The 114,967-nt window shown below is 59.3% G+C and carries 108 protein-coding genes and 1 tRNA gene (1 of these 109 running past the window's edge); 30 read left to right on the top strand and 79 right to left on the bottom strand.

From position 1 onward, the window contains the following. On the top strand, positions 1-17 hold the final stretch of the coding sequence (locus HUS57_RS07355; RefSeq protein WP_173932358.1) for a DUF1127 domain-containing protein. 124 nt of this gene lie to the left of the window's left edge; only the last 17 of its 141 coding nucleotides appear in the window; the start codon falls outside the window, past its left edge; its stop codon occupies positions 15-17. A 225-nt stretch (positions 18-242) separates the two neighbouring features. Next, a complete protein-coding gene (gene trmFO, locus HUS57_RS07350; protein WP_173932198.1) occupies positions 243-1,649 on the top strand; it encodes a methylenetetrahydrofolate--tRNA-(uracil(54)-C(5))-methyltransferase (FADH(2)-oxidizing) TrmFO in 1,407 nt (468 codons plus the stop codon). Between the two features lie 87 nt (positions 1,650-1,736). On the opposite strand, the gene HUS57_RS07345 is transcribed toward trmFO, so the two are convergent. The 4 genes from HUS57_RS07345 to HUS57_RS07330 all read right to left on the bottom strand — a co-directional run bounded on the left by HUS57_RS07345 (position 1,737) and on the right by HUS57_RS07330 (position 6,551). Further along, positions 1,737-3,503, bottom strand: a complete 1,767-nt coding sequence (locus tag HUS57_RS07345; protein ID WP_173932197.1) for a DUF4153 domain-containing protein — start codon at positions 3,501-3,503, stop codon at positions 1,737-1,739. A 154-nt stretch (positions 3,504-3,657) separates the two neighbouring features. Beyond that, the gene (locus tag HUS57_RS07340; RefSeq protein WP_173932196.1) at positions 3,658-4,968 is read right to left on the bottom strand and encodes a homoserine dehydrogenase; all 1,311 of its coding nucleotides are present in this window, start codon (positions 4,966-4,968) and stop codon (positions 3,658-3,660) included. Positions 4,969-5,005: 37 nt separating this feature from the next. Then, positions 5,006-6,223, bottom strand: coding sequence for an LL-diaminopimelate aminotransferase (locus HUS57_RS07335; RefSeq protein WP_173932195.1), 1,218 nt, complete (start codon positions 6,221-6,223; stop codon positions 5,006-5,008). A gap of 79 nt (positions 6,224-6,302) precedes the next feature. Continuing rightward, the gene (locus HUS57_RS07330; RefSeq protein ID WP_173932194.1) at positions 6,303-6,551 is read right to left on the bottom strand and encodes a hypothetical protein; all 249 of its coding nucleotides are present in this window, start codon (positions 6,549-6,551) and stop codon (positions 6,303-6,305) included. Between the two features lie 175 nt (positions 6,552-6,726). Between HUS57_RS07330 and phaC the strand changes: the two genes are divergently transcribed. Together phaC and HUS57_RS07320 are read left to right on the top strand one after the other, a co-directional pair. Beyond that, entirely contained in the window at positions 6,727-8,562 is a 1,836-nt protein-coding gene (gene phaC / locus HUS57_RS07325; protein WP_173932193.1) for a class I poly(R)-hydroxyalkanoic acid synthase, read from the top strand. Between the two features lie 167 nt (positions 8,563-8,729). Next, positions 8,730-10,094 carry a YcbK family protein gene (locus tag HUS57_RS07320; protein WP_246727767.1) on the top strand — a complete coding sequence of 455 codons (1,365 nt, stop codon included), beginning with the start codon at positions 8,730-8,732 and terminating at the stop codon, positions 10,092-10,094. Positions 10,095-10,903: 809 nt separating this feature from the next. Here the strand turns inward: HUS57_RS07320 and tgt are convergent. Genes tgt through coaD form a run of 6 tightly spaced genes read right to left on the bottom strand, consistent with a single transcriptional unit; the run spans position 10,904 to position 15,123 of the window. Further along, the gene (gene tgt, locus HUS57_RS07315; RefSeq protein ID WP_173932192.1) at positions 10,904-12,034 is read right to left on the bottom strand and encodes a tRNA guanosine(34) transglycosylase Tgt; all 1,131 of its coding nucleotides are present in this window, start codon (positions 12,032-12,034) and stop codon (positions 10,904-10,906) included. Then, positions 12,031-13,107, bottom strand: a complete 1,077-nt coding sequence (gene queA, locus HUS57_RS07310) for a tRNA preQ1(34) S-adenosylmethionine ribosyltransferase-isomerase QueA (RefSeq protein WP_173932191.1) — start codon at positions 13,105-13,107, stop codon at positions 12,031-12,033. Before queA ends, tgt begins: the two co-directional genes overlap by 4 nt. Positions 13,108-13,117: 10 nt before the next feature. Next, positions 13,118-13,507, bottom strand: a complete 390-nt coding sequence (locus HUS57_RS07305) for a hypothetical protein (RefSeq protein WP_173932190.1) — start codon at positions 13,505-13,507, stop codon at positions 13,118-13,120. A 2-nt stretch (positions 13,508-13,509) separates the two neighbouring features. Next, complete coding sequence (locus tag HUS57_RS07300; RefSeq protein ID WP_173932189.1) at positions 13,510-13,986, bottom strand: peptidylprolyl isomerase; 477 nt, start codon at positions 13,984-13,986, stop codon at positions 13,510-13,512. Positions 13,987-14,013: 27 nt separating this feature from the next. Further along, positions 14,014-14,595, bottom strand: coding sequence for a peptidylprolyl isomerase (locus HUS57_RS07295; RefSeq protein WP_173932188.1), 582 nt, complete (start codon positions 14,593-14,595; stop codon positions 14,014-14,016). Positions 14,596-14,619: 24 nt separating this feature from the next. Further along, complete coding sequence (coaD, locus tag HUS57_RS07290) at positions 14,620-15,123, bottom strand: pantetheine-phosphate adenylyltransferase (protein ID WP_173932187.1); 504 nt, start codon at positions 15,121-15,123, stop codon at positions 14,620-14,622. A gap of 402 nt (positions 15,124-15,525) precedes the next feature. On the opposite strand from coaD, the gene HUS57_RS18090 reads away from it, so the two are divergent. Continuing rightward, positions 15,526-15,657: a hypothetical protein gene (locus tag HUS57_RS18090; RefSeq protein WP_281409285.1), complete on the top strand. Its 132-nt coding sequence runs from the start codon at positions 15,526-15,528 to the stop codon at positions 15,655-15,657. 29 nt (positions 15,658-15,686) lie between these two features. Here HUS57_RS18090 and gyrA read toward each other — a convergent pair whose 3' ends face one another. Then, positions 15,687-18,464 carry a DNA gyrase subunit A gene (gene gyrA / locus HUS57_RS07285; RefSeq protein WP_173932186.1) on the bottom strand — a complete coding sequence of 926 codons (2,778 nt, stop codon included), beginning with the start codon at positions 18,462-18,464 and terminating at the stop codon, positions 15,687-15,689. 355 nt (positions 18,465-18,819) lie between these two features. Between gyrA and HUS57_RS07280 the strand changes: the two genes are divergently transcribed. Both HUS57_RS07280 and HUS57_RS07275 read left to right on the top strand, forming a co-directional pair. Further along, positions 18,820-19,284, top strand: coding sequence for a DUF1801 domain-containing protein (locus tag HUS57_RS07280; protein ID WP_173932185.1), 465 nt, complete (start codon positions 18,820-18,822; stop codon positions 19,282-19,284). 241 nt (positions 19,285-19,525) lie between these two features. Then, a complete protein-coding gene (locus HUS57_RS07275; protein WP_173932184.1) occupies positions 19,526-20,155 on the top strand; it encodes a MarC family protein in 630 nt (209 codons plus the stop codon). Positions 20,156-20,327: 172 nt separating this feature from the next. Here the strand turns inward: HUS57_RS07275 and HUS57_RS07270 are convergent, their stop codons facing one another. The 18 genes from HUS57_RS07270 to HUS57_RS07185 form a co-directional block, all read right to left on the bottom strand. Next, on the bottom strand, positions 20,328-20,720 hold the full coding sequence (locus tag HUS57_RS07270) for a DUF4168 domain-containing protein (RefSeq protein ID WP_173932183.1): 393 nt from the start codon (positions 20,718-20,720) through the stop codon (positions 20,328-20,330). Positions 20,721-21,705: 985 nt separating this feature from the next. Continuing rightward, positions 21,706-22,188 (bottom strand): single-stranded DNA-binding protein, encoded by a 483-nt coding sequence (locus HUS57_RS07265; protein ID WP_173932182.1) that lies wholly within the window; start codon positions 22,186-22,188, stop codon positions 21,706-21,708. Between the two features lie 653 nt (positions 22,189-22,841). Next, positions 22,842-23,645 (bottom strand): DUF72 domain-containing protein, encoded by an 804-nt coding sequence (locus tag HUS57_RS07260; RefSeq protein WP_173932181.1) that lies wholly within the window; start codon positions 23,643-23,645, stop codon positions 22,842-22,844. A gap of 5 nt (positions 23,646-23,650) precedes the next feature. Beyond that, positions 23,651-26,572 carry an excinuclease ABC subunit UvrA gene (gene uvrA / locus HUS57_RS07255; protein WP_173932180.1) on the bottom strand — a complete coding sequence of 974 codons (2,922 nt, stop codon included), beginning with the start codon at positions 26,570-26,572 and terminating at the stop codon, positions 23,651-23,653. Between the two features lie 201 nt (positions 26,573-26,773). Continuing rightward, a complete protein-coding gene (gene lpxB / locus HUS57_RS07250; protein WP_173932179.1) occupies positions 26,774-27,943 on the bottom strand; it encodes a lipid-A-disaccharide synthase in 1,170 nt (389 codons plus the stop codon). Beyond that, positions 27,940-28,833, bottom strand: a complete 894-nt coding sequence (gene lpxI / locus HUS57_RS07245; RefSeq protein ID WP_173932178.1) for a UDP-2,3-diacylglucosamine diphosphatase LpxI — start codon at positions 28,831-28,833, stop codon at positions 27,940-27,942. The genes lpxB and lpxI overlap by 4 nt, the downstream gene beginning before the upstream one ends. Beyond that, positions 28,817-29,650 (bottom strand): acyl-ACP--UDP-N-acetylglucosamine O-acyltransferase, encoded by an 834-nt coding sequence (lpxA, locus tag HUS57_RS07240; protein WP_173932177.1) that lies wholly within the window; start codon positions 29,648-29,650, stop codon positions 28,817-28,819. The genes lpxI and lpxA overlap by 17 nt, the downstream gene beginning before the upstream one ends. A gap of 6 nt (positions 29,651-29,656) precedes the next feature. Then, a complete protein-coding gene (gene fabZ, locus HUS57_RS07235; RefSeq protein WP_173932176.1) occupies positions 29,657-30,127 on the bottom strand; it encodes a 3-hydroxyacyl-ACP dehydratase FabZ in 471 nt (156 codons plus the stop codon). Continuing rightward, on the bottom strand, positions 30,120-31,178 hold the full coding sequence (gene lpxD, locus HUS57_RS07230) for a UDP-3-O-(3-hydroxymyristoyl)glucosamine N-acyltransferase (protein ID WP_173932175.1): 1,059 nt from the start codon (positions 31,176-31,178) through the stop codon (positions 30,120-30,122). Before lpxD ends, fabZ begins: the two co-directional genes overlap by 8 nt. 51 nt (positions 31,179-31,229) lie before the next feature. After that, positions 31,230-33,602 (bottom strand): outer membrane protein assembly factor BamA, encoded by a 2,373-nt coding sequence (bamA, locus tag HUS57_RS07225; RefSeq protein ID WP_173932174.1) that lies wholly within the window; start codon positions 33,600-33,602, stop codon positions 31,230-31,232. Between the two features lie 237 nt (positions 33,603-33,839). Beyond that, positions 33,840-34,979: an RIP metalloprotease RseP gene (rseP, locus tag HUS57_RS07220; RefSeq protein ID WP_173932173.1), complete on the bottom strand. Its 1,140-nt coding sequence runs from the start codon at positions 34,977-34,979 to the stop codon at positions 33,840-33,842. A gap of 96 nt (positions 34,980-35,075) precedes the next feature. Then, positions 35,076-35,903 carry a phosphatidate cytidylyltransferase gene (locus HUS57_RS07215; protein ID WP_173932354.1) on the bottom strand — a complete coding sequence of 276 codons (828 nt, stop codon included), beginning with the start codon at positions 35,901-35,903 and terminating at the stop codon, positions 35,076-35,078. Between the two features lie 120 nt (positions 35,904-36,023). After that, positions 36,024-36,740, bottom strand: coding sequence for an isoprenyl transferase (locus tag HUS57_RS07210; RefSeq protein ID WP_173932172.1), 717 nt, complete (start codon positions 36,738-36,740; stop codon positions 36,024-36,026). An 89-nt stretch (positions 36,741-36,829) separates the two neighbouring features. Further along, complete coding sequence (frr, locus tag HUS57_RS07205; protein WP_173932171.1) at positions 36,830-37,390, bottom strand: ribosome recycling factor; 561 nt, start codon at positions 37,388-37,390, stop codon at positions 36,830-36,832. After that, the gene (pyrH, locus tag HUS57_RS07200) at positions 37,383-38,135 is read right to left on the bottom strand and encodes a UMP kinase (RefSeq protein WP_173932170.1); all 753 of its coding nucleotides are present in this window, start codon (positions 38,133-38,135) and stop codon (positions 37,383-37,385) included. Before pyrH ends, frr begins: the two co-directional genes overlap by 8 nt. Before the next feature lie 115 nt (positions 38,136-38,250). Next, positions 38,251-39,174 carry a translation elongation factor Ts gene (tsf, locus tag HUS57_RS07195; RefSeq protein ID WP_173932169.1) on the bottom strand — a complete coding sequence of 308 codons (924 nt, stop codon included), beginning with the start codon at positions 39,172-39,174 and terminating at the stop codon, positions 38,251-38,253. An 80-nt stretch (positions 39,175-39,254) separates the two neighbouring features. After that, entirely contained in the window at positions 39,255-40,076 is an 822-nt protein-coding gene (rpsB, locus tag HUS57_RS07190; protein WP_173932168.1) for a 30S ribosomal protein S2, read from the bottom strand. A 187-nt stretch (positions 40,077-40,263) separates the two neighbouring features. Further along, positions 40,264-41,103 carry a cell envelope integrity EipB family protein gene (locus tag HUS57_RS07185; protein ID WP_173932167.1) on the bottom strand — a complete coding sequence of 280 codons (840 nt, stop codon included), beginning with the start codon at positions 41,101-41,103 and terminating at the stop codon, positions 40,264-40,266. Positions 41,104-41,209: 106 nt separating this feature from the next. On the opposite strand from HUS57_RS07185, the gene HUS57_RS07180 reads away from it, so the two are divergent. The 5 genes from HUS57_RS07180 (at position 41,210) to HUS57_RS07160 (ending at position 44,882) form a co-directional block, all read left to right on the top strand. Further along, positions 41,210-41,674: a RidA family protein gene (locus HUS57_RS07180; RefSeq protein ID WP_173932166.1), complete on the top strand. Its 465-nt coding sequence runs from the start codon at positions 41,210-41,212 to the stop codon at positions 41,672-41,674. A gap of 11 nt (positions 41,675-41,685) precedes the next feature. Then, positions 41,686-42,396, top strand: a complete 711-nt coding sequence (locus HUS57_RS07175) for a glycerophosphodiester phosphodiesterase (RefSeq protein ID WP_173932353.1) — start codon at positions 41,686-41,688, stop codon at positions 42,394-42,396. A gap of 59 nt (positions 42,397-42,455) precedes the next feature. Next, positions 42,456-43,628 carry a GNAT family N-acetyltransferase gene (locus HUS57_RS07170; protein WP_173932165.1) on the top strand — a complete coding sequence of 391 codons (1,173 nt, stop codon included), beginning with the start codon at positions 42,456-42,458 and terminating at the stop codon, positions 43,626-43,628. 85 nt (positions 43,629-43,713) lie between these two features. Then, a complete protein-coding gene (locus tag HUS57_RS07165; protein WP_173932164.1) occupies positions 43,714-44,154 on the top strand; it encodes an HIT family protein in 441 nt (146 codons plus the stop codon). Positions 44,155-44,156: 2 nt separating this feature from the next. Next, on the top strand, positions 44,157-44,882 hold the full coding sequence (locus tag HUS57_RS07160) for a glycosyltransferase family 25 protein (protein ID WP_173932163.1): 726 nt from the start codon (positions 44,157-44,159) through the stop codon (positions 44,880-44,882). Here the strand turns inward: HUS57_RS07160 and HUS57_RS07155 are convergent. The 3 genes from HUS57_RS07155 to clpS all read right to left on the bottom strand — a co-directional run bounded on the left by HUS57_RS07155 (position 44,879) and on the right by clpS (position 49,283). Continuing rightward, on the bottom strand, positions 44,879-46,126 hold the full coding sequence (locus HUS57_RS07155; protein WP_173932162.1) for an O-antigen ligase family protein: 1,248 nt from the start codon (positions 46,124-46,126) through the stop codon (positions 44,879-44,881). The two genes, HUS57_RS07160 and HUS57_RS07155, sit on opposite strands and share 4 nt — an antisense overlap. Positions 46,127-46,464: 338 nt before the next feature. Next, positions 46,465-48,924, bottom strand: coding sequence for an ATP-dependent Clp protease ATP-binding subunit ClpA (gene clpA, locus HUS57_RS07150; protein ID WP_173932161.1), 2,460 nt, complete (start codon positions 48,922-48,924; stop codon positions 46,465-46,467). A gap of 8 nt (positions 48,925-48,932) precedes the next feature. Then, the gene (clpS, locus tag HUS57_RS07145; protein WP_173932352.1) at positions 48,933-49,283 is read right to left on the bottom strand and encodes an ATP-dependent Clp protease adapter ClpS; all 351 of its coding nucleotides are present in this window, start codon (positions 49,281-49,283) and stop codon (positions 48,933-48,935) included. Between the two features lie 582 nt (positions 49,284-49,865). Here clpS and HUS57_RS07140 point away from each other — a divergent pair. Next, the gene (locus HUS57_RS07140) at positions 49,866-51,125 is read left to right on the top strand and encodes a D-alanyl-D-alanine carboxypeptidase family protein (RefSeq protein ID WP_246727766.1); all 1,260 of its coding nucleotides are present in this window, start codon (positions 49,866-49,868) and stop codon (positions 51,123-51,125) included. A gap of 15 nt (positions 51,126-51,140) precedes the next feature. Here HUS57_RS07140 and HUS57_RS07135 read toward each other — a convergent pair whose 3' ends face one another. From HUS57_RS07135 to HUS57_RS07100, 9 genes are all read right to left on the bottom strand, one after another. Continuing rightward, on the bottom strand, positions 51,141-51,836 hold the full coding sequence (locus HUS57_RS07135) for a DnaJ domain-containing protein (protein ID WP_173932160.1): 696 nt from the start codon (positions 51,834-51,836) through the stop codon (positions 51,141-51,143). Beyond that, entirely contained in the window at positions 51,833-52,564 is a 732-nt protein-coding gene (locus HUS57_RS07130) for a VWA domain-containing protein (protein ID WP_173932159.1), read from the bottom strand. The genes HUS57_RS07135 and HUS57_RS07130 overlap by 4 nt, the downstream gene beginning before the upstream one ends. A gap of 38 nt (positions 52,565-52,602) precedes the next feature. Then, positions 52,603-53,037 carry a DUF1489 family protein gene (locus tag HUS57_RS07125; RefSeq protein ID WP_173932350.1) on the bottom strand — a complete coding sequence of 145 codons (435 nt, stop codon included), beginning with the start codon at positions 53,035-53,037 and terminating at the stop codon, positions 52,603-52,605. 59 nt (positions 53,038-53,096) lie between these two features. Then, a complete protein-coding gene (locus HUS57_RS07120) occupies positions 53,097-54,497 on the bottom strand; it encodes an L-serine ammonia-lyase (protein ID WP_173932158.1) in 1,401 nt (466 codons plus the stop codon). 237 nt (positions 54,498-54,734) lie between these two features. Next, a complete protein-coding gene (locus HUS57_RS18085; RefSeq protein WP_281409284.1) occupies positions 54,735-54,863 on the bottom strand; it encodes a hypothetical protein in 129 nt (42 codons plus the stop codon). 225 nt (positions 54,864-55,088) lie between these two features. After that, a complete protein-coding gene (locus tag HUS57_RS07115; protein WP_173932157.1) occupies positions 55,089-55,892 on the bottom strand; it encodes a YdcF family protein in 804 nt (267 codons plus the stop codon). 108 nt (positions 55,893-56,000) lie between these two features. Further along, positions 56,001-57,284 (bottom strand): O-acetylhomoserine aminocarboxypropyltransferase, encoded by a 1,284-nt coding sequence (locus HUS57_RS07110; RefSeq protein WP_173932156.1) that lies wholly within the window; start codon positions 57,282-57,284, stop codon positions 56,001-56,003. Positions 57,285-57,468: 184 nt separating this feature from the next. Further along, the gene (locus HUS57_RS07105; protein ID WP_173932155.1) at positions 57,469-57,897 is read right to left on the bottom strand and encodes a CoA-binding protein; all 429 of its coding nucleotides are present in this window, start codon (positions 57,895-57,897) and stop codon (positions 57,469-57,471) included. Continuing rightward, a complete protein-coding gene (locus HUS57_RS07100) occupies positions 57,894-58,364 on the bottom strand; it encodes a VOC family protein (protein WP_173932154.1) in 471 nt (156 codons plus the stop codon). The genes HUS57_RS07105 and HUS57_RS07100 overlap by 4 nt, the downstream gene beginning before the upstream one ends. 318 nt (positions 58,365-58,682) lie before the next feature. Here HUS57_RS07100 and rplM point away from each other — a divergent pair, with 318 nt between their 5' ends. The 4 genes from rplM to argC all read left to right on the top strand — a co-directional run bounded on the left by rplM (position 58,683) and on the right by argC (position 61,848). Further along, a complete protein-coding gene (gene rplM / locus HUS57_RS07095) occupies positions 58,683-59,156 on the top strand; it encodes a 50S ribosomal protein L13 (RefSeq protein WP_173932153.1) in 474 nt (157 codons plus the stop codon). Continuing rightward, positions 59,149-59,625, top strand: a complete 477-nt coding sequence (gene rpsI / locus HUS57_RS07090; protein ID WP_173932152.1) for a 30S ribosomal protein S9 — start codon at positions 59,149-59,151, stop codon at positions 59,623-59,625. Before rplM ends, rpsI begins: the two co-directional genes overlap by 8 nt. A 253-nt stretch (positions 59,626-59,878) precedes the next feature. After that, positions 59,879-60,835 (top strand): agmatinase, encoded by a 957-nt coding sequence (gene speB / locus HUS57_RS07085; RefSeq protein WP_173932151.1) that lies wholly within the window; start codon positions 59,879-59,881, stop codon positions 60,833-60,835. Between the two features lie 83 nt (positions 60,836-60,918). Further along, positions 60,919-61,848: an N-acetyl-gamma-glutamyl-phosphate reductase gene (gene argC, locus HUS57_RS07080; RefSeq protein WP_173932150.1), complete on the top strand. Its 930-nt coding sequence runs from the start codon at positions 60,919-60,921 to the stop codon at positions 61,846-61,848. Positions 61,849-62,011: 163 nt separating this feature from the next. On the opposite strand, the gene HUS57_RS07075 is transcribed toward argC, so the two are convergent. Together HUS57_RS07075 and HUS57_RS07070 are read right to left on the bottom strand one after the other, a co-directional pair. Next, entirely contained in the window at positions 62,012-62,398 is a 387-nt protein-coding gene (locus HUS57_RS07075; RefSeq protein ID WP_173932149.1) for a hypothetical protein, read from the bottom strand. After that, a tRNA-Leu gene (locus tag HUS57_RS07070) sits at positions 62,369-62,453 on the bottom strand. Before HUS57_RS07070 ends, HUS57_RS07075 begins: the two co-directional genes overlap by 30 nt. Before the next feature lie 175 nt (positions 62,454-62,628). Between HUS57_RS07070 and lipB the strand changes: the two genes are divergently transcribed. The 4 genes from lipB (at position 62,629) to HUS57_RS07050 (ending at position 68,372) form a co-directional block, all read left to right on the top strand. Further along, positions 62,629-63,405, top strand: a complete 777-nt coding sequence (gene lipB / locus HUS57_RS07065) for a lipoyl(octanoyl) transferase LipB (protein WP_173932148.1) — start codon at positions 62,629-62,631, stop codon at positions 63,403-63,405. Continuing rightward, on the top strand, positions 63,392-65,155 hold the full coding sequence (ggt, locus tag HUS57_RS07060; RefSeq protein ID WP_173932147.1) for a gamma-glutamyltransferase: 1,764 nt from the start codon (positions 63,392-63,394) through the stop codon (positions 65,153-65,155). Before lipB ends, ggt begins: the two co-directional genes overlap by 14 nt. A gap of 597 nt (positions 65,156-65,752) precedes the next feature. Next, entirely contained in the window at positions 65,753-67,444 is a 1,692-nt protein-coding gene (locus HUS57_RS07055; protein ID WP_173932146.1) for a hypothetical protein, read from the top strand. A 124-nt stretch (positions 67,445-67,568) separates the two neighbouring features. Then, positions 67,569-68,372, top strand: coding sequence for an outer membrane protein (locus HUS57_RS07050; protein WP_173932145.1), 804 nt, complete (start codon positions 67,569-67,571; stop codon positions 68,370-68,372). Between the two features lie 409 nt (positions 68,373-68,781). Here the strand turns inward: HUS57_RS07050 and HUS57_RS07045 are convergent, their stop codons facing one another. The 21 genes from HUS57_RS07045 to HUS57_RS06945 all read right to left on the bottom strand — a co-directional run bounded on the left by HUS57_RS07045 (position 68,782) and on the right by HUS57_RS06945 (position 90,959). Further along, positions 68,782-69,465: an ABC transporter ATP-binding protein gene (locus tag HUS57_RS07045; RefSeq protein WP_173932144.1), complete on the bottom strand. Its 684-nt coding sequence runs from the start codon at positions 69,463-69,465 to the stop codon at positions 68,782-68,784. Next, positions 69,466-70,749, bottom strand: a complete 1,284-nt coding sequence (locus tag HUS57_RS07040; protein WP_173932143.1) for a lipoprotein-releasing ABC transporter permease subunit — start codon at positions 70,747-70,749, stop codon at positions 69,466-69,468. Next, positions 70,746-72,074, bottom strand: a complete 1,329-nt coding sequence (proS, locus tag HUS57_RS07035; RefSeq protein WP_173932142.1) for a proline--tRNA ligase — start codon at positions 72,072-72,074, stop codon at positions 70,746-70,748. Before proS ends, HUS57_RS07040 begins: the two co-directional genes overlap by 4 nt. 470 nt (positions 72,075-72,544) lie before the next feature. Continuing rightward, the gene (locus HUS57_RS07030; protein WP_173932141.1) at positions 72,545-72,814 is read right to left on the bottom strand and encodes a DUF1467 family protein; all 270 of its coding nucleotides are present in this window, start codon (positions 72,812-72,814) and stop codon (positions 72,545-72,547) included. 186 nt (positions 72,815-73,000) lie between these two features. Continuing rightward, positions 73,001-73,405 (bottom strand): methylmalonyl-CoA epimerase, encoded by a 405-nt coding sequence (mce, locus tag HUS57_RS07025; protein ID WP_173932140.1) that lies wholly within the window; start codon positions 73,403-73,405, stop codon positions 73,001-73,003. 9 nt (positions 73,406-73,414) lie between these two features. Further along, entirely contained in the window at positions 73,415-75,025 is a 1,611-nt protein-coding gene (locus HUS57_RS07020; RefSeq protein WP_246727789.1) for a ribonuclease J, read from the bottom strand. Between the two features lie 76 nt (positions 75,026-75,101). Continuing rightward, on the bottom strand, positions 75,102-75,902 hold the full coding sequence (locus HUS57_RS07015) for a biotin--[acetyl-CoA-carboxylase] ligase (protein ID WP_173932138.1): 801 nt from the start codon (positions 75,900-75,902) through the stop codon (positions 75,102-75,104). Between the two features lie 5 nt (positions 75,903-75,907). Continuing rightward, a complete protein-coding gene (gene nuoN, locus HUS57_RS07010; RefSeq protein ID WP_173932137.1) occupies positions 75,908-77,344 on the bottom strand; it encodes an NADH-quinone oxidoreductase subunit NuoN in 1,437 nt (478 codons plus the stop codon). A 16-nt stretch (positions 77,345-77,360) separates the two neighbouring features. After that, on the bottom strand, positions 77,361-78,866 hold the full coding sequence (locus HUS57_RS07005) for an NADH-quinone oxidoreductase subunit M (protein ID WP_173932136.1): 1,506 nt from the start codon (positions 78,864-78,866) through the stop codon (positions 77,361-77,363). 3 nt (positions 78,867-78,869) lie between these two features. Further along, positions 78,870-80,849, bottom strand: a complete 1,980-nt coding sequence (nuoL, locus tag HUS57_RS07000) for an NADH-quinone oxidoreductase subunit L (RefSeq protein WP_173932135.1) — start codon at positions 80,847-80,849, stop codon at positions 78,870-78,872. 13 nt (positions 80,850-80,862) lie between these two features. Then, positions 80,863-81,171: an NADH-quinone oxidoreductase subunit NuoK gene (nuoK, locus tag HUS57_RS06995; protein ID WP_173932134.1), complete on the bottom strand. Its 309-nt coding sequence runs from the start codon at positions 81,169-81,171 to the stop codon at positions 80,863-80,865. Continuing rightward, positions 81,171-81,791, bottom strand: coding sequence for an NADH-quinone oxidoreductase subunit J (locus tag HUS57_RS06990; protein WP_173932133.1), 621 nt, complete (start codon positions 81,789-81,791; stop codon positions 81,171-81,173). Before HUS57_RS06990 ends, nuoK begins: the two co-directional genes overlap by 1 nt. 106 nt (positions 81,792-81,897) lie before the next feature. Continuing rightward, positions 81,898-82,389 carry an NADH-quinone oxidoreductase subunit NuoI gene (gene nuoI, locus HUS57_RS06985; protein WP_173932349.1) on the bottom strand — a complete coding sequence of 164 codons (492 nt, stop codon included), beginning with the start codon at positions 82,387-82,389 and terminating at the stop codon, positions 81,898-81,900. A gap of 43 nt (positions 82,390-82,432) precedes the next feature. Further along, the gene (gene nuoH / locus HUS57_RS06980; RefSeq protein WP_173932132.1) at positions 82,433-83,476 is read right to left on the bottom strand and encodes an NADH-quinone oxidoreductase subunit NuoH; all 1,044 of its coding nucleotides are present in this window, start codon (positions 83,474-83,476) and stop codon (positions 82,433-82,435) included. Positions 83,477-83,480: 4 nt separating this feature from the next. Further along, positions 83,481-85,565 (bottom strand): NADH-quinone oxidoreductase subunit NuoG, encoded by a 2,085-nt coding sequence (nuoG, locus tag HUS57_RS06975; protein ID WP_173932131.1) that lies wholly within the window; start codon positions 85,563-85,565, stop codon positions 83,481-83,483. 46 nt (positions 85,566-85,611) lie between these two features. After that, on the bottom strand, positions 85,612-86,916 hold the full coding sequence (gene nuoF / locus HUS57_RS06970) for an NADH-quinone oxidoreductase subunit NuoF (protein ID WP_173932130.1): 1,305 nt from the start codon (positions 86,914-86,916) through the stop codon (positions 85,612-85,614). A 10-nt stretch (positions 86,917-86,926) separates the two neighbouring features. Next, entirely contained in the window at positions 86,927-88,210 is a 1,284-nt protein-coding gene (locus HUS57_RS06965; protein ID WP_173932129.1) for an NADH-quinone oxidoreductase subunit E, read from the bottom strand. Next, entirely contained in the window at positions 88,210-89,400 is a 1,191-nt protein-coding gene (locus HUS57_RS06960) for an NADH-quinone oxidoreductase subunit D (protein WP_173932128.1), read from the bottom strand. Before HUS57_RS06960 ends, HUS57_RS06965 begins: the two co-directional genes overlap by 1 nt. Before the next feature lie 15 nt (positions 89,401-89,415). Next, positions 89,416-90,021 (bottom strand): NADH-quinone oxidoreductase subunit C, encoded by a 606-nt coding sequence (locus HUS57_RS06955; RefSeq protein WP_173932127.1) that lies wholly within the window; start codon positions 90,019-90,021, stop codon positions 89,416-89,418. Between the two features lie 9 nt (positions 90,022-90,030). Continuing rightward, entirely contained in the window at positions 90,031-90,603 is a 573-nt protein-coding gene (locus HUS57_RS06950; RefSeq protein WP_173932126.1) for an NADH-quinone oxidoreductase subunit B, read from the bottom strand. Continuing rightward, a complete protein-coding gene (locus tag HUS57_RS06945) occupies positions 90,594-90,959 on the bottom strand; it encodes an NADH-quinone oxidoreductase subunit A (protein ID WP_173932125.1) in 366 nt (121 codons plus the stop codon). Before HUS57_RS06945 ends, HUS57_RS06950 begins: the two co-directional genes overlap by 10 nt. 547 nt (positions 90,960-91,506) lie before the next feature. On the opposite strand from HUS57_RS06945, the gene HUS57_RS06940 reads away from it, so the two are divergent. Beyond that, positions 91,507-91,857, top strand: coding sequence for a hypothetical protein (locus HUS57_RS06940; RefSeq protein ID WP_210256058.1), 351 nt, complete (start codon positions 91,507-91,509; stop codon positions 91,855-91,857). 779 nt (positions 91,858-92,636) lie between these two features. Beyond that, positions 92,637-93,386, top strand: a complete 750-nt coding sequence (locus HUS57_RS06935; protein ID WP_173932123.1) for an arginyltransferase — start codon at positions 92,637-92,639, stop codon at positions 93,384-93,386. A gap of 365 nt (positions 93,387-93,751) precedes the next feature. On the opposite strand, the gene recA is transcribed toward HUS57_RS06935, so the two are convergent. Continuing rightward, complete coding sequence (gene recA / locus HUS57_RS06930; protein ID WP_173932122.1) at positions 93,752-94,828, bottom strand: recombinase RecA; 1,077 nt, start codon at positions 94,826-94,828, stop codon at positions 93,752-93,754. 242 nt (positions 94,829-95,070) lie between these two features. Here recA and HUS57_RS06925 point away from each other — a divergent pair, with 242 nt between their 5' ends. Beyond that, positions 95,071-96,030, top strand: a complete 960-nt coding sequence (locus HUS57_RS06925) for a carbohydrate kinase family protein (protein WP_173932121.1) — start codon at positions 95,071-95,073, stop codon at positions 96,028-96,030. A gap of 4 nt (positions 96,031-96,034) precedes the next feature. After that, entirely contained in the window at positions 96,035-96,949 is a 915-nt protein-coding gene (locus HUS57_RS06920) for a pseudouridine-5'-phosphate glycosidase (protein ID WP_173932120.1), read from the top strand. Between the two features lie 29 nt (positions 96,950-96,978). On the opposite strand, the gene HUS57_RS06915 is transcribed toward HUS57_RS06920, so the two are convergent. The 5 genes from HUS57_RS06915 to HUS57_RS06895 all read right to left on the bottom strand — a co-directional run bounded on the left by HUS57_RS06915 (position 96,979) and on the right by HUS57_RS06895 (position 100,864). Beyond that, positions 96,979-97,632 (bottom strand): OmpA family protein, encoded by a 654-nt coding sequence (locus HUS57_RS06915; RefSeq protein WP_173932119.1) that lies wholly within the window; start codon positions 97,630-97,632, stop codon positions 96,979-96,981. Positions 97,633-97,777: 145 nt separating this feature from the next. Continuing rightward, positions 97,778-99,370, bottom strand: a complete 1,593-nt coding sequence (locus tag HUS57_RS06910; protein ID WP_173932348.1) for a trimethylamine methyltransferase family protein — start codon at positions 99,368-99,370, stop codon at positions 97,778-97,780. A gap of 154 nt (positions 99,371-99,524) precedes the next feature. Further along, on the bottom strand, positions 99,525-99,980 hold the full coding sequence (locus HUS57_RS06905) for a hypothetical protein (protein ID WP_173932118.1): 456 nt from the start codon (positions 99,978-99,980) through the stop codon (positions 99,525-99,527). After that, positions 99,977-100,375, bottom strand: a complete 399-nt coding sequence (locus tag HUS57_RS06900; protein ID WP_173932117.1) for a hypothetical protein — start codon at positions 100,373-100,375, stop codon at positions 99,977-99,979. The genes HUS57_RS06905 and HUS57_RS06900 overlap by 4 nt, the downstream gene beginning before the upstream one ends. A 9-nt stretch (positions 100,376-100,384) precedes the next feature. Then, entirely contained in the window at positions 100,385-100,864 is a 480-nt protein-coding gene (locus HUS57_RS06895; protein ID WP_173932116.1) for a hypothetical protein, read from the bottom strand. Positions 100,865-101,121: 257 nt separating this feature from the next. Here HUS57_RS06895 and HUS57_RS06890 point away from each other — a divergent pair, with 257 nt between their 5' ends. Next, positions 101,122-101,820 (top strand): B12-binding domain-containing protein, encoded by a 699-nt coding sequence (locus HUS57_RS06890; protein WP_173932115.1) that lies wholly within the window; start codon positions 101,122-101,124, stop codon positions 101,818-101,820. A 53-nt stretch (positions 101,821-101,873) separates the two neighbouring features. Here HUS57_RS06890 and HUS57_RS06885 read toward each other — a convergent pair whose 3' ends face one another. Further along, positions 101,874-102,035, bottom strand: coding sequence for an entericidin (locus tag HUS57_RS06885; RefSeq protein WP_173932114.1), 162 nt, complete (start codon positions 102,033-102,035; stop codon positions 101,874-101,876). A gap of 43 nt (positions 102,036-102,078) precedes the next feature. On the opposite strand from HUS57_RS06885, the gene HUS57_RS06880 reads away from it, so the two are divergent. Continuing rightward, positions 102,079-102,693 (top strand): DUF1638 domain-containing protein, encoded by a 615-nt coding sequence (locus HUS57_RS06880; RefSeq protein ID WP_173932113.1) that lies wholly within the window; start codon positions 102,079-102,081, stop codon positions 102,691-102,693. 81 nt (positions 102,694-102,774) lie between these two features. On the opposite strand, the gene ilvN is transcribed toward HUS57_RS06880, so the two are convergent. The 3 genes from ilvN to HUS57_RS06865 all read right to left on the bottom strand — a co-directional run bounded on the left by ilvN (position 102,775) and on the right by HUS57_RS06865 (position 106,245). Further along, on the bottom strand, positions 102,775-103,347 hold the full coding sequence (ilvN, locus tag HUS57_RS06875; protein WP_173932112.1) for an acetolactate synthase small subunit: 573 nt from the start codon (positions 103,345-103,347) through the stop codon (positions 102,775-102,777). Between the two features lie 52 nt (positions 103,348-103,399). Continuing rightward, positions 103,400-105,202, bottom strand: coding sequence for an acetolactate synthase 3 large subunit (locus tag HUS57_RS06870; protein WP_246727765.1), 1,803 nt, complete (start codon positions 105,200-105,202; stop codon positions 103,400-103,402). A 251-nt stretch (positions 105,203-105,453) separates the two neighbouring features. After that, positions 105,454-106,245, bottom strand: a complete 792-nt coding sequence (locus HUS57_RS06865; RefSeq protein ID WP_173932111.1) for a GGDEF domain-containing protein — start codon at positions 106,243-106,245, stop codon at positions 105,454-105,456. A 163-nt stretch (positions 106,246-106,408) separates the two neighbouring features. Between HUS57_RS06865 and HUS57_RS06860 the strand changes: the two genes are divergently transcribed. Next, positions 106,409-108,199, top strand: a complete 1,791-nt coding sequence (locus HUS57_RS06860; protein WP_173932110.1) for an ATP-binding protein — start codon at positions 106,409-106,411, stop codon at positions 108,197-108,199. A 195-nt stretch (positions 108,200-108,394) separates the two neighbouring features. After that, positions 108,395-108,844, top strand: coding sequence for a BA14K family protein (locus tag HUS57_RS06855; protein ID WP_173932109.1), 450 nt, complete (start codon positions 108,395-108,397; stop codon positions 108,842-108,844). A 145-nt stretch (positions 108,845-108,989) separates the two neighbouring features. Here the strand turns inward: HUS57_RS06855 and miaA are convergent, their stop codons facing one another. Continuing rightward, complete coding sequence (miaA, locus tag HUS57_RS06850; protein ID WP_246727763.1) at positions 108,990-109,874, bottom strand: tRNA (adenosine(37)-N6)-dimethylallyltransferase MiaA; 885 nt, start codon at positions 109,872-109,874, stop codon at positions 108,990-108,992. A 25-nt stretch (positions 109,875-109,899) separates the two neighbouring features. On the opposite strand from miaA, the gene serB reads away from it, so the two are divergent. Next, a complete protein-coding gene (gene serB / locus HUS57_RS06845) occupies positions 109,900-110,787 on the top strand; it encodes a phosphoserine phosphatase SerB (RefSeq protein ID WP_173932107.1) in 888 nt (295 codons plus the stop codon). A 36-nt stretch (positions 110,788-110,823) separates the two neighbouring features. On the opposite strand, the gene HUS57_RS06840 is transcribed toward serB, so the two are convergent. The 4 genes from HUS57_RS06840 to hflK all read right to left on the bottom strand — a co-directional run bounded on the left by HUS57_RS06840 (position 110,824) and on the right by hflK (position 114,911). Further along, entirely contained in the window at positions 110,824-112,185 is a 1,362-nt protein-coding gene (locus HUS57_RS06840; RefSeq protein ID WP_246727788.1) for a DegQ family serine endoprotease, read from the bottom strand. Between the two features lie 376 nt (positions 112,186-112,561). Continuing rightward, complete coding sequence (locus HUS57_RS06835) at positions 112,562-112,747, bottom strand: DUF2065 family protein (RefSeq protein ID WP_173932106.1); 186 nt, start codon at positions 112,745-112,747, stop codon at positions 112,562-112,564. Between the two features lie 44 nt (positions 112,748-112,791). Then, the gene (locus tag HUS57_RS06830) at positions 112,792-113,781 is read right to left on the bottom strand and encodes a protease modulator HflC (RefSeq protein ID WP_173932105.1); all 990 of its coding nucleotides are present in this window, start codon (positions 113,779-113,781) and stop codon (positions 112,792-112,794) included. Further along, positions 113,781-114,911, bottom strand: a complete 1,131-nt coding sequence (gene hflK, locus HUS57_RS06825; protein WP_173932104.1) for an FtsH protease activity modulator HflK — start codon at positions 114,909-114,911, stop codon at positions 113,781-113,783. The genes HUS57_RS06830 and hflK overlap by 1 nt, the downstream gene beginning before the upstream one ends. Positions 114,912-114,967 lie beyond the last annotated feature (56 nt).

Raw genomic sequence — 114,967 nt, 5'->3', positions numbered from 1 at the left:
CACGTAGGGCGATCTAAGAGCTTGAGATCTCGCCGGGATTTCCTCCTCCCAATCCCGGCAGATACGACCGGCATCTCCTCCTCCCGATAGCCGGTCGACCAAAACGGCACCCGTCGGAACTCCTCCCCCGGCGGGTGCTGTTTTTTTGCATTGCACACAGTTGTCAGCACTTTTGCGCCTGGGTCGTCTTCCTAGCAAGTTATCGTTGCATCGCAACGTGCTTCGACCTATCTCTCTGGCTCATGGACATCAAACCCATTCATGTGATTGGCGGTGGGCTTGCGGGCTCTGAAGCCGCCTGGGCAGCAGCGGAAGCCGGCGTGCCAGTCGTCCTGCACGAAATGCGCCCCCTGCGCCAAACCGACGCGCACAAGACCGACTCCCTCGCCGAACTCGTCTGCTCCAATTCCTTCCGCTCGGACGATGCGGAAGCCAATGCTGTTGGCCTTCTTCACGCGGAAATGCGGCTTGCCGGCTCGCTTGTAATGCGTGCTGGCGATGCCAATCAGGTTCCAGCCGGTAGCGCGCTTGCGGTCGACCGTGTCGGCTTTTCACAGGCCGTCACGCGTGCCATCGAAGGGCATCCGCTCATCACTGTGGAGCGGGGGGAAGTGACAGGCCTGCCGCCGGCCCAATGGGATCAGTCGATCATCGCCACCGGGCCACTGACAGCGCCGTCGCTGGCCGAGGCTATCCGCTCCGCGACCGGGTCGGAAGCCCTTGCCTTCTTCGATGCCATTGCCCCGATCATCTATTTCGACACGATCGATATGGGCATCTGCTGGTTTCAGTCGCGCTACGACAAGATTGGGCCTGGCGGAACTGGGAAAGACTATATCAACTGCCCCATGAATAAGGCCGAGTACGAAGCTTTCGTACAGGCACTGCTGGATGGCGAAAAGACCGCTTTCCGGGAATGGGAGGGCACGCCCTATTTTGACGGCTGCTTGCCTATCGAGATCCTGGCCGAGCGCGGTCCGGAAACGTTGCGCCACGGCCCAATGAAACCGATGGGCCTGACGAACGCCCACAGGCCAGACGAGAAGCCCTATGCGGTCGTCCAGTTGCGGCAGGACAATGCGCTTGGCACGCTTTACAATATGGTGGGATTCCAGACGAAGCTTAAATATGCCGAGCAGGTGCGCATCTTCCGCATGATTCCCGGCCTTCAGAAAGCCGAATTTGCCCGCCTTGGCGGCCTCCACCGCAACACCTATATCAATTCGCCCGCGCTGCTTGACCGTACGCTTCAGCTCAAGACGCGGCCCGGCCTTCGATTTGCAGGACAGATTACCGGTTGTGAAGGCTATGTGGAAAGCGCGGCCATGGGCATGCTTGCCGGGCGCTTTGCCGCGGCTGAGCGCTTAGGCCGTCCAGTTGACGCGCCCCCGCCAACAACGGCGTTCGGCGCGTTGCTGAACCACATTACCGGAGGCCATATCCTGGCCAATGACGAACCAGGCAAGCGCTCCTTTCAGCCGATGAACGTGAATTTCGGCCTCTTTCCGCCGGTGGAGATACCGAAGGAGGAAGGCAAGCGCCTGCGCGGCAAGGAAAAGTCTTTCGCAAAGAAGCGCGCCATCACCTCGCGGGCCCTTGCCCATTGGAAGGAGTGGCTGGGCGTGCAAACGCCGGCCGCTGCCGAATAAAGCAGTCCCTTTTTAGAACTTGCTGAAATGATCTAATCCTTTCAGAGCCCCAGAAGGGAAGTCGCGCTCGACTTTTCTGGAGATCCTCTACCGCCAGTCGCGTCCTCTTAGCAGGATGGTGGTTTGCATGTTATGAAGCTGCGGCGGCTCCCCAATATCCGCATAAAGATAGGAAGGAATGAGCGCGATCCTGTGCTTTCCTGCCTCCAGTAGAATCTGGCCGATGGAACCGGTGCCGTCCAGCCGTGCCAATCTCTCAATCTCCGCATTGGAAATCGGAAAGCGGATACTCTCCTCTCCTGCCGTGAAGATAAGCGCGCCATCGTCGAGCGCGAGCGAAAGACCAGGAAGGGACGGAAGATCAACCGACACGGGTTTCTCCGCCCCGTCGTCGAGAAATACGTTCATAATGACCGTATCGAAACCTTCTACTGAGAACGCCTTAGGGTCCGATCCGTTGTTGATCGTATAACTACGGGGTCCGGGGCGGGGACTCGTCGGGTCGAGATTCCATGCCTCCGCAACGGTGACATAAGCGTCACCCTTTGCAGTTGTGAGGTCCATGCCCTCCGGTGCCACGCGCTCGACCGCATTATGCCCTGCCAGAAAGGAGAGCGCTGCCAGTGCCTTCGCCTGCTGCTCATCGGTAAGTGGCGGGTTCTCGACGATCTGAAGGAAACGGGCCGCTTGGCTGGAAATCGAGACACTAAAAGCGCCCTGCGGCCCGAAACCGGCTGCAAATAGAGCAAGGGCAGGCAGTGCTGCGATCAACCGGATATCTCCGCGCAGCAGGCTAGGGAAAACTTGCAGAACCATAAGGGCGGTTGACGCCAGCCCGAACAGAGCGAGCAGATAGCGGTCCGGCGTGAGGCCGAATTCTCCAATGCGAAGCATTAGCGCATAGAACAGAAGCAGTAGCGGAACAGGCAGGAAGAAAGGCCATAGGCGCAGGAAAAGGCGTGTTGGCGCGCGGGCGCGATCAAAGAAGGGATTGATAAGCAAGAGTGCTGCAAAGATGCAGAGACCGTAGACCAGCACCAGCCAACCGATCTGCCCCTGCGGCATCTCGCCGGTCAGAATGATTCGCACTGCGTAAAGGTGCAGGATCACCGCGTAGAGGATGAGCAGCGGTGCGACGATGTAATCGCCAAGCGCTCGCATGCCGCGCTCCATCAGCCCCTCCATCGCTGCCGCAGGCGTTTCGTCGAAACGGCTTGGCAACTGCCCGATGGCAAAGAGCGGCGCGGCAAACAAAGTGCTGAAAGCCCAGATATGCTGATAAAGATCGTCGGGGATGGTGAGCCCGAACAGAAGCGAAAGGCTTACCAGGATCGCGGAGATGCCCCCTGCGAGGAACAAGAGCACCAGCAACCCTAACAGGCTGGCAAATGCCACGCGCACGCTGAAAACCCAGAAGGAACGGCTGTCGCCGCGTCCAATAAAGGGTGCAACCGGTACAAGAGCGCCGACCGCTAGAACCATCGTCCATTGCTGCGTCAGGAAAATGTGCGGAAAAGCAATGAGCGCGGTGACCACGATCCCGAATGCAAATGCTGCCACTGTGCGTGTCAAAGCGGAAAGGATGCGCGCTTCGCCGAAAAGCGTTGCCGCGAGCGCTGCCAGCGCGCCACTAGACAAGGCAAAGATGAGATCCGTATCTGTTGGCTGCCCGTTTGCTTCCGCTGTAAACCAGTGAACCTCGGCTATATGGAGATGGGCTTGCAGGGTTGACGCGAAAAGAAGGAGGGCCGGCACAGGAAAACGCCAGACCGCCTCGCGCAGACCGGTAATCATCTCGATTGCGATGTCGCGCCAGCCCGTGCCGGGCTTCGCCCCCTCGGTCGATGCTCGCAATGTAGATTCCTCCAAAAAACGGCTTTAAAAAACCCGCGTGACGAACCAAACAAGCGCGGCAGAAATGCGGCCAGCCTGATGTGCTGGAGACGTCAGCAAACGTCTTCCTTCCTGTACTGCGCATCAAAATAGAAACGGGCGCTCGCCCGAAGGTTCATGCGGCGCGCTCGATGCGGATGACCTGCGGCTTATCGACGAGAGGGCCGTCCCGGGTAATGCTTTCGACCGCTTTCCGCACCGCCGCCTCCGTGGTTTCATGCGTAAGGAGAACCACCGTCTTGTGCTCCTCGCCCGTCGCGTCGCCATGCTGGACAATGGATTCCAACGATATCTCGTTATCTGCCATCCGCTTGGCGATGGTGGCGAAAACACCCGTGCGGTCCTGAACGGTCAACCGTATGAAGTAGCCGCCCTCATGCGCGCGCATGCGGGCACGCTTGTAGGGCTCAAGCTCGCGCACGGGCCGAGCGAAAACGGGACCATGCTGAAAGCCCGGCCTGCTCTTGGCGATATCGGCGATGTCGCCGATGACCGCGGACGCGGTTGCGGCTCCGCCTGCACCTGGCCCAGAAAGAAGAAGTTCGCCAAGCATATCGGTTTCGATTGCTACCGCGTTCGTAACCCCGTGGACCTGCGCGATAACGGAGCCCGTCGGCACCATGGTAGGGTGCACACGCTGCTCGATGCCGCTTTCGGTACGCTGGGCGACGCCCAAAAGCTTGATCCGGTAGCCAAGGGAGGCAGCGGCCCTGATATCGGCCTGGGTGATGTTTGAAATGCCTTCCATGTAGATGTCATCGGCAGATATACGGCAGCCGAAGGCAAGGCTCGTCAGGATCGACAGCTTGTGCGCCGTATCGTGGCCCTCGATGTCGAACGTGGGGTCCGCTTCGGCATAGCCGAGTCGCTGTGCTTCCCTGAGGCAGTCCTCGAATGAAAGTCCTTCCGCCTCCATGCGAGTGAGAATATAATTGCAGGTACCGTTCAGAATGCCGAAAACGCGGGAAACGGTGTTGCCGACAAGCGCCTCGCGCATCGTCTTGATGACCGGGATGCCGCCCGCCACGGCAGCCTCATAGTTGAGGAGCACCCCCTTCTTTTCGGCTATCTCCGCAAGCTGTACGCCATGCCTGGAAAGAAGCGCCTTATTGGCGGTCACGACATGGTGGCCGGCTTCGAGCGCCGCCCGGACGGAGTGCAGGGCCGGTCCCTCCTCACCGCCGATCAGCTCAACGAAAACGTCAATCTCGGAGGAGCCTGCAAGCGCCACGGGATCATCGAACCATTGCGCATTGCCAAGGTCGATGGCCCGGTCACGTTTCCGGTCACGCGCTGAAACTGCAACCACCGCGATCTCGCGCCCGCACTGCCGAGTAAGTTCCGCTGTCTTGCCGGCGAGCATGCGGGCGACGCTCGCACCAACAGTCCCGAGACCGGCAATTCCAATGCGCAAGGGTTCAGCCATATCGGGCCTTCCGATGTCCTTCATTTGGTTAAGCCGCTTAGCGGCTGGCGGCTAACGGGATGACCTTCTCAGACGCCTCTGGCGCGGTGGCAAAAAACCGCTTGAGGTTTCGCGCTGCCTGGCGGATGCGGTGTTCGTTCTCCACAAGTGCGATACGCACATAGTCATCGCCATGTTCGCCAAAGCCTACGCCGGGAGCGACCGCAACATCTGCCTGCTCCACCAGAAGCTTCGAGAACTCAAGCGAACCAAGGTGGCGGAACGGTTCAGGAATGGTCGCCCAGGCAAACATGGTGGCCGGCGGGGCTGGTACCTGCCAGCCGGCCCGCGCGAATGACTCGACAAGCACGTCACGCCGCCTGTGATAGACGGAGCGCACCTCTTCGATTTCCGACCCGTCGGAGTTGAGCGCAGCAGTGGCTGCCACCTGAATGGGAGTAAAGGCGCCATAATCAAGATAGGACTTCACCCGCGCGAGCGCTGCAATCAGCCGCTCGTTGCCGACGGCGAATCCCATGCGCCAGCCCGGCATGGAATAGGTCTTGGACATGGAAGTGAACTCGACCGCCACGTCCATAGCGCCAGGAATCTGGAGAACCGACGGCGGTGGCGTACCGTCAAAATAGATTTCCGCATAGGCAAGGTCCGAGAGGATGATGATGTCGTGCTTGCGCGCGAAAGCCACCACGTCCTTGTAGAAATCAAGTGTCGCCAAATAGGCCGTCGGATTTGACGGATAGTTGAGGATGAGCGCGAGGGGCTTCGGAATGGAATGGCGGACTGCACGTTCCAGGGCCGGTATGAATCTGTCGTCCGGTTCGGCCTGCATGGAGCGGATGACTCCTCCCGACATAATGAAGCCGAAGGCATGGATCGGATAAGTGGGGTTGGGGCACAGCACTACGTCGCCCGGCGCGGTAATGGCCTGCGCCATATTGGCGAAGCCCTCCTTAGAGCCAAGCGTCGCGACGACCTGCGTTTCCGGGTCCAGCTTCACCCCGAACCGCCGGGCGTAATAACTGGCTTGGGCGCGGCGCAGGCCCGGTATCCCGCGCGAGGCCGAATAGCGGTGCGTGCGCGGATCGCGTACGACATCGCAGAGTTTGTCCACGATGGCTTGGGGCGTCGGCAGGTCCGGATTGCCCATACCTAGATCGATGATATCGGCGCCGCGCGCGCGCGCGCCAGCCTTGAGCCGATTGACCTGCTCGAAGACGTAAGGCGGAAGCCTGCGTACCTTGTGAAATTCTTCCATGATTTCCGTTCCGGGCGATAGCTGTCGCCCTCTTACACGTCTTCGCCCGGCCGGTCGATAGTCCCTTTGATCTGGCGGTCTATTCGCTTGCATCAATCACGTCGAGCCGCTCCCGGGCGTGACTTTCTGCAAGCCGCCGCAGCCGCTCCCTCTCTTCTGCCGATTGCGTTGCGGAAGGGCCTGTGCTCGCCCGCAAACGAGCCGAGCCAAGCTCGCGTACGAGCTCCTCCCTTTCCGCATCGGTTATCTGAGGCGCTGCTGCAACGGCCGGGATATTGAGATTCGGGTAGCCATCCGGCTGGCTCGCATAATCCGCCGCTGGCTCCATGGTTGCGTCCTGGGTTCGGCTTGCGCAGGCAGAAAGAAGCCACGGCGTGAGACATGCAGCCGCAATCAAGGAAAATGGTCGTATGGAAGGCGCATATTTCATATGTTCAAGCAACATTCCTAATGGCCACCGTGCTATATCAGCATAGCGGGAAGGGAGAGGTCCAGCGCGAAGAATGGCAGCCGGTGAGAAGAATGACAGGGATGCGCAGGAAAGCGGCGCTTCGCGGCCTTTCATGGCGAATGATCCGGAACGTCTTGCCGCCAATTTTGCGCGCGCGATAGAGGAAGCAGGCAAGGCGGCCAAGGCTTGGGTGCGCCCGACCGAGGCGGGGCAGACACCCGATCCGACGGCGGAGATCTTTGCCGACATGGTGACGACTCTCTCGAAGCTAACCGAATACTGGACCTCTGAATCCTCGCGCGCCCTGGAGGCGCAGACGCGGCTCTTTGCCAGCTATATGGACATTTGGACCGCTTCGATCCGTCGCATAGATGGTGAACCGGCCAGCGGCGAGATTGTGGCCCCGGATCCCGGCGATAAACGCTTCGATGACCCGGACTGGTCAAGGAACCCGTTTTTCGCCTTTCTCAAGCAAGCGTATCTTGTGACTGCACGCTGGGCGGCGGAGTTGGCGAAGGATGCGGACGGTCTGGACACACAAACGCGCCAGAAGGCACAGTTCTATGTCCGCCAGTTCACCGAAGCTCTTTCGCCTTCCAATTTCGTGCTCACAAATCCGGCGCTGCTGCGGGAGACGCTGGCCTCTGATGGAGAAAATCTTGTGCGCGGCATGCGCATGCTGGCCGAGGACATATCCGCAGACGGCGGCTCGCTCCGGCTGCGTCAGTCTGACAACACCGACTTCAAACTGGGCAGGAACATCGCGAACACGCCCGGCAAGGTGGTGGCGCGCAGCGATCTTGCCGAGATCATTCAATACGAGCCGGCAACAGAGTCGGTGCTCAAGCGGCCACTCATCATCGTTCCGCCCTGGATCAACAAATACTATATCCTCGACCTTGCGGCCGAGCGCTCCTTCATACGGTGGGCGGTCGAGCAAGGGCACACCGTCTTCGCCATCTCATGGGTCAATCCCGACGAACGCCACAGGTCAATGGGCTGGGACGCGTATGTTTCTCAAGGTATCGGGCTGGGCCTTGACACCATCATGGAACGCACCGACGAGCGTCAAGTGAACGCCATCGGCTATTGCGTGGGCGGCACGCTACTTGCCGCTGCCCTCGCCCGAATGGCCCAGGAGCGTGACGACCGGATCGCTTCCGCCACCTTCTTTGCCGCCCAGGTGGATTTTACGCATGCCGGGGATCTCAGAGTCTTTGCCGATGCCGAGCAGATCGAAAGGCTGGAAAAAAGCATGAGCGGGCGAGGCTTTCTGGAAGGCAGCCATATGTCGGCAGCGTTCAACATGCTAAGGGCACGCGATCTCATCTGGCCCTATGTGGTCAACAGCTATCTGCGCGGCCGCAATCCCCCGCCCTTTGACATCCTCTTCTGGAATGGGGATACCACGCGGGTAACCGCAGCCAATCATTCCTATTATCTGCGGAATTGTTATCTGGAGAACAATCTGGCGCGGGGTCGGGCGATCCTCAACGGCAAGAGAATCAGCCTCTCCGACATTAAGATCCCCGTCTACAATCTGGCCGCGATGGATGATCACATTGCACCTGCGCGTTCGGTGCTGCGCGGCAGCCATCTTTTTGGCGGGCCGGTGGACTTCGTGCTTGCCGGCTCCGGCCATATAGCCGGCGTAGTCAATCCGCCCACACTGGGAAAGTACAGGCATTGGACCCGTGCCGGCCTTAAGGACAGCCTGGAGGAATGGCTTTCCGGCGCGCGAGAGGAACCCGGATCGTGGTGGCCGAACTGGCAGCGGTGGATCGAAAGGCAGGATGATACCAGGGTTCCGGCACGAAAACCCTGTCCGAAAAAAGGGTTCCTGGCAGATGCTCCGGGAAATTATGTTATGATTCGACACAATTTGTGAAAGAAAATGAAAGCGTTTCTAGTCTTTTACAGCCAGGTCGACTCGCCCAAAACTTGCTAACGGTTTCCAGTTTAGTTACCAAACATTGTTCGCGCACGCGTTCGGGGGACATGAACAAAGCGTAAGCGCTTTTCCCCAAAGTGAAATCTGCTGAAGAGGAAGGGCTCTTGGCTGTCAGTGGTCCGGCCTCGACCGGAAAGCAAAGAGACAGACATTTCCAGCGCCGCATTCTTGTAGCCGCGACCAGCTGCCTCTTTGCTGCGGCGTGCTCCGTCTCGGATCCGAACAGTCCAGAGCTTGCATCGAATTCCTTCCATAGTACTGCGCTGAGCGACAGCGTTGTTTCCGGTGCTCCGCCCATCGCTGTAAGTGTCGGCGCCGGAATCGACATTTCCAATGGCGGACTCGTACGCCCTTCCCTCCTTGCACAAGGCGAGGCAGAATCGCCAGATGCGCCTGCGGAAGCGACAGTGCCGGGGAGCAACGATCGTTCCACCCACACCGAAGCAGACGAGCCCGAGGTGCCACGATCTGCCGGGCGGGCCGGACTGACGGAAGAGCCTTCTGGCTTCGAGCCCGCCTCCCCCGCAAATCCCGGCGTCTTTGCAATGCTCTTTGCGGCCGACAAGCGCACCGATGGCAAGCCGGATCAAGCTCATGCGGAGGCCACGGAAAGCTCTAGCGGTACGGCCTCCGCTGGCTCCAAAGCGCAGAGCAAGCCTCCGGATGCCGAAGCTGCTCCATCCGATCCGGCCCTCGATGCGAAAAGGGAAACGGTCACCGAAGAGGTTATCAAACCGATCCTCGCCGATGCTGCGGAAATTAAGCAGGCAGAAACCTTGGAGAAACGAGGATTTTTGTCGAACTTCTTCTCACCGGCGAATAAGCGCCCCCAGGCGCTCGAAGCTCAACGCCTGTCGGATACGGCTGCTGTAAGTGTCGAGAAGAAGGACGAGACGAGCGAAAGCCACAAAACACTTTCTACTGAGACTATCAAGCCAACCGCTATCCCGATGGCGGCCGCGATGTTCACCAGCGATGCATTGCCCGGTGTCCGCGCACGCGAACAGCTCTTTGAGGTAAAGCGCCACTCGGCCATCGGTGACGATGACGATATAGACCTTTACGAAGAGGAGATCCCTTATCAGGTGGCGTCCGCCTCTGGCCTTGCTCGTCTTGCGCCGAACGGGCTGCTGAAGCAGCGCGAAAGCGTGGATGTTTCGTGCCTCAAGCCGGCATTGGTGCAGAAGCTGCGTGCCATCGAGCGGCACTTCGGCAAGCGTGTAGTCGTAACCTCCGGCTATCGCAGCCCAGCGCATAACAAACGCGTGCGCGGCGCGCGAAATTCCATGCACATGCACTGCGCCGCAGCCGACATTCAGATTGAGGGCGTCACCAAGTGGGAGCTGGCAAACTTTGCGCGGTCATTGCCCGGGCGAGGCGGAGTGGGCACCTACTGCCATACCAAATCGGTTCACGTCGATATAGGCCCTAAGCGGGATTGGAACTGGCGCTGCCGACGCAAACGCTAGCGCAACGGCCATTTAACGAGCGCGTAGCGGCTTTCTTGCGATAATTCCAGCATTCAGTTTTGTTGAAGAGATTGCAGACAATCGGATCGCTCTCCGGAGGCCATTGAAGGCTCTGGCTGCGGCGGCGCGCAGGTGAGCCTTGAGCTTGGCGAGCCAATTTCGATGAGGTCGGGGCTCTAGGCGCCAGGAAGAAGAACCATGCGCCGCGCTCCTTCAGCATCCAGCGACGCGCGCACTTTTGTGGACGGCGAGTCACCGAGAATAACGACATCGCCCTTCGACGTCGGCGCGAGCTGAGTAGCCGCCCAAGTGTTGAAGCACGCACGGTTGATGGCCTTCGCGATCTCAAGGCGTCGGACAGGCCGATGACAGCTCAAGCAGGCGATGAAGGTCTTTGCGTTTTCCAATGAACGAAAGGGCGTTGGCAAGGAGCGTGTGCCGCATGGGATGCGGCCGCGCAGCCACATCTTGGTGTTGAAGGAGGTTGTCGACAGGACCGGGCGAGGGGTTCGAGCCGCATCCTCCCAGGCGCAGATTGATCCACGGGCCGTCCAGCCCGAACCACGCCGCGCATGCATTTTCCGGCGCTATCAGGGCTTATTTATATATGGCCACAGCGACACAGGAACCGGGCCAACTCGGGCGGATCGGCCCACAAATCATGCTTCACCAGCCTGGCCGACAGTTTCTCCATAGTGATATCCGGCTTGGTCCTCGTTCGTGCAGATCAACGAATAGCTCTCGCCCATGATCCACCTCCAATCACGGTGAACCCCAAATTAGATCCCAAGCGGATTCTTCGCATAACATCAGAGTGGTGGCAGGTCCCCTCGCCTCCACTCTTCCTGGATTTCTGCGCTGCGCTCGGCCAATCTTCCCGCCTCAATTGCGCGGCGAATATCCTCCATCAGACGCTGATAATAAGCGAGATTGTTCCAGGTCAGCAGCATGCCCCCAAGCGCCTCGCCCGACTTTACAAGATGGTGCAGATAAGCCCGGGAATAGCCGCGTGTTGCGGGGCAATCGCTCTCCTCGTCAAGCGGCCGCGGATCCTCGGCATGCCGGGCGTTTCTCAGGTTCACCCTTCCACGCCGGGTGAAGGCAAGCCCATGGCGCCCGGCGCGTGTCGGCATCACGCAGTCGAACATATCTATTCCCAGCGCCACCGATTTCAGTATGTCATCGGGCGTGCCGACGCCCATCAGATAACGCGGCTTGTCAGCCGGGAGCGCCGGACAGGTTGCCGCCAGCATATCAAGCATAACCTCTTGCGGCTCGCCAACTGCGAGCCCGCCCACCGCATAGCCCTTAAGGTCCATGGCAGCCAGCGCCTCTGCCGAGCGCAATCGCAGACGCGCATTGTCGCCGCCCTGCACGATTGCGAACATCGCCTTGCCTGGCTGGTCACCAAAGGCCGTCTTGCAACGTTCAGCCCACCGCAAGGAAAGTTCCATGGCCCTCTCGATCTCCCTTTCGGGCGCTGGAAGACGCAAGCACTCATCCAGCTGCATCTGAATATCGGAATCCAGAAGCCCCTGGATCTCGATGGAGCGTTCCGGCGACATGTGATGCACTTCGCCATCCACATGAGAACGGAAAGTGACGCCCTCTTCCCGCACCTTGCGCAGCGCCGCCAGCGACATAACCTGAAAGCCACCGGAGTCGGTCAGAATCGGCCACGGCCAACGGATAAATTCATGCAAGCCGCCGAGACGGGCGACCCGTTCCGCTCCAGGCCGCAGCATGAGGTGGTAGGTGTTGCCGAGGATGATGTCGGAGCCAAGTGCCCTCACCTGCTCCATATACATGGCTTTCACTGTTCCGCCGGTTCCCACCGGCATGAAAGCAGGCGTGCGGACCACTCCGCGCGGCATGGAAATCTCGCCGCGTCGCGCATTCCCATCGGTGGCAAGTACGCGGAATGTAAACTTTTCGCTCACGCCTCATCCCTGAAAAGCAGGCTGGAATCGCCATAGGAATAGAATCTGTATCCATGCGCAATCGCATAGGCATAAGCCGCCTTCATAGTATTCAGTCCGCTGAAGGCCGAAACCAGCATGAACAATGTCGAGCGGGGTAGGTGGAAATTGGTCATCAGAACGTCAACTGTGCGAAAGCGGTAACCTGGTGTGATGAAGATATCCGTTTCACCCGACCAGGGCTGAACCTTTCCTGACCGATCGGCGGCGCTTTCCAACAACCGCAGGGAGGTCGTGCCCACCGCGACGATCCTGCCGCCTTGCGCGCGCACTTCGTTCAGCGCTGTAGCGGTTTCCGCATCAACCTCGCCCCATTCGGCGTGCATGCGGTGAGCCTCGGTATTGTCTGCTTTCACCGGCAGAAATGTGCCCGCCCCCACATGCAACGTCACAAAATGGCGCTTAATGCCCTTGGCATCCAGCGCGGCAAAGATTTCCGGGGTAAAGTGCAAGCCAGCGGTGGGAGCGGCGACCGCTCCCTCTTCGCGCGCGTAAATAGTCTGGTAATCGGTGCGGTCGCGCTCATCGTCTGGCCGTTTCGACGCAATATAGGGCGGCAGCGGAATGTGCCCTGACGCGGCGATAGCCTCGTCCAGTACTGGCCCGGAAAAATCGAAGACCAGCAGCGCATCGCCGCCCTCACCCTTTTCTGCAACCGTTGCATCCAGTGAACCAAGGAAGCAGCTTTCCGCATCATGGCCGAACTGGATACGCTCCCCCACCCCCACGCGCTTGGCCGGTTTCAGAAATGCCCTCCACCGGTCTGGCGCCTCGCGCATATGCAGGGTCGCTTCGATATGAGCGACGGCCTCCCCGCGCCGGCGCAAACCGGAAAGTCGGGCGGGAATCACCTTCGTATCATTGAAGACGAGCGCATCGCCCGGTTTCAGAAGGTCCGGAAGATCACGGACGACAAAGTCTTCCAGCCCGCCATCCGGGCGCACGACAAGCATGCGGGCAGCGTCGCGGGGATTGACCGGCCGCAACGCGATCCGCTCTTCCGGCAAGTCAAAATCAAAAAGATCAACACGCACGCCGTACTCGTCAGGGGCCTTCGCATGTGAGCGCCCACGCGCCCACATCGGCGATCCGCATGGTGCCAGCAGTGACGGACTGTCGGCCTTCGGTAGCTGTGAACAGCCGCATTTCGGCTACTACCTCCTCGACATTGGGATCGGTGAAGTCAATACGCATTTCGCCGATGCCGCGAAAGGCCTGTCCCACAGCAATACCTTCTGCATCGTCTCCGCCTATCGTCCATCTCCGTTCGCCAGCCTCAAGCTTTGCTCCCACTACTGCGAGAACAGGCAGGCTGCCGATCGTAAGCGAGGCTGACGCCTCCCCCCCGGATGTGGTGCATTCAATAGCACCGGAGGCGGCCGCCGGCCCGGCTGCCAGGAGAATGAGAAGAAGCGATAGGGCGGAGCGTCGCATGGTCAGGCAGCGTCCGCGACCACCCGCATGGAGATGATCTTGTCGGGGTCCTGCACAGGCTCGCCCCGCTTGATCTTGTCGATGTTCTCCATGCCTTCGATCACCTGTCCCCAAATGGAATACTGCCGATTGAGCCACGGCGACTCCTCGAAACAAATGAAGAATTGCGAATTGGCGGAATTCGGGTTCTGCGAACGGGCCATGGAGCATGTCCCACGCACATGCGACAGATTAGAGAATTCGGCTTTCAAATCCGGCTTCTCGGAACCGCCCATGCCGGTACCTGTCGGGTCTCCCGTTTGTGCCATGAAACCGTCAATCACACGGTGGAAGACGACACCGTCATAAAAACCTTCACGCGCCAGTTCCTTGATACGTGCGACATGCGCAGGCGCCACACCTGGAAAAAGCTCGATTACGACGCTGCCCTTTGTCGTTTCCATCCGGATCGTGTTTTCCGGGTCCTTGATCTCGGCCATTGTTAAGCCCCTTTCCGTTCAGAATTTTTACTCATCCGCAGCGATATAGACCCGCACCATACGGTCTGGTTCCTCGACTGCGCCGTTGCGCGCCGGATTGCCCTTCTTGATCCGGTCCACATGCTCCATTCCCGCCTCCACCTCGCCTACCACCGTGTAGCTTCCATTGAGGTGTGTGGCGGGCGCAAACATGATGAAAAACTGAGAATTGGCTGAATTCGGGTCCTGCGCCCGGGCCATGCCTACGGTTCCTCGCTCGAAGGGCGTTTCGGAGAATTCCGCTGATAGATTGGGAAGGTCAGAACTACCTGTGCCCGCGCGCTGTGGATCAAAACCGTCTTCCATGTCGCCGAACTGCACATCGCCCGTCTGCGCCATGAAGCCGTCAATCACTCGATGGAAAGCAACATTATCGTAGGCGCCATCGCGCGCCAGCTGCTTTATCCGTTCCACATGCTGGGGGGCAAGGTCTGGCCTCAGCGCTATTTCCACTGTGCCGGTTTCCAACTCGATGACAAGCGTGTTCTCAGGCTCGGCGGCTACGGCCACATTCGACAGAGCAACGCCGGCTGCGAAGCAAATCGGAACGGCAAAGGAAAGAAGGCGCATGGAAATTCTCCAAAATTGTTGCATTTACTGGCGGGCAAACTTGACTACTAGCGCCTCTGCTACCTGTGCAGGCACAAAGGGCGTGATGTCCCCGCCCATGGAAGCGATCTGGCGCACGAGTGTGGCAGTAATGGTGCGGACGGAAGGGCTTGCCGGCAGAAAAACCGTTTGCAGGTCGGGAGCCATGGTTTCGTTCATGCCCGCCATTTGCATTTCGTAGTCAAGATCCGTTCCATCGCGCAGCCCACGTATCATGATAGAAGCCCCGTGAGCGCGAGCGGCATCGACAACCAGATTGTCGAAGGACACGATAGTAATGCGTCTGGCATCTTCACCCAATTCAGCGGCTCCCCACTGCTCGATCAGTGATACCCGCTCATCGAAGGAGAAAAGTGGCTTTTTACCCGGATGGATGCCTATTCCTACCACGACCGTATCAGCGAGGGTCAGAGCGCCACGCAGAACATCCACATGACCATTGGTCAGCGGATCAAAAGAGCCGGCATAAAAGGCGCTACGCTTTGTCATCCTTTCTACTCCCTACCCTTCGCGAACGGATACTGATCACGCTCTCAACGAGGAATCCGACGACTGACCCTTTGCACCACAACGATGTTGAAGCGGGCGCCGGTGAATGAAAGCGGCCCATGACCGAGCATAAAAAACTCCGTATTCCGAAGGGCGACGAAGCCACATCCGCAGGGCAAAAACAAGGACATTGGCACCCCGATCCCATGAATGAAACCTGAACATTCCGTTCAGCAAGTATTGACTGCGTCCTTGCAAGAGTTGCGGCTGCAAGACGGGTTCGAGCGATGAAACCAAAGATGCCTTCGTTCGTTACAAAGCTAGCATCGCAACGGACCGGAACGAAGCACGATGCCAGAACAGCGCCGCGCGTGACCATGGCGCCGTAAGGAGGCAAAAGCAATGCTGATATTCACCCTCGCAGCCGCCATGACCTTAGCCATGCTCATCGCAACCGCCTTAAGTCTGCATGAGGAGACGCAGCGCATTAAGCTGAAAAATCGCGCTCACAAAAACCGTCCATTGCATAAGTAGCGCCCGCCGGGAGGCAGCGGCTCCTTGAACTAAGAGCCGCTGCCCTCCTTGTCCTGACCCGGTTCAACACCTTCTCCGATTTCGCTTTCTTCGCCGTTCTGCGGTTCAGAAATCCGCTCAACCGAAACTACGCGTTCACCTTCCGCCGTGTTGAAGATGGTCACGCCCTTAGTGGCGCGGCTTGCGATACGGATCCCGGCCACCGGCACGCGAATAACCTGCCCGCCATTACTAACAAGCATGATCTGATCGTCCGATGCCACGGGGAAGGCGGCAACGAGGGCTCCGATTTCATCGCGCTTGGAAACGTCGGTCGCCCGAATTCCTTTTCCGCCACGACCAATCACGCGGAAATCGTAGGAAGAGGAACGCTTGCCGTACCCATATTCGCTAACGGTCAGCACGAGTTGCTCGCGCGCCTTCAATTCCTCGTAGCGCTCTTGGGAAAGCACCGTCTCCTCGCCCACATCCTCGTTGGTGAGAGCAATTTCTTCCTCGTCACCCCCATTGGCGAGCCGCCGCTCGGCCGCCGCCTGCTTGAGATACGCTGCCCGCTCGGCAGGCGTCGCCCCCACATGGCCGAGGATAGCCATTGAGATAACCCGGTCTCCACTAACGAGATTGATGCCCCGGACGCCTATCGAATTGCGTCCGGCAAAGACACGCACATCGGTAACAGGAAAACGGATGCACTGTCCCGCAGCCGTGGTAAGGAGAACGTCATCATCCTCGGTACAGGTGTAGACGTCGAGGATCTCGTCACCCTCCTCTTCGAGCTTCATGGCGATCTTGCCGTTGCGGTTCACCTGCACAAAATCCGACAGCTTATTGCGCCGGACGGTGCCGCGGGTCGTAGCGAACATCACATGGAGCGAATCCCAGCTTTCCTCATCCTCTGGCAGTGGCATGATCGATGTGATGCGCTCGCCTTCTTCCAGCGGTAGCATATTGCGCAGGAACTTGCCGACCGACTGCGGCGAACCGACGGGCAGACGCCAAACCTTTTCCTTGTAGACAATACCGCGCGAAGAGAAAAACAGGATCGGCGTATGGGTATTAGCCACGAATAGCCGGGTGACGAAATCCTCGTCCTTGGTCGCCATGCCGGAGCGGCCTTTGCCGCCCCGTGCCTGCGCCCGATAGATCGAAAGCGGCACCCGCTTGATGTAGCCCTTGTGGGTGACGGTAACGACCATGTCCTCGCGCGGGATGAGGTCTTCGTCCTCCATCTCAGCGCCGCCGTCAGTGATCTGGGTGCGGCGAGGTGTGCCGAACTCGTCATGCACAGCAGTCAGTTCGTCCTTAACGATGCCGAGAATGCGCGCGCGCGAGGACAGGATGCCGAGATAGTCCTCGATTTCCAAACCGATCTTGTTCAGTTCGTCGGCAATTTCGTCCCGTCCGAGTGCGGTCAGCCTTTGCAAACGCAAGTCAAGAATGGCGCGGGCCTGCTCTTCGGACAGATTGTAGGTGCCGTCATCGTTTATCGTGTGCCTTGGATCGGCGATCAGCGTGATCAAGGCTTCCACGTCCTGCGCCGGCCACCGACGTTCCATCAACTGCTCGCGCGCTGTTTGCGGGTCGGGCGCATGTCGGATCAGCCGTATCACCTCGTCAATATTGGCAACGGCGATGGCAAGACCGACCAGCACATGCGCGCGCTCCCGCACCTTGCGCAGCAGGTATTTCGTCCTGCGGCTGACCACCTCCTCGCGGAACGCGATGAAGGCCTTCAACATGTCGAGCAGGGTCATCTGCTCCGGCTTGCCGCCGTTCAGCGCCACCACATTGGCGCCGAAGGAGGTCTGAAGCGGCGTGAAGCGGTAAAGCTGGTTTAGGACCACATCGGCATTGGCGTCGCGCTTCAGTTCCACCACAACGCGGTAGCCCTGGCGGTCGCTCTCATCGCGAATATCGGCGATGCCTTCGATGCGCTTGTCGCGCACCAGTTCGGCCATCTTTTCGATCATCTGCGCCTTGTTCACCTGGTAAGGCACTTCCGTGATGATGATCGCTTCCCGCTCACCGCGGATCTGCTCAATCTCCGCCTTGCCGCGCATGATGATGGAGCCGCGGCCGGTTGAATAAGCGCTATGGATGCCTGAGCGACCGAGGATAATGCCGCCGGTGGGGAAGTCCGGCCCTGGGATCAGCTCCATCAATTCAGAGAGTTGCATCGCCGGGTTGTCGATCAGCGCGATGCAGCCATCAATCACCTCAGAAAGGTTGTGCGGCGGGATATTGGTTGCCATGCCGACGGCGATACCGCCCGAACCATTGACGAGCAGGTTGGGAAAACGAGCCGGCAGCACCTCCGGCTCCAGCTTCGCGCCGTCATAGGTCTCACGCCAGTTGACGGTCTCCTTGTCGATATCCTCCAGAAGCTCATGCGCCACCTTCGTAAGGCGCGCTTCCGTGTATCGCATGGCCGCCGGCGGATCGCCGTCAATGGAACCGAAATTGCCCTGACCATCAATCAGCGGCAGGCGCATGGACCAGTCCTGCGCCATGCGCACCAGCGCATCGTAGATGGCAGCGTCACCATGCGGGTGATAGTTACCCATTACATCGGCAACGGGCCGTGCAGATTTTACGTATTTGCGGTTCCAGTGATAACCGCTCTCGTGGGAAGCGTAGAGAATGCGCCGGTGAACGGGCTTCAGCCCGTCACGCACATCCGGCAGGGCCCTGCTCACGATTACGCTCATGGCGTAAGCGAGGTAGGACTCCTGCATTTCCTCAATGATGGAGATCGGTTGTATATCGCCTGGTCCCGCAGCTTCAGGCGGCGTCGTCTGGTCAGTCAAAACGGCTCACGTTGCTTAAGAGAATCATACGCTTCTTATATAGGAAACCCGGCGACAACTCCAAATGCATAGGGACAATTTTGACAACAGAAACCACGTTAATTTCAATGGGATAATTCGCCTCTTCGCACTTGCAGCATCAAAAGCCATCACTGCACGACCCTATTCGGAAAAATTGTGGCGGAAGCGGCACCGCAACCTGCCGGATTCCCGGTCCTCGATCGCCAGCTATCTTGAAAGTGGGACGTTCGTTGTAGCGCCTGCACATGAACCAAATGGGTTTCGTCCTTCGCTGGCTGTGCTACATGAGTGATGGTATTGCGCGGCGCGCAAAGAATAGTCTTGAGGTCAAGCCATGGCTGCGAAGACAACTGCAAGGAGCGGCAGGAGCAAGAGCAACGCTGCTGCCAATACGAAGGAGGGACCAGTTCTTCTTTCCGGCGGCAATCCGCAGATTCCAAAAGGCTACGGGGACGCTCCCGTTCAGGCCTATATTGCCGCGATGCCGGGCTGGAAGAGTGATGTCGGCCGACGGATCGACGCCATCATCGAGCGTACGGTTCCCAACGTCAGTAAGGCCGTCAAATGGAACTCCCCGCTTTACGGAGTCGAGGGGCAAGGCTGGTTCTTAAGCCTCCACTGCTTCACTAACTACATCAAGGTATCCTTCTTCCGCGGTGCGTCGCTGCACCCTGTCCCGCCCAGACCATCCAAGCACAAGGATGTGCGTTATCTCGATATCTACGAGAATCAGCTCGACGAAGCGCAATTTGCTGACTGGGTGGAACAGGCAAGCAAGCTGCCCGGCGAGAAGTTGTGAGAAGGCCGCACCTTCCGCGTCTGAAGGCGAGGAACAAGCAGAAGCCTTCCGCCACTTACCGGCATTGCGGGCAGCTTCATCACCATTGTTCCTTTGTGCTAGCCTGAAAGCACATTCACGAAAGAGCGACATGGAGAACACTGGAAGATGACTGTCGCCGTTATGTTGCACAGGCCGCCTTGCAGCCTGATCCACAGGCAGTCTTCCGCTGGCGCTGCCTCATAGGCGGGCCGGATAAGCAATGCAGCACTTCGATACATTACTGAACGCCTTTGTCACGCTGCTGGTGACGGTGGATCCGCCAGGGCTTGCGCCGCTGTTCCTGGCGCTGACCGCCGGCATGAATCGCGGCGAGCGCAAACAGGTGGCGGTGCGCGCAAGCCTGATCTCCTTGGCGACACTCATCCTGTTTGCGCTTGCCGGGAACTTCATCCTCACCATGTTCGGCATTACCCTCCCGGCCTTCCGGGTTGCCGGCGGCCTGCTTCTCTTTTTCATCGCTTTCGAGATGATTTTCGAGCGTCGTCAGGAGCGGCACGAGAAAAGCGCGGAGCGCGCTATCACCAGCGACATGATCCGCAACACCGCCGCCTTTCCCCTGGCGATCCCGCTGATCGCCGGACCCGGCGCAATTTCCGCGACGGTGCTGCTTTCGGGAAGCCTTTCTGGCCTTGCGGGGCGAACGGCCTTGATGGCAATCATCGCGCTAGTGATCGCCATCACCTATCTTGTCTTCTTTCTGGCCGAACGTATCGACCGCTTTCTGGGTGAGACCGGACGCACGATCCTCACCCGCCTGCTTGGCGTCATCCTCGCCGCCCTGGCCGTTCAGTTTGTCTCCGACGGAGCGAAGGCGCTGGTTTCCGGGTGACGGTGACACGCCCCGTACTTCCACTGAAGGGTAATGTCCAAAAGCGGCAGGAAGCCTACTTGTCCTGTTTTTTGTATCCGCATTCACATAAGGACCATCGGTAGAGGCGCACCTTCCGCGCCATTCGTGGCTTTACGGCGCGCCTCCTTCTTCCGGTACCGTTCAAATTGGCTTACTCGCTCACCTTCCCAATGGCGTCTGTGAGCTTCTGGGCAAAGGCAGGGTCAGACTGAGCAGAGGTGATGATCTGATTATACTCTTCTAGAGAAATGCCATCGGTCGCCTCCACTGCTTCAAGCATCTTCTGGCCTGCCTCGTTCTGGATCTCCTGCTGCGCAGTTTCGGAGGCGGCGCTCTGCAGCCGCTGGGTATACTGCTGCTTGATTGCCTCCACCTCGACGAAAGCAGCCGCGAAGGATTGCAGCTTCTCATCGGTGATTGCCGGTGCTTCGACAGCCGGCTCGACAGGTTGGCCTGCATCCTGGGCGAGCGCAGCAGGTACAAAGGCAATGCCGGCAAACAGGCCTGCGGCCACGACCAGGCGCTTCGAATGGTTCAGGATCATAACGTTCCTCATTCTTCTGCTTCAAATATGCAGTCCGGACATCCGAACTGCGGCAACTGCTGCCCGATACTCAACCGGACAGCAGTGCGGACGCTGGAGGAGGAATGGGGCGACAGAAATGTGAAAGCGGCAAAGGCCGCATCATTTACGCTTAACCGCCGAAAGAAATCCTGAGATAGGCGGGCTTGCCATGCCCGATTGCGAACACAGTCCTCCAGCATTTAATTGGTTCTGGCCCAGTGCGCAGGCTGGCTTATACCGCGTCCATGAACCCGTGCTACCCACGTGATTCGCGGACCTGTTGCTGGTGCCAACTGGTGCATTGTGGGTGTCAACGTTCGATGCTTGGGATGAACCTTCCGCCAGCATTCGCAGGCGGATTGTGGCAGATCAAGAAAGGATGCCTCGCAAGACCAGCCGGGTCCTGAACATTGCAGCCTTAAAAGGATTGTCTTGGCCGAGAAACCTTTGACGGGCGCAGGGTGCGCTGGCTATCCTTTTGTCCTGCTGCGCCCATCACCGTGATCGGCTGCAAAATCCTCCCTTAGCGCTGACAAAATCATTGCTTGACGTCGTTCAGGGCCGTTTCATGGAAACGCTCCAGACCCGTCTGGCTCCTGTTTTTTGCGATTAACCCGGTATCTATCTTCTGGACTGCTCGCGGCTCTTTGCTCATGCCGGAGGAGCCCCGCGCATACGCTAACGGCGCTACGCGTTCATCCGAACGGACAGCAAGCGGATAAGCAGTGAAGCCTATTCTTACCTGCCAAAGCCGATCCTGGTTCAAGCCGATGCTATGGCCGCCCTCTTCACCGCTCCCAAAAAGATTTCCCGGTCAAAGAAAGTGAACCCGAGTTCCGGCTTTGCAGCCTACCAGCCTTCGGCCCCTCGGGAATTCCAACACACCTGTGAGTAACGGGCGCGTAGAGATCCACGCTTCGACGCGAAAGGCAATACCGGCGCTTTCAAGCATTCGTGCCTTCGTTCAAAACGGGATTTCGTCGTCCAGTTCGCGCGAATAGCCTCCGCCACCTCCAGAACCTTCAGCCGGGCCTGATTGGCCGAAATCAGAACCGCGGCCACTGCCGTAGCTCATCTGGTTCTCGCCGCCCTGCCCGCGCGAATCGAGCATCTGCAACTCGCCCCGGTACTTTTGCAGCACCACTTCCGTGGTATAGCGGTCCTGTCCCTGCTGGTCCTGCCACTTTCGTGTCTGCAGCTGACCCTCGATATAAACCTTCATCCCCTTCTTCAAATATTGCTCCGACACCTTGGCGAGATTTTCGTTGAAGATGACGACATTGTGCCATTCAGTCCGCTCGCGCCGCTCGCCGGTATTCCGGTCGCGCCAAGTCTCCGATGTCGCAATCCGCAGATTGACGACCGGATCGCCCGAATTGAGGCGCCGGACCTCCGGGTCGGCCCCCAGATTACCAACCAAGATCACCTTGTTCACGCTTCCCGCCATGACTTCACTCCAATTTACCGAAACGACACTGCTTACCTTGAGACGCCGACAATCCCGCGCGATCTTCCACAACCTTAACTTATGCGCGGACTAGGCGCTTCGCTGCAAAGGTCAAAAGCAAAGGTCCGTCCACAGCTCATTTGTTCGTTTTTTGTTCTTGCATGCAAGCTTGCCCATCTCAATCGCCTTCTCGCAAAGTCGAAACGAAGGTGACAGTGCGCGTGCGAAAGCGGACGAACTGGAGGCCCTGCCGCCGCTTCATCTTGGGCGCGCGAGGGCCAAGCTGTTGTGCCGGGAGCAAATTACCGGCTGTAATACGGGCGGCGTGCCCGTTCAGGAACTTCGTATGTACTCAGTCGGCCCGGCATAAACGCTTCCGAGATTAAGGTCCCGTACCCATGCGTCCAATTGAATGGCAGAAGCCATCGCAGGGGACACGTCTTATTGAAGCTGCTTCGGTCCGGAACCGGCTGTGGCCCCATGCCTTCGCCGGAGCCTCCTTATACAGTCGGGTGGAGTCATGCCTCCCTCCTCGCTGTTACGCCAGTGTCATCGAGAACCGTGTCCTCGATGCAAGCGGGATTCTGCGCCTGTGCGGGCAATTCGTCAAGAGCGGGAGTGGAAGCCGGCATCGCCCCCTTCCCGGCTTTGCGCTAATGCACCCGGTCCATGAACGCCTGAGCAGCCTGGGGCGCACGGATCTTGCCCTCATGAATGAAATAGACGAAGACGTCACGCGGGCTCTTGTCAATCGCCGCAATCTTGTTGGCAAGCGGCAGATCGCCTGGCATGCCACCCTCCGCCCAAACCTTTGCGCGGCCCGCCCAAAGGTCGAGATCGCCGGGTGTATAGGCGGTGGGAATTGAATCCTCGCCCCGCTGCAGCCGCGCATAAATGAAATCGGCCGTCACATCCGGTATCTCTGGATAGGAGGAATGATGCGCGTAGCAGATGGCCACGCCGAATGTGCGTGCCAACGCGGGAAATTCCGGCACAACGAACGATGGGTGGCGCACCTCCACAACATGGCGCAAAGGCAGCCCGTCCAGCTTGTTCGGGAGGAGTTCGAGAAAGGATTCAAAATCCTCCGGATCGAATTTCTTGGTCGGTGCAAATTGCCAAAGGATGGGGCCGAGGCGGTCACCCAGTTCTGCAAGGCCGGAATTCAAGAACCTCTCGATCGACTCCCCAGCTTCGGAAAGAACGCGCCTATTGGTGACGAAGCGGTTGCCCTTGAGGGCAAAGACGAAACCGTCCGGCACTTCCGAAGCCCATTTGGCGAAGACGGCCGGCTTCTGGCTGCGGTAATAGGTGCCGTTGATTTCGATGGTGGGTAGCTGCCGGCTTGCATATTTAAGCTGTCGGGTCCTGGCGAGGCCATCAGGATAGAACGTGCCCTCCCAGGGCTCGAAGCTCCAGCCGCCAATGCCCGCGCGAATGGTACCGGACGCCGCCATGAACCTTACTCCGCCGCCTGCCGACTTGCGGGCCTTCGCTGCAGTAGCTCCTTCAGGAAGTGCCCGGTATAGCTCCTGGGCTCCGCAATCACGTCTTCTATGGAACCGGCCACGACAAGTTCTCCGCCGCCATCGCCGCCTTCGGGTCCAAGATCAAGCACCCAGTCCGCCGTCTTGATCACCTCCAGATTGTGCTCGATCACCACAACGGTGTTGCCCTGATCCACCAGTTCATGCAGCACCTCCAGAAGCTTTGCCACATCATGGAAATGCAGTCCCGTGGTCGGCTCGTCGAGAATGTAAAGGGTTTTTCCAGTAGCCCGTTTCGAAAGTTCCTTGGCCAGCTTGATGCGCTGCGCCTCACCGCCAGAAAGCGTGGTCGCCTGCTGGCCAATATGGATGTACCCCAGGCCCACGCGGGAGAGCGTCGTCAGCTTGTCGCGCACGGCAGGCACCGCGGAGAAGAACTCTACGCCCTCATCCACCGTCATCTCCAGGACATCAGCTATCGACTTGCCCTTGAAGAGGACCTCCAGCGTTTCCCGGTTGTAGCGCTTCCCCTTGCAAACGTCGCAGGTCACAAAGACATCGGGCAGAAAATGCATTTCGATCTTGATGACGCCGTCACCCTGGCAGGCCTCGCAGCGCCCGCCCTTGACGTTGAAAGAGAAGCGGCCCGGCTGATAGCCCCTGGCTTTCGCTTCCGGCAGCCCGGCAAACCAGTCGCGGATAGGCGTAAAGGCTCCGGTATAGGTTGCTGGGTTCGAACGGGGGGTGCGCCCAATTGGGCTCTGGTCGATATCAATGACCTTGTCGAGAAATTCCAGCCCCTCGATGCGGTCATGCTCAGCGGGGTGTTCGCGCGAACCCATGATGCGGCGCGAAGCAGCCTTGTAGAGGGTTTCGATGAGAAAGGTGGACTTGCCGCCCCCCGACACGCCAGTGACACACGTGAAGGTGCCCAGCGGGATATCGGCCGTCACATTCTTCAGATTGTTGCTTCGGGCCCCTACCACGCGGACCCGGCGCTTGGTTGATATCTCGCGGCGTTTTGCCGGCATGGGAATGGAAAGCTCGCCTGTGAGATATTTGCCCGTGATGGACGCCGGGTTCGCCATAATGTCGTGCGGCGTACCCCCAGCGATCACCCGCCCGCCATGCACACCTGCTCCCGGGCCGATATCCACGACATGGTCGGCTGTCAGGATCGCATCCTCGTCATGCTCGACAACGATGACCGTGTTGCCGAGGTCGCGCAGGTGCCGCAACGTGGCGAGCAACCGGTCGTTGTCGCGCTGGTGAAGCCCGATAGAGGGCTCGTCGAGAACGTAGAGTACACCGGTAAGCCCGGAGCCGATCTGCGAGGCAAGCCTGATGCGCTGGCTCTCGCCCCCCGAGAGCGAGCCCGAACTGCGCGAGAGCGTCAGATAGTCGAGCCCCACATCGTTGAGGAAATCCAGCCTTTCGCGAATCTCCTTCAGGATGCGCGAGGCGATCTCGTTCTGCTTCTCGTTGAGGCTCTTCGGCAGGTCGCCGAACCAACCGCCCGCCTGACGGATGGACATGGCAGTGACCTCGCCGATGTGAAGCCCGCCGATCTTGACTGCCAGCGCCTCGGGTTTCAACCGATAGCCATTGCAGGCCGGGCAAGGATAGGAGGACATGTAGCGCTCGATCTCCTCCCGCATCCACGCCGAGTCCGTTTCCTTCCAGCGTCTTTGCAGATTGGTCACCACGCCCTCAAACGTCTTTGTGGTGCGGTAGCTGCGCAAGCCATCGTCATAGTCGAAGACAATCTTCTTCTGGCCTGTCCCGTGAAGAATGGCATTCTTCGCCTCGCTAGAAAGCTCCTTCCAGCGGTTCCCAACCTTGAATCCGAACTCCCTACCCAAGGCCTCCAGCGTCTGGAGGTAGTAAGGTGACGTCGACTTGGCCCAGGGTGCAACCGCGCCTTCGCGCAGGATTGCGTTCTCATCGGGCACAACAAGGTCGGGGTCGACAGCACGCTGGCTGCCGAGGCCGTCGCAGGTCGGGCACGCGCCCGCCGGGTTGTTGAACGAAAAAAGCCTCGGTTCGATCTCGGGGATGGTGAAGCCGGAAACAGGGCAGGCGAACTTCTCCGAGAAAATGATCCGCTCATGCGTCTCGTTCTTGGATTTGTTGGCGCTGCCGCCACCGGCCGTCTGCTCCTCCGGCAGGGGTCTATCGGCGAACTCGGCCACCGCCAATCCGTCCGAAAGTTTCAGGCAGGTCTCCAGCGAATCCGCAAGCCGGGTGCTCATGTCTTGCCGCACAACTACGCGGTCCACCACGACGTCGATGTCGTGCATGTATTTCTTGTCGAGCGGCGGAACGTCGGCAATCTCGTAAAACTGGCCGTCCACCTTAACGCGCTGAAAGCCCTTCTTCTGAAGCTCGGCCAGTTCCTTCCGGTACTCTCCCTTCCGCCCGCGCACGATAGGGGCCATGATGTAAAGACGGGTGCCTTCCTCCAACGCCAGCACGCGATCAACCATCTGGCTGACCGTCTGGCTCTCGATGGGCAGCCCAGTGGCGGGCGAATAGGGCACTCCCACACGCGCAAAAAGCAGGCGCATGTAATCGTAGATCTCAGTAACGGTACCCACTGTCGACCGCGGGTTCTTCGACGTCGTCTTCTGCTCGATGGAGATGGCTGGCGACAGCCCGTCGATCTGGTCGACATCGGGCTTCTGCATCATCTCCAAAAACTGCCGAGCGTATGCCGACAGGCTCTCGACATAACGGCGCTGGCCCTCTGCATAGATCGTGTCGAAAGCGAGCGATGATTTACCGGACCCCGAAAGACCGGTCATGACGATCAGCTTTTCCCGCGGCAGGTCAAGATCGACATTCTTCAGATTGTGCTCGCGCGCGCCGCGTATGGAGATCAACTTATTTTCGGGCATGCCCCGCGCTGCCTTGTCACAAATGGAACAGGCCGGCGAGCGCACCGGCCAAGCCACATGTAGGAAATGTGCTGCACATTTCGATGGCTTAGCCGCATCTTTCCGCCAGCTTTCGTAGACAAAACCTCTTTTTCAGCTTTTGCAGTCCGGAGCAAGCGAAAAAGGAACAAAGAACGAACAGCCTCCTGCCTCGCCGTTCTCCTAGCTCTGGCCGATTTGCCGCAGAATGATCTCTGCCGCAAGCTCGCCCGAGGGCGCTGGCGTGGTAAGGGCCTCGGCTACGTCGGCAAAACCGGCCAGCTGGGCCCGTCTTGTGGGCGTATCCGACCAGAGCTTCGGCATCAGGCGAGCCAGATATTCAGGGCGAACATAGGTGTTGAAGAATTCCGGGACCACCGGCCAGCCGGCAATAAGATTTGGCAATGAGGCAGACCAGACCTTGATCAGAAGCGATCCCACCGCCGCACCGAGAAGATCCGCCCGGTAACAACTTGCGAAGGGGACACGTGCCAGCGCCAGTTCCAGCGTGACCGTTCCGGAACACGCAAGCGCTGCATCCGCCTTGCCAAAGGCGCGCCACTTGCGCTTGGCGTCGAGGATGATCTCTGGCTTCACCGGCCAGTCCGCGGAAGCAGTTTCGATCAGCGCTGCCACATTCGGGGTCGTGGGAACGAAAAGATCGAAATCCTGTCCTACCGCCTTGAGCTTTCGCACCGTCTCGCCAAAGGGCTCCAGGAGGCGGCTAACCTCGCCCCTGCGCGATCCGGGTAAAAGAAGGAGATTTTTTGGGCCGTCTGAGGTACGCGTACGCTCAAGCTGCGCCCGCGCAGCCGCCTGAAGGCCGGAGTCTGTAGTAAGCCGGTGTCCGACAAAGCTGCCGGGTGGGCCGCCCAGGCGCGCAAGCTCGGCAGGCTCGAATGGCAGCAGGCAAAGAATATGGTCCACATAGGGGCGCATGGCTGCGGCGCGTCCCGGCCTCCATGCCCACACACTCGGGCAGACATAGTGCACGATGGGAATGGAAGGAGCAGCCGCCCTCACCTTCCGGGCAACGCGCAGACCGAAATCCGGACTGTCTATGGTGATCAGGCAGTCAGGCCTGGCCGAAGCGATCGCCTCCGCCGTCTGCCCAATGCGCCGCATGAGGCGTGGCAGGTCGCGGATGACTGCAGAAAGGCCCATAATCGCTATCTCATCGGCATCGAAAAGCGCGTCCAAACCCAAGGCCGTGAGATTGCGCCCGCCGACACCGATCAGTTCCACCGGGCGGCGACTCTGTTTTCTGAGGGCGTCGATCAAATCGGCCCCGAGAAGGTCGCCCGATTCTTCGCCTGCTATGACGGCTATACGCAAGGGCGCCTTGCTGTTCACATACCCCTCCCCTGCGGGAATCCGAGAATGAACAGACCGTGCTCATCCGCGCGACGGACAGTCTCGGCGCGGTCCAGAATGAAGCTGCGGCCTGCCTCGACCGCAATGCCCGCAAGGCCGGCCTCGTAAGCGTCGCTCACCGTCCTTGGACCGATCGTTGGCAAGTCCGTGCGAAGCTCCTGCCCGGGCTTGGCGCATTTCAGCAGTACCCCCCTCTTCTTGCCTGCAAGCCGGCCATGGGTGCGAAGCACCTTCATGCGTGCAAGAAGCCCATCGGTGCCGTCGATATCCTCAAGCGCGACCGTACGCCCGCCCACGGCTATCGCTCCCTGGCCTATATCCAAACGTCCGAGCATGCGGGCGGCATCGAGAGCCGCGGCAATGTCCCTTTCGTCCGGACGTGTGGGACGGGCTTTCGTCAAGAGACCTTCCGGCGCCAGCACATCCGGTGCAATCTCGTGCGCACCCACCACCTGGATACCGTAGGACTGAACAAAGGCAACCATGGCCCGCAAGAGGCCATCATCGCCCAGTGCATATCCCGCGAGCAGCCTCGGCAGATAAAGGAGGACCCTTGGACTGAAATGAAGCTTCCTGATCGGCGGCCGCCTCGAAACTCCGCCCGCAAGGACAAGATGAGTGACGCCCCTGCGCTTCAGCAGCGGCGGAAGCTTTCCAAGAGCTTCAGCGGGCACCTGCAGAAAATCGTATCGGGAAGAATCCTCGGAGAATTCCGCCTCTCCCTCGATGGAGACCACCAGTGGACGATGGCCTGACCTCACAAGCTCCTCGATCACGCTGGTGGGAAGGAGCCCGCTGCCAGCCACAATGGCGATACGGTCGCCAGAGGCAATCTTAAAGGAAGCGCAACGCTCACTCGGCGGCGTCATCGCCCTCATCCGCGGGCCGTCCCGCTGGCGGCAGGGTAAAGGAACGTTTGTCCCTGGCGCCCATGAAGTCGAGAATGTCCATCGCTACGGCGCAGTCGGAGAAATCCCGCCTCACGACAGCCATGTTCTCGGCGAGTGTCCGCTCGGACGAGAAGAGCTGGCCATAAGCGCGCCGCGCCTTCTGCAATTCCGAATGCCCGATGCCAGCCCGCTTCATGCCGACAATGTTGAGGCCGCGCAGCTTAGCGCGATCCCCCATTACCATCCCATAAGGAATCACATCGCCGACAACAGCCGCGTACCCTGCCAGGAATGCATGATGACCGATCCGCACGAACTGGTGCACGGCGGCAAATCCGGAGACGATGACATGATCGCCGAGTACGACATGGCCGCCCAGACAGCCGTAATTGGCCATCGTCACATTGTTGCCGACGTCGCAATCATGCGCCACGTGGCTATATGCCATGAGGAGGCAATTATCTCCGACCGTCGTCACACCACGGCTGACATCGGTTCCCCGATGCATGGTGACGGCTTCGCGTATGACGCACCCGCTTCCAACCGTAAGCTTTGTCGCCCCTCCCTTGTGCTTCACGTTCTGTGGCGCACCGCCGAGAATGGCGGTCGGATAGACTTGGCAGTCAGCCCCAAGGCTAGTTGAGCCAAGTACCGTCACATGGCTGATGAGTTCGACCCGGTCGCCTATCACGGCCTCGGACGAGACATGGCAGAACGGCCCGATCCTGACGCCCTCGCCAAGCTGTGCGCCCTTTTCTACAACGGCTGACGGATGAATGACGGTCTCACCGCTCATGCCGCATCAATCCCGCTCCTCGACCGACAGCATTGCTGAAATCACCGCCTCGGCCACCTTTCCACCATCGACGGTTGCCTCACAGGCGAATTTCCAGATCGTGCCGCGCTGTTTCATCTTCTTCACATGGATCTCCATGCGATCCCCCGGTACCACCGGCTTTCGGAACTTCGCATTCTCGATGGTCATGAAATAGACCAGAGAGGGCCGGTCCTCCTTGGAATTATGAAGGCAGATGGCTCCCGCTGTCTGTGCCATTGCCTCCACGATGAGGACGCCGGGCATGACCGGTTGCTCCGGGAAATGGCCCATGAAGTGCGGTTCGTTCATCGTCACATTCTTGATGCCAACAGCGGAGTTGTCGCCGTCGACATTGATGATGCGGTCGACCAATAGGAATGGGTAGCGGTGCGGCAGCAGCCGCAGTAGCCTCTGGATGTCGATACTCTCCAATGTTGCCGAGGCGCCCTCAATCATCGGCCTTTCTTCCTTTCCTTGCTCCATCCACGAGATTGCGCAGTGCGGCGATCTCGCGGAAGGCCTGACGGATCGGCTTGGCCGGGGAACCGGCCCAGCGTTCCCCGGCAGGTACATCATCCATGACGCCACTGGAAGCCGCCAATTGCGCGCGTTCACCGATGGTGATGTGGTCTGCGATGCCCACGCGCCCTCCCAGCATCACATAATCGCCCAGCGTCACTGAGCCGGAGAGGCCGCAATGACCCGCAATGATGCAACCGCGGCCGATATGCACATTATGGGCGATCTGAACGAGGTTATCGATCTTTGTTCCTTCCCCGATCACCGTATCCGACAACGCGCCCCGGTCGACCGTCGTATTGGCACCGATTTCCACATCATCCTGGATGATGACGCGGCCAATCTGAGGATTCTTCTCAAATCCTTTCGGCCCCGGAAGGTAGCCGAACCCATCCTGGCCTATCTGCGTGCCAGGATGAATGATGACGCGGTTGCCCAGTACCGCATATTGCAGGCTCACATTCGCGCCGATATAGCACTCTCGCCCGATGACGCACCCTGCCCCTACGACTGCATTGGGAGCAATGATCGTGCCGTGCCCGATCACGGCGCCCGCGCCAATAACTGCTCCTGCCTCAACGATCACGCCCGCTTCGAGCTTCGCGTCTTCGGAGACGAAGGCGCGGCTCGAAAGACCGCTTTCGCCCGTCACCGCCGGTGGCCGAAGCGCAGCCGGATAAAGCATCCGCGCGACCGCAGCAAAGGCGGCCTGCGGCTTCGGCGTGGCAAGAATGGCAAGATGTTCCGGGACGATCTCTGCAAGCTCTTCCGGACAAAGCACAGCCGCCGCCTTCACCCGGGCAAGCTGTTGCGCATTGCGCCGCCCCTCAACAAAAACCAGGGCATCTGCCCCACCTTCCGCGATAGATGCCAGCCGGCCAACAACACGGTCCCCGTGATCGGCATTCACCAACCGCGCGCCAGTCATGACGGCAATCTCCGTCACCTTGTAAAGGCGAGCGGGGGCAAAGAAGTCCGGTTCCTTCATGAATGCCTTCTCGTCCGGGCAACCTTTTAGCCGCCCGGACATATCAAAACGCTAGAACCGGGTCGAGATTCCGAAGTTCCAGTGCTGAATGCGGTCAGACGCTTCCTTGACCACAGGTTCGGCGTAGTCGATCCGCAGCGGGCCGAAGGGCGATAGCCAGATCAGGCTCGCGCCCACCGACGCCCGCCACTCCATATCTGTGCCCGCCGCAACATCGATATCGCTGCCATAGAGCGTGCCTGCATCGGCAAAGACGGCGCCACGGATTCCGAGGCTCTCAGGAAGGATCGGCATCGGGAACTGCGCCTCTGCCGAGGCGTGGAGATAAGTGGTACCGCCCAAATGATCACCCGTATCAGGATCGAAGGGGCCGATCCCGTTATACTTGAAGCCACGGATGATCCGGTCATTGCTTTGGAAATGATCGAAGACCCGCAGCGGATCGTCGCCAAAAGCGACAATGTGGCCACCACCGGCGGAGACGAGGCCGACAAGATCAAGCTCTTCCGACAGCGTGTGGTAGTAGCTCGCCCGCCCCGAAACCTTCACGAACTGCGCATCGCCGCCAAGGCCCGCGACTTCCGTGGTCAGCGTGGCGTAAATGCCGTCGCGCGGTACCTGGAAATTGTCGAGCGTGTTGTAGGTGATGGTTCCGCTGACGGATGACTTCACCCACTTCCCGTCGTCGATTGCATCCTGAATGATCGGAGAGATGGGACATGCGGGTATCGGGCCCGGACAGTCCTCCGCACCATCACCATAGGAATACCTCTCCTGCGTGTAGTGGTACGCGAGCTGAGTCGACAGCGCTTCGGTAATCGGAAGGCCGAACCGGACGGTCGCGCCGGTTGTCTCCCGCTCATATATGTCCCGCGCCGCCGCATTGGAGTAGTTGCGGCTGTTGCGGAAGATGTCGAAGCCGGCCGAAATGCGCCTGCCAAGGAAATAGGGCTCGGTGAAGGAGAAGGTGTAATCGCGCGAGTCGCGGCCACCGGCTGCCGAGAGGCGAATGAACTGGCCCCGGCCGAGAAAGTTACGCTCCGTGATCGAACCTTCAAGCGAGAAACCATCACCGCCACTCGCTGACTCGCCCGTGGTGTAACCTGCACCGATGGAAAATTCGCCCGTCGGCTTTTCGACCACGTCTACCACCAGGATGACCTGGTCGGGCTGCGAGCCCGGGACGGTGGCGATGTTGACGACCTCAAAGAACTGCAGCCGCTCCAGCCGCCGCTTGGCGCGCTGGATGAGCACCTGATTGAAGGCATCGCCTTCGCTTACATCGAACTCGCGGCGAATGACATAGTCGCGCGTGCGGTTGTTGCCACGAATTTCTATCCGCTCGACATAGGCGCGCGGACCCTGGTCGATGGAATAGACCACGGAGATCGTCCGGCTCTCAAAATCCCGATTGCCGCGCGGAGTGACCTCGGCAAAGGCATAGCCCGATCCAGCCAGCTCTTCTGTAAGCGCAACAATCGTTGCTTCGACATTCTTGGCGCTATAGACAGCGCCTTCCCGGGTCTCCAAGGCCGACTGCAAGCCAGACACGTCGATTCCGGGAATGGTCGACTCGATGCTGACATCGCCAAAAGTATAGCGTTGCCCCTCCTCGACCGTGAAGTTGATCGTGTACTTGTTGTCGATCAGTTCCGCCGATGAGGAAATGACACGAAAATCGGCATAACCGCGATCGTAATAGAAGCGGCGCAGCGCCTCCTCATCAGCGCGCAGGCGATTTTCGTCATAGATGTCGTTGCGCAGGAGGAAAGAAAGGACGTTCGAAGGTTTGGTTGAGACGACATCGCGCAGGCGCCTGTCGCTAAATGCGCTGTTGCCCACGAAATTGACGGAAGCGATCTTCGTCCGGTCCCCTTCCTGGATGTCGAAGATAACGTTGACCCGACCGTCGGAAAGCTCCTGAACACGCCCCTGTACCATCGCGTCGTCACGGCCGATCCTGCGATATGCCTCGCGGATAGCCTCCGCATCGCTTTCCATGAGCTGTGCAGAATAGGCGCGGCGGGGCTGAAGCTGAATAGCCTGGGCTAGGTTCACGTCCTTGATCTTGCTGTTGCCCTGGAACAGCACCTGATTGACGATCGCGTATTCGTCAACCTGCACCACCAGCGCGCTGCCCACCTGCCTGATGGAAACATCGGCAAAGAGCCCGGAATCAAACAGCCGCTTCACGGCCTCGTTCACGTCAGCCTGGGTGAAGTTCTGGCCCGGTCTGATGCCGAGCTGCTGCCGTATGGTGTCGGCGTCAACGCGTCGGTTCCCCTGAACCTCGATGCGATTGACCACTGCGGCCACGGCCGGAGCAACTGTCGCCAACTGCGCGACCATCGTTCCACTCACGACAAGGCCGGCAGAAAGAGCTACCGCCGAAACAGCGCTCATCAATCTGAAAGCTGGCATCATTTGGCCAAAAAACCTTCTATTCTCGTTGTCCCCACCGCGAGAGAATCCAGCATTGCGGGCAAGTAGCCCTCCCGTATTAGCCGGAAATTCCACACACGCAAGGTTTCTGGTTAATTTGTGCTTACCTGTACCCCGATGCGTGTCTTTCGCGCCACGCTATTGACGGACGTGGTAAACGGCGCCTCAACAACATCCCTGCGCGAACCTTTCCTTTGTACATCGGGAATCGCAGATGTTTCAGCATCCAAACAGATCGTTCCAGAAGACGAAACCCATAAAAATGAGAACCATCAGCATTCCCGCCCGGTAGACCACCTCCACCACTTGCTCTGGTACAGGCCGGCGCATGACCGCCTCCATTCCGTAAAACAGGAGGTGGCCGCCATCAAGCGGGGGGATGGGCAAAAGGTTGAGGATGCCGATGCCCGCCGAAAGCAGCGCGACAAGCTGAACAAGCCATTCAAAGCCCAGACTTGCAGCCCGACCTGCCATGTCGGCGATCTTCACTGGACCGCCAAGCTGACAACGGTCTTCCCGGCCGGCAACCAGGCGTTTCATGAACTGCCCGGTCCGCACGATGATGCTCCATGTTTCCTCGACCCCGGCAGCGACGGCCTCCAGCGGACCATATTCGATCTGGCGCGGCTGCCCCACTTCCTGGTTGTTGACCACGCCGATGATGCCGATGCGGATGGTGTTGCCGAGCGCATCCTGCTGCTCAGTGAGTTCCGGGGTGGCTGTCGTACGGAACTGCTGCCCGTCCCGCTCCATGACGAAAACCAGCGGATCACCGGCGCGCCCGGAGACAATGCGTTGTACGTCGCCGAAGGTCTCGATTCTCACGCCGTCGACTGAGATGAAGCGATCGCCCGGCAGGATGCCGGATTCAGCGGCAGGGCTGCCGGGACGGACTTCGGCCACCATGGGTTCGACCACATAGCGGCCGAACATGGCGAACATGATGGAGAAAACCATGACGGTGAGCAAAAAATTGGCGAAGGGGCCAGCAAAGACAGTCGCCGCCCTTTTCCATACCGGCTGGAGATGGAAGGCGGAACGGCGCTCCGTATCCGTCAGCTTTTTCAGGCTTGCCGGATCCGGCTGGCTAGTGGAGCTGACATCCCCCACGAACTTGACATAGCCACCCAGGGGAATTGCGGAAATCTTCCAGCGTGTCCCCTTGCGATCCGTAAAGCCTGCAATCTCCGGACCGAAACCGATAGAGAATGCCTGGACGCCGATGCCACACCAGCGGCCGACGAGATAGTGCCCCAGCTCGTGTACGAAAACGACGACCGTGAGAACGAAAAGAAACGGGACGATGGTTCCCAAAAGGAACTCGACCAGTCCGAGTAATGAGCCAGCTATATCACCCAAGCTTTTGTCCCTTGACGTGAATTCATCACGTTCTGCCAATTTCCGTCAAAAGGCGGCGACTCCGTGACAGAAGCATTACGCCACTCCGACCATTATTCAGGCCGATACGAAACCTGTGGGCGTGTGCCCGGGCGAAAAGAGCGCAACCATCAGATAGAGAAGAACAGCCGCGGCAACAAGCCCATCCACCCTGTCCATCACACCGCCATGGCCGGGGATGAGCGATCCCGAATCCTTCACGCCGCGGCGCCTCTTCATTGCAGATTCGAAAAGATCACCAGCTTGCGATACCACCGACAGAAGAACGGCGAGAAAAAGGGCGAGGACGAGCGAAAACGCTGAACCCAAGAGCCACAGCACCACCGCTCCTGCGGCCGCGCCTCCTATCGTTCCACCGATGGCGCCGCTCCATGTCTTGCCCGGGGAAATGGATGGTGCAAGCTTCGGCCCGCCGAGCGCCCGGCCGGTGAAATAGGCCAGAGTGTCGGTTGTCCACACCACGGCGTAGAGGAAAAGGATGATTATCAATCCTGCCTCGTCCGCTCCACGCAGATTGGCAAGCGCAAGCCCCGGTGCGCCGGCATAGACAAGCCCGCCGGCCGTCCAGATGCCGCTGCCTGCAAGCCAGGAGAAAAGTAGAACGATAAGGACCGCAGCGGTGAGTAAGGCGAATGGAAGCAGAGCGGGAAATCCCATAAGCATCGCCACCAGAGCCACCACAAGCCCGGCCCATGCAATCATCGCAACCCGGCGGCTTCCTGCACCACCCATTGCTGTCCATTCGTAGAAGATGAGGAGCGAAAGAGCTGCAGTAAAGATGCGAAAAGCCGGGCCACCCGCAACGGTTAAAGCCAGCGCGCCCGCTCCAAGAATAACGGCCGAAATGATACGCAGCCGCAAATTCCGCTGGCCGCTCCCACTCATTCCGGCCTGCGCAGTGTCACCGGTCACGGACGGAACTCCATACTGGCATCCCAATGCGTCAAGTCCGGACCGCCTCCCTTCTCACCGCAGGAAACATGATTCCTCGTTGGACAGCAGGCCTCAAGAGACTGCTTCCTGCTGAGCCACGCTGCCGAACCTACGCTCCCTCTCCTCGAAGACTCGAATCGCAGCGGCAAGGTCGTCTTCGCTGAAATCCGGCCAATTGCAGTGCAGGAACACAAACTCCGCATAAGCCGCTTGCCACAAGAGAAAGTTGGACAGACGCTGTTCGCCGCTCGTGCGTATGATGAGATCAGGCTCCGGCATTCCTGCCGTGTCGAGCCTCGCTTCGAAATCCTCCTGTGTGATCAGCGCGGGATCACAGCGCCCCGCCAGAGCGTCGGCAGCAAGCGCCTGGGCGGCTCGCAGGATCTCGTCACGGGCGCCATAGTTGAAGGCGACGATCAGATTCATGTTGGTGTTCTGCGCAGTCAGGCTTTCCGCCTCCACGAGCAATGCTGCAATATCAGGCTCCAGGCCCTCACGGCTTCCAATGACACGGACACGTACCCCGTTCTGGTGCAATTCGGCCAGATCGCGCCGGATGAACAACCGCAGAAGCCCCATGAGGTCCGATACCTCTGCCTTGGGGCGCGACCAGTTCTCCGAGGAGAAGGCATAGACCGTCAGCCATTCAACGCCCATTTCGCCAGCAGCACGAACGGTCCGCCGCAATGCTTCAACGCCCGCGCGGTGTCCAGCTGTTCGCGGCAGGCCACGCGCGCGCGCCCAGCGCCCATTGCCATCCATTATGATCGCGATATGCGCGGGCTTCACCGCATGTTACCTCTCGGTTCCAAGGTCCGCGGCAAGCGGGCCGACGCCCCTTTGAGGATCGTTACAGGCAGGCCACGCACGACAGGCACTCAGACCTGCATGATCTCCACTTCCTTCTCGTCCAGAAGCGCGTCGATGGCGGCGATCCTTTCATCCGTCATCTTCTGCACCCTGTCGGATTGGATGCGCAGTTCGTCTTCGCTGATCTCCCCGTCCTTTTCGGCCTTTTTGAGATGCTCCATGCCATCTCGGCGGACATGGCGCACCGCCACGCGGGCGTTCTCCGCATATTGATGAGCGATCTTCACCAATTCCCTGCGCCGCTCCTCGTTGAGTTCGGGTAGCGGAATGCGCAAGGTGGTGCCTTCAACAATGGGATTGAAGCCGAGATTGGCTTCTCGGATCGCTTTGTCCACCGCCTGCACCAGACCCTGATCCCAAACCGAGACGGAGATCATACGCGGCTCCGGCACCGAAATCGTAGCAAGCTGGTTGACCGGCATGGAGGCCCCATAGGCATCAACATGCACCGGATCAAGCAAGTTGGCGGAGGCGCGGCCGGTCCTGAGCGAGGCAATATCCTGCCTGAAGGCACTTACCGCGCCGTCCATGCGCCGGTTCAGATCATTGAAATCAACACCGTCAGGCATCTCTGGTTTCCTTCTTGCTCGAGGGTGCCGGGCTGTTGCTGACGACAGTGCAACGGCCGCCACCACGCAGGATCGCGCCGAAGCCACGCTCCTCATGTATGGAGAAAACGATTATCGGAATGTTGTTCTCCCGCGCAAGGGCAATCGCCGCCGTATCCATGATGGCGAGTCCCTCCCGTAGGACCTGTTCATGGTTGACATGCTCGTAGCGCACGGCGTTCCTGTCCTTGTGCGGATCGGCCGAATAGACGCCATCCACCTGCGTGCCCTTGAAAAGAGCATCCGCACCGATCTCCGCCGCGCGAAGAGCAGCCGCCGAATCAGTCGTGAAAAAGGGGTTGCCGGTCCCTCCGGCGAAAATCACCACTTTCCCCTGGTTGATGTAGCTCATGGCCTTCCGCTGCGAAAAGCTTTCGCACAGCTCCGGCATGGCGATGGCTGACAACACGACTGCATCTACGCCGATCTTGACAAGCGAGGTGCGAAGTGCCAGCGAATTTATCACCGTGGCGAGCATGCCCATATGATCGCCGGTCACCCGGTCACCCCCCTTGGAAGCGACGGCCACGCCGCGGAAAATATTGCCGCCGCCGATGACGACGCCCACCTCCACTCCAAGAGAGCGCGCATCAGCGATGTCGGCGGCTAAACGGTCGACGACGGCAACATCGATGCCGAAGCCCTGCTTTCCCATCAAGGCTTCACCGGAGGCTTTCAGGACAACGCGCCGGTAACGTGGGTTCACGGTTTCCTCTTTTCTGGCTAGACTGCCGGCCAGCACTTCTCTGCCTGGTCTGGCTACACGAAGGGCGCCGCGTTGTCACGCGGCGCCCTTCATTCATACCTCGTAAGTGAGGACCCTAGCTCTTCACCGCAGCAGCAACTTCCGCGGCGAAATCCGCTTCTTCCCGCTCCACGCCCTCACCGAGCGCAAACCGCTGGAAAGCCGTGATCTTGGCCGGCGCGCCAATTTCCTTCTCGGCTTCCTTGAGCGCGCTCTCAACGGTCAGATCCGGGTTGATGACGAAAGCCTGCTTCAAGAGGACCACCTCTTCAAAATATTTGCGCAGGCGGCCTTCGACCATCTTCTCGATGATATTCTCCGGCTTGCCGGACTGACGGGCCTGATCCGCAAAGATCGCCTTCTCGCGCTCCACCAGGGCTGGGTCAACATCCGCTTCGGTCAGAGCAAGCGGGCTGGTCGCGGCCACATGCATGGCAACCTGGCGTCCGAATTTGCGCGCGGCTTCCACATCGCCTTTGGTCTCAATGCCAACGAGGACGCCAATCTTGCCGAGGCCGTCTGCGACGGCGCCGTGGACGTAGGTCGCAACGACGCCCTTGCCGACACTCAGCTTGGCGACACGTCGCAGTTCCATATTCTCACCAATGGTGGCGATTGCGTCACGAATGGAGTCCGACACCGCTTTTCCAGTAGAGGAAAGCGTTGCTGCCGCAACCGCATCCACGCTGCCCGCAGTAGCGAGCGCCGCATCGGCAATGGCGTGGACCAGATCCTGAAACGCCTCGTTGCGGGCCACGAAATCCGTCTCGGAATTGACCTCGACCATGACGGCGCTGTCTGTCCCGGATGCGATGCCGATCAGTCCTTCCGCTGCGGTGCGGCCGGATTTCTTGTCAGCCTTGGAAATGCCCTTCTTGCGCAACCAGTCGACCGCAGCCTCAAGGTCGCCGCTGGTCTCCGACAGCGCGGTCTTGCAATCCATCATGCCTGCGCCCGTCATGTCGCGCAGTTGCTTGACCAGTGCTGCTGAAATGCTCATTTTCGCCTCTTCATATCCGGGTTTCGAGGGCCCGCCCCAGAAAGGGGAAGGACGGCTGTCCTTCCCTGTCCAATTGATCTTTATTCCTTGGCCTGCGCCGCAGCTTCCTCGGCCTGCACTTCTCCCGCAGGGACAGCTTCGGTGGTCGGCTCATCCAGCGCAGGCTCCGCCGGTGCCTCTACGGATCCGCCCAGGTCGATGCCGAGCGCGCCCTGCTGGCGTTCAATACCATCGATGGCCGCTTTGGAAATCAGATCGCAGTAAAGGGCGATAGCGCGAGCAGCGTCGTCATTACCAGGAATCGGATAGTCGACGAGGTCCGGATCACAGTTCGAATCGATGATGGCGATCACCGGGATTCCCAGTCGCCGCGCCTCCTGAACAGCGATCGCTTCCTTGTTGGTATCGACCACAAACATCATATCCGGAGTTGAGCCCATGTCCCGGATACCGCCGAGCGCGCGCTCCAGCTTATCGCGCTCGCGCTCCAGATTGAGCCGCTCCTTCTTGGTGAAACGCAAGCTCTCGTCAGCCAGCATCTCATCGAGCCGGCGCAGGCGCTGGATGGAATTGGAAATCGTCTTCCAGTTGGTGAGCATGCCGCCCAGCCAGCGCGAGTTCACATAATATTGGGCGCAGCGTCGCGCCGCATCGGCAACGATATCGGAAGCTTGGCGCTTCGTTCCGACAAACAGCACACGACCGCCCTTGGCCACGGTGTCCGACACCGTCTTCAAGGCCTGGTGCAGAAGCGGCACCGTCTGACTCAGATCAATGATGTGGATGTTGTTACGGGCACCAAAGATGTATGGATCCATCTTGGGGTTCCAACGATGAGTCTGGTGTCCGAAGTGTACGCCCGCTTCGAGAAGCTGACGCATGCTAAAGTCTGGCAAAGCCATTGCATAATCCTTTCCGGTTGAGCCTCCGCGGACCGCAGGCGCGATTGCGCCACCGGAGGTGTCCGCCAGATGTCTTCCGGCTGAAACCCAAAGTCCGCGTGTGGAATGGCCGCGCATATAGAGCTATATACAGGCAAATGCAAGCCATCTAGGCTTTTGCACGCCTTTCCCGCCAGGGTTTTTGTCCTCAGCGGGCGTCCTCTACGCTGCATTCCTCATCCGGCTCAAACAGCGCAAGATTGGTGAGTCTGGCGGTCATGGAGTAGTCCCTGTATCGAATCACCATGTCGCGCTGAATTCCGCTTTCATGGAGTTTGAAGCTGACGTTGTAGTCGCTCGTCTCCTCACCTTCTCCTGCTTCCTTGCCGTCGAAATAGGCCGCTGTGACCGGCCGGAACTCTGCCGATGCGAGCGCGCCCAGCACCGCCTTTTCCGGGTCGCTCTCAGCTACAGGCGCAGGCTGGCCGACCACGACCGAAACAAGGACAGGAGCTTCGGCGTATTCCGTGCCATCGAATATGGCGCTTTCATAGAAGCGCTCACCGGCCTCCGCCTTGTCCAGGAGCTCACGAAGCTGCGCGGTGGGGAAGAGAACCGGCGCGAGGGAAACCTTCTTCCGCTCCGGTCTTTGATATTCAATCAGCGTGCCAGACGGCTCCCTTCTTGCAGTGCCCCTGACCTCGTTCTCCAACTCCTGGTCGATGAAAGAGCGCGTGACGAAGCGGAACGTATCCCCTTCCGCATCCTCGAAGCTCATTACCCGTTGATCAATAACGCTCGTTCCCTCAGTCATCTCAAAACGCATGACAATACGGGACTGAAGGGTATAGCCTTCACATGAGGTGCCGGAGAACTCGAAAACCCACCGGCCGGTTAGTTGCTGGATGTCCGATTCGTCATTTGTATCGGCCAGCGCAAGATCGTAGACCGCCCTGTGCGGTAGAAGGGTTCGAGCATCCGCTGCAGCAGAAGCGGTGAGACTGAGCAGTGGTATGATCGCGAACAAGGCGCGGGATGACAGGCACATGGGAAATCTCCGTTGTGGAGGCGTTTTATAAAAATCGTCCCCGTCAGTCACTGAGAAGTTCGCCATGCGCTAGAAGTATCATGCATGGCCATCTGCGAGGAGTTCAATGAAGAACACGATAGAGAAACGTTTGCTTGAGCTTGGAGTGGAGCTTCCTGAGCCTGGCAAGGCCGTTGCCAACTATGTTCCGTGCGTGGAAACGGGCAATCTGCTCATCACGTCCGGACAGCTACCAATGAAGGACGGCAGGCTGATGGCCATGGGTCTGCTTGGCCGCGAACTTGGGACAGAGGCTGGCAAGCTGGCGGCAAAATGGTGCGCGGTCAACGTGCTTGCCCAGGCACAAGCTGCACTGGGCGATCTGGAACGCATCCGGCGAATCGTGAAGATCACCGTATTCGTCGCATCAACCCCTGATTATATTGAGCAGCATGTTGTTGCCAACGGCGCGTCGGATTTTCTTGTCGCTGCGCTCGGCGACAAGGGCCGCCACGCTCGCTCGGCCGTCGGCACGGCTTCGCTGCCGATGAATGCTCCCGTCGAGATTGAAGCGATTATAGAGATCGACTGATGAACGCAACCGTGGGAGAGCTTTCCTGGCTGACTTCCCGGCCCATCGCGCATCGCGGGCTCCATGATATGAACAAGACTCGATGGGAGAACACCCGCGCAGCCTTTCGGGCAGCCGTCGAGCGCAACTACACGATAGAGTGCGACGTGCATCTGGCGTCGGACGGAGTTCCCGTAGTCTTCCATGATGAAGAGCTAGCACGGCTTACGGGCGGGGATGGTCGCATCTGGCAAAGGACGTCAGCCGAAATGGGAGCGCTGCGTGTCGGCGGCACAGCCGAGCAGGTTCCCACGCTCTCGCAGCTACTTGAACTGGTCTCAGGCGCCGTCCCGCTTATCATCGAACTGAAGGGCGTCGCCGGTCACGATACCGGCTTGGTGGATGCAGTTCTCGGCAGTCTCTCAAGCTATAAGGGCCACGCCGCCCTGATGTCCTTCGATCACTGGATTGTCCGCGATCTGGGCCGGAAAAGCGGTAACCTGCCGGTTGGCTTGACCGCCACCGGGTCCTCGCCCTCCGATATGGAAGCCCATTTCTCCATGCTTGCAAATGGCCTATCCTTCGTCTCCTATGACGTCTCCAACCTGCCCAATGCGTTCGTCAGCTTCGTTCGTGAGCGCCTTTCACTACCCGTTATCACGTGGACGGTCCGTAACGCCGAAGATGCACAGAAGACCCTCCGCTATGCCGATCAGATGACTTTCGAAGGATTCGATCCTTGAACGGGTGAAAGCCTCGCCCATTTCGCCTATGTTCGGAGATATTGGATTTCCGGACCGCAATGAAAACCAGCCAGGCAGCCACTATTGCGATAGCGCAAAGCCTCGACGACTTTTCCAGGGAGGAATGGGCGAGTCTGGCTGGCGCCACCTCCGGAAGCGCCGATTACAATCCCTTCATCTCTTATGACTTCCTGAAGACGTTGGAGGAAAGCGGCTGTGCCACACGCGGGACCGGCTGGCTCGGCCAGCATCTTCGTCTTGAAGACGCCGACGGAACGCTGCTCGGCGCCGTGCCCTGTTATCTAAAGTCACACAGCCAGGGCGAATATGTCTTCGATCATGGATGGGCGGATGCGCTGGAGCGCGCCGGTGGGCGGTATTATCCCAAGCTCCAGGTGTCTGTACCCTTCACCCCCGCTACCGGGCCACGCCTACTTGCAAGTCGCATGGCCAACAAGGATGCCGTTCGCCAAGCGTTGGCGGAAGGGCTGCGGATGGTGGCAGATCGGCTTGGCGTTTCTTCGCTACATGTTACCTTTGCACCCCAGGACGAGGCAGAGGTGCTGGCGGAAGCCGGCTTCTTGCGGCGGACGGACCAGCAGTTCCATTTCTTCAATCAGGATTACCGTTCCTACGATGATTTTCTGGGCACTCTCACCTCGCGCAAGCGTAAGGCGTTGAAGAAGGAGCGGCGCACCGCGTGCGAGGCTGGAATCACCATCGACTGGCTGACGGGGCGCGACCTGACGGAAGCCGTATGGGACGACTTCTTTGGATTTTACATGGAAACCGGCAGCCGCAAATGGGGCCGCCCCTATCTCAACCGCCGCTTCTTCTCCCTCATAGGAGAGCGCATGGCTGACGACATTCTGCTGGTGATGGCCAAACGCGCCGGGCGCTACATCGCTGGTGCCATCAACTTCATTGGCGGCGACACGCTCTACGGCCGCAACTGGGGATGCATTGAGCATCACCCCTTCCTGCATTTCGAGGTTTGCTATCATCAGGCAATCGAATTCGCCATTGGAAGGGGCCTCAAGCGCGTGGAGGCCGGGGCGCAGGGCGAACACAAGCTGGCCCGCGGCTATATTCCGGTGACGACACATTCCGCCCACTACATCGCCCATCCCGGCCTCAGGCGAGCTGTTGCAAACTATCTTGACCACGAGCGCCACGAAGTGGAGATCGTCGGTGAGATGCTCGCAGAGCACACGCCCTATCGCAGGTCTTAAGAAGAACACAAAGATTGTTCCGCCTTGACGGCGCAGCCATCGCCAACAAACATCGCACCAACACAATCGGAAACGAGGGCGAAAAATGACAGCCAGCTACGACGAGGCCAATCCCTTCGCAAAGATCCTCCGCGGCGAACTGCCCGCGCACAAGATCTTCGAAGATGAGGAAACGTTCGCCTTTATGGACATCATGCCCCGTGGCACAGGGCATTGCCTTGTCATCCCCAAACGGCCCGCTCGCAATTTGCTCGATGTCGATGACGAGGCACTTTCGGCCGTCATGCGCACGGTCCGCCGGGTCGGTCGCGCCGCAATGAAGGCCTTCGAGGCTGACGGACTTACCATTCAGCAATTCAACGAATCGGCAGGCGGACAGGTCGTCTTTCACCTGCACTTCCATGTCCTACCCCGCTTTGCAGGCGTAGCCTTGCGCCCGCATACCGGAGAGATGGAAAACCAGGAGGTGCTGGCAGAGAATGCGAGCAAGATACGCAAGGCGCTGGAGAACGAACCGGAAGGCTGATCGTGGACATTCCTGTACTGGTCATCAATCTCGACCGTTCCCCCGACCGGTGGGATGGGCTGTCGGCGCGTGCCGCTGAACTGAGAATTGTCCCGGAAAGAGTTGCCGCCATGGACGGCAATGCTCTTCAGCCTCATGAGCGCAAGGAACTTGACGTCAGAAAGTTTCAGCTCTGGCACGGGCGCAGGCCGATGGGTGGCGAATATGGATGTTATATGAGCCATCTTCGCGCCCTTCGCCGGGTAGCAGAGGCGGAGTGGCCATTCGCCGTCATTCTGGAAGACGATGCCGACTTCCTTCCTGATTTTGCAGCCCGCGTCGAGGCATGCACACGGCTCAGCCCCCAGCCTGATATCGTGAAGCTGTACAATCACCGAACCAAAGGCTTTATCCACAAGGTCAGGACCGACGTGGGTGACAGCGTTGGCCGTTGTATCCATGGGCCTATGGGGTCATCAATGGGCTATCTCGTCTCCCTGGAAGGAGCGCGCAAGCTTTTGGCAAGAACGCTGCCCATGTTCCTGCCGTTCGATATAGCGCTTGAGCGTGACTGGGCGCACGGAGCGCGCGTCTATGTCACGCAGATACCGCTGCTGAAACCAGCAAGCCGGACCTCCACGATAGGGGGTTACAGCAAAACGAAATTTCCCTTCTACATGCGGCTTCCCACCGCCCTTTTCCGCGGACAGGATTATATTAGGCGGGCGCTTTACGCAGCTTTCAACTAAGAGGCTTTCCGAACCCTCCCCCAGAACTCGACTTTCTGCAAGTGCAGCAGCATCATCGTCAGGAATATCGCAATCAAAGCAATGTTGCGGTCCGCCAGGAGCACTCCGTGTAGTGAGCCGTAGGTTGTGAGCGACACCAGGAAAAGCACCAGCGCCTGGCGGATTTCAGGCAAGCCGCTCGCCCAAAGCTTCCAACTTACCGCAACAAAGAATCCCAGCATGAGCGCAAGGCCCAGGCTGCCTCGAATGCGAAGCTCGTCCAGGATGAAGTTGTGCACGTGAATGTAGTGGGCAAAGATGGGGCGCTGATCCGGCGGTATCCCAAGCTGGATTTCCTCCATGCTGCTTTCACCGCCGCTGCCAAGGATTGGATAATGGCTGATGACGTCTAACGCCTGTTGCCAGAGTACGAGCCGAATCGACAATCCAGTCAATTCCTGATCTTGCCGTCCCTCATTGAAGTGTAACGCCGAATCAAACTCCGTCAGGGTGTATTCGAAACGGTTGGCAATGGAACTCGACAGTTCGTAACCGATCGCTGTGAAGCCCATTGCGAGGACGATGCCGAATGCCGCCAGCCCCTTCAATGGAAAGCGGAGTATCCCATCGAGCAGTTGGCGGCGGAATGCAAAAATATCGAAGAGCAGCCCTAAGAGGAAAATCGGCAGAACAGATCGGGTGCCGGTCATGATCACAGCAAACGCCGCAAGGTAAAACCAGAGCCGTGAATTCGGCAAGAGGCGCGGCGGGGAAGGCACTTGCATGCGGGCCAATACGCCGGCCACCGCAATCACGAAGGCTGTATTGGCGGCATTGCCTCCAAGACCCATCCGTTCCCCGCCTGCCAAAACTTCCAGAACGCCAATGAAGACGGCAAGTGCCAGCCCCACCCGCGAGCCCAATACAATCTGCCGAAGCGGATCCTTTACAAGGGTTACGCTGGGGAAAAAGGCGATGCCGAGCATGAGATAAACCGGATAGCCGATCCAGCGTATCTCGTCGGGAAAATTCCAATGAGCGACCCCCAGGACAATCGCGCCGATTCCGTAAAGGCAGGATCCTGTCGCATATACCGGATCGATATAACGCAGCGAACGGTGTCTGACGGCGATCAGGTAAAGACCGACAGTAAGGAAAAACCCGAAAATGACGATATCGGCTCTTATCTTCGACACCAGGCATGCCATCGCTGCCGCAAGCAACAGCGGATCATAATGTCTGCGCCAAAGGAGGAAACGGAGCATTGGGCGTTTTCCATGTGGCTTTAAACGCCTTCTCATCTTGAGGTCCGTTTCCACTGATTTTCCCTGTGTGCTGGCCGCCTTTGATGGGCAAAATGGTCAGGATGAAGCTGAAAGAAGCGACAAATTCAGCATATGGCGGGAAGCTAGGTTATGTCCATCAAGCAGCTGAATTGCGCAGGTCTCGTCACGCTGCCTCTGTCGTCCGCTTTACGATAGTTGCTGCAAGGTCACGGCCCTGCTTGAGCAACTGGAAAACAGCCCATTCCCCCCAGATTCAGCAGAACGAAAAAGGCGCGAAACTTTCGTCTCGCGCCTTGCGTCCGTATAGCTGGTCCCGCTCAGCCCTTACGCGGCAGTTGCGGGACGAGACTGCGTTTGGGAGGCTCCTTGCTTACCGGCGGTTGTTTTGCCTTCGCCTTCGTCTTCTTCGCCGCGGGCCGCTTTGAACCGGCGCCCTTAGGCTGCGGCGCCTCCCGCTTAGGCCTGACCGGCTGGTCGTCGGGGATGATCTCCAGCTTCAGACCGGCCTCGCCCGCTTCGTTCTTTTCGACCGTCACCTTCACGGTCCCACCGCGCTTCAATTTTCCAAACAGCACTTCTTCAGCCAGCGGCTTCTTGATGTGCTCCTGAATCACGCGGCCGAGAGGGCGCGCACCCATGCGCTCGTCATAACCCTTGTCGGCAAGCCATGCCACCGCCTCGTCGGACAGGTCGAAGGTGACCTTGCGCTCGGCAAGTTGAGCCTCAAGCTGCATGACGAACTTCTGCACGACTTGATGTACCACCGGAACAGGCAGCGACCCGAAGGGTATGATGGCATCAAGCCGGTTGCGGAACTCGGGTGAGAAGAGGCGGTTTATCGCCTCCATATCATCGCCTTCGCGCTTGGAGGAACCGAAACCGATCGCCGGCTTGGCGAGATCGGCGGCACCCGCATTGGTCGTCATGATAAGGATGACATTGCGGAAGTCGATCTGCTTGCCGTTGTGGTCGGTTAGCTTGCCGTGGTCCATCACCTGCAGGAGAATGTTGAATAGATCCGGATGCGCTTTCTCGATTTCGTCGAGAAGCAGCACGCAATGCGGATGCTGATCAACGCCGTCCGTCAGCAGCCCGCCCTGGTCGAACCCGACATAGCCCGGAGGCGCGCCGATGAGGCGGCTGACCGTGTGGCGCTCCATGTACTCCGACATATCGAAACGCAGAAGCTCCACGCCGAGGGAAGCGGCGAGCTGTTTTGCCACCTCGGTCTTGCCGACACCGGTCGGACCGGAGAACAAATAAGAGCCGATGGGCTTCTCGGGCTCGCGCAGACCGGCGCGGGCAAGCTTGATCGCCGAGGCAAGCGCCTCGATCGCCTGGTCTTGACCGTATACCACACGCTTAAGCTCGACCTCCAGCCCGGCAAGCACCTTCTCGTCATCCGCGGAGACGGTCTTGGGTGGAATCCTCGCCATGGTGGCTATCGTGTTCTCGATCTCCCTCACGGTGATCACCTTGCGCCGCTTGGACTGGGGCAGCAGCTTCTGCGAAGCGCCGGTCTCGTCGATCACGTCAATGGCCTTGTCCGGCAGCTTGCGATCACTGATGTAGCGCGCCGATAGCTCGACCGCCGCCTTCACGGCGTCGTTCGTGTATTTGACGCGGTGGAAGTCCTCGAAATAGGGCTTCAGCCCCTTCATGATCTCGATGGCATCATCCACCGTCGGCTCATTCACGTCGATCTTCTGGAAGCGGCGAACCAACGCCCTGTCCTTCTCGAAGAACTGACGGAACTCCTTGTAGGTGGTCGAGCCTATGCAGCGGATCGCTCCGGAAGAGAGCGCCGGCTTCAGAAGGTTGGAGGCATCCATCGCCCCGCCTGAGGTCGCGCCCGCGCCAATCACCGTATGGATCTCGTCAATGAACAGGATGGCACCGGGGAAATCCTCCAGTTCCTTCACGACCTGCTTCAACCGTTCCTCGAAGTCACCGCGATAGCGCGTTCCAGCAAGCAGCGTCCCCATGTCGAGGGCAAAGATGGTGGCGTCTGCCAGAACTTCCGGCACGTCACCCTCCACAATGCGCTTGGCCAAGCCTTCGGCAATGGCGGTCTTGCCCACACCGGGATCGCCCACATAGAGCGGATTGTTCTTGGAACGGCGGCACAGCACCTGGATGGTGCGATTGATTTCCGCCTCCCGGCCAATCAAGGGGTCGATCCGGCCTGCCCGCGCCTTCGCGTTCAGATTGACACAGTAAGCCGACAGCGCATCCTGCTGCTGTTTCTTCTTGGCCCCATCCTCCGTCTCCGCGCCCGCCGCAGGGCCTGCCTGATCCTCGTCGGCTCCGCGGGGCGTGCGCGACTCCGAAGCGCCGGGACGTTTGGCAATCCCGTGACTGATATAGTTGACCGCGTCATAGCGGGTCATCTGCTGTTCCTGGAGGAAATAGGCAGCATGACTCTCGCGCTCGGCGAAGATCGCTACAAGCACGTTCGCACCCGAAACCTCTTCGCGGCCTGAAGACTGTACGTGGATCACCGCCCGCTGGATGACTCGCTGGAAACCGGCTGTGGGCTTGGAATCCTCATCATAGCCGGTGACGAGATTGTCGAGCTCGGTGTCGATATAGTCGAGGACAGTACGCCTCAGCTCATCGAGATCGACGTTGCACGCCCGCATGACTGTGGCCGCATCATTGTCGTCGAGCAGCGCCAGAAGCAGATGCTCCAGCGTCGCATATTCATGGTGGCGTTCATTGGCATAGGTCAGCGCTTGGTGAAGCGCGCGTTCCAGGCCCTGGGAGAAAGCCGGCATCCATTACCTCATTTCTTCTCCATCACGCATTGCAGCGGATGCTGATGCTGACGGGCAAAATCCATGACCTGAGATACTTTTGTCTCGGCCACCTCGAATGTGTAGACGCCGCATTCGCCGACGCCGTGATTGTGTACATGCAGCATGATCCGCGTCGCTGCTTCACGGTCCTTCTGGAAGAAACGCTCCAGTACGTGAATGACGAACTCCATTGGCGTATAGTCGTCATTCAATAGCAGCACGCGGTAAAGACTTGGCTTCTTGGTCTTCGTTCGAGTGCGCGTGATGACCGCAGTGCCGCGCCCAGTGCCGTTGCCCTCATCGCCGCTACGGCTCATCCGCAAAGCGTCACTTGACATCTTGTTCTCGCCGATCGTCCTTCGTCCCATCTCGCCGCACCCATCCTGGCTGCTGCATGTAGGTGCTCGAACGACAATTTTAAGCCCTTCTGGCGTAGTGACAATACGGATTGCGTCACCCTTCTCGTCAATTTTCTGGGGAGCGCCCATCTGCCGCCTGGCCGCAATCGCCGTCACCCCAACCCGGGCCAATCTGACCGGTCCGACCTGAGCAGGCCCGTGTGTTCCTTATGTAGAAGGCGCAGCCGCTTTTTCAAAGGTGCGTTTTTTGAGCGCATGCCACGCAATGTCCACAGTTGAACAATAATCGCGAATAACAACCTGCCGTGTTCAGGCAGAAGCTCCCGGACAACCAAAAAGATAAAATGAGCCTAAAATGAACCTTGCCTTCGACTTTTTCCGTCAAGAAAACCCAAACCCTAACGAATTGGTAACGGCACCGCTCGTAGCGTCGCAAAAAGGAGTCTGCGCTTACGCGTGGAAGAAGTGGCTTTGAGCGAAAAGGGTTCCGTTGTGCGTCAGGCGTTTGCGGCTTTGAGAAGGCCAACCAGTAAAATTCTCAAGCTTGCCATGACGGCTATCATGGCAGCAACTCTCGCCGGGATCGCGGCAGCTCCAGCCGCGGCAAACCCGAAATATGCAGGGATCGTCATCGATGCCAAGACGGGGAAGGTGCTTTATGAAGACAGCGCCGATGCTCCGCGCTATCCGGCATCCCTCACCAAGATGATGACCCTCTATATGGTCTTCGAGGCGATGTCTTCGGGTCGCATCAACAAGAACACGCCTGTGACCTTCTCACGCAAGGCGGCTTCGGAGCCGCCGACGAAGCTCGGCGTAAAGGCAGGCGGCAGCATCACCTTGGACCAGGCTATCAAGGCGCTCGTCACGCGCTCGGCAAATGACGTTTCTACGGCTGTGGCCGAATTCATCGGTGGATCGGAAGAAAACTTCGCCAGGATGATGACAGCCAAGGCACGACAGCTCGGAATGAATTCCACAACGTTCCGCAATGCTCACGGCCTGCCGAACAGCGAGCAGAAGACGACCGCCCGTGATATGGCGCGGCTCGGCATCGCATTGCGCGAGCACTTCCCCCAGTACTACGACTACTTTTCGACCCGTTCCTTCACCTTCGCCGGCCGTCGCATCAACACCCACAACAATCTGCTGGGAAGCGTGAAAGGCGTTGATGGCATCAAGACCGGCTATATCCGGGCTTCCGGCTTCAACCTCGTGACGTCGGTTTCCACCGGCGGGCGCTCGATCGTTGCCGTGGTCATGGGCGGCAGGACGGCCCGCAGCCGCGACGCACACATGGCCGACCTAATCAAGCGTACCCTGCCCAATGCTTCCACTGGCAGCGAAAAGCTTCTGGTGGCGAAGGGGACCACCGTCACACCGGTCATAGCATCTGCTGCGAGCCGGAAAGCCGGCGTCGTCCTGCCTGGCCGGGCTCCGCTGCCCCAGGAGAAGCCGGAGGTACCGGTCACTGCCTACGCGGAGCAAGCACCAACGCCCGTCAAGGCAGCGCTGGCCGAAGCCATCGTTTCCGGCGGCGATCTCGACGAACTCAAGACCGCTTCCACTCCGGTAAAGGGTTGGGTCATTCAGGTAGCCTCCGCGCCGACGGAGGAGGACGCCCGCAAAGTGCTTTCCCATACCGCTGAGCAAGCTTCGTCCCTGCTGGCTGATGCCACACCCTTTACCGAAGTCTTCGTGCTGAAAGGCAAGACCTACTACCGGGCTCGCTTCGGCGGCTTCGAGAGCAAGACAGCAGCCTGGGATGCCTGCACTTCCCTGAAGCGGAAAAACGTCGACTGCTACGCTGTTCAGAACTGACGTCCGTAGAGGGTGCTACTGATGTTCCGACAGCAGAACGTCCCGTGCTTCGTTGATGCGAGCCGCAAGAAAGGCGGAGCCACCCATGTCCGGATGGAGGCGTTGCATCAGACGGCGGTGCGCCTTTCGGATTTCCGCCGCAGACGCACCGGCTTCAAGACCAAGGATCTCGTAAGCCTCCTCCTTGGTCATGCGGCTCGAGCCTGGCGAGCCTCTCTGCCGGCGGTTCTGGTCCGCGTTCAGGTTTTCGCGCCAGGCGGCGAACCGGCTGTCAAGATACGTTTCCAGTAGCTGGAGGCTTTCTTCGTCCCCTGCCAGCTCGGTTCGCAGGGATAGCAGATCCTCAAGGCTCATCGCGCTCAATCTGCGCCCCTCATGACGCCCAGCCAGCACCACCCCTTCGAGCGCTCCCGTGTCGTGGTCTAGTTGCATCTCCAGGGCGGCGGAACGGACGCTGGACTTGTAACCTGGCGAGGGACGCGAGCCCAAACGCATCCGGCTCGAACCGAACCAGGCAGCCGCTCCTGAAAGCAGCATTCCGCCAAGCCCTGCCCTGCCTGCGAAGAGCATCACTATACCGGCAATCCCCAGCACGATCGGACCGGCAAGACGGATCGCGGAAGCCACGCGAGCCGGGCTTGCCCGCGTGAGGGCAAACGTGGCAAGCGCCGCAACAAGAAGAATCGCAAAGAATGCGAAGGGCACCGTCATGGCTTGCGGCGGTTCAGATGCTCTATCATGAGTCGATCTTCCGGACGTCCCCGCGCCTCCAGCGCAGTCAACCCGCCTGTTGCAAATACGGCGATAGATCCCAGCAGCTTTGCCAGGGTATCAGCGGAATTTTGGTCGAAGCGGAACCACGCACCTCGGGACAGCCGGGCAATCTCCTTGAATGCGCTGGTTGCCGCCGGATCAGAGCCTTCCTGAAAGAGGAAGACCGGCACACCCTTCAAGCCAAGTTCTCCGGCGCGTGCAGCCAACTCATCCACGTTCTCCTCCATCGCGTCACCGATGAAGATAAGCGCGTTCACCTTGCCGCGTCCATTCTCCTTCAGCGCGTGGGAGAGAACCTTGCCGATCTGCGTGCGGCCGCCGCGGCAATCGATCCGCGACATCAGCCGCTTCAGCGCTGCCGTATCGGATACGAAGCGCGAGGCGGCACACTCTCCGAACCCGCGATAATAAACGAGTTGCACATTGAGGGTTCCTGCCCTGCCGACGGCATCGAACATCTGCGCCTGGATCTCGCAAGCAAGATCCCAGGTCGGCTGCCGGCTCATCGTCGCATCAAGAGCGAGAATGACCCGTCCCTCCTTTTTTCCGGAGACGGCCAGAGCTCTGGCCTGTCGCACAAAGGCATCGATCGCGCTTCTATCCGCACGTGGGGTGGAGACCTCTGCTTTCCTCCCGGTTTCGACCGGGGCCTTCCTCTCGTTCATGCTGAGAAGATGTGCCTCAGAATGCCTGCTGGCAAGGGCTAAAGCAGGCCGAGTTCAGTCAGCTTACAGCGCAGATGGTTCGGCAACTCAGAGGTATCTGAATTGGCTTCCAGGTCGGGCGGGGCGTCTTCCGCCTTCAGATACCGCCACCCCTGGAAAGGCCGCCGTGGCTGCCATTCCGTACAGATCAGCACCGGTTCAAGCACCAGATGGCAGCGCGAAATGCCTTCAGCATCGGTGAAAGGGCGAATTTCAAGTAGCCGTTGACGGCATTGCACCGAACCGCGGATCACCCAGTATAAGGAGCCTCCCCTGGTGAGTTCCCCCGTTCTCTTTGGAGTCATCCGCGTGGTGTGAAGGTGCTCCGCGGGTTCGCCTCGTCTGCGCTTTTCATCGAGGCGACTTTTTATCCATTCCTGAAGTTCGTCAGGGCTTCCACAACCAACGCACAACTTTATCAGATGGAGCGTCATGGCCGCACCGTTTGGAAGATCGGCTTCCGGGTCAATGCAAGCATCGCCTTGCACAACACTCAGCACTCCACCACATTGACTGCAAGCCCCCCGAGGCTCGTCTCCTTGTAGCGCTCGTTCATGTCGAGGCCGGTCTGACGCATAGTCTCGACGGCAGCATCGAGTGAAACAAAGTGCTTGCCGTCCCCCTTTACCGCGAGCGAAGCCGCCGTCACCGCTTTCACCGCCCCCAGGGCATTACGCTCGATGCATGGCACCTGGACGAGCCCCGCCACCGGATCGCAAGTCATACCGAGATGATGTTCCAGCGCGATCTCGGCGGCATTCTCCACTTGCTCCGGCGTGCCGCCCATTACCGCCGCAAGGCCCGCAGCCGCCATCGCCGAGGCAGACCCCACCTCGCCCTGACAGCCAACTTCGGCGCCGGAGATGGAAGCATTGTGCTTGATGATGCCGCCGATCGCAGCCGCAGTCAGGAGAAAGTCATGCACTCCCTTCGCATCCGCGTCGGGGTGGAAACGCTGCCAATAGCGCAGAACAGCAGGCACGACACCCGCAGCTCCATTGGTAGGAGCGGTGACGACACGCCCACCAGCAGCATTTTCCTCATTCACGGCCATGGCATAGACGGAGAGCCAGTCATTTGCCGCAAGCGGGTTTGGCCGGTTGCTTCGCCATTCTTCCTCAAGCTTTTTATGCAGGCCGCTCGCGCGGCGCCGGATATTGAGGCCCCCCGGTAATATGCCCTCCTGAGTCAGCCCGCGCTCGATACAGCCCAGCATCGCCTGCCAGATCCGGTCCAGGCCGGCATCAAGATCCTCGCCGCTGCAATAATAAAGTTCATTGGCTCTTTTCATCTCGGCAATTGAAAGGCCGCTCGATCCTGCCTGCGCGAGCATCTCGCCTGCATTGGCAAACGGATAGGGCACGTTGCGGTCGACCGCTGGCCCCTTCGTCTCCTTTCGCGCCTGCAATTCCTCTTCCGAGACGACGAAGCCGCCCCCTATGGAATAGTAGAGCCGCCGTAAAAGGAGCCGATCCTCTGCGTCAAAGGCGTTGAATGCCATGCCGTTCGCGTGACCAGGAAGCGGCGTCTTCCTGTCCAGGACGAGGTCGCTATCGGGATCGAAATCGTATTCTCCATGGCCAGGCGGCGAAAGCAGGCGGGTGCGCCTGATTCGCTCCAGAACGGCATCAGCCGCGTCCGGATCGACGGTGAGCGGTGTCAGCCCCTGCAACCCAAGTATCACCGCCCGGTCGGTGGCGTGCCCGATTCCGGTAAAGGCAAGGGAGCCATGCAGGCTGACCGCGAGCCTCGCGATTTTCGCCCCTGCGGGCCGCGGCCACTCGCCTTCCGCAATTTCCCGCAGAAAACGTTCCGCTGCCACCATCGGCCCCATCGTATGGGAACTTGACGGTCCGATGCCGATCTTGAAGAGGTCGAATACGGAAAGGAACATGGTCAACTCCGGCAGCGGGAACGGCTCTTATGGCCCGTGTTTCATCCCGGATATGCGCGTCAGGACAGGCAATGGCAAGCTCGCCAAAGCGGACGCCCTTCAACATGCAGCGAAAATTTATGAGCGGATGAATTCCGCTTCCCGCTTTTTAGGCCGGTTCCCACCCAATCAAAGCTGAAAGCCGAAGGGGCGCAGCCTTGAAGCCGCGCCCCTGAAGATCTCGATAACTGATTTGGTTCAGCCTGCTGCAACGAGGGCGACTGGGTCGCTGCCAACGAAAAGCCAGGCCAGAAGGATGATACCGACGAGACCGAGTGCCGCCTTAGCGGCAACGCCCCAGCACGACTTCTGAACGGTGTCGTCCATGGAATCCCTATATGTCGTTGTACCGCGCCAGCCTATAGCGGCCAGCGCCGGGCCCGGATAGCTTCAACCCTGTTACAACGCAACCGGAAAAAGGGCGGAACGTGGGCACGGCCTGGACATACGCAGCCGTCAGCCGTTGATATGCAATATTAAATCAGTCACTTAGATGGTTACAGACAGTCGTAAATCGTCAACGAATACGGCGCGGAGAATCCGGGCGCTCTTCTACCCCGTACGGGAGGACGGCAATATGCAGTCGCTGCGTCCGCTCACCCTGTATGCGGCAAGGGCGAGCCACTCACGCATGGCGACAGTAACGTTGCGGATGGAATCGAGCGTATTGTCTTCCGCAAGGCCAGCCCGCTCGCGCCCGGAGGTCTTGTAATCCGTGGGCCAGGCAACCACTGGAAATCCGGCCTTGCGGAACACGCAGATCGCGCGCGGCATGTGAAAGGCCGAGGTTACAAGAAGCCAGGTTTCCCCCGGCTGTGGCCGGGCTATAGCGAGCGAGAACCTGGCGTTTTCAAACGTATCGCGGGATCTGTTCTCGATCTGGATACGCTCTGGCGCAACGCCGAGCGCTTCAAGCAGGCGCGGCGCCGTATCCGCATCGCCCTCACCGTCCAGGAAAACCGAGCCCGAGCCACCGGAAACGAGCACTCGCGCTTGCGGATAGCGGCGCGCAAGAATGGCCGTCTCCACGAAACGGTCGCCGCTGGCATTCAGCTCGTAACCACCGCGCGCAAGGTTTATCGCACCTTCGAATCCTCCTCCCAGCACGACAATTCCATCCACCCGCTCCGGCGGTGGAACAGGGCCTTGCAAACGCTCTTCCAGCGGGTGCAGAAGCAGTGCCCCCAAGGTTGTCCACCCGGAGAGGAACAGGACCAGGACGCTCAGGCAACCTGAGGCGAGCGCGGTCTTCCGCCATTGCAAGAATCCCGCCGCAACAGACGATGCAATGAGCAGAGCGGCGAGGTTTACAGGCTGCGCCAGCGTCCAGAAAATTGCCGATGCAAAATGAAACACTTCGCCAGTCCCGGAAAGCTCAAGGCCATGGGTGACAGAAGGGTAAGGTTGCTGCTTTCGGTGGAGCCAGGCATTTATCCCCGGCTCCGCCGATTGATGGAGAGTGGCTTATATTTTCGCCAGCGCCTGTTCTAGGTCGGCAATGATGTCATCCACATCCTCAATGCCGACCGAGAGGCGGACGACGTCCGGTCCGGCTCCAGCAGCGATCTTCTGCTCGTCGGACAACTGACGATGCGTGGTGGAGGCCGGATGAATGATCAGGGACTTCGTGTCGCCGATATTGGCCAAATGCGAGAAGAGATCCACATTCTCGACTACCTTCACCCCGGCGTCATATCCGCCCTTCAGCCCGAAGGTGAAAACAGCGCCGGCGCCCTTGGGTGCATATTTTTTGTGCAACTCATAGTTGGGATCATCCGGCAGGCCGGGATATGAGACCCAGGCGACAGCCGGATGGTCCTTCAGCCATTCAGCCACCTTCTGGGCGTTGTCGCAGTGGCGCTGCATCCGTAGCGGCAGGGTTTCGATGCCGGTCAGGATCATGAAGGCGTTGAAGGGCGAAATGGCGGGGCCGAAATCGCGTAGGCCGAGCACGCGGGCGGCAATGGCAAAGGCGATGTTCCCGAAGGTCTCGTGGAGGACCATGTCGGCATATTCGGTTCTTGGCTCCGACAGCATGGGATAGTTGCCGGATTTCGACCAGTCGAAAGTGCCGCAATCAACCAGCGCGCCGCCGATCGAATTGCCGTGGCCGCCCATGAACTTGGTAAGGGAATGCACGACGATGTCAGCGCCAAAATCAATGGGACGCAGCAGGTAGGGCGAGGCCATGGTGTTGTCGACGATCAGGGGCAGCCCGTGGCGCTTGGCCACTTGGGAGACCTTCTCCAGGTCAACGAAAGTGCCGCCCGGATTAGCCAGGCTCTCGACGAAGATGGCGCGGGTTTTGTCGTCGATCTGACGTTCAAAGCTGTCGATATCGTCCGGATCTGCCCAGCGCACTTCCCATCCGAAGTTCTTGAAGGCGTGGCCGAACTGGTTGATTGTCCCGCCATAAAGCTTCTTGGCGGCAATGAAGTTTTCACCTGGGCGCATGATCGTGTGGAAGACGAGAAGTTGCGCGCCGTGCCCCGAGGCCGTAGCAAGGGCCGCGGTGCCCCCTTCGAGCGCGGCGATCCGCTCCTCCAGCACCGCCTGGGTGGGGTTCGTGATGCGGGTGTAGATGTTGCCGAAAGCCTGCAAGCCAAAGAGCGAAGCAGCGTGCTCCACGTCGTTGAAGACATAGGAGGTGGTCTGGTGGATCGGCGTCGCGCGGGAGCCTGTAGCGGGATCGGGCTGGGCGCCGGCGTGGACAGCAAGCGTGTTGAATCCGGGCGTTCGCTCGTTCATGGAATTCCTCCTTCGGCATCAAGATTCCGTGCCATCAATACAGCCGGCTGCGCAGGCGGCAAGGAGATTTGATCTCAAAGATCCGCATCTGAGAAGAAATCAATGCTGGCGCGTGGCGAAAATCTGAAAACACGGAGCCAGAGACAACTTTACCACGATAAGATCTTTGCTCTTGCGGCAGGTTTCAGCTTAAGAGCCGATCATACTCGATCTTGGGGCACCGGTTCATGACCACCTTGATCCCCTTCTCTTCCAGCCTCGCGGCGGAAGCATCATCGCGAATGTCAAGCTGCATCCAGACGGCCTGCGGCAACGGCTTCATGGCCAGGATTGCGTCGGTTAGGCCCGGAACGGCGCTCGACCTACGAAAGACATCCACCATGTCCACAGGCTCTGGCAATTCCTCAAGCGAGGCATAGACCCGAGCGCCCGCGATCTGCTTGCCTGCATGTCCCGGATTGACGGGGAAGACGCGATAGCCCTTTGCAACCAGAAAGCAGATCACCGAGAAGCTCGGCCGCTCCGGCTTGATCGATGCGCCGACGACAGCAATGCGCCTTACTGTATTCAAGATGTCCGCCACATAGGCGTCGCTATACGAATCGTGATTCATTCCGGCAGCCTGATGCGCCCTTCGGCGTCGATGGGAAAGGCAGGATTGTGGGCAACCTCCCAGAGGTTGCCTTCCGTGTCGGCGAAATAGCCCTGAACGCCACCCCAGAAAGCCCGCGCGGCAGGCCTGACCATACGCCCGCCCGCCTTTTCCGCCGCCTTGAGAATCAGTGCCACGTCGGCTTCGGCGCGCGTGTTGTAGGCGAGCACGATGTCGGGAACGCCTGGACCGGAAGCGCTTGCCCGCTCTTTGCCGCTGCGGGTAGCCACCCCGTCATCGCCGGCGACGTCCCTTGCCATCTCCCCCCGCGGCCACAATGCCAGGATTATCCCGCCCATTTGAAAAAACGAGACGCCTTCGGTGATCCGCTTGTTACGCTCAAGCCCCATCGATTCATAGAAGCGGGTAGCGCGGTCCAGATCGTCAACACCGATCGTAACTATCGAGACGCGCGGTTCAAGCTTCATCGGCCTCCACCCAGCTTCGCGTGCAAATCTATCATGGAACGGCATGAAGATCAGCCAGGAAAACGGACAGGTGAACGCCGGCACTTAAGAGGAGAACAGCAGCATATGAGGTATCTCGATACCCCATCTTTAAGATGTTGTATTTTCAGGAAATTTTCGCACATTCCTCCATCTTTCATGCTTGACACGTTTCCAGGCGGCCCCTATAAGCCGACAATCATGGCATTTGCCGGATTTTCGAGCGTCGTTTTCGGCTATCGAAACAAGCAACAAGAAACGCCTTGCACCTCGCAAGGTCCCAGAAAGCGGATAGGACAAATGAAAACCTTCTCGCAGAAACCTGCGGAAGTGACGAAAAAGTGGATATTGATCGACGCCGAAGGACTGGTCGTCGGCCGCCTCGCCACCATCGTCGCCACCCGCCTGCGCGGCAAGCACAAGCCCACTTATACTCCACATGTCGATGATGGCGACAATGTCATTGTCGTCAATGCCGACAAGGTGATTTTCACAGGCAAGAAATATCAGAACAAGAAGTACTACTGGCACACCGGCCATCCCGGCGGGATCAAGGAGCGCACGGCGCGCGAGATCCTCGAGGGTCGCTTCCCGGAGCGCGTGGTCGAGAAGGCAGTGGAACGCATGATCCCCCGCGGTCCGCTTGGCCGCCGGCAGATGAAGAACCTGCGCGTCTATGCGGGGCCGGACCATCCGCATGAGGCACAACAGCCGGAAGAGCTCGATGTGGCGGCGATGAGCAGAAAGAACACAAAGGTCAAGGTATATGGCTGAACTCAATTCCCTCCAGGATCTCGGCGCCGCGACTGGAACTGCCGCAACCGAAGCACCGGTTCATGTCCAGAAGCTGGACGCCCACGGCCGCGCCTATGCCACCGGCAAGCGCAAGAATGCCATCGCGCGGGTCTGGGTGAAGCCCGGCACGGGCAAGATCACCGTCAACGGCAAGGCATTCGAAGAGTATTTTGCTCGTCCGGTGCTGCAGATGATCCTGCAACAGCCGATCGTTGCTGCCAATCGTACCGGTCAATACGATGTCGTCGCCACTGTCACCGGCGGCGGCCTTTCCGGTCAGGCGGGCGCAGTGCGCCACGGCATTTCCCGTGCACTTACCTTCTACGAGCCGGAACTGCGTGCGGTGCTGAAAAAGGATGGTTTTCTCACCCGTGATGCGCGCGTGGTCGAACGCAAGAAGTACGGTCGCGCCAAAGCTCGCCGCTCCTTCCAGTTCTCCAAGCGTTAGGCCATCTTACCGATGGTTTTGGGAAAGCGGGCTTTCGGGCCCGCTTTTTTGTTACCCTCTTGCAGAGGGCGCACAAAGAACGCTGGAAGTTCGTGAGCCGGCATCCTCTTCCTGGGCAGATGGCTGGATCATTTTCAGCATTTCTGGAACTGCTGAAATGGTGAGGCTCTTGTGATTTCGTAACTCTGCACCGAAACCGGTGGCCATCTTTTCCTGAAGCTGCCTATTTCGACTTCGCCTGAAGGAACTGCACATGCCCTCGACTTCCATCGATCATGCCTTTACAGCGACCCAGATCCGTGGCGCGGCCAGCGACCCGACCTATGCCGGGGCGCTCTCCTTCATGCGGAGGAAATTTTCCAAGGATGTAGAGGGCGCCGATGCTGTTGTTTGGGGCATTCCGTTCGACGCATCGGTGTCGAACCGGCCGGGCGCCCGCTTCGGCCCCCAGGCAATCCGCCGCGCTTCGGTTATCTTCGACAACGACCCGCAATATCCTTTCCATCTGGATCTGTTCGAGACGCTCGCCGTCATCGACTATGGCGACTGCCTTCTCGACTATGGCCGTCATGACAGGACGCCCGCGATTATCGAGCAGGAAGCCAGCAGGATCATATCCTCGGACGCCTTCCTCCTTTCGCTGGGAGGCGATCACTTCGTCACCTGGCCGCTCCTGTGCGCACATGCCGCGAAGCACGGGCCGCTCGCGCTTATCCAGTTCGACGCACATCAGGACACCTGGGACGATGATGGCGCGCGGATTGACCATGGCTCCTTCGTGCGCCGCGCCGTGCGCGATGGGGTAGTCGATCCCGGGCGGTCCATTCAGATAGGCATCCGCACCCATGCGCCTGACGAATGCGGACTGAAGATCGTCCACGGTTACGACCTGGAGGAAATCCAGGCCGCTGAGATCGCGCGCATGATCATCGAGCGCGTGGGGAACATGCCCGCCTATGTGACCTTCGACATTGATTGCCTCGACCCGGCCTTCGCTCCTGGAACCGGAACGCCGGTTGCAGGCGGTCCCTCCTCCGCGAAGATGTTGTCCGTACTGCGGCATCTTGGCCCAATTAAAATTGTAGGCGCCGATGTCGTTGAGGTGTCACCGTCCTATGACCATGCCGATATCACGGCGATTGCCGCGGCATCCATAGCCATGCACTATCTCGGCCTTCTGGCAGAAAAGAAGCGGCGGGAACGTCGATAGGCCGTTTCCTTGGCCGGGCGGATTGATTCCGGCGCGGGTTTGGACCATCTGAGTACCGGTATTCATCATCGGGCGCGGAATTCATGACGGCAAGGATATTCATCGACGGCGAACACGGCACAACAGGACTGCAAATCCGTGCAAGGCTCGCTGAACGCAGGGACATCGAGCTGATCTCGGTCCCAGTCGAGCGACGCAAGGACCCGGCTGCGCGTGCCGAGTATCTCAACGCCGCCGATATCGCCATCCTATGCCTTCCCGACGACGCTGCCCGCGAGAGCGTTTCGTTGATCGCCAACGGGAGTACCCGCATTATTGATGCCTCCACCGCGCACCGGGTCGCGGATGGCTGGACCTACGGCTTCCCTGAAATGGACCGGGAACAGGCGAAGGCGATTGCGAGCGCGCGTATGGTCGCTAATCCGGGGTGCTGGCCGCAAGGGCCGATCGCCCTCCTGCGCCCTCTCATCGCTTCCGGGCTGCTGCCTGCAGATTTCCCCGTCACCATCAATGGCATTTCCGGCTATTCAGGCGGCGGGCGCAGCATGATTGAGGATTACGAGAGCAAGGGTGAGGATGCTCCCGAGTTCCTGCCTTACGGGCTGACCCTCAATCACAAGCACTTGCCGGAGCTGCGCACCTATGCTGGACTTGCGGGGGATCCGGTGATGCAGCCGGCGGTCGGAAATTTCGCCCAGGGCATGATCACGGTGGTGCCTCTTCAGCTTGGCCATCTTCCCCGGGTACCAAAGGGCGAAGAGCTTCACGCTGCCATTGCGGATCACTATGCTGCCCTCGAACACGGCGTCGTCGAGGTGGCGCCGTACTCCGCGAGCGAACGTTCCTCCGAAATCCAGCCGGAGCGCTATAACGGCACAAACACAATGAAGCTCCATGTCTTTGCCAATGACGATCGCGCACAGGCGCTTCTGATCGCCGTCTACGACAATCTGGGCAAAGGCGCATCGGGCGCTGCGGTGCAGAATCTGGATTTGATGCTTTCGGGGAATTGATGGCTTAGCCGTCTCTCCATCCCCTCGGCAAGTCCGTCTCTGAACTCTTGGCAAATTTTAGTCGGTCGGGCTTCTGGCCGACACGTCCACCAGCCGCATCTGGAAGTCGTCCGTGGCGACGAAACTCGCCATGTTTAAAGCCAACCGCTAAAGCAACGGCCATTTAATCGGACGTGGGACAGTGCCGCAGGCGGTGGCGATATATATATATATAGACGACGGCATTTCCGAAAGAATCGAAGCGGATCCAGCGGTGGACAGCCACCGCCTCGTCGTCAACTACCAGCATCTGTTCAAGCGCGTGCCCGCAGCCACTTTGAAATAGCTTATGCAGCAGAGTGAGCACATCAACACCGAATCGGGAAGGTTCCTCAATACCTGACGGCACCTTCAAGCTATTAAAACCGTGACTTAGCACGCACAGAGCAGTGCCGAGATTAGGAACCAGCCCGCGCCGCAGCGATCCGCTGCGGGGAAAAAGCCGGAAATCGTTATCAAAACCAATGGCCTGAAAACCAGATGGTGCGGTCGAGAAGACTCGAACTTCCACGGGTTGCCCCACAGCGACCTCAACGCTGCGCGTCTACCAATTCCGCCACGACCGCCCGCAACGAAATGCCGGCTTGCACCGGCCACGGCGCATGTAGCAAATCGCTCTATGCGAAACAAGCCTGCCTGTAACCTATTCCGCGCAAAAAGATTTCATCTGCACATGCTCGTTCCTTGGGCTCGGATGCTGGACGCAGCCGGGCTTTGAAGGCATAACCTTTCAGGAGAAGCATGAGCCAGATAACCACAGCCTCACGCGGGTTTTTCCCGCAAATTCCGACACCACCTGTGGAATGGCGGGTGGAGGCGGACCTTACCCCTTATGACACCGCGCTTGCTTTCATGGAGTGGCGCGCCGAGGCGATCCGCGCTGGGGAAGCCCGCGAACTGATATGGCTTGTGGAGCACCCGCCGCTTTATACGGCTGGTACGAGCGCTAACCCGCAGGACCTCGTCGATCCGGAACGCTTTCCAGTTATCCAGGCTGGGCGTGGCGGCGAATACACTTATCATGGGCCGGGCCAGCGCGTGGCCTATGTCATGCTCGATCTTAAAAGACGGCGGGAAGATGTGCGCGCCTTCGTAGGTGCACTGGAGGACTGGATCATCGCATCCCTTGCCCGCTTCAACGTCTCCGGCGAGCGGCGGAAGGGACGCGTCGGCGTGTGGGTCAGGCGGCCGGACAAGGCGCCCATGCCGGATGGAACGCCGATGGAAGACAAGATTGCAGCCATCGGAATCCGCCTCCGCCGCTGGGTGAGCTTCCATGGGATTGCCGTCAATGTAGAGCCGGACCTTGAGCATTTTTCAGGCATCGTTCCATGCGGCATCTCCGGTTTCGGTGTCACGAGCCTCGTCGACCTCGGCCTGCCGATAACGATGGCGGATTTCGACGTGGCGTTAAGGCAGGCATTTGAAGAGATTTTCGGCGCTACCGAGTCGCTCCCGGAGCGTGCCACCCTACCGGAAACGGAAAACCGCAAAGGAAAGGGAAATGCAGGCGACTAGGTTTACTTCCTTGGCCGGCGCTCTCGTCCTGGCTTGTGCGATAGGCACACCTGGGTTGGCGCAACAGGCCTCCGACATGATCGCGCCGGAAGCCGCGACGGGATTGGAGGAGAAGGTAGCGGTAACGGCGAGCCGGCACATGGTCGCAGCGGCACATCCGCTCGCCGCAGAGGCAGGGCTTGAGATCCTGAGGGGCGGTGGCAACGCCGCCGATGCGCTGGTGGCGGTGCAGACGGTGCTCGGATTGGTCGAGCCGCAATCCTCGGGCATCGGCGGCGGCGCATTCCTCGTATGGTACGACGGAGAAAATGGAACACTCACCACCTTTGACGGGCGTGAGACTGCGCCGAAAGTCGCCACTTCCGAGCTGTTTCTGGATGAGACGGGTGAGCCGCTGGCCTTCTTTGATGCCGTTATCGGCGGCCGGTCTGTCGGCACGCCGGGCGTGGTACGGCTCTTGGAAGAGGTGCACCAGCGCTATGGGAAGCGCGAGTGGCACGAACTGTTTCAGCCTGCCATCAGCCTTGCTGAAGAGGGTTTCGCCGTCTCGCCTCGCCTTCATGCGCTGATTGCCCAAGACAGGGGGCGCCTCGACCGACAGCCCGCCGCCCGCGCCTATTTCTATGATGAGGCGGGCGAACCCCTTGCCGAAGGCACGCTGCTGAAAAACAGCGACTACGCGGCTACGCTGCAAGCCATTGCCGAAGGCGGCGCCGATGCCTTTTATGCAGGCGAGATTGCGGAAAAGATCGTCGCGGCGGTACGGAATCACACAGACAATCCGGGCCTGTTGTCGCTTGAAGACCTCGCCTCATACGAGGTCAAGGAACGTCCGGCCGTGTGCATGGGGTACCGCGCTCATGAGGTTTGCGGGATGGGACCACCCTCCTCCGGCGCACTGACAGTCGGTCAGATCCTCGGAATGGTCTCGCATTTCGACCTTTCCGCGCTTGGGCCGGATGATCCGGAAAGCTGGCGCATCATCGGCGATGCAACGCGTCTCGCCTTCGCCGACCGCGGACTCTACATGGCCGACACCGATTTCACCTCCATGCCGAAGGGACTTCTCAACGAGGACTATCTGGCCGAACGCGCCGCGCTGATCCGGCGGCCCACAGCACTTGGCGAAACCGAGGTCAAAGCGGGAACGCCGCCCTGGGACAAGGCGGAATTGCGCATTCCCGGCATCGAACTGGAGCAGAGCTCCACTACCCATGTGGTCATCGTCGATGATGAGGGTAATGTTGCTTCCATGACCTCCTCTGTCGAGAGCGCCTTTGGCTCGCGGCAGATGGCAGCGGGTTTTCTGCTTAACAACCAGCTTACCGATTTCTCCTTCCAGCCCTCAAGCGGCGGGGAGGCGATCGCCAACCGAGTCGAACCAGGAAAACGGCCACGCTCGTCCATGTCGCCTACGATCATCCTTAAAGATGGCAAGCCTGCCTTCGCGCTCGGATCCCCCGGCGGCAGCAACATCATTTCCTATGTGGCAAATACGGTCATCGCGCTCATCGACTGGCAGATGGATATGCAGCATGCCATTTCCCGCCCGCATCTGACGAACCGGCTCGGCACCTATGAGCTTGAGGCTGGCACGCCGGCAGAGGACTTCGCCGACGATCTTCAGGCTTTGGGTTTCCAGACGCGCATCACCGAGCTTAACTCCGGCCTGCACGGTGTGGCTTTTACGGCCGAGGGGCTCATCGGCGGGGCTGATCCGCGTCGCGAGGGCGTGGCAGTGGGCGACTAGCTCGTTTCGAGATTCCTAAAGCAGCCTAAGACTTTGTCTGCGTGCTTCCAGGCGGAACCGCTATCCGCTTTTCCAAGAATTGCGCAAGCGCACTCTCCGCATGTGCCGCCAAAGCACGCTCCGATCTCTAAAGAAAGACATTCACTTTCCTGAGGGGCTGCGTGCACCATGCGCCTTGCCTGCCTTTCCAATTGCAGGCTGCAATTCGGGCATTTCTCCCATCCCACCCTCAAAGGGCTCCAATCCAGGTTGCTGCCATGACAATGAATGAACTGACAGCTACGAGGGCGGCAACATCCTGCAAGAACTCGGTCATAGGAACCTCCTCCAAAGATGGAATGATCTTCATATGATCCTGTTATGTTCTCGCTATGTTTTCGTCAAGCGTTGTTCATTCAGCGGCATCGAGACGGTTAACGAATATTGAAAGCTGCTACTTCAAAACGGCCCCATGGAAGCCGGAACATCCTCTGAGGGAATAGGGCGAGACAAAGCGCTTATCAGTTTTCTCGATTCGGCAATAAAAAACGAGCGTGTACCATCGGAAGGAATAATCGTTCGGCAATGTGCGGAACACCCTCACGAAGGAGCATGAAGATGGTACCCGGCTTACAGGTTAAGTCCAATTTTTCGAGGTTCTTCTCGCCGCTGCTTGCTCTCAACAGGACATCTACGGTAGCCAACCGTGCAACAGAAGTTCTACCCTACCCCTCCTACAACGGCAGCGTGGACGACGGACCCGCGGCGGCTTCTACGGAATCCTGCAGCGCTCTAGAGTCGTTTCGAAAAGCTTCAGGCGCATTTCTTGATCAGGAAGACGCGGCTGTCGCATTTCTCAGGGGACGCAAGGTTCCGCCCGCCGCCATTGCAAAGATAAGAACGATCTATGCCAAGCTCAGATCTTCCACCGGGTCATTGGAAGGCGCGGCAGCCCGGCAGATCCCGGCGGCAGTAACCGGCGGCAACATGGGAACCGTCTACGAAGAGGTCTCGGAAGCAGCAACCCGATCCTCCCATGCCGGCACGATCAAAACGCTTATCAAATATGGCGGGGAAGCCGGCGAGGTCATCGATTACGCGTCACTGCCGCCTCACGTCGCCGAGATCACCGGCGCGGAAATTCTCTGCGCGGCCTCCGAGGCGGGGGCAGATGCGCTGGAGGCGGCAGAACTGGTCGTCGAAATCCTGGCCGAGATCGCCGGTGTATTAGGCATGGTGGGCGGTGTCCTCGGCGCAATCGAGGTAAGCGCTGAGATCAAGGCGCTCCGCGAGGAGCGGCAGGAACACAAGGGCCATCTAAAGACCATAGAACAAGGCAAGAGCATGGTCAGTCCGGCGGTTGCAGCGGCGATTGAACAGAGCGAGAAGCAGCAGATCGACTACAACAGTAAGCGAATGGCGGCACAAGCGGTGCTGCTTGCCAGCAACGCTCTCGGAATCGCAGGCGGTGCACTGACAGCAATCGGCGTCCATGCAGCAGCAATTCCAATAGAGGTCGCAAGTTGGTCGGTGAAAGGGGGCGGCAAGGGGCTGGACCGCTTCTACAAGGCAAAGCAGAGCAATTCCAAAGGCGAGAGCGGCTCCGAACTGGCAAAGACGCTAAATGCCGCCGTCTCTACAGCGGGTAGCAGCAGGGACATGAATGCGATCCGACTGCTGGATGAGGTCTCCCGTTCGGCACAGGTGCGCGAGGCGACCGCAAAGCTCTACTCGGAGTTGGACAAGATCCTGTGGCGGTCCATCACTGCGGATCGAACGCCCGATGAGCAGGCCATGATGGAAAAGATCAACCGGCATCTCGACCGCCTGGGCGGGGACATGCTCGATTCCATCCTGGGCCGCGGTACAACGCTTGCCGCCACCAGTAAGGGCCTTCTCAAGCAGGTATTTTTCGCCGAGTTTGTTGGCTCCGGCTCCAAGCAGTCCGGCGACTTGCTGGCCGGCAAACCAGCCGATATCTACGCCCGCCTCTATGACAGGCTTATACAAATCCCTAAGGTGCGGGAATATGCGAAGTCGGAGGAGTTCAAGCAGGAAGTACGCCGTAAGGTGCGGAAGGACAGGCTGGAGATGATGAAATGGGAGCAGATGCCGACAGCAATCCGCGCCGATCCTGATCTCATCGAAAAACGACGCGCAGCGAAGGCCCTGATCGACCATGTGAAGGGCAGCTACCGGAACGCAAAGATCAATGCCTATGACAGGCTGTTGAAGGCGTTCGCCCACACTGGGCGGCCTGACGATTTTGGACCCATCGAAGCCCGCGCACCGTCCGATCGTTCAGCTTGAACTGCATCGACACGCGCCGGTGGCGCTTTCGAAGAAATGCGACGGTAGTGACATTAAAGCCACAGGCCTTGCACGTCAGACGTGTATAAATACATTACTATTCACTATTATTGGGGGGATTTTAATGACACGGCTTCTTCTATCTTCGACAGCGCTAATCATTATGGCGGGCGCGGCCTGGTCTGCTGACATCGTATACCAAGAGCCTCCTGCACCAATCGCTGCCGTGCCTAGCGCCTACAACTGGTCTGGTGTCTATATCGGCGGCAATATCGGTTACATGTGGTCTGATCTGCGCTCCACGAACAACTCCATCACAACGAGTGGTCCGCTCGTTGGCATTGGTGCAGGTACTTTTGATCCGGCAGAAACCTTTTTTGGTGATGACGGTTCTGCCGACCTCAACGGTGCGATCGGGGGCCTCCAGGCTGGTATCAACTTCCAACAAGGATCCTGGGTGTACGGGATCGAGGGTGACTACCAGTATGCTCATATTGACCAGTCAGATAGCTTCTTTGCAACCGACGACGGTCCATTCTATGAGACAAGTGCAGAGCTGAAGCACTTCGGAACCTTACGTGGTCGTATTGGCTACGCAGCCGATACCATTCTCTTCTACGGTACCGCAGGTGCCGCTTTTGGACGTGCTGAAGGAAACCTCTCCGTCACCGGCGGCGGTCCTGCGGGTCCTGCCGGCGAGACTTTTTCCGACAGTCAAAGTGAGTGGCTTATCGGCTATGCCGTCGGGGCAGGTGTCGAGGCGGCAGTTGCACGAACCAATTGGACCGTGAAGGCGGAGTATCTCTATACCGATTTTGGTTCTGAGGACTTCAACTTCTCGTTCGCGGGATCCGACGGGTCTACAGCGACCAATCGTTCCGATCTGAGATCTCATATGGTGCGCGTCGGCGTTAATTACCGCTTCTAAGCGATTTCGTCCGTCATCCAGTCGGCAGCTCTCTTGCGCAGGCGTTCGAATACTTGTATTCGCGCGCCTGCGCACGCACACGCTCTTCCTTGTTCCTAGTTCCTAGGTGCATTTAGTGACAGAGCTACAGCGTACGTAAGGAACGCAAAGCGCTGTCACTGAATATGTTCGCTTCAGATCCATGAGGCGGACATTGCGACGGTTAGTTACCGGCCTGCTCAGTGCTGCCTGCACGGTTTCCGTTCGTTCGATTTCGAGCGCGCAGGCAGCTCTACCGAACCGGCCATATTACCGTCGCTTTAGGTTACTGGCTTTGCCTGAGCCTTTTGAAACAACTTTGCTACAGCAGGTTGTTCTCTGTTCGATGCGGGCCGCAGGCCAAGTCGAACCCGCGCGAAGCGCGGCAAGACTACGGAATTTCTACCACCCGGCCCTGCGAAAGCGTCACCCGCCGGTCCATGCGCTTTGCCAGATCCTCATTGTGCGTGGCAATGATGCCGGCGAGTCCAGAGTGGCGCACCAAGGCCTCCAGTGCCTCGAAGACGTAGCCTGCCGTGGCGGGATCGAGATTGCCCGTGGGCTCATCCGCCAGGAGCACAAGCGGGGCATTGGCGACAGCGCGGGCGATCGCCACGCGCTGCTGCTCGCCACCGGATAGTTCTGCCGGACGGTGTTCGGCACGTGCTCCGAGCTTCATATAGGCAAGAAGCTGCTCCGCCCGCTCCTTCGCCTCGGCAGGATTAAGGCCGGCGATGAGCTGGGGCATCATCACGTTCTCAAGCGCAGTGAATTCGGGCAGGAGATGGTGAAACTGGTAGACAAAGCCGATCTCGTTCCGCCGGATGGCGGTGCGCTCGTCGTCGGAAAGTGTTGAACAGGACTGGCCGTTGATAATCACATCGCCGCCATCGGGCTGTTCGAGGAGGCCGGCAACATGCAGGAGGGTCGACTTGCCCGTCCCCGAGGGAGCCACCAGAGCGACGATCTCCCCCGGCATCAGCGCAAAATCTGCCTTGTCCAGGATCGTCAGCGTGTTCGGCCCCTGGATGTAGCTGCGCTCGATCGCTTTGAGTTCCAGTACGCTCTGCGCCATCTATTCGTATCTCAATGCTTCGACGGGATCGAGGCGCGAGGCGCGCCATGCGGGAAGCAGCGTGGCCAGGAATGAGAGAGTAAGGGCCATAAGAACGACCGATAGGGTCTCTCCGGTCTCCATCTCTGCCGGTAGCTGGCTGAGGAAATAGACTTCCGGATTGAAGATCGTGGTTCCGGAGAGCCAAGAAAAGAACTGCCGGATCGATTCCACATTGAGACACAGGAGCGTTCCGAGAGCAAAGCCAGCGAGCGTGCCCGCAAAACCGATGGTCGCTCCTGCCATCAGGAAGATGCGCATGATTGAACCGCTGGTCGCGCCCATTGTGCGCAGAATGGCGATGTCGTGCCCTTTGTCCTTCACCAGCATGATCATGCCGGAAATGATATTGAGCGCCGCGACGAGCACGATCATGGTCAGGATCATGAACATCACGTTTCTCTCCACCTGCAGGGCAGAGAAGAATGCCTGATTGCGCTGTCGCCAATCGGAGATCGCCACGGGCCGCTGAGCGGCTTCCTCGATAAGCGGGCGATATGCATCGACACCGTCCGGATCGTCGACGAAAACCTCGATAAGCTGGGCAAGGCCTTCGGTGTTTAGATAGAGTTGCGCCTCTTCAAGCGGCATATAGATGATGGATGCATCGTATTCAGACATGCCGATCTCGAAGATCGCCGTCACCGGATAGGACTTCACCCGCGGAGTGGTGCCAAATGGTGTCACATCCCCTTCAGGCGAGAACAGCGTGATTAGGTCGCCAAGGGTTATCCCAAGGGCCTGCGCGAGGCGGGAGCCGATGACCACCCCCTCTCCCGTCGCGAAGCCAACGAGAGAGCCGTGGCGCACATTCTCCGAGATGAGGGTCATCGCGGATAGATCGTCCGGGCGGACACCGCGGATCAGTGCGCCGGTACCGGCGCCGCTGCGGCCGGAGGCAAGCGCCTGACCCTGAACCAGAGGAGCGGCAAGGCGCACGCCCCGAACTCCCGAAATACGTTCGGCAACGGAATCGTAGTCGCTCAGGGGCATCTCGATCGGCTGCACCACAAGATGGCCGTTGACGCCGAGGATGCGCGTGAGAAGTTCCGTGCGAAACCCATTCATCACCGCCATGACGACGATGAGCGTGGCAACCCCCAGCATGATGCCGAAAAAGGAGATGGCGGCAATGACGGAGACGACCGCTTCTTTTCGCCGCGAACGCAGATAGCGCCAGGCGACCAAACGCTCGAAGTAGGAAAAGGGTTTTGTATCCCCCTTGGCCGCTGTAGTCTCGCTCATGAAACTGCGCCAAGCCGCCTAATGGCATCAGAGACCGGAATGTTCTGCCGCTCGCCAGTCGCGCGGTTTTTTAGTTCCACCTCTCCTGCAGCCACACCACGAGGCCCAACGATGACCTGCCAGGGAAGGCCGATGAGGTCCGCTGTCGCAAATTTTGCGCCAGGCCGGCCATCCGTATTATCATAGAGCACTTCGCGGCCAGCTTCCGTGAATGCTGCGTAGAGCTCCTCGGATATGCGGTCGCATTCGGAGTCGCCCACCTTCATGTTGATGAGCGCGATATCGAACGGCGCTACGCTCTGCGGCCAAATGATGCCGTTCTCGTCATGGCTGGCTTCAATGATCGCCGCCACAAGCCGCGTTGGCCCGATACCGTATGAACCCATGGAAACGAAATGTTCCTTTCCGTCCGGCCCTTGCACCGCCGCCTTCATCGGCTTGGAATATTTGGTGCCAAAGTGGAAGATATGCCCCACTTCGATTCCGCGGGCAGCAAGCCGCTTCTCCTCGGGGACCGTGGCCCAGGCCTCCTCGTCATGCATTTCATCGGTGGCGGCGTAAGGTGCTGTCCATTGCGCCACGATCTCATCGATCTGGGCATCGTTGGTGAAATCGACATTCTCAGGCGGCACGGGCAGGTCAAGGAAATCCCGGTGGCAGAACACCGCGCTTTCCCCTGTGGAGGCAAGAATGATGAATTCGTGGCTGAGATCACCGCCAATTGGCCCAGTTTCGGCCCGCATGGGGATCGCCTGCAATCCCATGCGCTGGAAAGTTCTGAGATAGGCCACGAACATCCTGTTGTAAGCTGCCTTGGCACCTTCATAATCCAGATCGAAGGAATAGGCGTCTTTCATCAGGAACTCCCGCGAACGCATGACGCCGAAGCGCGGCCGTATCTCGTCCCGGAACTTCCACTGGATGTGGTAAAGATTGAGCGGCAGATCCTTATAGGACCTGACATAGCCGCGGAAGATGTCCGTTACCATCTCCTCATTCGTCGGACCATACAACAATGGGCGGTCCTGCCGGTCGCGGATGCGCAGCATCTCCTTGCCGTAATCATTGTAGCGCCCGCTTTCCATCCACAGATCGGCCGGCTGGATCGTCGGCATGAGGATTTCCTGGGCGCCTGAGCGGTTCTGTTCCTCGCGGATAATCTGGCACACCTTATCCAGCACGCGCTTTCCAAGTGGAAGCCAGGAGAAGCTCCCAGACGCCTGTTGCCGGATCATGCCGGCGCGCAGCATCAGCCGGTGTGAGACAATTTCCGCCTCGCGCGGGTTCTCCTTTAGGATGGGCAAGAAAAAGTGCGACAGTCGCATGGGACACCGTATGAGAAGCGGCGGAATCATTTCCGCCCAAGAGCAGTTTGAGAGACTACTTAGCCATTCCGCGGCAGGTTGAAAACCCAAGGTATAACCACGCCGGGCTGCACCGCAGGGAACCTGCGGAACAGGTCCGCGCACCAAGAATTAACAAGGTGCACACGGAGAAAATTTTTCGTGACATCGCGGTAAAACTTAGTCTAATGTATCCCTCATTAATAAAGGGAGTGTGTCATGAATTCACTCTCGTTTACGCGGTCATAGTCTTGGGAGGAAGTGATCCGGGCGCGCTTTGTTCGCAGCCGCCGTTAGTAACGGATAAGGATCGGACGCGTCTAGCTGCAAGGCATTTGTGCCTTGCTTTTTTTTTTACCGGCTCCAACACTCAGCACTCGCCTGATTGTTTCACCTCGGACACAGAAGTGGCTCGGGAAAACGCTTTCGTCCATGAGCGCAGCTACGCCCCGTCAGACGAACTCGGGCACCAAACGTGGGATATCATCGAAGGAATATCCAAGCACACGTGTAAGAACGTAGAAGACCGCAAAGATGACGATTGAAAGAAGCGTCGTGCGGATGACCACCCGCAGCATATGAGGCCCCTGAGGTGCGCTCGGCGGGGTGCCCAACACTACGTCATGCTCATCATCCTGGGTTCGAAGGCCGAAGGGTAGCGACACAAATAGAACCAGCCACCAGATGATGAAAAAAACGGCTAGAAGCGACATGAAATTCATTCAGAGCTCTCCGTCGCGACAGACTGCACGCCGTCTTCCCGTTCGATATAGCCTTTAATATTGAGCTATTCAGGAACGATACACCAGCGGCGGTGAAGAAGGTGAACAAAGGCGCATTACTGATGCTATGGCCGGAAAATAGCTGGACGGGGCCTGGGTTTAAAGCGCCGATGGCGCGGCCTGGGGTCACACCTCTTCCAGTTCCACCAGGGTTCCGCAAAAATCCTTCGGATGGAGGAACAGGACCGGCTTTCCATGCGCCCCTATTTTCGGCTCGCCATCGCCGAGAACCCGTGCACCAGCCGCCACGAGATGATCGCGTGCAGCAAGGATATCAGACACTTCATAGCACAAGTGATGCATGCCGCCGGCCGGGTTCTTCTGGAGGAACGAGGCAATGGGCGATTTTTCTCCAAGTGGCTCAAGGAGTTCGACCTTACTGTTGCCAAGGTCGATGAACACCACCGTCACGCCGTGCTCGGGAAGGGCCTGCGGCGGCGAGACACGCGCTCCGAGCACATCCCGGTAAGTGGCCGCTGCCGCCGCCAGATCCGGCACGGCAATCGCTACATGGTTCAGTCTCCCAAGCACCAGGTTCTCCTACTGCGTTACGAATACGGTTACGATGGGCTTCTTGCCCCAGGCTTCGTTGGCCGCCGAGCGGGCAGCACGCCGCACGGCCTCGCCCACCAGATCAAGATCGCGGCGCCTCGGCCGCGGGATGCTGTGGACCGCGCCCACCGCCGCATCCAATATGATGTCTTCCATGGGGCCGCCTGCGGCATCCTCTTTCGGGATCCCGATCGCGACCAGATCTGGATCGCCTGCAAGGTCGAAGCGGTGGTCCAGCACGACGTTTATGGCCACATGCCCGGCGAAGGAAAGCCGCCGCCTTTCGCGCACCCCCACCTCTTCATCGGTGCCAATCAGTTTGCCGTCTTTGAAGATACGGCCAAACGGCACCTGATCGATGATTTCCGCAGGTCCAGGAGCGAGCCGCAGCATGTCGCCGTTTCTGACCTGGGCGACTTCAGGGATGCCGGACATGGAAGCAAGAGCGCCATGGGCGACGAGATGGGCCGCCTCTCCATGCACCGGCACGAGAATGCGCGGCTTCACCCATTCATACATTTGCTGCAGTTCGGTGCGGCGTGGATGGCCGGATACATGAACTAGCGCCTCATCCCCGTCCTCGATCACCTTGATCCCCTGGTCGATAAGCAGGTTCTTGGTCGTCAGGATCGCCTTTTCATTTCCCGGAATGACCCGCGAGGAATAGACGACGGTATCGCCGGATGAAAGCGCCACGTTGCGCATCTCGTCACGAGCCAGCTTGGCGAGCGCGGCACGCACCTCCCCCTGGCTGCCGGTGCAGAGGATCACTGCATTCTCGCGCGGGACATTGTTGAAATTGTCTTCGGAAAGAAATGGCGGCAAGCTATCAAGGTAGCCGAGTTCGGTGGCGACATCGATAACCCGCTGGAGCGAACGGCCCAGCACCAGCACTTGCCTGCCGGCATCGCGCGCGGCTTCCGCTATAGCGCGGATTCGTCCCACATTTGAGGAGAAGGTCGTGACGGCCACACGGCCACGGGCCTGTTCGATCACCTCTTTCAACCCCTCCGCAACCGCCTGCTCCGAAGGGGAAACGCCCTCACGCAGGGCATTGGTGGAATCGCAGACAAGCGCTAGAACACCGTGCTCCCCCAGGGCGCGAAAACGCGCCTCGTCAATCTTGGGACCCAGCGCAGGAGCAGGGTCGATCTTCCAGTCGCCCGTGTGGATGACGGTGCCCCGCGGCGTTGTGATAGCGAGAGAGACCGGTTCCGGTATCGAATGGCTGACCGCAATGGCCTCGATGCTGAACGGCCCGATCTGGAAGGTCTCGCCAGCCTTGAAAATTGTTACTGGTACGTCGGGAGCGTTCTGCTCTCCAGCCCGCTTTGCCTCCAGAAGCCCGGCGGTGAAAGGAGTCATCCAGACATTGGCCTTGAGCCGTGGCCAAAGGTCCAGAAGCGCACCATAGTGGTCCTCATGCGCGTGGGTAATCACAATACCTTCGAGATTGTCGGCCTGATCCTCAATAAAGCGGGTATCGGGAAGTATGAGGTCTACGCCGGGCAGCTCCGCATCGGGAAAAGTGACGCCGCAATCCACGATGATCCACTTGCGCCGTTCCTGCGGACCATAGCCGTAGAGCGCAAGGTTCATGCCGATCTCGCCCACCCCTCCGAGGGGACAGAAAACCAGTTCTGCTTCGCCCGATGACACTATATCTTCCCTTCTACTACTCGCGCACGGATGCCACGGTGCCGAAATGGACATCGCCTGCTGCAATCCTCACGCGCGAGCCGTCATCCTCCCGGATGACGAACCGGCAGAGATCGTCAATTGTTTCGAACGTTCCCCGCACCACGCGCCCCTCGTGAAGCACCGACACTTGCGAACCAAGGCCAGCAGCCTGCATGAGCCAGCGTTCACGTATGGCAGCAAGCCCGCGTCCACCGTTCCACAGCCGCATATTATCAATCCACGCGTCGGAAAGTGCGAGGAACACCTCCCCTGCATCGGCTTTGACGCCCATCTGGCCGAGCGACGTAACGGGATAGGCCATGCCTTCGGGATGCGTGGCGACATTAACGCCAATGCCGATGGCAAGCGCCATCCGACCATCGCGAAGCAAGGTGGATTCAAGCAGGATGCCCGCGAGCTTGGCCCCTCCGGCAAGAAGATCATTCGGCCATTTAAGCTCAAAGCGGCCACGTCCTGTGCCACTTCCCGCCGCCGTGGGCGCCAAGGCCGCGAGGGCGTCGCTCAACGCCAGCCCCGCCACGAACCCGAGTGTCGCGGCGGCGGTAGGTTCGAACGTATCCACCAGGAGCAGGGTGGCAGCAAGATTACCTGCGGGAGTCTCCCAAGGACGCCCGCGCCTGCCCCTGCCAAGAGTCTGCCGCGCGGTAACGATCCACAGTTTTCCCGGATCGCCCTCGCCGCCCCTTTCGAGCGCTAGTGCGTTGGTAGAACCAACGCTCTCATATTGCTCCAGCCGGTAACCGGCACCAAGGGCGGAAGGCGCGAGCGCGAACATCGCAATCAGAAGAAGGTGGTTGCCGCGGCCTGCGCCAACACCTCAACGGGCCCGCCGAAGAGGGCATAGAAAAGCACAAAGGCTCCGGAAGCCCACAGCACGAAGCGCAGTTCGCTCGCCATGGGCTGGAAGCCTCCCACAGCCGGATCGAACCACATGAGCTTGATGATGCGCAGGTAGTAGAAGGCAGCCACTACCGAGGCCAGAACGCCAATCACAGCCATGGCCTCAAGACCGGCATCCATCGCCGCGAGGAAAACGTACCATTTCGCCCAGAACCCGGCGAGCGGAGGAATGCCTGCCATGGAGAACATCAACAGCGTCATGATGGATGCCATGCCGGGATTGGTGGCGGCAAGTCCCGCAAGATCGTCGATCTGCTCCACATTGGTTTCGTTCCGGCGCATGGCCAGGATGAAGGCGAATGTGCCTATGGTCATTGCCAGATAGATGAGCATGTAAAGGATCACGCCACGCACGCCCGCCTCGGAATTGGCCGCAAGGCCCACCAGCGCGAAACCCATATGGCCGATCGATGAATAGGCCATCAGGCGCTTGATGTTGCGCTGTCCGATAGCGGCAAAGGAGCCGAGCAGCATGGAGGCGATTGAGATGAAGACGACGATCTGCTGCCAGTCGTTGGCAATGGGCGCGAAAGCCTCCATGGTCACACGTACGAGCAATGCCACGGCGGCCATCTTTGGCGCTGCTGCGAAGAAGGCGGTAACCGGGGTTGGCGCGCCTTCATAAACATCCGGCGTCCACATATGGAATGGAACGGCGGAGATCTTGAAGGCGATTCCTGCCAGGATGAAGACCAGGCCGAAGACAAGGCCAAGTTGACGTTCGCCACCGGTCAGCGCAGCGGCGATCGCATCAAATCCCGTATTGCCGGTAAAACCATAGACGAGGCTGACGCCATAGAGCAGCATTCCGGAGGACAGCGCGCCCAGCACAAAATACTTCAGGCCCGCCTCCGTTGCGCGCACGCTCTCGCGATTGATCGCTGCCACCACATAAAGGGCGAGCGATTGAAGCTCCAAGCCGAGATAGAGCGAGATCATGTCGTTGGCGGAGATCATCAGCATCATGCCCAACGTCGAAAGCATGATGAGAACGGGATACTCGAATTTGTCGAACCTCTCTTCCCTGGCAAACCCAACTGACATGATGAGCGTGACCACCGCGCCCACTAGTGTCAGGATCTTCATAAGACGGGAAAAAGGATCGCTAACGAACGCACCATCGAAGGCCAAGCCTTCGGTCGGGAAGGCCAGCTTCCAGGCGATCACTGCGGTAAACAGCGCTATCGCCAAGCCGGTGACGGTTGTGTTCGCGCGCTCGCCGGAGAAGACTCCGATCATCAAGAGCGCCAGGGCGCCTATGGCAAGCACGACCTCGGGAAGGGCCAGGATCAGACTCGATGTAAGGTTAAACGTCATACCGCTCTCTTCCCGTTCAATTCGACGCAGCGGTCTGCGCCAGTTCGAGGGATGCTGTCACCTGATTGATGAGCGCGCCCACCGAGGCCGTCGTCGCATCGATAAGGGGTGCCGGATAGACGCCGAAGAAGATCACCAGCGCTACCAAGGGGTAGAGGATCGTCTTTTCTCGCAGAGACAGATCTCGAAGACCCTTGAGGCTTTCCTTCGTCAGCGCGCCGAATATCACGCGTCGGTAGAGCCAGAGCGCATAGGCTGCTGACAGGATCACGCCCGTGGTCGCAAACAGCGCTACCCAGGTATTGACCCGGAAGGCGGCGAGCAGCGTCAGGAACTCACCGACAAAACCGCTCGTGCCCGGCAGACCGATGTTGGCCATAGTGAAGACCATGAAGGCAACAGCATATTTGGGCATGTTGTTGACCAGGCCACCGTAGGCGGCGATCTCGCGCGTGTGCATACGGTCATAGATCACGCCGACGCAAAGGAACAACGCAGCGGAGATGAGGCCGTGTGAGAGCATCTGGAAGATGGCGCCCTGTATGCCCTGCTCATTCATCGCAAAGATGCCCATGGTGACGAAACCCATGTGAGCCACCGACGAGTAGGCAATCAGCTTTTTCATGTCGTCCTGCATCAGCGCTACCAGGGAGGTGTAGATGATGGCAACGACGGAAAGGACGAAAATGAATGGCGCAAGGTCTGCCGAGGCAACCGGGAACATCGGCAGCGAAAAGCGCAGGAACCCGTAACCGCCCATCTTCAGGAGAATACCGGCCAGTATGACCGAACCGGCAGTTGGCGCCTCCACATGGGCATCGGGAAGCCAGGTGTGCACCGGCCACATGGGCATCTTCACCGCGAAGGAGGCGAAGAAGGCGGCCCACAGCCAGTATTGCATGCCGGTCGGGAAGTCATGGGTAAGAAGCACGGGAATGTCCGTCGTTCCCGCCTGCCAATACATCGCCATCATCGCCAGCAGCATGAGCACCGAGCCAGCAAGCGTGTAGAGGAAGAACTTGAAGCTGGCATAGACGCGCCGCTCACCGCCCCATACGCCGATGATAATGAACATCGGTATGAGACCCGCCTCGAAGAACACGTAGAAGAGCACGATGTCGAGGGCGCAGAAGACGCCGATCATCAGCGTTTCCAGCACCAGAAACGCAATCATGTACTCCTTGAGGCGCTTGTCGATAGCTTCCCAGCTCGCCAGTATGCAAAAGGGCATCAGGAAGGTCGTCAGAATGACGAACAGCATCGAGATGCCGTCCACGCCCATGTGATAGGAGATGCCTGAGTCGAGCCATTCCCGCTTCTCCACCATTTGGAAGCCTGGCACCGAATAATCGAAGCCGATCCAGATGAAGAGCGACAGGATGAAAGTGAAGACGGTGGTCAGAAGCGCAACATTGCGGATGTTGCGCCGCGCCCCCTGCCCATCATCCCGTATAAGCAGGATGAGAAAGGCGCCAACCAGCGGCAGGAAGGTGACCGTGGATAGTATGGGCCAATCGGTCATGGTCTAAAACGAACTCCCAAGCATCATCCAGGTCACGAAAGCGGCAATGCCGATCAGCATTGCGAAGGCGTAATGGTAGAGGTATCCGGTCTGCATCCTCACAACGCGGTTGGCGACGTCGACCACACGGGCCGAGATACCATCCGGCCCAAAACCGTCGATCAGCCAGCCGTCACCCTTTTTCCAGAGGAAGTGGCCCAAACGCTTTGCCGGTCTCACGAAGAGGACATCGTATAGTTCGTCGAAATACCATTTGTTAAGGAGGAACGCATGGAGCGCCCTGTGCCGACCAGCGAGTTCCTTTGGGCTTTCCGGAGACCGGATATAAAACTGCCAGGCAACCAGCAGCCCCAGAAGCATGGCAACGAAAGGCGACAACTTCACCCAGAGTGGCACGTGATGGAAATCCTCCAGGATCGTATTGTCCGGCAGGGTGAAAAGTGCCCCATTCCAGAAGCCGTCATAGGCATTGCCCACGAAGAACGCCTGGAATGCCACTCCGGCGAACAAGGCGCCAATGGCCAGAAGAAACAGCGGCACAAGCATGACATAGGGTGACTCGTGCACGTTGTGCATGACATCGGCCGAAGCGCGCGGCCGGCCATGGAACGTCATGAAGATAAGCCGCCAGGAATAGAAGCTGGTGAAGACTGCCGCTACCACCAGCAGAATGAATGCAAAAGGCGCCGCCCCATTCTGTGCGACAAAAGTGCCCTCGATGATCGCATCCTTGGAGAAGAAGCCTGCAGTGCCGAGGATTGTGCCGGGAATGCCCACGCCGGTCAGAGCAAGCGTACCGATGATCATCATCCAGTATGTCTGCGGAATATGCCTGCGAAGTCCGCCCATCTTGCGCATGTCCTGCTCGTCGGAGACGGCGTGAATGACCGAGCCGGCGCCGAGGAACAGCAGCGCCTTAAAGAAGGCATGGGTGAAGAGGTGGAAGATCGCTGCGCCATAAAAGCCGGTGCCCAGCGCCACGAACATGTAACCGAGCTGCGAGCAGGTCGAGTAGGCGATGACCCGCTTGATATCGTTCTGAACGAGGCCGACCGTCGCAGCGAAGAAGGCAGTAAAAGCACCCACCGCCGTGACCACCACAAGGGCCGTAGAGGACAACTCGAAAATCGGCGACAGTCTCGCCACCATGAACACGCCGGCCGTGACCATGGTCGCAGCATGGATCAGCGCCGAGACCGGCGTCGGGCCCTCCATCGCATCTGGAAGCCAGGTGTGTAGCGGCACCTGTGCCGACTTGCCCATCGCGCCCATGAAGAGAAGCAGGCAAACGACAGTCAGTGCTGACTGGTGATTCAGCGTGTAGCCAAGGAAGTTGAGCACAGGCTCCCCAGTGCCCTCACCCGGCATGAAGTTGGCGGTATTGGCAAAGATCGTGTCGAAGTCGATCGAGCCGAACAGCACGAAGACGCCAAAGATTCCCAGCAGGAAACCGAAGTCTCCCACACGGTTGACGATGAAAGCCTTCATCGCCGCGGCATTGGCCGAGGGCTTCTTGTACCAGAAGCCGATGAGAAGGTAGGAGGCAAGGCCCACGCCTTCCCAGCCGAAGAACATCTGCACCAGATTATCGCTCGTCACCAGCATCAGCATGGCGAAGGTGAACAGCGAAAGATAGGCGAAGAAGCGGGGCCGGTGCGGATCGTGGTGCATGTACCCGATCGAGTAGATGTGGACCAGCGCCGAGACCGAATTGACCACCACAAGCATCACGGCTGTAAGCGTGTCGATCCGCAGCGCCCACACAGCCTCCAACGAGCCCGATGCGATGAAACGCATGAGCGGCACCGTGAATGTCTGGCTATCGCCCAGCGCGACGGAAAAGAATGCGACCCAGGACAGGACTGCCGAAACGACCAGAAGCCCGGAAGTGATGAGTTCCGCACCCCTGGCGCCAATGGCGCGCCCAAAGAGCCCGGCAATAAGGAAGCCCGCTAGCGGAAGAAAGACAATCGCCTGATACATGAAGGTTTCCTCTTCAGCCCTTCATCGTGGAAATGTCTTCCACCGCGATCGAGCCGCGGTTGCGGAAGAAGACCACCAGGATGGCAAGGCCGATTGCCGCTTCGGCCGCGGCGACGGTGAGAACGAACAGCGCAAAGACCTGCCCGACAAGGTCCCCGAGCACCGCTGAGAAAGCGATGAAATTCAGGTTGACGGACAGCAGGATGAGTTCGATCGACATCAGGATGATGATGACATTCTTGCGGTTGAGGAAAATCCCAAAGACGCCCAGCGTGAAAAGAATGGCCGAGACCGTGAGATAATGTGCAATGCCGACTTCCATCAGATCCCCTCGCCGGTTTTGACCTTGCGAATTTCAATTGCAGTCGCCGGCCCACGCGCTACCTGCTCGGCAATGTTCTGGCGCTTCACATTTTCCTTGTGCCGCAAGGTCAACACGATCGAGCCCACCATGGCGACAAGCAGGATGAGACCCGCAGTCTGGAAGAAATAGAAATAGTCCGTGTAGAGAATGTCGCCCAAGGCGGCCGTATTATGCCGCTCGGCTATCGCCGGAGCAGGCTTGGCAACTTCCATTGCCAGCTCCGGGGAGAAGGCATAGCCGCCAAGCACGACAATCAATTCCACAGCAAGGATGATGCCGATCGTTGCGCCGATCGGCGCATATTGCAGCGCGCCTTGTTTCAGGGCGGCAAAATCGACATCCAGCATCATCACCACGAAAAGGAAGAGCACTGCCACAGCGCCGACATAGACGATGAGCATGATCATCGCGAGGAACTCCGCGCCCGTCAGCAGGAAGAGCGCCGCCGCGTTGAAAAAGACCGCAATCAGGTAGAGAACGGAATGAACGGGGTTGCGCGCGGAAATGACCATGAAGGCCGCTCCAACCGCCACGAAGGCGAACAGATAGAAAAATATCGCCTCGAGTCCTGTTAGCATCGATGTCCTCGGTTTCCATATCCGGCACAGATGCACCGGCTTTCCGTTCTGCCCTGGCTGGCGGCCCTCTTAGCCGAGCGCCCCGCCCACGTCCACTCCCGCACCCCTACCGGTAGGGCGCGTCCAGCGCGATATTGCGCGCCAGCTCCCGCTCCCAACGGTCGCCATTGGCGAGGAGCTTTTCCTTGTCGTAGTAGAGTTCTTCTCGCGTTTCGGTTGCGAACTCGAAATTCGGCCCTTCTACAATCGCGTCTACTGGGCATGCCTCCTGGCAGAAGCCGCAATAGATACACTTCACCATATCGATATCGTAGCGCACAGTCCGCCGCGTGCCGTCATTGCGGCGGGGACCGGCCTCAATCGTAATCGCTTGCGCCGGGCAGATCGCCTCGCAGAGCTTACAGGCAATGCAACGCTCCTCCCCATTGGGATAGCGCCGCAGCGCGTGCTCGCCGCGGAAGCGGGGGCTGAGCGGCCCCTTCTCATGCGGATAGTTGAGCGTCCCCTTGGGAGCAAAGAACTGCCGCATTGAAAGCACGGTTGCGGCGATAAACTCCTTCAGAAGCAAGGATTTCGCCGCTTGTGCGAGAACCGACATCATCACACTCCGATAGGAAGAATTGGGGCTTTCACGAGCCGACTCATGCGAGCCCCGTAAGTTTCAGGAAGGCCGCAGTCGCAACAACCATGAAGAGCGAGATCGGCAGGAAGACTTTCCAGCCCAGCCGCATGAGCTGGTCGTAGCGATAGCGCGGCACGAAGGCTTTCACCAGCGCGAACATGAAGAAGACGCTCACCATCTTCAACACGAACCAGACCACTCCCGGCACCCAGGTGAAGGGCGCGAAATCGAAGGGCGGCAACCATCCGCCAAGGAAGAGGATCGTGGTAAGCGCGCACATCAGAACGATGGCAACATATTCGCCTAGGAAGAAGAGCAGGAACGGCGTCGACGAGTACTCGATCATGTGACCGGCAACGAGCTCCGATTCGGCCTCCACGAGGTCGAAGGGCGGGCGATTCGTCTCGGCAAGCGACGAGATGAAGAAGATGATGAACATCGGGAAGAGCGCCAGCCAGTGCCAGTCAAGGAATGAGCCGGGCAATCCGAGCATCGTGCCAAGTCCGCTCTGCTGAGCAAGCACGATGTCCGTAAGGTTAAGCGAGCCCACGCAAAGCAGCACCGTCACGATGACGAAGCCTATGGAAACCTCGTAGGAAACCATCTGTGCTGCCGAGCGCAGCGCGCCCAGGAACGGATATTTCGAGTTCGATGCCCATCCACCCATGATCACGCCATAGACCTCCAGCGAGGCAATGGCGAAGACGTAGAGAATGCCGACATTGATATCGGCAATGGCCCAGCCCTCATTGACCGGGATCACGGCCCAGGCAGCAATCGCAAGAGTGGATGCGACCAGCGGTGCCAGCAGGAAAATACCCTTGTTGGCCCCGGAAGGAATGACCGGTTCCTTGAAGACGAATTTCAGGAGGTCGGCAAAGGCCTGCAGCAGCCCCCAGGGACCCACCACGTTCGGCCCCCGGCGAAGCTGGACAGCCGCCCAGATCTTGCGGTCGGCGTAAAGAATATAGGCGACCCCGATCAGCAGGATGACGATGAGCGCCACCGACTGCAGCAGGATGATCAGGCCTGGAAGAACATAGGTGGAGAAGAAGGTTTCCATGAACTCACTCGGCCGCCTGTTTCAGTTCGCCATGCGCAAGTGCCGAGCATTCCGCCATAACGGCAGATGCGCGGGCGATGGGGTTGGTAAGATAAAAATCTTCTATGGGCGAGATGAAGGGCGCAGCCTGGACAGGCCCAGCAAGCTTTCCAAGCTCCGCAATGTCAGCCGGCGCGCCCTTTTCCACCGCATCGACGGCGGCGAAGTGCGGATGATCCGCGTAAAGCTTCGCCCTTAGCTGGTTGAGCGAATCGAAGGGCAGCCTGTGTCCTAGCATGTCAGACAGAGCGCGCAGGATGGCCCAATCCTCGCGCGCCTCCCCTGGCGCGAAACCGGCGCGATTGGTCATCTGCACGCGGCCTTCGGTGTTCACATAGGTGGCGGACTTCTCCGTATAGGTAGCACCCGGCAGGATGACGTCCGCGTGGTGCGCGCCGGCATCCCCATGGGTTCCGATATAGACGGTGAAGGCGTTGCCGACGGCGTTCATGTTGATCTCGTCCGCACCGAGCAGGAAAAGCACGTCCATCGTGCCCATCATGCCAGCCACGTTCTTGCCGTCCTCTGCCGGCACAAAGCCAAGGTCGAGCCCACCAACGCGCGCCGCTGCCGTGTGGAGGATGGCAAACCCGTTCCAGTCCGGCGTCACGGCACCGACTTCGTTAGCAAGCCGCGCGGCATGGCCGAGAATGGCACGGCCGTCCGGTCGTGCCAGAGCTCCCTGCCCGACAATGATAATCGGCCGCTCCGCTTTCTTCAGAACGGACAGAAAAGCACTGGTCCCGCCTGCGGCGTCGGAAAGCAGCGCCTCCGGCCCGCGCCCCAGATGTTCGTAATCGTAGCGCAGGTCTGCAGCCTCGCCTATCACCCCGATAGGGAATGTGCCCATGCGCCAGCGTTTGCGGATACGGGCATTGAGCACGGACGCCTCGAAGCGCGGATTGGCGCCAATGATCAGGAGCGCGTCCGCCTGATCGATAGCCGCGATCGTCGGATTGAATATGTAGCTTGCGCGACCGAAAGCGGGGTCGAGCACCGTCCCGTCCTGGCGGCAGTCAAAATTGGGCGAGCCGAGAGACTGCATGAGCAGCTTCAGCGCGTACATCTCTTCGACGCCGGCCAGATCGCCTGCAATCGCGCCTACCCGTTCAGGTGCGGCCTTGCGCACAGCATCCGCGACAGCAGCAAATGCCTGCGACCAGCTTGCCGGCTGCAGTCGCCCGTTGCGGCGCACATAGGGCCGGTCGAGACGCTGGGTCCTGAGGCCGTCCCATACAAACCGGGTCTTATCGGAGATCCATTCCTCGTTCACCGTCTCGTTGACGATTGGCAGGATGCGCATCACTTCGCGCCCGCGCGTGTCGACCCGGATGGCGGAGCCAACGGCATCCATCACGTCGATGGACTGGGTCTTTTGAAGCTCCCATGGCCGGGCCTGGAAGGCGTAGGGTTTGGAAGTCAGAGCGCCGACGGGGCAAAGGTCAATCACATTCCCCTGGAGCTCGGATGTCATCGCCCGCTCCAGATAGGTGGTGATTTCCATGTCCTCGCCACGGCCGGTAGCGCCCAGCTCGGAAACACCGCCGACCTCGGTGGTGAAGCGGATGCAGCGCGTGCAGTGGATGCAGCGCGTCATGATCGTCTTGACCAGCGGGCCTATATACTTGTCTTCGACGGCGCGCTTGTTCTCGTGGAAGCGTGAGGAATCGACGCCATAAGCCATGGCCTGATCCTGCAGATCGCACTCCCCGCCTTGGTCGCAGATCGGGCAATCAAGTGGGTGGTTGATGAGCAGGAACTCCATCACCCCTTCCCGCGCCTTCTTCACCATTGGTGTCTTGGTGAAAATCTCCGGCAGTTCGCCATCCGGCCCGGGCCGCAGATCACGCACGCCCATGGCGCAGGAAGCAGCAGGCTTGGGGGGCCCGCCCTTCACTTCCACCAGGCACATACGGCAATTGCCGGCGACGGACAGCCGCTCGTGGTAGCAAAAGCGCGGAATCTCCACGCCGGCCTCCTCGGCGGCCTGCAGCAGCGTATAGTGATCGGGAACCTCGACCTCTATGCCGTCAACCTTCAACTTTGCCATTATCGCCGTCCGCTAATCCTTTGCTCTCGCGAGCAAATTTCCTTTTCTACTCCGCCGCAACCAGCGCGGGTTCCGCGCGGTGCGCATTGCGGGTGAACTCGTTGATGCGCCGCTCGATCTCCGGGCGAAAATGTCTGATGAGACCTTGAATCGGCCATGCGGCCGCGTCACCCAGCGCGCAGATCGTGTGGCCTTCCACCTGCTTGGTCACATCCAGCAGCATGTCGATTTCATGATGACGCGCCTCGCCGCGCACCAGGCGCTCCATCACGCGCCACATCCAGCCCGTGCCTTCGCGGCAGGGCGTGCACTGGCCGCAGCTTTCATGCTTGTAAAAATATGAAAGCCGCGCGATGGCCTTTACGATATCCGTGGATTTGTCCATGACGATCACCGCCGCCGTGCCGAGGCCGGATTGGAGATCGCGCAGGCTGTCGAAATCCATTGGCGCGTCGATGATCTGTTCCGCCGGCACCAAAGGTACCGACGAGCCGCCGGGAATGACAGCCAGAAGATTGTCCCAGCCGCCCCGAATGCCGCCGCAATGGCGGTCGATCAGTTCCCGGAAGGGAATCGACATCGCCTCTTCCACGGTGCAGGGATTATTGACATGCCCAGAGATGCAGAAGAGCTTCGTGCCTGCGTTGTTCTCACGCCCGAAGGAAGTAAACCACGCGGCGCCGCGGCGCAGGATCGTTGGCGCTACCGCGATTGACTCAACGTTGTTAACCGTGGTCGGACAGCCATAAAGGCCCATATTGGCAGGGAAAGGGGGCTTCAGGCGCGGCTGCCCCTTCTTGCCTTCCAGACTCTCCAGAAGAGCGGTCTCCTCTCCGCAGATATACGCGCCTGCGCCGTGATGGACGAACACGTCCATATCCCAGCCGTGTTTGTTGTTCTTACCCAGGAAACCGGCCTCGTAGCATTCATCGATTGCGGCTTGCAGCGCCTCGCGCTCGCGAACGAACTCGCCACGTATGTAGATGTAGGCGGTATGCGCACCCATGGCGAAGCCGGCAATGAGGCAACCCTCGATCAGCGTATGAGGGTCATGTCGCAGGATGTCGCGGTCCTTGCAGGTACCAGGCTCGGATTCGTCGGCGTTGACCACCAGATAATGCGGCCTGCCGTCGCTTTCCTTCGGCATGAAGGACCATTTGAGGCCAGTCGGGAAGCCGGCGCCGCCACGCCCGCGCAGACCGGACGCCTTCATTTCGTTGATGATCCAATCTCTGCCTTTTTCCAGGATCGCCTTCGTGCCGTCCCAATGGCCGCGCGCCATGGCACCTTTCAAAGACCGATCAAAGCGGCCGTAGATATTGGTGAAGATGCGGTCCTTGTCCTGAAGCATCTTTGTCTCCTCAACGCGGCTTCTTGCCGAAGACGCGCTCATATTCAGCGGGGCCGCCGCGGTCGAGAACCTCGGCCTGCTTGACCCATTCGTCCCGCTCTATGCGTCCTTCGAAACGCAGATACCCGTCCACCCAATCACACTCCGCCTTCGTCCAGGCCGCAATCTGCGCATAGGTGTAGATACCAAGATCGTTGAGGATCGCTGCGGTTTTCGGATCGACGCCCGCAATCAACGTCAGATCATCTGGCCGGTCGGGCCGCTCGATGCCTTTCGGGCGGTCCTCGGCGCTCTGGGCAGGCGCGGAGGCGGCGTCCCTCTCGGGGGATTCAGGGCCAAGCTCCTGCTCAGCGGATGCCTTGGCCTTCGTCAGTTCCGGCGACCGCAACTCGGGGTTTTCCGTCCTTGGCGCGTCGCTGTGATGGCGTGTTCGCTGATCGAGCTCGGTTTCTTCCGCTACCTGGTCGGCCTTGAGAGGGTCCTCTGCTGGCGGCTCGACGCCTGCACGCTTTTCGCCATTGCCGCTGACCTTCACCGGCGAGGGCGACTCGATGGCCGAGTCGGTCTCCATCGCGCCGGTGCGTGGGCGGCCGGCACGTGAAGGCGGCACCTGTGCGCCTTCCTCGCCGGAGGCTCCGCGCTGCCGTACCTCGCTGCCGCTATCGGGGTAGCGGATTATGGCCGACTCGTCGGCTAGTGACGTGAAGCCGGAAGAAGGAGCGGAATAGTGGCGGCCGTTCTGCGGGCCAGGCTCGATCTCATCTCCCCTTCCCGCTTCGAAGGCGTCGATGATCTCTTCAAGCCGTTCGGGCGTCAGGTCTTCGTAGGTATCTTTGAAGATCATGATCATGGGCGCGTTCACACAGGCACCCTGGCACTCCACCTCCTCCCATGAGAGCGTGCCGCTTTCATTGGTGTGGAACGGCTCGGAATTGATCTTCCTTTTACAAACCTCGATCAGGTCGCCCGCCCCGCGCAGCATGCAGGGCGTCGTGCCGCACACCTGCACATGGGCGCGAGTGCCTACCGGAGCAAGCTGGAACTGTGTGTAGAAAGTTGCGACTTCCAGCACGCGGATCAGCGGCATGTCGAGCATCTTGGCCACATACTCGATTGCGGCGCGCGTGACCCAACCTTCCTGCTCCTGCGCCCTCATGAGCAGCGGAATTACGGCCGAATACTGGCGGCCCTCCGGATACTTCTCGATGACCTGCTGCGCCCAGATTTCGTTCTCCGGCAAGAAGGCAAAGCTCTTAGGTTGAACGGCCTCGTCTGCGAGACGGCGTACTGACATTATCGATCCACCTCACCAAAGACGATATCGAGGGAGCCGAGCACGGCGGCGACATCGGCGAGCATGTGGCCGCGGCAAAGGAAATCCATGGCCTGAAGATGCGCAAAGCCCGGTGCCCGGAGCTTGCATCGATATGGCTTGTTGGTGCCATCGGCGACGAGATAGACGCCAAACTCGCCCTTTGGCGCCTCGACCGCCGCATAGACCTCGCCGGCAGGCACGCGATAGCCTTCCGTATAAAGCTTGAAGTGATGAATGAGAGCTTCCATCGAACGCTTCATGGCGGCACGCTTCGGCGGCACGATCTTGCCGTCCGTGCTGGAGACGGGACCCACACGATCCTTGCCGAGCAGCCGATCCACGCACTGCCGCATTATCTTGGCCGACTGGCGCATCTCTTCCATGCGCAGCAGATAACGGTCGTAATTATCGCCGTTCTTACCCACGGGAATATCGAAATCCATCTCCGGATAGCATTCATAGGGCTGGCTCTTGCGCAGGTCCCACGCCGCGCCTGAGCCGCGCACCATCACGCCCGAAAAACCCCAAGCCCACGCATCCTCAAGGCTGACGATGCCAATATCCACATTGCGCTGCTTGAAGATGCGGTTCTCGGTCAGAAGTTCGTCAAGATTGTCGAGCGCTTTGGGGAACTGATCGACCCACTTGCCGATATCCTCCACCAGCTTGTCGGGCAGGTCCTGATGCACGCCGCCGGGACGGAAATAGGCCGCGTGCATGCGCGAGCCCGAGGCACGCTCATAAAAGACCATGAGCTTCTCGCGCTCCTCGAACCCCCAAAGCGGTGGCGTAAGGGCGCCGACATCCATCGCCTGCGTCGTCACATTCAGCAGGTGATTCATGATGCGGGTCAGTTCGGAATACAGGACCCGGATCAATTGGCCGCGAATCGGGACGGTAATGCCCAGAAGCCGCTCGACGGCCAGTGCGAAGGCATGCTCCTGGCACATCGGCGCCGCATAATCGAGCCGGTCGAGATAGGGAACAGCCTGAAGGTAGGTCTTGTGCTCCATCAGCTTCTCGGTGCCGCGATGCAGCAGCCCGATATGCGGATCGACCCGTTCTACCACCTCGCCGTCCAGCTCCAGCACAAGGCGCAACACGCCGTGCGCCGCTGGATGCTGCGGGCCGAAATTGATTGTGAAGTTGCGGACCTGGGTTTCAGCCACGCGACACCTTCCTGATCACTGTTCCGCTTTCTCGTCGCCGGGAAGGACGTATTCCGTCCCCTCCCAGGGCGAGAGAAAGTCGAAGCTGCGAAATTCTTGCCGCAAAGTCACAGGCTCATAGACAACACGCTTTGCCTCCTCGTCATAGCGTACCTCGACAAAGCCGGTGAGCGGAAAGTCCTTCCTGAGCGGATGCCCTTCGAAGCCGTAGTCGGTCAATATGCGGCGTAAGTCCGGATGTCCTGTGAACAACACGCCGTAAAGATCGTAAATCTCGCGCTCGTACCAATTGGCGGCGGGGAAAACCTCGACCACCGAGGGGACCGGGGTATCCTCATCGGTCGAAATTTTCACGCGGATGCGCTGATTCTGGCGCGGGGAGAGGAGATGATAGATGATCTCGAAGCGCTTATCGCGGGCCGGATAATCCGCACCGGAAATATCGACAAACGCGAAGAACTGGCACTGCACGTCATTCTTCAGGAACGTCAGCACATCAATGATGTCGGCAACTTCCACGAAGATCGTCAGCTCGCCGTAAGCGATCAGGCTCTCCTGAACCCGCCCGCCGAGCTTCTCCCTGACGTATTCCGCCAGTTCCATCAACGCTTCCTCATTCATGTCCGGCTCCTAGCGCTCTATGGTGCCCGTGCGGCGGATCTTCTTCTGCAAAAGAAGGATGCCATAGAGCAAGGCCTCCGCCGTGGGCGGACAGCCGGGCACGTAGATGTCGACCGGCACGATGCGATCGCACCCGCGCACCACAGAGTACGAATAGTGATAGTAGCCGCCGCCATTGGCGCAGGATCCCATGGAGATCACATAGCGCGGTTCCGGCATCTGGTCGTAGACCTTGCGCAGGGCCGGCGCCATCTTGTTGGTCAGGGTACCCGCCACGATCATGATGTCGGACTGGCGAGGAGAAGCGCGCGGCGCCACACCGAAGCGCTCGCTGTCATAGCGCGGCATGGAGGTGTGGATCATCTCCACCGCGCAGCAGGCCAGACCGAATGTCATGAACATCAGCGAGCCGGTGCGCGCCCATGTAATAAGCGCCTCTGACGAGGTGACGAGGAATCCCTTATCGGTCAGTTCCTGATTGATCGACCCGAAAAAGGGATCGTCCGATCCGACGAGCTTGCCGGTATTCGGGTCAATGATGCCGCGCGGCCTGGGCGCAACCAGGGTTTCATTCAATCCCATTCCAGCGCTCCCTTCTTCCACTCATAGATGAAGCCGATCGTCAGCACCCCTAGGAAAACCATCATTGACCAAAAGCCGAACCAGCCGATCTCGCCGAAGGAGACGGCCCAGGGGAACAGGAAGGCCACCTCCAGATCGAAGATGATGAAAAGGAGGGCCACCAGGTAGAAGCGCACGTCGAACTTCATGCGCGCATCGTCAAATGCGTTAAAGCCGCATTCATAGGCGGAGAGCTTCTCGGGATCCGGATTCCTGAATGCCACGATGAAGGGCGCGATGATGAGCACGAGGCACAACCCTAAGGCGACTCCGAGGAAGATGATGATAGGAAGATATGAGCTCAAGAGATCATTCATCGTCCGACTTTCCGTTGCCTGCCCGCCGGCTGGCTCCGTACAGTGCGTATTGCTGGTTGCCGGGCAAAGTTCCGCATTGCGGCAAAGCCCATGTTGCGACGCGGCGAGGGTTAGCGCAGGCGCTCGGGGGACGCAAGTCAAACCTTGGCAAGAATGGGCCATCGGGCCGTTTGCGCCCGTAAGTCCGTCTTTTCAGAACAACTTGACCGCCCGCAGAGATGCCGCGATGCACATTTAGAACATATTGTGCGATATTTAAATGCTGCATCTTTGAAGCTGAATTCGGATGCCGTCGTCCCAGATGCCGCCACCTCTCCGCAGGGAGATGCCTCGAAGGCGGAGCGGAGTCAAATGGAGAAGCTCACGACCGGACAGTTGCGGCGAATCGCCCCTGCCGCACAGCGTCTTTCGGCCGGAAGCAGATAGACCTGCCGAATGCCGCAATCTCCAGCGCGCAATGTCCGGGTCGAGACGCCATGGCTTGCTGACGCAAATGCCGGATAGGCTCAAGCCGAAATTCATTCCGCTTGTCTCATGACTTCCTGGTTTGGCTGCCACTTTGGCAGCGGTGGATGATGGGAGGAGGACTGAGCGCAGATTTGCGGTCATGGTGCTGAAGGCTTGCGCGGAAGCATGTCTGCGCGTCGTGAGGCCGAAGCAGATAGCCAGGTCTTCGGCCAGCCACAAAGCCTTCGCAAGCGTCGCCGACATGCCGGAACTCGGAACATCGGCAAGCAGGCAGCCGGCAAGTCTCACCGGCATTGCGCCCGTCGATTCGGCCGCGGAAAGGAAAGAGCTTGGGCGGGCGATCGTGGCTCATAAAGGCCCCTACATGCCCGCACTCGTTGCCACCCGCGTCAACCGGCCGCTCAGGGCCAAATCGCAGCTCTCCGGGTAAGCCCGCCAAGGAAGCGATCACCGCCAACATGGCGAAAGCTCATCGTCCTCGCAAACGCTCTCATCAGGCCCGGCCGCAGATGCCCGCCGTCGCTCATAAGGCCCCCTACATGCCCGCACTCGTTGCCACCCGCGTCAACCGGCCGCTGGCCAAATCGCAGCTCTCTGGGTAAGCCTGCCAAGGAAGCGACCACCGCTAACATGGCGAAAGCTCATCGTCCTCGCAAACGCTCTCATCAGGCCCGGCCGCAGATGCCCGCCATCTCCGCGGTGACCAAGACGGATATTTTAACGGAAAGGCGATTACGTCGTAGAATGTACGGCTACGACGCAAGTCTGGCCGACTATTAGGCGCTTGCGACAGGATGCAACTGAAGTGGCAACGCTGCGCCCACGGAACTGGCGTTAGCCGTGGCAGTCATCGAAAGGCCGGCTCTGCATGATCCCACGCTGGGGCGCATGGGTTCCCACTTCGCAGCACCGCTAGCCGAACAAACTTGTCGGCGAAGATATTGCGGCGTTGCTGTCGCGGCAGGTTCCTGGCCGGAGACTTTTCATCCCCACGATGGTGCGCGGCCAACTGTTCTTGTCCAACAGGCTGTCAGGCGACTCGACGCGCCTTCCAGTTTCATCGGGCGTTCCCGCTGCCTGCTATAATCTGGTTGACGTTTTTCCTCTTCGGGCCATGCTATTATGAACCTTGAGCAGGAGCCGGCCGGCAGCAGCATCCTGCCTTATCAGCGGTCAAGATATTCCGGCGAAGGAGCGCACCCGCCGAAAATGACGCAACATACCGTCCAGTCACCGCAGTTCTTCCTGACTGCACCCTCACCATGCCCCTATCTGGAAGGGCAGTTCGAGCGAAAGGTCTTCACCCATCTGGTGGGCAGCAAGGCTCCGGAACTCAATGACCTTCTGACGCAGGGCGGATTCCGGCGCTCACAGAACATAGCCTACCGCCCCGCATGCGAGACGTGCCGGGCATGCGTGTCCGTGCGCATCCTGGCCCAGGAGTTCCATCCGACCCGGAACATGAAGCGCATTCTGAAGCGCAACGAGGACCTTATAGGCACGACCCACAGCGCTGAGCCTTCGACCGAGCAATATTCTCTCTTCCGCGCTTATCTCGATGCACGCCATCGCCAGGGCGGAATGTCCGATATGACTGTGCTTGATTATGCCATGATGGTGGAAGACACCCATGTTGACACGAAAGTGATTGAATACCGCCGGCGCGGACCGGATTCCTTTGTTACGGGGAAGGGCGTCGGAGACTTGCTGGCAGTTGCGCTCACCGACCAGATGAGCGATGGGCTGTCCATGGTCTATTCATTCTACGACCCGGATCTGGAGGACCGGTCGCTCGGCACTTTCATGATCCTCGACCATCTGCGCCGGGCAAACAGTGCAGGCCTGCCTCACGTCTATCTTGGTTACTGGGTCAATGGGTCGCGCAAGATGTCTTACAAAGTGCGCTTCAGACCTCAGGAGCATCTTGGCCCCAGCGGGTGGGTGCGTTACGGACCATAACCAAGCCAGATCGGCAGCCGCATTCGACAACCGGCAAGACCGCCCGCGCGCCAAGCGACAACGAGAAAGACGGGGTCCTATCCGATAGGCACCTGACCCATAGAGAAGGTTACAAGGAAGACGGGCAGGCCGAGGGTAAGGACACAAGTTCGATCCGACCTCCAGATGGGCTTCCACGGAGAGGCTTAACGATCCAAGCTCTTGTTACTGCCCAAACTCCAGACGAGAAAACAGCGCTCATCCTTCCGGAATTCACGAGACAATCCGCCTGCCCGCATATCGAGACAATCTACCTCCGCGCATGTAAAGACAGCGTAATCTTGCGCGTGATGCTGAAAACCGCATCGGCTTTCAAGGATAACACGCTAACCTTCAGCGGCTTCTCCTGAATCGGGCGATTCCTCAAGGAACTGCTCGGCGATCAGCCCGGCATTCTGTCTCAGTGCAAGCTCGATCTCGTTTGCAGTCTCCGGATTGTTGCGCAGGAACTGCTTGGCATTCTCACGCCCCTGCCCCAGGCGCTGGGAGTTATAGGAGAACCATGCGCCGGACTTCTCCACCACGCCGGCTTTCACGCCAAGATCGATCAGCTCTCCCATCTTGGAAACCCCCTCGCCGTACATGATGTCGAACTCGACCTGCTTGAAGGGCGGAGCAAGCTTGTTCTTGACCACCTTGACGCGCGTCTGGTTGCCGACGGTCTCCTCCCTGTCCTTCACCGAGCCGATACGGCGGATGTCAAGGCGTACGGAAGCGTAGAACTTGAGCGCATTGCCGCCGGTCGTGGTCTCCGGAGAACCGAACATGACGCCGATCTTCATGCGGATCTGGTTGATGAAGATCACCATCGTATTGGAACGGGAGATGGAGGCGGTGAGCTTGCGCAGTGCCTGGCTCATGAGGCGGGCTTGCATGCCCGGCAGGGAATCCCCCATTTCCCCCTCGATCTCGGCACGCGGCGTCAGGGCTGCCACCGAATCGACCACGAGAATGTCTATGGCACCTGAGCGCACCAGCGTGTCGCAAATCTCCAATGCCTGCTCGCCCGTATCGGGCTGGGAGATGAGAAGGTTCTCAAGGTCCACGCCGAGCTTGCGGGCATAAACGGGATCGAGCGCGTGCTCGGCATCGATAAAGCCGCAGATGCCGCCCTTCTTCTGCGCCTCCGCGATGGTGTGAAGGGCCAATGTCGTCTTGCCCGAGCTCTCCGGGCCATAAATCTCTATAATGCGCCCGCGCGGCAAGCCGCCGACGCCGAGCGCGATATCGAGCCCAAGAGACCCCGTCGATACGGTCTCGATCTCGACGACCTGTTCATTGGTGCCAAGCCGCATGATCGAACCTTTGCCGAAAGCGCGCTCGATCTGCGACAGCGCCGCATCCAGTGCCTTGGACTTATCCACCGAGTTGTCCTCTACAAGCCGCAACGAATTCTGAGCCATGATACAACACCCCTTGGTCGTCAATGGAGGCCGCGCCGTTTCGATCTCCCAATGCGCCTTTGTACCTCTTTTGTTCTTATCTGGCAATATGCGTAACCGATTGATGTGGAGGAGGAAAACTTTTTTTGTTCTGATAATGTTCGCGCTGAGCAGAAATTTTGACGAGAATGAGGGGAGCCGCGTTAAGCAGGAAGGGAAACGGAGGAGATAACGTCCACGATTCGGCAGCATGGAGAACCGGCATGAAGAGACCGCATCTGTTTGCCTCCGGCGGCGCGCATATGGATCGCCGCGGCAAGATTCTCGGGCCGCATGTTCCGGAAGCCTCCAATCCCGGTGCAATGACAGAAGAACCCGGCGGTAGCGTTTTCAACGCTGCGCGGGCGGCCGCCCAACGCGGCTGTTCGGTTTCGCTTTTGTCACTGCGAGGAGGCGATGCGGCGGGCGAGCGCGTTGCCGAGGCAATCGAGGCGGCCGGAATTGAGGATCTTTCGGCGAACTTTCTTGATCGTGCAACGCCGAGCTACACAGCCATTCTCACTGAACAGGGTGATCTTGTCACCGCCCTCGCCGATATGCAGCTTTACGAGGCTGCATTTGCGAAGCAGCTCCGCCGCCGTAAATTGCGTGAGGCAGCTATGAAGGCCGATGCGGTTCTTTGCGACGCGAACATGCCCGCCGATGCCATCGCGCAATTGCTGGACCTGGCGGGAGATAAGTGGGTCTATGCCATCGCCGTCTCACCCGCCAAGGTCGGCCGGCTGCTGCCAATGCTCGCCCGCTTTTCCTGCGTGTTCATGAACCGTGGGGAAGCATGCGCCCTGACCGGCATTTCCCCGGAGGCACCTAACCGGCATTTAGCTCGCGAACTTGTAGCCAAAGTCGCAAGGTCGGGCGTGGTGACGGCTGGCAGCGCCTCAGCCTTCTGCTTTGAAGGCAACACCGTCCTTCAGATCACGCCTCCCTCCATTGGCTGCATCCGCGATGTTACCGGTGCAGGTGATGCGCTGGCTGGCGCGGCAATCGCCGCGCTGATGCGCGGCCTGCCCTTGGCGGAAGCTGTGCGGGAAGGTATGGCAGCGGCCAGGCTCACCCTTGAAAGCGAGACGGCTGCGCCACGCTTCGATAAGGATGCTTTCCGTGAGGCCTTGGCGCTCATTCCGCAGCCTGGGGAAGCAACGGATCGCGAACTGGAGATGTAACGCCATGCCCCTGCCTGCTTTTGTCGAGGTGCATCCGGCCGTAAAGGAGGCACTTGCCGCCGGCCGGCCGGTCGTCGCGCTGGAAAGCACCATAATCACCCATGGCATGCCAAAGCCGCAGAACAGCATAATGGCAGGCGAGGTGGAAGCTGTCGTCGCTGCGGAAGGCGCGGTTCCCGCCACCATTGCCGTCCTTGGGGGGCGGCTGAAAGTGGGACTGTCGGAGGAGGAACGCGAAGCGCTTGCCTCTGAAGGAGATGCGATGAAGCTCTCGCGTGCAGATCTTGCCTTCGCGGTTGCTGAAAAGCGGACGGGCGGAACCACGGTTGCCGCAACGATGATCGTCGCAGCCCTGGCCGGGATTCGGGTCTTCGCCACTGGTGGCATTGGCGGCGTGCACAAGGGTGCTGAGGAGAGTTTCGACATATCCTCCGACCTGGACGAACTTGCCCGCACGCCGGTGATCGTCGTCTCGGCGGGACCGAAGGCCATTCTGGATATTCCAAAGACGCTGGAGGTGCTGGAAACGCGTGGCGTGCCTGTGGTAGGTTTTGGCACCGATAACGTGCCCGCCTTCTGGTCGCGCACTTCCCCCTGTCCCGCCCCGCTGCGGCTTGACACACCGGAGGCGATTGCGCGTTTTCAAGAAACCCGCGCAGCGCTTTCGATTTCCGGCGGCATGCTGGTGGCCAATCCGGCACCTGCCGAGGCGGAAATACCGGCTGCCGAAATGGAGAGCCTGATTGCGCGCGCGCAGACAGAAGCCAATGCGGCAGGCATCAGCGGGAAGGCCGTCACGCCTTACCTGCTCGATCGCATCGTGACGCTAACGGGCGGACGCAGCCTTGCCACCAATATCGCCCTTATCAAAAACAATGCGCGCCTTGCGGCACGCATTGCGATAGCTCTTTCTTCCTGAACTTGCCCGAAAGATGCGACCAGCTCGCCTCAGCCGGCGGTAAGTGGCGAAAGGCGGATCTCCACGCGCCTGTTTTGTGCCCTGCCCTGTTCGGTGGCATTGGAGGCAATAGGCTGCGAGGGCCCCTGGCCGATAATGGCGAAGCGGCGCGGATCGGCGCCCTGTGCGATGAGATACTGCGCCACGGAATTCGCGCGGCGCTGCGAAAGATCCATGTTGTGCTGCAGGCTGCCAGTCGAATCCGTGTGTCCGTAGACATCGACCAGCGTCTGATTGTAACGCTGAAGGACCAGTGCCACCGAGTTCAGCGTCGAGAAGAATGCCGGCTGAATGGAATCCTGGTCGGTGGCGAAGGTGATGTTGGAAGGCATGTTCAGGATGATGTGATCGCCCTGCCTCGTCACGCTCACGCCCGTGCCCTGCAACTGTGCGCGAAGCTGCGCCTCCTGCTGGTCCATGTACATGCCGATGCCGCCGCCCGCGAGCGCACCGATGCCCGCACCAAGGAGTGCGTTGCGCCGATCGTCACCACCGGCGAGCATGCCGAGGCCCGCCCCCGCAAGTGCCCCCAGGCCGGCGCCTGCCGCGGTGTTGGAGATTTTCTGCTGCCCGGTATAAGGGTCCGTGCTGCATCCAGCCGCAAAAGCTGCAAGAACAGCAGCGGCGATAATTTTCTTCGGCATCAAAGCTTCCCTCTCCTGTCGCAAAACGCGCTCGGACCGGAATCCCGGTACGCGAATCAGTGTGTCCCTGCGGGCACTTTTAACATAATTGCGGCGAAAACCGGCAAGCGAGAGCGGGTCGGAGCGTAAAGCAGTTCCTGCTTCGTCAGACAAAAGCGTCCGGCATGGATGCCTTTCGGCGCGCTATGAAATCCTGCAGCGCTTCGTCAGTCGCCTCATCAAGCGGCGGAGCCTCGTAAGCTTCGAGCCAGCTTCTGGCAAGCTGGTTGGCGCGTTGCCGAGCCGTCTTCTCGCCCTCGGCATGCCACTGCTCATAGGAATTGTTGTCGGCGATCATCGAGCGGTAGAAGGCGGTCTGGAAATTGGCTTGCGTATGAGTGCAGCCCAGATAGTGACTCCCTGGCCCCACCTCGCGGATGGCATCCATCGCCTGCCCGTTCTCCGAAAGATCAACGCCTTGGCAAAAACGCTGCTGCATGCCAAGCTGATCGATATCCATCATGAACTTCTCGTAGCAGGACACGAGGCCGCCTTCGAGCCACCCTGCACCATGCAGGACGAAATTGGTGCCGGCGAGCACGGTCGCGTTGAGCGTGTTCGCACTTTCATAGGCTGCCTGCGCATCGGCGATCTTGGAGGCTGTAAGCGCGCCGCCGGTGCGGAAGGGGAGACCGAGGCGGCGTGCAAGCTGTGCCGCACCGAACGAGACGAGCGCAGGCTCGGGCGTGCCGAAGGTGGGCGCGCCGGATTGCATCGAAATGGAGGATGCAAAAGTACCAAAGACGACGGGTGCGCCTGGCCGCACGAGCTGAGTGAAAGCGGCGCCCGCAAGCACCTCTGCCAGCACCTGCGTCAGCGTGCCAGCCACCGTCACAGGGCTCATTGCGCCGGCCAGAATGAAGGGAGTGATGATTGTGGCCTGGCCTGCCCGCGCATAGACCTTGGCGGCCCCCAGCATGGTCTCATCGAAAACCATGGGGGAGTTGGCGTTGATAAGATTGATAACGACCGCATTGTTATCGACGAAATCCTCCCCAAACAGGATCTTCGCCATCGCCACCGTGTCCTCGGCGCGTTCCGGAGCCGTCACGGAACCCATGAAGGGCTTGTCTGAATAGCGCATATGCGCATAGACCATATCCAGATGGCGCTTGTTGACCGGCACGTCGACCGGCTCGCAGACCGTGCCGCCGGAATGGTGGAGAGCAGGCGCCATATAGGTGAGCTTCACGAAATTGCGGAAATCCTCGATAGCAGCGTAACGGCGCACGCCATCGAGATCACGCACGAAGGGCGGCCCATAGACCGGCGCAAATACCGTCGCGTTGCCGCCAATTTCCACCGAGCGCTGGGGATTTCGTGCATGCTGGATGAAGGAGGAAGGCGCCGTTTCAAGCAGCTTTCGGCATAATCCGCGAGGAAAATGCACCCGCTCGCCCCGGACCTCCGCCCCCGCCTCTTTCCAGAGCGCAAGCGCTTCGGCGTCGTCGCGGAACTCTATTCCAACTTCCTCCAGCACCGTGTCGGCATTGCCTTCTATGAGCGCCAGTCCCTCCTCCCCCAGCACTTCAAATAGAGGTAACGCGCGCCTGATGTAGGTGAGCTGCTGACCCGGGCCGCCGCCGCTTCGTGCTGCACGTCGCGCCGCTGCCCCTCCTCTTTCGGCCCTTCCTGCACGCCCGCGTCGTCCTTCTGCGCTAGCAGGCCTGTCATTCTCCACTGGCGGATTCTGGTTCATCACTCTGTCCTCGACGCGGGGCATCCTGCTCATGAGCAACTTCTGTCAAGGACATCGTATCCAAGCCGGCGGTGGCAAACGTTCCGCAAACGCCAGAGCATGTCGCATTGAGAGCGGGAATGCGGAAGCCTGCCAGCGCGGAAGCGCCGCTGTCCTATTGATATGCGGCGGGTTGCATGCCCTGTGTTCTTCCCTCGTTGCTCCAACCTTCGCTGGCCCAGTCACCTTCGGCGTTGCTGGTTAATCGTGGATCGAGCCCCCGCCTGAGCATCTGCACCTCAAGCTGCAGCCGTTCCAGTTCCAGCCGGTAGAGGAGGTCGCAATTGAGACGCGCCGGCCTCTCGCCGAGCGGCACGACTATCCGGCCATAGGCGGAAACAGCGCTGGCTCCGCTGTTTTCGAACCCGCCGCCGATGATCCCCGAATCGAGATAGGCTCCGGAGCCTGCCATGGCAGACCGGCAGGTGGTCCCATCAGCCGCCCGCACCTCGTCGAAGCCGTTGGGGACCACCGGGCTCGGCAGGCTCACCCCCGTTTGCTTCTGGTTGATTATGTAGTTGTCATTGGCAAGAGCACCGGTGTGAGCGAGGAGCACAAAAAGAAGGCTCACCGTAAACGCCGGGCCAAGAAACGTCCGCATATCTGCGCCCTGATTCTGGTTTTCTGGTCGGGAAAGGGAACGCTTTCTGTGCAAACGCGGACGCGTCTTTCGTTATTTCGCCCGAAAGGGATTACGACGACGACCGAACGGGCAGCGCCGGCGGCCAGCTTCATCGTGGGCGGAGAAATCCGCGCCGGGATGGGGCGAAAATCCTGATCATAGACCCGTATCGCAACCTGAATGGGGTGACGATAAGGGTTGCGTGGAAAGACCCGGACCGCAAACTCTTCGGTAAAACTGCTGATCGTGCCGCGCATTGGTGACATTGACTGAGCGCCGGCGTGGCCGGCTGTCACCGCAGCAGCGGCGAACAGGAGCACCTGGAGCAATCTGCCCGGTCTCATCAGGGGCTCCTATTCGCAGGTCACCACGACATCTGCAGCATAGTTGCCTTCGGGGAAGGTCCCGCTTGCCTTTGTTGCCGCCAGATCCACGGAAACTGTGGTGATTCCCTGTTCAAGCGGTGATGGGGTGTCACCGGCAATGTTGGACAGCGTCGTCGCTCCGCTTGCATTATAAAAGGTGGCAAAGGTGACGTCGTTATCTCCGCCGGCAGGCGCTGAAGTGAACGAAACGGGAGTTGCGGCCGAAACGCTGAAGCTTGCATTCGAGGTCTCGATGGTGGCCACACCCGCGGCCCCTCCGGGCTGCTGGGTGCTTAGTTCCGTATGCGCGACGTCGACCACCATCACACCCGGCGTGTCGACCATAATGGAGCACACTGCATCCACCGTTCCGCTAAAAGGAATGACATCGGTGGCAGCATTCGCGCAAAAGGGCGCTACAACGATGAACAGTGGAGAAAGGGCGGTCGAGATGAAAGGCTTTTTCATGGTCGCTCCTTGAAGCCTTCGCCCCCGCAATGGCTTCACTAGCACCCAAATCCTTAATCGTTTCTTAACGCGCGTACCCACAACGTTAATACCACCTCTGCTTGAAAAACAGGGTCGTATGCATGAGCTGATAGCGTCGTTGAGCGATGCCGGTCGCTTTCCTTTTGCATCGCGTCGCAATTCGGCTATGGAAGCTTGCAGTAAGCGGATTATCTAGATTTTACGGGGCAATTTTGGGCACCGCAGGAGCAAAGTGAATGTCCGATGATGAAATCATCCTTTCGGAGCTTTCCGATGAGGAACTCGTGCAGCAGATGCATGATGACCTTTATGACGGGCTGAAGGAGGAGATCGAGGAAGGCACCCGTATACTGCTCGATCGGGGCTGGCTGCCCTATGATGTCTTAACCCAGGCGCTAGTAGAGGGCATGCGCATCGTCGGCGAGGATTTCCGTGACGGCATCCTCTTCGTGCCCGAGGTGCTGCTTTCCGCTAATGCGATGAAGGCAGGCATGTCGATCCTGCGTCCGTTGCTGGCAGAGACCGGCGCGCCAAAGCAGGGTAAGATGGTCATCGGCACCGTCAAGGGCGACATTCACGATATTGGCAAGAACCTCGTCGGCATGATGATGGAAGGCGCCGGCTTCGAGGTGATCGACCTCGGCATCAACAATCCCGTCGAGAATTATCTGGAAGCCATCGAGAAGCACGAGCCAGATATTATAGGTATGTCGGCCCTGTTGACGACCACCATGCCTTACATGAAAGTCGTCATCGACACGCTTAAGGAAAAGGGCATCCGCGATGACCTGATCGTTCTGGTCGGGGGGGCCCCGCTCAACGAGGAATTCGGCAGGGCCGTGGGTGCAGATGCTTATTGTCGCGATGCGGCCGTAGCTGTCGAGACCGCCAAGGAGCTCATGAAGCGCAAGCACAATATTGCCGCCTCGGCCTGACGGAAATCTGGGCTGCGCTACTTTATCGGCGCGCAACCGGAAGCGTTCCTCGATTAGTATTGCGCGGCATCCGCTACGTTTTCGCCTGCGCTCTGGGTGGCATCCACAACGTTGGCGGTATCCTGGCCGACACCGCGAATGGTGTTAGCGCAGCCTGCTGCAAGACCTATGACGGCAATGAGCGCCAGAATGCGAACGAAAAAGCCGGTAGACATTTATGGCCTCCATAAATATGCGCCGCAGCGCAGGAAAACAAAAATGACTATTTCCGAACGCCCAATTGCGGAAAAGGTTCTGGTCATTGCTTGCGGGATGATCGCCCGCGAAGTGCTCGCGCTGCGCGAGCAGCTTGGGTTGCAGCATCTGGAGCTGACCTGTCTGCCTGCCGACTACCACTATTATCCTGACCGTATTCCCCCTGCCCTCGATGCAGCAATCGAGAGGGCGAAGGCTGAAGGCTACCGAAATATCTTCGTCGGCTATGCCGATTGCGGCACTGGCGGCGCGCTCGACCAGGTTTGCGAACGTCACGGAGTGGAGCGCGTTGCGGGCCCTCACTGCTTCGCCTTCTATCAGGGACTGGAGGTTTTCGCCGTTCATGAGGAAGCGGACATGACCGCCTTCTACATGACGGATTTCCTTTGCCGGCACTTCGATGCCTTCTTCATGAAGCCACTGGGCCTCGACCGGCACCCGGAACTCATCAATGATTTCTTCGGCAATTACGAAAAGCTTGTCTATCTTGCCCAGACGGAAGATCCTGCGCTCGAAAGGGTGGCGCAGAATGCTGCCCGCCTTCTGGATCTTGCCTATGAACGTCGCTTTACCGGATATGGCGATCTTGCGCAGGCACTCAAGACAGCCGCCCGCTGATCCGTAGCGCCGAAGAAGAAGAAGCGGAAGAACGCAAGCTTAGCGGAAGTCCGATTGCCTGAACAACCGGATATGGAAGAACTACATCCCTTCCGGACCGCGATTCATGGCCGCAACGCCCGTCCGGCAGACCTCGACAAGGCCGAGCGGCTTCATGATTGCGATGAACTGCTCGATCTTGGAGACACGGCCAGTGATCTCGAAGATGAAGTGCTCCGTATTGGCATCGATAACCCGCGCGTGAAAAGCATCTGCGAGCCTTAGCGCCTCGACGCGGTGATTGCCTGTGCCGCTGACTTTCACCATGGCAAGCTCGCGCTCAAGCGGCCGCTCTTGCCCGCGATCCCGCGAAACTACGGTAAGATCCACCACACGGTGGACCGGCACGATGCGCTCGAGCTGGTGTTTGATCTGCTCCAGCACGTGTGGTGTGCCGCGGGTGACGATGGTTATTCGCGACAAATGCCGTTCATGCTCGGTTTCCGAGACCGTCAAGCTGTCTATATTGTACCCGCGGCCGGAAAAAAGACCGATAACGCGCGCCAGTACGCCCGGCTCGTTATCGACGAGGACCGCAAGCGTACGCCTTTCGTCCTTTTCCGTCTCGCTGGTGATGAAATAGGCGGAGCCAGTAGGCTGAAATTGAGCATTCATGCTGTTTCTCGATTCGCAATTTATAGACAAACCATCAGGAAAAAGGTGGCGCTCACACCAGCGCCCTTCCTTCTTCACCAATGGCGTTGGCAACTGCCTCGTCCGTCGCCTCGTCAGGCAGGAGCATTTCATTGTGCGCCTTGCCGGAGGGAATCATGGGGAAGCAATTGGCAAGATTGGCCACGCGGCAATCGAAAATCACCGGCTTGTCGACCTCGATCATCTCATGGATGGCTTGGTCTAGCTCGCCCGGTTTTTCGCAGCGTATGCCGTGGCAGCCAAACGCTTCCGCCAGCTTCACGAAATCCGGCAGCGCCTCGGTGTAGGAGTGCGAAAGCCGGTTGCCATGGAGGAGTTGCTGCCACTGGCGCACCATGCCCATATACTGGTTGTTGAGGATGAAGATCTTGATCGGCGCGCGATGCTGAACGGCCGAGCTCATCTCCTGGATGGTCATCAGCACCGAAGCGTCTCCCGCAATATCGATGACGAGTGCATCCGGATGAGCGATCTGGACGCCGAGCGCCGCCGGCAAGCCGTAACCCATAGTGCCGAGTCCGCCGGAAGTCATCCAGCGGTTGGGCTGCTCGAAGCCGAAATGCTGCGCGGCCCACATCTGGTGCTGCCCTACCTCGGTGGTAATATAGGTGTTGCGATCCTTCGTCAGTTCGTAAAGCCGCTGGATTGCGTATTGCGGCATGATGACATCGTCATTCGGCTTGAACGCCAGTGAGTCGCGCGCGCGCCATTTTGCGATTTCATCCCACCAAGGCTTGAGGGCGGCCTTGTCGGCTTTCACATTCGCTCGCCAGAGCCGCACCATGTCCTCAAGCACCCGCCCAGCGTCCCCTATGATGGGGATGTCGACGTGGACGTTCTTGTTAATGGAGGACGCATCTATGTCGACGTGGATCTTGCGAGACCCGGGAGAGAAAGCATCCACGCGGCCGGTGATGCGGTCATCAAAACGCGCACCGATGCAAAGCATGACGTCACAGCCGTGCATGGCCATGTTCGCTTCGTAGGTGCCATGCATGCCAAGCATCCCGAGCCAATTTGCTCCCGATGCCGGATAGGCGCCGAGCCCCATCAGTGTGGAGGTGATCGGGAAGCCCGTTAGCTCGACCAGTTCGCGCAGGAGCTGGCTTGCCTCCGGTCCGGCATTCACTACCCCGCCGCCGGAGTAGATGATTGGCCGCTTGGCGCTGGCCATGAGTTGAATGGCTGCCCTGATCTTCTCCTGATCGCCCTCAACACGCGGATTGTAGCTTGTGCGTGGCGCCGTCTGCGGCGGTGTGTAAATGCCGCGTGCGAACTGAACATCCTTGGGAATATCGACAACAACAGGCCCGGGCCGTCCTGTCGTTGCAACATGGAAAGCCTCGTGCAAGACGGCGGCAAGCTCATCGACATTGCGCACAAGCCAGTTGTGCTTGGTGCACGGCCGAGTGATGCCGACAGTGTCGCATTCCTGAAAACCATCGGAGCCGATAAGCGTCGTCGGAACCTGACCGGAGATGCACACGAGCGGGATCGAATCCATCAAGGCGTCCTGAAGCGGCGTGACCGCGTTGGTGGCACCAGGACCAGAAGTGACGAGCATCACACCCGGCTTACCGGTTGAGCGTGCATAGCCCTCCGCGGCGTGGCCTGCCCCCTGCTCGTGGCGAACGAGGATGTGTTCGATTTCTTCCTGCTGGAAAAGCTCGTCATAGATCGGCAGGACCGCTCCGCCAGGATAGCCGAATATATGCTTGACGCCATTGTCCCTGAGCGCCTGAACTACCATTTCAGCGCCCGTCATCTCTTGCCTGCTCATTTCCAGCCCCTGTCGCGCCGCCGCTTGTGCTTCCATTACTCTGACCCAGTCTTCGATCCGTTGTCGTTCGCCATAAATCTCTTTAGGCCAATAAAAAAGGCCCCCGAAGGAGCCTTGTTTTCGCACATGAGCCGCTTTCGCCCGGCGGCTACGCCGCCTTGCCCATGTGCAATCCTACTACGAGAATGATAACCTTATTCATAGCGCATAAGAATAGGGTGCGGAATTGTGCCTGTCAACGCACAATGCGTAAAAAGACTATCGGCTCCAAAGGCACCAAGCACCATCTAGGCGGCTAGATCAGCATCCTGAAAATAGACCGTCCGGTCTCGACCTTGGAACTTGGCCTTGTATAGGCTGAGATCGGCGGAACGCAGCAGCTCTTCCAGATTCTGCCCTGTCCTTTGTACCGCCACGCCGATGCTTACGGTAAGGCGCCAATCTTCCAACCCCAGTTCCTTCGGGATGAGCGAGATCTCCTCCCTTATCTTCTTGCAAAGCTGACCGGCTTCTTCCTTGCCCATATATGGGAGGAAAACGGCGAATTCCTCGCCGCCCAGACGGCCGGCAATTTGGCCCTCCTGCAAACAGGCGGAAAGGGCTGTACCAAAACGCTCGAGCACCGCATCTCCCGCGGAGTGGCCCATCGTATCGTTCAAGGCCTTGAAGTAATCAACGTCGATGAACAGCAGCGCGCCGGCGCTCTCCTCTCCTTGCGCCCCTGCAATCTCGCTGTGCGTCGCGGCAAAAAAGCTCCTGCGATTAAGAAGCTGCGTGAGGTCATCGATCCGGGATATACGCTCCAGCTCGTCCGTCATCTTGATAAGCTGTGCCGTCTGCTTCAGAAACACGCGAGAAAGCGGATAGCCAACGAGCACCGCAATCACCATCGACAGAACGAGATCCAGCGCCAGGCGATCCCTGAAAAAGACGTAGTAAAACGCCAGCGTGAGGCTGGCGGTAGCAAGCACGGCGATGGCGACGATAACCGTGCACTGCACGAAGAGCGGCAATTTCAGGAAGCGGCGAATCCAGTTGCTGAGTTTGCCGTCCAAAAGCGCCACCCGTTCCAGTGCCATGTACGATCTCGATTATGAATAAATCATGTCTGAATTGAGGCTTAGTTGTGCCTTAACTTGGTTGCCGGCATATTAATGGTGTTCAACCATTTTCAACCATTCCTCCTTATGCGGCCTTAACCCCCTGCCATTATCCCTTTGCTGCTGGCGAGGGAGTATTCGAATGTATGTGGGCCGGAATGTCTATGCGGGTGAAAGAACATCGCAGGAACGCCGAGCGGCAGACCAGCCCCACGAGCGAGTCCTGGGGCACGTCGTCCAGTGCGACGGTTCACGAGCAATTATCGCCACCACCGTTCAAAGCGAGGCGATCTCCCGCGCAGGCTCCTGGACGGTGGGCAAGATCATCTCCATCAATCTGGGCGAGGCACGCACCGTTGGTCTGATCTATGCCGTGGAATGTCCGCAGCGCCGCTGGGATGCAGAGAGCGCAAACCCGATCATGGTTAGCGTTGAACTGGTCGGAGAAGTGCGGGACGTTGACGGCCAGCCGGTTTTCGACCGCGGCATCAGCGAATATCCGCATATTGGCGCGGTCGCACATCACATCCGCGCAAACGATTTGCGAGCGATCTACGATCTCAGCGGCAAGCGCTCCATCCTGATCGGACATCTTTCACAGGACAATACAATCGAGGCCACATTGGCAATCGACGAGACGCTGAACCGCCACTTCGCGTTCGTTGGCACGACGGGCGTCGGCAAGTCTACTGCAGTATCGCTACTCCTTCGCAAGACCCTTGCCTCCCGACCGGACCTGCGGGTCCTTATCCTTGACCCTCATAATGAATTCGCCGCTGCGCTGCCCGAATATTCGGTACGCATTGATACCAGCACGCTCGATCTGCCATTTTGGCTCTTTCGCCTGGAGGAGCTGGTGGAGGTTCTTTATCGCGGTCGAGACCCGGTCACCGAGGAAGTGGAACTTCTGCGTGATCTCATCGCTCATGCGAAGTACGCCTATGCCAGTTCCAGCGGCGGAGGTGGATTAAGGCGGAGCAGCAACCATGGAAGCCTTACGGCTGACACGCCGGTGCCCTACCGCATGGCTGAAGTGATAAGGGAGATCGACGAGCGCATTGGCCAGCTCGAAGCCAAAAATGACCGGCCGCACTACCGGCAGCTTCGCGCGCGGATCGACGCAGCCATCAACGATCCGCGGTATCGCTTCATGTTCTCATCCCGCCTGATCGAGGATTCGATCCACGAGACCATTGGGCAAATTTTCCGCGTGCCCAGCAAAGGGCGGCCGGTAACCTGCTTCGAAATGGCGGGCCTGCCCTCTGAGGTGGTGAATTCGGTATGCTCCGTCCTCGCCCGCCTTGCATTCGACCTGACAATGTGGAGCGAAGGAAAACTGAAGCTCCTGCTTTTATGCGAGGAAGCGCACCGCTACATGCCCGCCGATCCGCAACTCGGCTTCGGGCCAACACGCCATGCTCTTTCGCGGATCGCCAAGGAAGGTCGCAAATACGGTTGCTATCTAGGAGTCGTGACCCAACGACCGGTCGAGCTTGACCCGACCGTGCTGTCGCAATGCTCCACCGTCTTCGCGATGCGCCTTGCCAACGAGGACGACCAGGCAATCATCCGCTCGGCGATTGCAGATTCCGCAGCCTCCACCCTGACCGGCCTTTCTGCCATGAGCCAGCGGGAGGCAATCGCCTTTGGCGACGGAGTGGCAACGACAATGCGCATGAAATTCGAGACACTGCCGGACGATCTACTGCCAGGCGCAAAGGATGGCGGCGGCAGTGCCGAAGAACATACCGCAGGATTGTCCATCGACGATTTCGACCTGGCGACGATCGTTGCAAGGATGCGCGACACGGGCAAGCGAAACCGCACCCTTCTTGGAGCGACACCACCTAAGGATGCCTCCATGCTTGGCTCCGTGTATGACGGGAACGACGGGCTGGGCGCAGAAAGCCCCTCGTTCTACAGCTCGGGTTAACGTAGCGCAGCAGACGTAACCGGTTACTAGAAACGCTTTCTGCGCCCAAGATATTTGCTCGTCGCCACAACGGGCATGATGCCGCCGGTTAACGCCGTAGACCGTTCTGGCTGCCAAATGGGTACCAAGCTTGCCTTGGTCTTGTCATCGTTGCGCCTATACTCCCAGTTGAAGGGGCTTATAGGAGATCATTTGATGAGAAAGCACATCGCCATGTTATGCGCGGCGGCTATGGCGTTTCCCGTTATAGCCCCCGCACCTGCCGCAGCCGCGCCTATTCACCGAGCGCCGTCAATCGCTGCCGATAACGCCACGCACGCTATTGATGTACAGTATCGCGAGCGGCGGCATTACAGACCACATCGTGCATATCCACGCCACCGGCATTACCGGCCGCATCGTCATCACGCTCCTCGTTATCGTGTCTACAGGCGGGACAACAGCGCAGCGGCATTGCTTGGCGGCCTTGCAGCCGGCGCCATCATCGGAGGCGTGCTGTCCAGCCAGTCGAAGGCTGCTCCCGTTCACCGCGCGGACGCGCACGTTCAATGGTGCCTGAGTCGCTATCGTTCCTATGATGTGCGAACTGATACGTTCCAGCCCTATAACGGGCCACGACGCTACTGCATTTCACCCTATCGATAAGGGCCGCGCCGAATGGGCGATGATCCAAAGCTAATCGCTTAAATGTTCAATCGCCCACTGAAGCTTTCCGAAGCAACATGTACCGCCGGGAGGGCAGTGAAGCCCTTTCGGCGGCGCCCGTTTCTGGAACCGGACGCTGCTCGCGTCAGGCTGAAAGGCGCTGCCACCTCGCGCTAAGCTGGTGCCGGAACCAGGTTGCCTGCCGCTTGGCATATTGGCGGGTGGCTGCCTTTGCACGATTCCTGGCTTCATCCAGGCTGATCTTTCCCGCAAGCACGGCCGAGAGCTCCGGCACCCCGATCGCCTTCATGGCCGGCATGGAAGGCGGCAACTGCAACGCAAGGAGTGCCTTCACCTCATCAAGCGCGCCTTCCGCGAGCATTCTATCGAAACGCAGATCTATGCGGCGTGCGAGTTCTGCCCTGTCCGGCTCCAGAACGATCTTCCGCGCTGCCAAGCTGTCGACCACCGGCCGGGCGGGCTGGGACTGCCAATGGCCGATCGGCTGACCTGAGGCTTCCAGAACTTCTAGCGCCCGCACGATTCTCTGTCCGTCCGAAGGAAGGATGCGCTGGGCGGAGACCGGGTCCTTTTCTTTCAGAAGTTCGTGCAGGGCCGAGGCTCCTTCCCGCACCAACTGCGCGCGCCAGCGCATTCGAACTTCATCCGGAATATCAGGCATGGCTGACAGTCCCTCGGTCAGGGCGCGAAAATAGAGCCCTGTGCCGCCGGCAAAGATGACAGGACGTTTCTGAAGGTTTTCCTTCTTGATCAGCCCTTCGACATCTCTGATCCACTTTCCGGTTGAGTAGGGTCGTCCAGGATGCACATGCCCGTAGAGCCGGTGAGACGCGGCTGCCAACTCTTCCGGCGACGGTCGCGCGGTGAGGATGTGGAGCACCGCGTAGACCTGCATCGAGTCAGCGTTGATGATCAGCGCCCCCTCTTCCCGCGCAAGCTTCAGGGCAAGCGCCGACTTGCCGCTGGCGGTTGGCCCGGCTATCAGGGTCACATCTTTCAAAAGCGGCATTCTGCCGACCTCAACGGATAAATCGATGGTTCTCGTCGCAACGCTCATCTCCGATCCACGGGCGGCAGCCCTTTCCCACTCCGCTGCGAATATGGCGAGCGGGGCGACAGGCGCAAGCCGCATCGACTGGCTTGCGCAGGGGATAGCCTGCGATCTGTACCTGCCGGAAGGTCTTGTTGGCGATGATGCAGAGCGGACGCTGCGCCAGGCCTTATCCGGACTCCCGGTCGACGTTGTAGTGCAGCCGGCCGAAGGACGGCGCAAGAAGATGCTGATTGCCGATATGGATTCCACCATGATCGATCAGGAATGCATCGATGAACTGGCCGACGAAGTTGGTCTCAAGGAGCACGTCTCCGCCATTACGGCGCGCGCCATGAATGGCGAGATTGCCTTCGAGCCTGCTCTGCGCGAGCGCGTAGCCTTGCTCAAGGGCTTGGAGATTGGCGTAATCGAAAGGGTGATCGAGACGCGCATCACGCTTGCCTCGGGCGGGCGAGCGCTCGTTGCCACCATGAATGCTGCCGGCGCCCACACCGCGCTTGTCTCGGGAGGTTTCGACATCTTCACCGGTCGCATAGCAGCCATGCTCGGATTCCACGAGCATCGGGCGAATCGCCTGATTGAGGAGGACGGAAAGCTTCTGGGCCAGGTAGCCGAGCCGATCCTTGGGCGACAGGCCAAGGCCGACGCACTCATCGAAATTGCCGCCCGGCTGAGACTCGATCCCTCGCAGGCGATGGCGGTGGGTGACGGGGCAAATGATCTTGCCATGCTTCAGCTTGCCGGGTCCGGCGTCGCGCTTCATGCAAAGCCTGCCGTTGCCGAGCAGGCCCGCATCAGGATCAATCACGGCGACCTTACGGCCTTGCTCTATATCCAGGGCTATCGCCGGGAGGAATTTATCCAGTAGCGCCGCCTTCCGCGCTTAGCGACGGTTGAGGTGCAATCAGTTCATCCGCAAGGTGACGAAGCGCAGCTCACCAGTTTTCGATGCCAGCATCAGAAGAGCGTTCTTGCGTCCCTGCTCCTGCAAGGACTGGATCCGATCAAGAACGTCTTTCGGTGTGGCCACGGACTCCAGCGCAATCTCGACGATGACATCGCCGGGCTCGACTCCCTGCGCGGCGGCCGCGGAATTCTCGTCCACCTGCGTTATCAACACCCCGGATACATCCTCGGGGAGTTCGAACTGCGCACGCCCTTCGTCGTCCAGGGTGCTGATGGTCATGCCGAGAAGTTGTGCTTCCGAAACGCCAGCTTCATCATCCAGGGTTTCTTCGGCACCGCCAGTCACGGTGACACTTTCGCCTTCTTCCAGGCGGCCGAGCGTGATAGATACCGCTTTGCTCTCGCCCCTGCGCAAGATTTCCAGACTGACCTCAGCCCCCACCTGGCTTTCGGCTACGGTGCGGCTTAGCTGGCGCACATCGTCGATAGCGGTTCCATTGAAGCTGACGATGATGTCTCCTGCCTGCAGAACGCCATTGTCCGCGGGCCCGCCCTCCTCGATGCCGCTGACGAGCACGCCCCTGGTGGATTGGAGTCCCAGACTTTCGGCGATCTCATCGGTAACAGGCTGGATGCGCACGCCGAGCCAGCCGCGCCGCGTCTCGCCAAATTCCCGAAGCTGACTGACAACGCTCATCGCCAGCTTCGACGGGATGGCGAAGCCGATACCGATAGAGCCTCCGGTAGGCGAAATGATGGCGGTGTTGATGCCGATCACCTTTCCATCCATGTTGAAGAGCGGGCCACCAGAATTGCCGCGATTGATGGCTGCGTCCGTCTGGATGTAGTCGTCATAAGGACCCGAGCCGATCTGCCGGTTGCGGGCGGAAACAATCCCGATCGTCACGGAACCGCCGAAGCCGAAGGGATTGCCGATAGCCATCACCCAGTCGCCAATGCGCATTGCATCTGAATCGCCGAAGGCGACCTCGGTCAATTGCCTGTTTCCAGGATCGACCTTCAACACCGCCAGGTCCGTCTTGCTGTCGACACCAACGAGTTCGGCCTTTCGCGTGGCACCATCGGAGAAATTGACGATGATTTCATCTGCACCAGTAATGACGTGATTGTTGGTGATGATGATGCCTTCCTCACCGTCAATCACGAAGCCGGAGCCGAGTGAGGAGCCTGGCCCGGGAACGCGCGGTTGGCGGTCCGTATCTCCGAAAAATTCGCCGAAATACTCTTCGAAAGGAGAGCCTTCGGGCAATTGCGGCATGGGCACTCGGTTTGAGCCGGATGGTCCTGTATTCTGCGAAGTGGAAATATTGACCACGGCATCGAGCAACTGCTCAGCCATATCGGAAACCGAGGCTGGACCAAAACGATGCGTTGCAGTGCCTGATTCGGGAGCTGGGCTTGTCTGCGCCTCGCCCCCATCAGGTGCAACCGTCTGCGCCATGCCGGGGGCCACCGCAGCCAGCCCTCCACCAGCAACCGCGGCAATAAGGAACAGACGGTTGGCACGTAGAAGGAAGTTCCGAAGCGACATTGAGGTTATCTCCCGGTATGGGCATTCGGACGTGATCATCCAGCGCGATTACGGCGTGTTTGGGGCTCGATATATAGAACATTTCGAGCCTTCCTCCAGGCGTCACATGGGCGGACAGCGCGTAATTTACCCGCCTTGAAATACGCCAGCCCGCCGGTACTTGCCGCAGTGCAAGCACGGCCGTTCAGCCGCGCACAAGCCAGACGATAAAAACTCCGGCTATCATTACCGCCAACCCGATGCCGCGCATCATACCTTCCGGCATCTCGACGATGTCTGCCGCCAGTCTTTTGGCAAGGCTCGGGAGGCCGCCATAAAGCAGCCCCTCGAACACGAGGACAAGCCCCAAAGCCGCGAGAAAATCGCTCACGGGCGCACACCGAACCTACAAACAAGCGCTAGCAACGCAATACGCTAACGAACTGTGTCGGCCGCCGCAGCATCGCTGGCTGTGCTGGGCGCAGACGGGGTGACCGAGCCTGTAAGGGGACCGGAAGCGCCGCCATTGGCGGGCGCTCTGCCATCGCGTCCCTCCGCCATTCCAAAGAAGCGGAAGAACTCCGAATCCGGGCTCAGCAGCATTGTGGTGCCGGATGGATCAAGCGCCTCGCGATAGGCGGCCATCGAACGATAGAATTCGAAAAACTCCTCGTCCCGCTGGAACGCATCCGCGAAGATCGCGTTGCGCTCAGCCTCGCCTTCACCACGAAGAATCTCGGCCTCACGCTGGGCAGCAGCCAGAATCTCGACGACTTCACGGTCGGCGCGGGCGCGGATGCGGGCAGCGGCCTCACGGCCACGCGCGCGCAGGCGCTCTGCCTCCGCAAGACGCTCGGCAGTCATCCGGTCATAGGTCTGCTGCGAGACCTCGTTGGTGAGATCGGTGCGGCGGATACGCACATCCTCGATCCTGATGCCCAGTGAAGCAGCGTCAGGGCGAAGCTGCTCGGCAACTTCGCGCATCATGGAGGCCCGCTCTTCCGAAAGAGCCGCCTCAAAGCCGCGTAGACCGTAAACACGCCGCAAAGCAGCATCAAGACGAGTTCTCAAGCGCTGCTGGGCAAGCTCTATGCGGCCGGAGACAGCTTGCCGGAAACGCCGGGGGTCCTCGATCGAATAGGCCACGAAAGCATCGACCTCGTAGAACTTGCCGCCGGAAACCTGGACGCGAATGTCATCCAGATCAAAGCGCAAAATACGGTCCTCGATGATCTGAACATTGTCGGCTTCGACAAAGGAGAAGGGAAGTTTGAAGTAGATTCCGGGCTCCCGCTCAACGCGAACGATCTCACCGAAGCGCAATACGATAGCCTGCTCTCGCTCGTTAACGACAAAAATCGACGAATAGGCCAGGAAAAGAACGACCGCAATAAATGCAACAATGATGGGAAGACGGTTCGACATCAGTTATTTCCCCCCTGCGTCTGGCCGTTATTAGCGGCGGCGCCGGTGTTCTGCGTTCCGGAAGGCTGCGAGCGGCGCAGTTCCGGCAACGGAAGGTAGGGAATGACACCCTGTCCGCTACCCTGTTCGACAATGACCTTGTTCGAGCCGCGCAGCACTTCCTCCATCGTTTCCAGGTACAGACGCTTACGCGTGACGTCAGGAGCCTTGGCGTACTCTTCGTAGACAGAAATGAAGCGCTGGGCTTCACCAGCGGCCTCCTGAACCACACGGTTCTTGTAGGCTGCTGCTGCCTCGCGGATCTGTGCCGCCTCCCCGCGGGCCTGACCGAGCCGCTGGTTGGCGTACTGGTTGGACTCTTCCACGAACCGGTCTTCGTCCTGTTCGGCGCGCTGCACTTCATCGAAGGCATCGGCCACCTCGCGCGGAGGCGCTGCATCCTCAATCGATAGAGCGTTGACCTGAAGGCCGGAGCCATATCCATCCAGCGTCGACTGGATGATCTCGCGCACGTCCTCGGCAATCCCTTGCCGGTCATCACGGAAGATGTCTTGTGCCGGCCTGCGCCCGACTACCTCGCGCATCGCGCTCTCGGCTACCTGACGCACCATGCCGTCCGGATCCTCCACATTGAAGAGATAGGCGCCCGGATCGGAAACCTGATAGGCAACGGAGAACTTGACGTCGACGATGTTCTGGTCGCCCGACAGCATAAGCCCCGAGGAACTGCCGCCTCGTATCTCACCAATATCCACCAGCCTTTCTGCGATGGAGGCAGTCTCGACCGTCTCAATGGGCCACCAGTGGAAGTGCAGACCCGGCTCGGACAGTTCGGGCTTGGGCTTACCGAAGCGTAACTCCACAGCAAGCTCGTCGGGCTGCACCGTATAGATGGCCTTGAAGAGCCAGAGGCCGGCAAGTGCGATCAGGATCAATCCGATCATGGCAGGGCTTGGTCCGCTGCCTCCAGGGAAGGCCCGGCGAAGCCTGTCCTGACCGCGGCGGATGATTTCTTCCAGATCAGGCGGCGTTCCCGGCGGGCCGGATGGCCCGCGTGGTCCCTGATCCCATGGCCCACCTGTATTTCCGCCGCCCCATGGGCCGCCGCCGCCTTGATTATTCCAGGGCATTATTGTTCCTTCTTGCTCACCCGCCGCCAGCAGGCACGTTGATCTGTCGCTTGTTA

This window comes from Chelativorans sp. Marseille-P2723, assembly GCF_902809845.1.
Taxonomy (GTDB): domain Bacteria; phylum Pseudomonadota; class Alphaproteobacteria; order Rhizobiales; family Rhizobiaceae; genus Chelativorans.
This window is presented reverse-complemented; position numbering and strand designations above follow the sequence as displayed.

What these genes read in the sequence shown, in the direction of transcription:
- trmFO (WP_173932198.1), top strand. Translation starts at nt 243, where the DNA reads ATGGACATCAAACCCATTCATGTGATTGGCGGTGGGCTTGCGGGCTCT.
- HUS57_RS07340 (WP_173932196.1), bottom strand. Translation starts at nt 4,968, where the DNA reads ATGGCTGAACCCTTGCGCATTGGAATTGCCGGTCTCGGGACTGTTGGT.
- HUS57_RS07335 (WP_173932195.1), bottom strand. Translation starts at nt 6,223, where the DNA reads ATGGAAGAATTTCACAAGGTACGCAGGCTTCCGCCTTACGTCTTCGAG.
- HUS57_RS07330 (WP_173932194.1), bottom strand. Translation starts at nt 6,551, where the DNA reads ATGGAGCCAGCGGCGGATTATGCGAGCCAGCCGGATGGCTACCCGAAT.
- phaC (WP_173932193.1), top strand. Translation starts at nt 6,727, where the DNA reads ATGGCAGCCGGTGAGAAGAATGACAGGGATGCGCAGGAAAGCGGCGCT.
- HUS57_RS07305 (WP_173932190.1), bottom strand. Translation starts at nt 13,507, where the DNA reads ATGCGACGCTCCGCCCTATCGCTTCTTCTCATTCTCCTGGCAGCCGGG.
- HUS57_RS07300 (WP_173932189.1), bottom strand. Translation starts at nt 13,986, where the DNA reads ATGGCCGAGATCAAGGACCCGGAAAACACGATCCGGATGGAAACGACA.
- HUS57_RS07295 (WP_173932188.1), bottom strand. Translation starts at nt 14,595, where the DNA reads ATGCGCCTTCTTTCCTTTGCCGTTCCGATTTGCTTCGCAGCCGGCGTT.
- coaD (WP_173932187.1), bottom strand. Translation starts at nt 15,123, where the DNA reads ATGACAAAGCGTAGCGCCTTTTATGCCGGCTCTTTTGATCCGCTGACC.
- HUS57_RS18090 (WP_281409285.1), top strand. Translation starts at nt 15,526, where the DNA reads ATGCTGATATTCACCCTCGCAGCCGCCATGACCTTAGCCATGCTCATC.
- HUS57_RS07280 (WP_173932185.1), top strand. Translation starts at nt 18,820, where the DNA reads ATGGCTGCGAAGACAACTGCAAGGAGCGGCAGGAGCAAGAGCAACGCT.
- HUS57_RS07275 (WP_173932184.1), top strand. Translation starts at nt 19,526, where the DNA reads ATGCAGCACTTCGATACATTACTGAACGCCTTTGTCACGCTGCTGGTG.
- HUS57_RS07270 (WP_173932183.1), bottom strand. Translation starts at nt 20,720, where the DNA reads ATGATCCTGAACCATTCGAAGCGCCTGGTCGTGGCCGCAGGCCTGTTT.
- HUS57_RS07265 (WP_173932182.1), bottom strand. Translation starts at nt 22,188, where the DNA reads ATGGCGGGAAGCGTGAACAAGGTGATCTTGGTTGGTAATCTGGGGGCC.
- HUS57_RS07260 (WP_173932181.1), bottom strand. Translation starts at nt 23,645, where the DNA reads ATGGCGGCGTCCGGTACCATTCGCGCGGGCATTGGCGGCTGGAGCTTC.
- uvrA (WP_173932180.1), bottom strand. Translation starts at nt 26,572, where the DNA reads ATGCCCGAAAATAAGTTGATCTCCATACGCGGCGCGCGCGAGCACAAT.
- lpxI (WP_173932178.1), bottom strand. Translation starts at nt 28,833, where the DNA reads ATGACGCCGCCGAGTGAGCGTTGCGCTTCCTTTAAGATTGCCTCTGGC.
- lpxA (WP_173932177.1), bottom strand. Translation starts at nt 29,650, where the DNA reads ATGAGCGGTGAGACCGTCATTCATCCGTCAGCCGTTGTAGAAAAGGGC.
- fabZ (WP_173932176.1), bottom strand. Translation starts at nt 30,127, where the DNA reads ATGATTGAGGGCGCCTCGGCAACATTGGAGAGTATCGACATCCAGAGG.
- lpxD (WP_173932175.1), bottom strand. Translation starts at nt 31,178, where the DNA reads ATGAAGGAACCGGACTTCTTTGCCCCCGCTCGCCTTTACAAGGTGACG.
- bamA (WP_173932174.1), bottom strand. Translation starts at nt 33,602, where the DNA reads ATGATGCCAGCTTTCAGATTGATGAGCGCTGTTTCGGCGGTAGCTCTT.
- HUS57_RS07215 (WP_173932354.1), bottom strand. Translation starts at nt 35,903, where the DNA reads ATGAGTGGGAGCGGCCAGCGGAATTTGCGGCTGCGTATCATTTCGGCC.
- frr (WP_173932171.1), bottom strand. Translation starts at nt 37,390, where the DNA reads ATGCCTGACGGTGTTGATTTCAATGATCTGAACCGGCGCATGGACGGC.
- tsf (WP_173932169.1), bottom strand. Translation starts at nt 39,174, where the DNA reads ATGAGCATTTCAGCAGCACTGGTCAAGCAACTGCGCGACATGACGGGC.
- rpsB (WP_173932168.1), bottom strand. Translation starts at nt 40,076, where the DNA reads ATGGCTTTGCCAGACTTTAGCATGCGTCAGCTTCTCGAAGCGGGCGTA.
- HUS57_RS07185 (WP_173932167.1), bottom strand. Translation starts at nt 41,103, where the DNA reads ATGTGCCTGTCATCCCGCGCCTTGTTCGCGATCATACCACTGCTCAGT.
- HUS57_RS07180 (WP_173932166.1), top strand. Translation starts at nt 41,210, where the DNA reads ATGAAGAACACGATAGAGAAACGTTTGCTTGAGCTTGGAGTGGAGCTT.
- HUS57_RS07170 (WP_173932165.1), top strand. Translation starts at nt 42,456, where the DNA reads ATGAAAACCAGCCAGGCAGCCACTATTGCGATAGCGCAAAGCCTCGAC.
- HUS57_RS07165 (WP_173932164.1), top strand. Translation starts at nt 43,714, where the DNA reads ATGACAGCCAGCTACGACGAGGCCAATCCCTTCGCAAAGATCCTCCGC.
- HUS57_RS07155 (WP_173932162.1), bottom strand. Translation starts at nt 46,126, where the DNA reads ATGCTCCGTTTCCTCCTTTGGCGCAGACATTATGATCCGCTGTTGCTT.
- clpA (WP_173932161.1), bottom strand. Translation starts at nt 48,924, where the DNA reads ATGCCGGCTTTCTCCCAGGGCCTGGAACGCGCGCTTCACCAAGCGCTG.
- clpS (WP_173932352.1), bottom strand. Translation starts at nt 49,283, where the DNA reads ATGTCAAGTGACGCTTTGCGGATGAGCCGTAGCGGCGATGAGGGCAAC.
- HUS57_RS07140 (WP_246727766.1), top strand. Translation starts at nt 49,866, where the DNA reads ATGGCAGCAACTCTCGCCGGGATCGCGGCAGCTCCAGCCGCGGCAAAC.
- HUS57_RS07135 (WP_173932160.1), bottom strand. Translation starts at nt 51,836, where the DNA reads ATGACGGTGCCCTTCGCATTCTTTGCGATTCTTCTTGTTGCGGCGCTT.
- HUS57_RS07130 (WP_173932159.1), bottom strand. Translation starts at nt 52,564, where the DNA reads ATGAACGAGAGGAAGGCCCCGGTCGAAACCGGGAGGAAAGCAGAGGTC.
- HUS57_RS07125 (WP_173932350.1), bottom strand. Translation starts at nt 53,037, where the DNA reads ATGACGCTCCATCTGATAAAGTTGTGCGTTGGTTGTGGAAGCCCTGAC.
- HUS57_RS07120 (WP_173932158.1), bottom strand. Translation starts at nt 54,497, where the DNA reads ATGTTCCTTTCCGTATTCGACCTCTTCAAGATCGGCATCGGACCGTCA.
- HUS57_RS18085 (WP_281409284.1), bottom strand. Translation starts at nt 54,863, where the DNA reads ATGGACGACACCGTTCAGAAGTCGTGCTGGGGCGTTGCCGCTAAGGCG.
- HUS57_RS07110 (WP_173932156.1), bottom strand. Translation starts at nt 57,284, where the DNA reads ATGAACGAGCGAACGCCCGGATTCAACACGCTTGCTGTCCACGCCGGC.
- HUS57_RS07105 (WP_173932155.1), bottom strand. Translation starts at nt 57,897, where the DNA reads ATGAATCACGATTCGTATAGCGACGCCTATGTGGCGGACATCTTGAAT.
- HUS57_RS07100 (WP_173932154.1), bottom strand. Translation starts at nt 58,364, where the DNA reads ATGAAGCTTGAACCGCGCGTCTCGATAGTTACGATCGGTGTTGACGAT.
- rplM (WP_173932153.1), top strand. Translation starts at nt 58,683, where the DNA reads ATGAAAACCTTCTCGCAGAAACCTGCGGAAGTGACGAAAAAGTGGATA.
- rpsI (WP_173932152.1), top strand. Translation starts at nt 59,149, where the DNA reads ATGGCTGAACTCAATTCCCTCCAGGATCTCGGCGCCGCGACTGGAACT.
- speB (WP_173932151.1), top strand. Translation starts at nt 59,879, where the DNA reads ATGCCCTCGACTTCCATCGATCATGCCTTTACAGCGACCCAGATCCGT.
- argC (WP_173932150.1), top strand. Translation starts at nt 60,919, where the DNA reads ATGACGGCAAGGATATTCATCGACGGCGAACACGGCACAACAGGACTG.
- lipB (WP_173932148.1), top strand. Translation starts at nt 62,629, where the DNA reads ATGAGCCAGATAACCACAGCCTCACGCGGGTTTTTCCCGCAAATTCCG.
- ggt (WP_173932147.1), top strand. Translation starts at nt 63,392, where the DNA reads ATGCAGGCGACTAGGTTTACTTCCTTGGCCGGCGCTCTCGTCCTGGCT.
- HUS57_RS07055 (WP_173932146.1), top strand. Translation starts at nt 65,753, where the DNA reads ATGGTACCCGGCTTACAGGTTAAGTCCAATTTTTCGAGGTTCTTCTCG.
- HUS57_RS07050 (WP_173932145.1), top strand. Translation starts at nt 67,569, where the DNA reads ATGACACGGCTTCTTCTATCTTCGACAGCGCTAATCATTATGGCGGGC.
- HUS57_RS07045 (WP_173932144.1), bottom strand. Translation starts at nt 69,465, where the DNA reads ATGGCGCAGAGCGTACTGGAACTCAAAGCGATCGAGCGCAGCTACATC.
- HUS57_RS07040 (WP_173932143.1), bottom strand. Translation starts at nt 70,749, where the DNA reads ATGAGCGAGACTACAGCGGCCAAGGGGGATACAAAACCCTTTTCCTAC.
- proS (WP_173932142.1), bottom strand. Translation starts at nt 72,074, where the DNA reads ATGCGACTGTCGCACTTTTTCTTGCCCATCCTAAAGGAGAACCCGCGC.
- HUS57_RS07030 (WP_173932141.1), bottom strand. Translation starts at nt 72,814, where the DNA reads ATGAATTTCATGTCGCTTCTAGCCGTTTTTTTCATCATCTGGTGGCTG.
- HUS57_RS07020 (WP_246727789.1), bottom strand. Translation starts at nt 75,025, where the DNA reads ATGAACCTTGCGCTCTACGGCTATGGTCCGCAGGAACGGCGCAAGTGG.
- HUS57_RS07015 (WP_173932138.1), bottom strand. Translation starts at nt 75,902, where the DNA reads ATGTTCGCGCTCGCGCCTTCCGCCCTTGGTGCCGGTTACCGGCTGGAG.
- nuoN (WP_173932137.1), bottom strand. Translation starts at nt 77,344, where the DNA reads ATGACGTTTAACCTTACATCGAGTCTGATCCTGGCCCTTCCCGAGGTC.
- HUS57_RS07005 (WP_173932136.1), bottom strand. Translation starts at nt 78,866, where the DNA reads ATGACCGATTGGCCCATACTATCCACGGTCACCTTCCTGCCGCTGGTT.
- nuoL (WP_173932135.1), bottom strand. Translation starts at nt 80,849, where the DNA reads ATGTATCAGGCGATTGTCTTTCTTCCGCTAGCGGGCTTCCTTATTGCC.
- nuoK (WP_173932134.1), bottom strand. Translation starts at nt 81,171, where the DNA reads ATGGAAGTCGGCATTGCACATTATCTCACGGTCTCGGCCATTCTTTTC.
- HUS57_RS06990 (WP_173932133.1), bottom strand. Translation starts at nt 81,791, where the DNA reads ATGCTAACAGGACTCGAGGCGATATTTTTCTATCTGTTCGCCTTCGTG.
- nuoI (WP_173932349.1), bottom strand. Translation starts at nt 82,389, where the DNA reads ATGTCGGTTCTCGCACAAGCGGCGAAATCCTTGCTTCTGAAGGAGTTT.
- nuoH (WP_173932132.1), bottom strand. Translation starts at nt 83,476, where the DNA reads ATGGAAACCTTCTTCTCCACCTATGTTCTTCCAGGCCTGATCATCCTG.
- nuoG (WP_173932131.1), bottom strand. Translation starts at nt 85,565, where the DNA reads ATGGCAAAGTTGAAGGTTGACGGCATAGAGGTCGAGGTTCCCGATCAC.
- nuoF (WP_173932130.1), bottom strand. Translation starts at nt 86,916, where the DNA reads ATGCTTCAGGACAAGGACCGCATCTTCACCAATATCTACGGCCGCTTT.
- HUS57_RS06965 (WP_173932129.1), bottom strand. Translation starts at nt 88,210, where the DNA reads ATGTCAGTACGCCGTCTCGCAGACGAGGCCGTTCAACCTAAGAGCTTT.
- HUS57_RS06955 (WP_173932127.1), bottom strand. Translation starts at nt 90,021, where the DNA reads ATGAATGAGGAAGCGTTGATGGAACTGGCGGAATACGTCAGGGAGAAG.
- HUS57_RS06950 (WP_173932126.1), bottom strand. Translation starts at nt 90,603, where the DNA reads ATGGGATTGAATGAAACCCTGGTTGCGCCCAGGCCGCGCGGCATCATT.
- HUS57_RS06945 (WP_173932125.1), bottom strand. Translation starts at nt 90,959, where the DNA reads ATGAATGATCTCTTGAGCTCATATCTTCCTATCATCATCTTCCTCGGA.
- HUS57_RS06935 (WP_173932123.1), top strand. Translation starts at nt 92,637, where the DNA reads ATGACGCAACATACCGTCCAGTCACCGCAGTTCTTCCTGACTGCACCC.
- recA (WP_173932122.1), bottom strand. Translation starts at nt 94,828, where the DNA reads ATGGCTCAGAATTCGTTGCGGCTTGTAGAGGACAACTCGGTGGATAAG.
- HUS57_RS06925 (WP_173932121.1), top strand. Translation starts at nt 95,071, where the DNA reads ATGAAGAGACCGCATCTGTTTGCCTCCGGCGGCGCGCATATGGATCGC.
- HUS57_RS06920 (WP_173932120.1), top strand. Translation starts at nt 96,035, where the DNA reads ATGCCCCTGCCTGCTTTTGTCGAGGTGCATCCGGCCGTAAAGGAGGCA.
- HUS57_RS06915 (WP_173932119.1), bottom strand. Translation starts at nt 97,632, where the DNA reads ATGCCGAAGAAAATTATCGCCGCTGCTGTTCTTGCAGCTTTTGCGGCT.
- HUS57_RS06910 (WP_173932348.1), bottom strand. Translation starts at nt 99,370, where the DNA reads ATGAACCAGAATCCGCCAGTGGAGAATGACAGGCCTGCTAGCGCAGAA.
- HUS57_RS06900 (WP_173932117.1), bottom strand. Translation starts at nt 100,375, where the DNA reads ATGAGACCGGGCAGATTGCTCCAGGTGCTCCTGTTCGCCGCTGCTGCG.
- HUS57_RS06895 (WP_173932116.1), bottom strand. Translation starts at nt 100,864, where the DNA reads ATGAAAAAGCCTTTCATCTCGACCGCCCTTTCTCCACTGTTCATCGTT.
- HUS57_RS06890 (WP_173932115.1), top strand. Translation starts at nt 101,122, where the DNA reads ATGTCCGATGATGAAATCATCCTTTCGGAGCTTTCCGATGAGGAACTC.
- HUS57_RS06885 (WP_173932114.1), bottom strand. Translation starts at nt 102,035, where the DNA reads ATGTCTACCGGCTTTTTCGTTCGCATTCTGGCGCTCATTGCCGTCATA.
- HUS57_RS06880 (WP_173932113.1), top strand. Translation starts at nt 102,079, where the DNA reads ATGACTATTTCCGAACGCCCAATTGCGGAAAAGGTTCTGGTCATTGCT.
- ilvN (WP_173932112.1), bottom strand. Translation starts at nt 103,347, where the DNA reads ATGAATGCTCAATTTCAGCCTACTGGCTCCGCCTATTTCATCACCAGC.
- HUS57_RS06870 (WP_246727765.1), bottom strand. Translation starts at nt 105,202, where the DNA reads ATGGAAGCACAAGCGGCGGCGCGACAGGGGCTGGAAATGAGCAGGCAA.
- HUS57_RS06865 (WP_173932111.1), bottom strand. Translation starts at nt 106,245, where the DNA reads ATGGCACTGGAACGGGTGGCGCTTTTGGACGGCAAACTCAGCAACTGG.
- HUS57_RS06860 (WP_173932110.1), top strand. Translation starts at nt 106,409, where the DNA reads ATGTATGTGGGCCGGAATGTCTATGCGGGTGAAAGAACATCGCAGGAA.
- HUS57_RS06855 (WP_173932109.1), top strand. Translation starts at nt 108,395, where the DNA reads ATGAGAAAGCACATCGCCATGTTATGCGCGGCGGCTATGGCGTTTCCC.
- miaA (WP_246727763.1), bottom strand. Translation starts at nt 109,874, where the DNA reads ATGCCGCTTTTGAAAGATGTGACCCTGATAGCCGGGCCAACCGCCAGC.
- serB (WP_173932107.1), top strand. Translation starts at nt 109,900, where the DNA reads ATGGTTCTCGTCGCAACGCTCATCTCCGATCCACGGGCGGCAGCCCTT.
- HUS57_RS06840 (WP_246727788.1), bottom strand. Translation starts at nt 112,185, where the DNA reads ATGGCTGAGCAGTTGCTCGATGCCGTGGTCAATATTTCCACTTCGCAG.
- HUS57_RS06830 (WP_173932105.1), bottom strand. Translation starts at nt 113,781, where the DNA reads ATGTCGAACCGTCTTCCCATCATTGTTGCATTTATTGCGGTCGTTCTT.
- hflK (WP_173932104.1), bottom strand. Translation starts at nt 114,911, where the DNA reads ATGCCCTGGAATAATCAAGGCGGCGGCGGCCCATGGGGCGGCGGAAAT.